Origin of the sequence: Tatumella sp. UBA2305 (assembly GCF_002345795.1) — a bacterium.
Taxonomy (GTDB): Bacteria; Pseudomonadota; Gammaproteobacteria; order Enterobacterales; family Enterobacteriaceae; genus Tatumella; species Tatumella morbirosei.
The window spans coordinates 171628-286970 of record NZ_DDVT01000015.1; the positions used below are offsets into that span (position 1 = coordinate 171628).

Consider the following 115343-nt stretch of genomic DNA (forward strand, 5'->3'; position numbering starts at 1 on the left):
ATTGCTCTGACGGCATCCAGTCGCCTATTTGAGCTAGGTGGGACTCGTACAGCTCTGTCGGAGAAAGGATTTGACCGTTTCTGGCGTGATGCGAGGACTCATACGCTTCATGATCCGATAAGGTGGAAACGCCATATTATTGGAAACAAAACTGTCACTGGGAAAACGCCTTCATTACATGTCTGGATATAAGTAGTTAGTGACGACCAATTCTGTTTGCGAGACCGTCCTACACCGAAGTGTGTAAATCAATGGCTGAATATTACAGTTGGGGATTTCAACATCCGGACTGGTTCGAAATCCATGGCCAAATGAAATGTTAAATTTTCGTTATTGTTGCTGTCGAAACGATTAATTAATGATGTGGTATGAAATACCGCCCGAATGGGCGGTATTCTGTCAGAGAATAGGTAATGTAGTGGAATGGTTTACTTCGCAGCAGCCTGCTTAGCCGCATTGATCCAGCCATCAAACTCTGCCTGATGTGCTTTAATCCAGCCATCCACCTGTGCCGAAACATCGGCAGCAGTGTTTTCGCCGTTATGCATACTCAGATTCTGACGGCTGATATCCTGAAGCGGAATTTTCATCAGTGTAAAGAGTTTACGTGCCGCAGGATTTTTTTCTGCCCAGGCTTTGTTAGCAATAATATTTTCGGTATTTACGCTGAAACCATAATTTTTACCGTTAGGTAACCGGGTATCTTCCTTAGGCTGACCGGCGGGGGATGCCGAAAAAGGAACTGTCAGCCAGACGACATCTTTGCCAGGTTTTAATACAAAACTGACCCAGTAAGGTGTCCAGGTATAATACAATACCGGTTTGCCGGCTTTATATCGTGAAATGACATCCGCGATCATTGCTGAATAACTTCCCTGGTTTTGCTCGACAGTATTTGTCAGACCGTAAGCTTTTAGTTGGGCGTCTATCACTTTACCGCAGGCCCAGCCAGGTTCACATCCGGTGAGTCCGGCCTTACCATCACCGGTATTATCAAACAGTTTGGCGATTTTGGGATCTTTCAGTTGTGATATATCGGTAATATGATATTTGTCTGCCGTTTTCTTATCAATTAAATACCCCTGAGCTGCACCGGTAATATAAGGTCCGGCACGGAAGAAACTTTTCTCCCCCCCGGCAGACTGATACATTGCGGATTGCAACGGTTCCCAGTCTACAGCCGAGAAGGTCGCATCACCCCTGGCAATCGACGCGTAGGCGACACTGTAATCCACTTCCTGAGTGGGTTTTACATCGTATCCCAGTTTTTCCAGTGCACGGTTCACTAATTCGGTCTGGAAAGATTCCTCAGCCAGCGGACTTTTCACTGCCTGAACAGAAATTCCTTTGCCAGGCAGTTCCTGTGCAGCAACACTACCGCAAAATGAAATTAGCAATGCAGGGAGAATTATTTTTTTATTCACATGTGGCTCCTGTTATTCAGTTATTTTTAAAACTAACAACTGCTGGATCAGAAATCAAATTTAATTCCCCGTGACGAATAAACAGAATAATATTCTGAATTTATTCGCAGAGTCATGATGTGTTGAGTCTGAAATTTTCAGGTGATAGCAGGCTGCCAGTAGAGTAATATTTATCGAAAAAAAACCGTATCAGACAGAGGATATTTCTGCCTGTTGTCATCATAATTAATTTCACATGACAGACCGGTTTTATCTGATTTATAGTGCCGGATAGTCAGTCAGTAACCGGTAGCGGAAATTCTGTGTAACCCAGGGTAGGTCTACCTCTTCGCTTACCCTCAGGATGTGATTCTCGACATGCCGTACCAGGGATAAAATAATCGCTCCGGTAGCCTCGTTTATGAATACGATTCATAGCGCTAATGATTTTTAAGTGCATTATTTTTGCAGCAGTTTCAGATTATGATTATCTCTTCCTGTCGCTGATATTTCAGGTCGAATAATGTACCGGTCAGGAAGAATCCACCGGTACAAAATTCGGCATGACAATCTCTTCATAATAATCACATCTGCTGATGAGGAAACTATGGACAGAAAACACCAACTGATTCTGACATTAACTTACTGGATCGATGACAACATCCATCTGCCACTCAAAATCGAACACGTCGCCGAGCGTTCAGGCTATTCCCGATGGCATCTTCAGCGAATGTTCTATCAGGTAATGAAACAAAGTCTTGGCAAATATATCCGTGAAAAGAAACTGATGAGGGCGGCCGAGGATTTGCTAAACAGTAATGAAAGCGTTATGGAAATTTCTCTGAGATATGGCTTTGAATCTCAACAATCGTTTACGCGTTCGTTTACAGGAAAATATCATATACCACCGGCAACTTTCAGACGGGGCATTTCCGGTGAGTCAAAAACCGTCTGCCGGGGTTACAGTAATCAATCTGCAGCAGGCTAACCCCAGATCATTGCTGCCCAGCGTAGCAGTAACAGGCCCAGACAGATAAGGACCAAAACAAGGATCATCTTTCCGTATTTTCTACCAATAACCTTAGCCATTTAGCTTTTCCTGGATTGTCATGCCCCGCCTAAAGCCACATTATCAGACCTGCTAATAACTGGCAATCTGCCGCCGGTTGCGGTCTGTGTGGCGTACGGGGCATGAAGCCTGTTGGTTCAGAGTTCGTTTTTAATGCAAAATTCTTCCCATGTCATACCGAGTGCGGCCGCATGGGATTTCAGATAATTTTCAATCGCGACTGCGGCCACCTGCTTATCGGATTCTGCCAACTGAATAGAGAAAATTATACCATCCAGTTTTTTCTGCCGCAGAAATGCGGCATAGATCCGTTCAGCCTGCATTTCTCTGCATTGTTGCAATGTCATCCCAGCCTGCCTGGCGTCAGTTTCACTGATTTCGTCCAGTGCACTGCTAAAAGAGGGATGAGCAGAAAAAAACATGTCACGGGCGATGGCATAATATTGTTCAGGAGTTTTCATCATGTTTCTGGTTTCAGTGAAATCATCGGTGGATTGTAACTTTTCTGCGGGCAGATGTCAGGAGTTAGCTGTCATTGTGGTCATTCACAGGTAAAAACCGCGCCTTTGAAGTGACAAGGGGGCTGCAATAGCTCCAGGACACGATATACTATGCCGCAAAATTACCGAATTCAGCCCCGGGCTTGTCGAGAAAATATATGAAGAAATGGATGTTGTTACCTATGCTGGCCCTGGCCGGTTGTGTGCAAATCACCAATTATCAGCAGGCAGTCAAGCTGCCTGCCCCTGCCGGAATCGCAGGTGTCTGGCAAACCGACGGCCCACAGAAGGGTTTGGTCAGCCCGCAGGCGATGGCTTCATTATTAATTACTCCACAGGGGGATACCCTCGATTGTCGCCAGTGGCAACGGGTGATTGCCAAACCGGGTAAACTGGCCCGCGTGGATGACAAAGTGTTCAATATCAACCGGCAGTTACGGGCAATGCATCTGAAACTGGTGGGTGATACCCTGCATTACGACGGGCTGACATTGAAAAAAGTCAGCCAGCCGTCCGTGGAATGCCAGAAGGCGTTGGCAGAGTCCGAAAGCCACCCGGAACAACCGGTTATCCAGGATATTCAGCCAACATTACTGCTCAACCACTTTGCCAACGGCGAAAATCACCCGACCAGTTAATCGTCCGGGGCTGCTTTCAGACTGAAAAATAGGCCTGCAACAGCTGTTGCTGCTGTCGGCCATGAGAAAGATTTTCTCCAGCCTGTTGCAGAGCATGATGAATCAGTAAGGTCAGACATTGGTGTGCGTCGAGTAGCCGTTGAAATCCGGACTGACAGTGTTGCCGTTCGTCGGCAGTGCAGTCAGGCGGGGTGGTAGCCAGATGCAGGTAATCTGTTACCGTTACCTCCAGTTGCTGCCACTCTTCCTGCTGCGCCAGGCTTTGTAGCTGTTGGTTCAGTGTGGTCAATTCTGCCAGCCAGTTCGAATAACTGTTCATGATTCATTCCCTCCGCTGACGATCCTCAGACTTTGTTTCCAGCCACTGGCGATCTCGCCCAGCAGAGTTTCAGCCTCGCTGATAGCGTCAATGTCCTGATGCAGGTTAGCCTGTAGCAATCGGAAAATAATATAGTCATAAAGTGCTGTAAGTTGCTGTGCCAGCGGGTCTTCCGGCCAGTCCAGTAACGGCCTTTTCAGACCGTTGTCGATGATATCCATGGCTTTTGACAGGTTGCGGCCACGCGCTGCAATATCGCCATTGCCGATACACAGGCTCGCGCAGGCGAGGGCGCTCAGCGCACCGTCAAACAACAAGGTGGTCAGTTGCGCCTGACCCGCGCTGAGAACGGCACTCTCAACGCTGACCCTGGCATAAGCGTTGGCCCCAGTCATTGTGTTCACCCGTTGACTCCCTATTTATCCGACGAGTTATCAAACTGCGATGCCAGATATTGTTTGGTCTGATCCATCTGCGACATCAGTTTATTCAACTGCGTAAACTGCGTTTTATAGCGGGCCATCGTACTGTCTATAGCCGACTGCATATTGTCGTAACGTTTGCTGAGATCGTCGTAGTTGTTGTTCAGTGAATCAATAGCATTTGCCAGCATCCCTTTATTTCCGACGCTGTCACTTAACATATCATTCAGGGTATTGTTCATGCCGGTGGCAAAGCCGCTGGTTTTACCATCACCGGTGAAGAAACCGGTCACTGCCTGTGGATTACTTTTCAGGGCGTCGTTCAACTTATTTTCATCTATCGTCAAAATACCGGTGGAACCATCGGCCTGCACGCCCGGGTCCATACTGATCCCCAGTTGTGCCAGAATGGAATAGGCCCCTTGCTGAGGTTGAGTCAACATCGATTGTAACCGGACCTGGATATTACGCACGGTACCATCGCCGATTAACGGGCCGTTTGAGGTAGTGTCGGTAACCGCCGTAGCCGTTCCTGAGAAACTGGTCAGGCTGGCGATAGTGGATTGCAGTTTATTATAGGCAGTGACCCAGTCTTTAACCGCTTTCACGGTATCATCTGTGTTGTTACCAATCTCCAGAGTCTCTTCGCTTTGCGAAACCGATTTCAGATTAAGGGTGACTCCGGAAGGTGCATTGGTGACGGTATTACTTTTACTGTCGATAGCAATTCCATTTACCGTCAGTCTGGCATTCTGACCGGCGATGGTCTGATGCATGGCTGAACTGCTGTCAGTGGATGAGTATCCTATGACGCTCTGTAACTGGTCATCCCCACTGACGGACACTGAGATATTATTCCCTTCGCCGGTATCTTTGGCGGTCAGGCTAAGATAGTACTCACCGTCAGCTGCGCGGATACTGGTGGCGTTAATTCCTGCGCCACTCTGGTTAATGGCATCCACGATGCTATCCAGTGACGTTTGTTTATCTGTCAGAGTGAGGGTCACCGGGGTGCCCCGGCCCGTCTGCAGGGTCAGTGTCCGGCTGCCACTGTCTGAACTTCCCAGAGCGGTGTCACTGCTACTGATTTTTCCGGACAGTAATGACTGTGCAGTGGCCAGTTGTGTCACTTTCACCTGATACTGGCCGGGAATTGCACTGCTGTCGGTGGATGCAGAAAATGACAGATTGTTACTGGTCACTGCCGTGGCATTAAAGGTGGTGGATTTCGTCAGCGCATCAATCGCGGACTGCAGATTTTGCAGGCTGCTCTTCAGTTGCCCGAATGCAGAGATTTTGTTTTTACAGGCAGTCGCTTCGTTGGTAATAGGGGTCAGTTTAGCCTGCTCTGCTGCCTGTAAATTATTGTACAAATCAGTCAGATTAAGATTACTGCTGATATCCAGATTACTGATGGCGGTCATCATAATATCCTGTTGTTACTGAGAGTGTATTGGCAATATCGGCCCAAAAACATAAAGGTTTAAGCCGTAAACATCGCACAGGGTTGTTATCAGCCTGCAGACAAAATCCGCATTATTGGTTTTTTTCCGGTCACTGGCTAAAGTTAACCTGCTGCTCACCGATATCAGTCATGAACGCAAAGGGAATGCCTTTTTGCTTATTCAATGAACATTCATTTATTGAAGGATAAAAACCATGGCTGTTATCAATACCAACATCATGTCATTAACCACTCAGACTAACCTGAACAAAGCACAGTCTTCTCTGGGTACCGCAATCGAGCGTCTGTCTTCGGGTCTGCGTATTAACAGTGCAAAAGATGATGCAGCTGGTGAAGCTATTGCTAACCGTATGTCATCTAATATCCGTGGTCTGACTCAGGCCTCGCGTAATGCGAATGACGGTATATCACTGTCACAAACCGCGGAAGGTGCGCTGAATGAAATGAACACTAACTTACAGCGAATCCGTGAACTGACAGTGCAGGCGAAAAACGGGACTAACAGCGCTGCCGATATCGACTCTATTCAGGCTGAGGTCGATGCACGTCTGGCTGAAATTAAACGTATCGGGAGTGCAACAACGTTTAATAACATTCAGTTGTTTGACAGCACCAGTACCAGTATCAATATCCAGGTAGGTTCTAACGATAGTGCTGATGCGAACGTTATCTCTATCTCTTTGTCAGATAACGGCTTTAAATCTCAGACCCTGGGCAGTGATTACAGTGTGACCGGTGAGACTGCTCTGGCCGATATCGATGCCCGTATCTCTGATGTAGATACAGCCCGTAGCGGACTGGGTGCGATTCAGAACCGTTTTGAATCAACCATCAACAACCTGAATGCTACTGTGAATAACCTGTCTGCTTCTCAGTCTCGTATCCAGGATGCGGACTATGCGACTGAAGTATCCAGCATGTCACGTGCGCAAATTCTGCAACAAGCGGGTACCTCAGTATTGTCGAAAGCTAACCAGGTTCCACAGACCGTCCTGTCATTGCTGCAAGGCTAATCAGAAACGTTGGTTAAAACCTAACCCCGCTCTGCGGGGTTTTGTTGTGTTGCGCGGACAGGGGATAGGAATGAAGAGAATACTTTTTTCGCTGGATAGCCTTAGGCAGTTCACGGCGGCGGAGTCTTTACTGCTACGTCTGGCCAGATGGTTTCTTCATCAGGGTTGGTCGGTTGATATTACCGCTCGACTGACAGACGGGGAATACCGACAGCAACTGACGCAATTGTCGCTGACAGGGCCACTACGTCTGTTTATCGATAATGACCCACCTTCACCCGGGCAGTCCTCCGACGACCTGTACCACCACTATCAACTCATCTGGGTGTGTAATGGTTACCTTTCAGCCAGGCTGATTGAACTTATGCATCGGGGTGAGTTGCATGGATGCTGCCTGTTTCAGCATTTCTCATCCTCTGTGCCGGGTATAGGTGAAGAGATTAGTGCTCTGGAAAACCGACTCGCCTGGCGCATTATAACGGACTCGCCGCGCAGCTATGCTGCACAGCGCTTACGTGGTGCATCGGGGCCAGCCATGCGACTGCTTCCCCTCGCGTTTGACGATGACCACAGTGACCCCGGCAATCCGGAGGGCGCGGCGTTGAAACATATCCTGTGGGTGACTCAGAGCCTGAGTCCGGCTCTCAGTGAGCTGACATCGATGTGCCGTTTACGGGGAATTCGTCTGGATGTCATGCTGATAGCGCAACAAACCTCAGCACTGACCAATCAACAGCTCAGTCAGTATCAACTGGTGGTGGGAGAACATCAGTGGGTGGCGCGGGCACTTTGTCTGGGCATTCCTGTGTGTATAGCCGGGCAGGGCGGCTGGCACGGTTATCTGACAGAGCAGTCACTGACGATGGACAGCGATAATTTTTTTATTGCCACGGGGGGGAGCCAGCCTGATATTCAGCAATATTGTGATGCATTAATCAACGGGTTCGCAAAGGCACTGCAATGGGCAACCGGCTTTAAATCCAGTGCGTTGCAGAACTGGTCTTTGTCTGCGCTGTTACCACCACTGCTTGATTCTCTTCCGGCGGCCGGCAGACTGATGTTGAGTGATGCAGATGCGAAAGAATGGATGATGGTAAGGAATATTCTTGCGCAGCAGGCCGATGACAGTCAGCCATTACTGCAATGGCTGAAACAGAGGGAGATCAGTGAGACACGGCGGGCTGTGCTTTCTGCCATTATTGCAGGGCAGGGAGAGGTTTCCAGAATCGGAGTGATCATTCTCGACCGCAGGAATGACCGGACGCAGTGTGAAAACAGCCTGATGTCAGTTCGCCAGCAATCACTGGCGGCGGAACACTGCATACTGATTAGTACCATGCATTACCCGTCATTGCTGCAGGAAAATGAGAAGCAACTTTCTCTGCCGGTTGACGGACAGGCACTGTTTCAGACCACTATCCGCTTTACAGCGACCAGCTGGCTGGTGATTGAAGCCGGCACCTGTTGTCTGAATGACAGCCTGTTATTGTTTGCGGAACATCAGTTACAGCAGCCGGGTATTGAGGTCTGTTACAGCGATATTTTACAGGGAGACAGGCTCGAAGATGCGCAGTTACTCCTGAAACCAGACTGCAATATCGACCTGCTACGCAGCCAGCATTATCCGGGAGAGGAGTTGCTGGTCACCGCTACATGTATCAAACAGTATCTGGTGGAGGACGCCTACAGTAATGAACTCATATTCAGTGAGCTTATCTGGCGGGTGATTGAACACACAGGTCCGGGCGCAGTCGGACATCTGCCGGAAGCCGTGTTGCTTATCCCTGAACGCCAGGTGATGGAATCAGTCACGGCACAACGCCGGGAAATTACTCTACAGCATCTGCAACGTTGTGGCAGTGAGGGTTGGATAGAACCAGGTACAGCAGGGTACCCCGACCAGTTGCGTTACCCTTTGCCACTCACAGCCCGTGTTTCTATTGTGATTGTTACCCGTGATAACCAGCCATTGCTACGTCGTTGTCTTGACAGCTTAACCGAACACACACGCTGGCCGGATTATGAACTGCTGATTGTCGATAACGGTTCCTGTCAGGCAGACGCCTGTGATTATCTGAATCAGTTACAGGCGCTGAAACTAAGGAATCTGAAAATACTGCACTGGACGGATGGCTTCAATTTTGCGGCTATCAATAATTTTGCTGCTGCCAGGGCGACAGGTGATTATCTGTTATTTCTCAATAATGACTGCAGCTTCAGTGATTCTGGCTGGTTAAATAATCTGCTGGAAATCGCTCATCGCCCGGAAGTCGCGGTGACCGGTGCAAGGCAGCTTTTCGCTGATCAACGTATCCAGCATGCGGGATTTATCACCGGATTTGGCAGCGGAGTCGCTGAAGCCTTCCGTGATTCACCGTCCACTGCGAGCGGATATTCTCATTACCTGCAGACAGCCCAGCAGGTCACGGCGCTGAGCGCATCCTGCCTGTTGGTCCGGCGCAATGTGTTTGACACTGTCGGCGGTTTCGATGCACAGCATTTCGCCGGGGGGGCCGCCGATATCGATTTTTGTCTCAGGGTCCGACAACAGGGTTATCTGGTCGTCTGGACACCACAAGCGACACTGCAACATATGGGCGGTGCCACAAGACTTTCTGCCGCCTGTTATCCGGCCGAAGCTGTGGCAGAGCAGCAGGGCAATGATGCATTGCGTGAACGCTGGCAGGGAGCCTTATGTCAGGATATTCGTTACCACCGTCACTTTACCCGCACGGGTCAGCCTTTCAGGCTGTCACACCGGACAGCCAGAGTGCAGTACCCGTTACCAGGCAGGCCGTTGCCGGTCATAATGGCAGGTCATGTTAATTTTACCGGTTGTGGTCATTACCGTGTGATACAACCCTACCAGCTGATGGAACAACAACTGCAACTCGAAGGCGGATTGATCCATGGTTTGCCTGCGGCTATGGAAGTCGCGGCAATTCAGCCGGATCTTTTGTTATTACAGATGCCGTTTGATCCGCAGATTGAAGAAACCCTCCGTCAATACCGGCAGTTATCCGGTACCAAAATTATTATGGAATATGACGATTACTTCCTCCGTCTGCCGCGACACAATCAAAACCGCCATAAATTACCGAAAGATATTGCCGGCCAACTGAGGCGGACCATGGAGAGTGCCGATCATCTGGTGGTATCCACAGCTGCGCTGGCCTCGGCCTATTCCGGTTTGCACAGTGATATCAGGGTCGCACAAAACCGGCTTAATCCGTTGCAATGGGGCGCATTAACCAGTGCCCGGAACCAGGGAAGGAAGCCGAGGCTGGGTTGGGCTGGAGGGAACAGTCATACCGGCGATCTGGCTATTCTCCGGCCACTGATTGAGGCATTAGCGGATGAGGTAGAGTGGGTATTTATGGGCATGAAACCGGCTCAGTTCAGTGGTGAGTTTCATAGTGGTGTGCCGTTTGACTGGTATCCGCAGAAACTGGCGAGCCTGAGTCTGGATCTGGCTCTGGTGCCGCTGGAAATAAATCTGTTCAATGAATGCAAAAGCAACCTGCGCCTGCTGGAACTGGGAGCCTGTGGTATTCCGGTGATCTGTAGTGATATTGAACCTTACCGCGGCTCACTGCCGGTGACCCGGGTCAAAAATCACTTCAGGCACTGGATGAAGGCCATCCGGGAACACCTGAACTCACCGCAGGCACTGGCCACCAGAGGAGAGACATTACAACAGACAGTACGCCGTGACTGGCTGCTGACACCTCAATCACTGGCAGAATGGCAGCAAGCCTGGCTTGGATAAACCAGCCTCTGCAAAGTTACAGGAGTAAGTCATGAACAGACAATCCGGACGCATCGGAGTCGGTATTGTAACCTTTAACCGCAAGCCTGGGTTCCTCCGACTCTGGAATTCTTTACCCAAAGACCAGATTTATGCGTTGATTATTGTAAATGACGGTCGGCCGGACGCTGAATATCGCTCGTTACAGGCGATGCTGGTGGAAAACCCGCAGAATCAGGGCGTCGGATGCAGTAAAAATACCGCACTCAGATATTTGCTGGCACAGGATGTCGACCACATTTTCCTGATTGAAGATGATATTTATCTGAAAGATCCTCAGGTATTTGAACGCTATATTTCAGCCTCTGCAGAGACCGGAATACAGCATTTTAATTTCGCATTGCACGGGCCGTATAACGTTGATGAACAAGGGCAGCCACGGCCAAGGCTACAAGTAGATTATGCTTCATTCCGTCTGCCTCTTTATCCCAGTTGTGTTGGCGCGTTCTCCTACTACAGCCGGCACTGTCTGCAACAGGCCGGGCTGATGGATGAGATTTTCTATAATGCTCTGGAGCATGTGGAACATAGCTGGCGTATCATCCGGGCGGGAATGCACCCGCCGTTTTCCTATTTTGCCGATATCGAAAACTCCGGAGCTTATCTGGGGGACGAAGGCTGGAGCACACGCCAGTCCACTATCTGCAACCAGCTGACATTCCGGGCTATCTGCCTGACCGCCGCCATGCAATTTGAAGATAAGTATGGTTTTGCACTGTCGACATTGCCGGTGGCCGACCGTCAGGCGGCTATTCGTTCTCTGCGTAGTATCAGGGCGCACTTTTCTTCCCGTCAGTAGTTTCTGCGCTGGTCATCGCCTCTCCTGACCGGCGCATTTTTCAGCCGCATAACACATTTAATTTTAACTCTTTTTTCCTTCGATAGTTCTTCTCCCTGACGGTTGATAATTTCTCCACGGCCCTGGCAAATCAGGATGGAATTGTGGAGAGCTTATATACCGCCGAAGGTGTCACTGATAAACAGGATATCTGGCAGCAATATGTACAGCTGGTAAGGCATGAAGCCTTAAGGCTACAGGTGCGACTACCCGCCAGCGTTGACCTCGATGACCTGATTCAGGCCGGAGGAATTGGACTGTTGAATGCAATAGACCGTTACGATGCAACCCAGGGGACGGCATTTACGACCTACGCTGTACAAAGAATAAGGGGGGCGATGCTGGACGAATTACGCAGCCGTGACTGGGTTCCCCGGCGCGTCCGGCGCGAAGCCCGTGAAGTAGCTGCAGCGATAGCTCAACTGGAACAGACCGCGGGTAAGCCGGCAAGTGAGCAGGAGATCGCCTCCTTCCTGCGAATAAGTCTGGCGGAATACCGGCAGATTCTGATGGAAACCAATACCAGTCAGTTATTTTCGTTGGAGACGTTATGTGAAGACAACGGTGACGGTATGGAATTGATGATGGAACATCGTGAAGAAAGCAATCCATTACATCAGCTACTCGACCATAGTCTGCGAAATCAGGTGCTGGAGGCGATTGAGGGGCTGCCTGAACGCGAAAAACAAGTCCTCAGCTTTTACTATCAGGACGAACTCAATCTTAAAGAGATTGGGGCTGTCCTGAATGTCGGTGAATCAAGAGTCAGCCAGTTACACAGTCAGGCAATTAAGCGGCTGCGCGCTCGTCTGAAAGATAATTAACGGAAGAAAAACTCAGCGCCGGAGCGCGTAAAAAATCATGAAAACTCACTACCAGCGTTTAAGTCGCTATATTCGCGATTATAAGTATGCCCTGCATCACTGTAGTAGTTGCGGCAATCAACTCAGCCGCGTGCGTCTGTTACTGTCCGGCAAACTGATTACTCATAAAGATATTATGTATATGGATCGCCCGGTTACTGCACAGGAGTGGCAGATCTTTATGACCCGGCTGGAACCAGTGTGCCGGTTTTGTTCTACCGTCAGTAACGGTCGTCAACCGACATTGTTTGATATTCAGGCGTTTAAGCAGGCACTACTGGCTGATGGATGTCTGTGTCTGGCGACCATCAGGGAATATGTCATGCGCTTACGGCGGCTGGATCAGGCGTTAACGGATCAAGGATATACCCGGGAGAAATTGCCGGACTATCATTCTTTGGAATTATGGGATGAACTGTTACCGGAAAAAAGCCGGATAAATTACCGTATAGCACTGGCAAAATATGCCTGCTATTTCCCGGGAGACACTCCGGACGTATCAGTCACGGAGTACCGATAACTGTTCGCCAAACCGGGACATCAAAAGTTCGATAAAACGACGATGCCCTGGCAACGGCTGCCGGTCAGCAAAGCTAACCACCTGTACCGGCTTAGCGGGCGGAAGAAAATCATTCAGCAACGGAATCAGCCGTTGCTGCACAATGTCTTCTGCCAGCAAAATTTCAGGCTGCATAATAATTCCCAGTCCTTTAAGTGCAGCTGCACGCAATGCTTCACCATTATTTACCGACATACACAGACTGACAGGGATGCGCAAAGGATGACCTCCCGATTGCAAAGTCCAGTGCTTACTGGCCTGTGGATGTGCGAATCCCAGGCAGCGATGGTTACTCAAATCTTCCGGCCGCTGTGGCATCCCGTACCGGCTCAGATAATCTGTGGTCGCACAAATGACGGAACGGTAGGGTGCCAGTGAGCGAGCGACGAATGCGTTAATATTGTCTGTTTCACCGATGCGAATCGCGATATCTATGGCCTGTTCGGCCATATCGGGTATCACATCACTCAATACCAGCTCCAGATTAACCTGTGGGTAGAGGGTCAGAAATTCAGCGCATAACGGAGATAGGGCATGCACACCAAAAGTGACCGGCGACGCTACCCGCAGCCGCCCGCGGGGTGAAGATTGCAGTTCCCCGGCCAGTGACTCTGCTTCATCCACACGGGCCAGAATATCACAACAGCGCTGATAGTAACTAAGGCCAAATTCAGTCAGGCTTTGCCGTCGGGTTGTACGGTGCAGTAGCCTGACACCGAGCATTTTTTCCAGGGCTTTAATATGCAGGCCGACCATGGTGGCACTGATCCCCATTTCTTCAGCAACCGCGGCAAAACTGCCTTTTTCTGCAACCCGGGTAAAAATCGCCATACTTTCAAGTTTGTTCATGATTGCCAGGTAATACTTGTGAAAGATAAAAGTATATCGATGTTTATCAAGTGAGGTTAATCAATTTTAATAACGTTAACCCCACTATTAAGGAGTAAGAACATGCTAAGTCATCCCGAATTACGCCAGCGAGGTATGCAACTGTTTGAAAGTTTGTACGGTAACGGGGCCGGAGAAGCCCTGAAACAGGATATGGACGGCCTTTGTCCGGACTTTACCGATATCTCCATTGAATGGGCGATGGGCGGTATTTTGAGTCGTCCGGGATTAGATTCTAAAATTCGGGAACTGGTCGTGATTGCTTCGTGTGCAACCCTGGGTCATCCGGTACCACAGTTACGAGCACACACGCTGGCAGCATTGAATGCCGGTGCCAGCAGGGTAGAGATCATTGAGAGTATATTGCAATTGTTGTTTTACGCCGGAGGTGCGGCAGTGCGTAATGCCCTGGTGAATATTCGTGATATTCTGCCTCCTGAAGAGCCGACGACAGTAGCCAGTGAAACCGGAATGTAATCAGAGTGTTATCCCCTAAAAGGCACAATATTCTATTTTTGGTCAGCCATTCCGGTGACATATTTTCTCAAGAAAAATTCATGATTCATTAATGGTGTTTGGCCGGGAAATTTTGTAAGGTTGTTGCATAGTCTCATAGCCATCTGCTGGCAACTTCGAAAGTTATTATGACCCGGCCCTCATCATTATATACCCAGCATATCCTGGAAGCCTCGGTTATTGATCCGGAAAAGCGCTTTCATGATATTGAAGAAAATCTGAGCTGTTATGGTATTCGCGTAGTTAATAACCGACGACCAGAAGATATTATTGCTAAACACAAAACAATTTCCGCTATCGGTGGAGATTACTGCAGTGCCATGGGCTCTGACAATCAGACCATATTTGACCCACATGCCGTCGCCGAAACTTCGGTATTTATTTCCATGTTGATGGAAGGAGAGCAATTAGTCAGTGGTCGTGACCGTTCGGTATCGACACGAGTTCGCCCGGGAAGTTTATTTATTCATCAGCGCGCGGATTTTTATCACTATCATGCGAAAGGGGTAAAGCAGTTGTATGTTATTCCCTCGAATACGCTTAGCTCCCCATTATTCATTGGTAAAATTAATACCCCTGTGGTGGTGGTTGATAAACATCCACTGTCCGGGTTTATAAAATCCCATATGCAGTTACTGGACAGTAGTTCTCATTATCTGTCACAGCGGGAAACCGGAACCGTAGTTGACGGTTTAATGAATATGGGATTGCTGCTGTTATCTGATATCGCTCAGGAAAAAGGACTGCAGGCCACCGGGAAGCGTGCATGGTTATTTAACAGTGCCAGCTCATTGATTCAAAAGAACTATTTGTTACATGACCTCAATCCGGATTTACTATCGGTGATGATGAAATGCTCCAGAGCCAGCCTGGATCGGGCATTTCAGGAACAAAATACGTCGGTGATGGCAGTGATACGTGATTGCCGTTTAAATGCTGCCCGTGAATTACTTGAAACGCATCCGGAGATGCGTATCGAAATGATTTCCTGGAAATGTGGTTTTGTCAGTCATTCACGGTTTGGTAAATTATTCCGTGAAAGATACCAGACAACACCAAAATTATGGCGTGATTATCATTGCGCTCATTCTGGTATATCTTCGTTAAATGGTGATTGACTGTTTTTTATATCGGCAATCATTGTGCTGTCATTTATTTTACAAGTTTAAATTGCCAGTGTTAACGCCGAAGCGTTGGGAATTTTTTGTATCTCCTTTCTTTCAGATATGAATATAAATTGTAGATGGCGATCGCGACCAAAATAACAGCAATCAATAATAAAGCATCGGTAGTTGAGTTCATCAGTACTTTATCCTTGGCATTAAAGAACACAGAGAAAAGATTTGCACCGACGTAGTTTATATCCGGCTGAACAGAAGGAACTACGGACGGAGAAAGTGCTGACTACTATGATTTCAAATAATAACGCGGTAAACAGCGTTTAGCCTCAAGACTGGTCAACGGGCATCAGTTGGCAGAGAAAACAAGGGAATGAGGCTGGTGAGTGTGACCGGAGAAGGACCAAAAAGGAATGAAGCCAGGATGTCCCGTGGCGCAGGAAGCACCACGGGACAGAGCGGTTAGCCGATAGTCATCAGACTGGCATTACCCCCGGCAGCGGCAGTGTTGATACTGACCGCACGTTCAAGGAGTAACCTTTCGGTGAGGATAGCGGATTCTCCCCGGGAAAATCCCTGTACCGAGACAATCGGGCCATTGCGTCCGGCAACCTCCTTGCATAACAGAATTAACTGATCAGCATCGCCGTGGAAAATTACCGCGTCATAGGGCTGACTGGCTGGAGCATCACTCAAATCAATCTGCTGTCGAACCTCTGCAGGCAACTGTTCCAGCCAGCTGCGGGTCAGCTCATTATCATTCCATAATACGCGACAACCGGTGCAGGTAACGGCCGCAAGCTGGCAAAAGGCATCCTGCTGATTATCCGCTACGCACCATACCCGTTCCCGTGGCAGCAGTGTGTAACTGTTACGTTCACCGGTGGGGCCGTCAAGCAGTCGCAGGGTATGACTCTGATTATTTTCAGCAAACTGTCGGCATTGTGCCGTCAGCAACTGATTATCCTGTGCTGCCGCAAAGTCACTGAGGGCTGTAAACGGAGCAGAGATAACGTGGCTGTCCAGAGGTGAAGTCAGCCGTGATAATGTCTGTTTAGGTCCGTTATCCGGACGAGAGGAGAGTAACCGGTAAAGATAGAGGGGCCCCCCGGCTTTCGGTCCTGTTCCTGACAGTCCCTCACCACCGAAAGGTTGCACGCCGACCACAGCGCCGACCATATTCCGGTTTACATAGAGATTACCAGCGCAAATATCGCGCGTGACGTGATTGATGGTCTCATCAATACGGGTATGAACCCCGAAGGTCAGGCCATAGCCGGTGGCATTAATCTCATCGATCAGAGAAGAGAGCTGATTGCGGGAATAACGCACCACATGCAGCACCGGACCGAACACCTCACGCTGTAAATCTGTTGGACGATTTATCTCAATCAGTGCCGGGACGACAAAGCGTCCATTATTCAGCGCTGTCAGTTTACCGCTATCCGGATGAGTAATCCGGCTCACTTTAAAGCCTTGTTCTGCCATTGAGGCAATATGTTGTTCAATCATCTGTTGGGCTTCTTCATCAATGACCGGCCCAATATCGGTCGTCAGAAGTTCCGGGTTACCTGTACGATATTCGGCCATTGCTCCCCGCAACATATCCAGCGTATGGTCGGCAATATCTTCCTGCAGGCACAGTAACCGCAGGGCAGAACAACGCTGACCCGCACTGTCAAAAGCAGAAGCTATCACATCAGCCACGACCTGCTCAGTCAGTGCGGAGGAGTCGACTATCATGGCGTTAACTCCACCAGTCTCAGCAATTAGTGGCACAGGTTGTCCCCGGGGATCCAGCCGGCCCGATATGTTACGTTGTAACAAAGAAGCCACTGCCGTCGAGCCGGTGAAGATGACTCCGCGAATGGAAGGATCGGCCACCAGCTGCGCCCCCGTCGTTTCTCCCTTGCCTGGCAGTAACTGTAGTACGCCCTTCGGAACTCCGGCTTCATGCATGATTTGTACGGCCCGCATGGCAATCAGTGGTGTCTGTTCAGCTGGTTTGGCCAGTACGGCGTTACCGGCGGCCAACGCTGCAGCTATCTGACCCGTGAATATAGCCAGAGGGAAGTTCCAGGGACTGATACAGACCACCGGACCCAGCGGGCGGTGAGTCTCATTGTCAAAATCAGCGGAGACTGTAGCGGCATAATAACGTAGGAAATCTACGGCTTCCCGCACTTCTGCGATAGCGTTCTGAAACGTTTTTCCGGCTTCACGGACCAGGATACCAATCAGTGTCTGTATCTGATCTTCCATCATCATGGCCGCGTTTCCGAGGATAGTCGCCCGCTCCTTTGGAGGGGTAGCAAACCAGATAGTACAGGCGGCGTTGCTGGTTTTCAGGGCGGCAGTGACTTCCTGTTCGGTTGATTCCCTGACGTAACCCACAATGTCCCGGACTGCTGACGGATTGAATACCGGCAGTGCATCCGGTCGCTGCTGTTCCGCCAGTGGTTCAGCATCAATCAGTGGTTCTGCCAGCCAGGGACTGGTGGCACTGTTCAACAGGGCGCTGGACAGAGAGGCCAGCCGATGTTCATTGGCCAGATCAAGCCCGGAAGAGTTTTGGCGATCGCTGTGATACAACTCACGCGGCAACGGGATTTTCGGATGTGGCAAACCGGTGACCCCTTCCTCCCGGGCCAGTTGTTCAGTCGCCAGTACAGGGTCAGTAATCAGGTCATCAAGAGATAAGGTCTTATCGGCTATCCGGTTAACAAACGAGGTGTTTGCACCGTTTTCCAGCAGACGTCGGACCAGGTAAGCCAGCAGAGTTTCATGAGTTCCCACCGGCGCATAGATACGGCAGGGACGGTTAAGTTTTCCTTCAGACAGCGGCCCTACCACCTGTTCATACAACGGTTCCCCCATACCATGCAGACACTGAAATTCGTACTGGCCAGGATAGTAGTTGTTGCCAGCCAACTGATAAATCGCCGCCAGACTCTGTGCATTGTGGGTAGCAAACTGCGGATATATCAGGTTGGGGACTGACAGCAGTTTACGGGCACAGGCCAGATAAGAGACATCGGTATAAATTTTACGTGTATAAACCGGATAACCTTCCAGTCCCTCTGTCTGGGCGCGTTTGATTTCGCTGTCCCAGTACGCCCCTTTGACCAGACGAATCATCAGACGGCGGTGGCTACGTTGTGCCAGATCAATCAGAGAATCTATCACGAACGGACACCGTTTCTGGTAGGCCTGGATCACAAAGCCTATACCGTTCCAGCCTTCGAGTTCCGGTTCAAAACAGAGTTTTTCCAGCAGGTCGAGTGACAGTTCCAGCCTGTCAGCTTCCTCCGCATCTATATTGATACCGATATCATATTCACGGGCCAGCAAGGTCAGGGATTTCAGCACCGGATAAAGTTCTGCCATGACTCTGTCATACTGTGCCCGTTGATAGCGAGGGTGCAGAGCTGACAGTTTGATCGAAATGCCCGGTCCTTCATAAATGCCCCGGCCATTAGAGGCTTTACCGATGGCATGAATCGCCTGCTGGTACGAGAGCAGGTAAGCTGCGGCGTCTTTGTGCGTCAGGGCGGCTTCACCCAACATATCGTAGGAATAGCGGAATCCTTTATCTTCCAGTTTCCGTGCGTTTGCCAGGGCTTCAGCGATACTCTCGCCGGTGACAAACTGCTCACCCATCAGACGCATGGCCATATCTACCCCTTTACGCACCACCGGCTCACCGCTTTTACCGATAATTCGGTTGAGGGAACGCGACAGGTTCGCTTCATTATGGGTAGCGACCAGTTTGCCGGTCACCAGTAAACCCCAGGTGGCAGCGTTCACAAACAGAGAGGAGCTGCGGCCGAGGTGAGACTGCCAGTTACCGTGGCTGATCTTATCGCGGATTAATGCATCCCTGGTGGGTTTATCCGGAATACGCAACAGCGCTTCTGCCAGACACATCAGTGCTACACCTTCCTGTGATGACAAAGAAAACTCCTGTAACAGGCTTTGCACCATACCGGCACGACCACTGCTGACTTTCTGCTGACGCAATTTTTCGGCCAGTTGCAGAGCCAACTGATGAGTCTTCTCTGACATTGCCGGGGTCAGGCGTGCCTGCTCAAGGATCATCGGAACGGCATCGGTTTCCGGACGACGCCATGCCGCGGTAATGGCCGAACGGATAACCGACTGTGGCAGAACCTGCTCAGCAAAATCCAGGAAGGGTTGTACGGTTTCTTCTTTTACGGGTAAAGCGTCGGGTTCATGGCCGCCGGCAAGCTGCTCAGAAGCCCAGGGGCTGTTACCAGATTCAATCGCCTCCAGCAAATTAAACACTGCCTGGCGAATCAGCCAGTGAGGTGTTCGATCAATCTTTTGTGCGGCGAGTTTCAGCCGCTCCCTGGTTTCTTCGTCCAGCTTTACACCCATTGTGGTGGTGGTTGCCATGTCTGTCTCCGTTTGCTGTATGTTCTTATAGGTTGCACCTCAATATCGCTGAAGTTGCAACCTGTTGCAACTATGAAAAACTTATGAATTAAACGGGTAATACTTAGTCTGAAAAGTTAAGAGTTTTACCGTCAGTCGTTATTTTTCGCCAGTACAAGATAAGAGGTTATTTATGCCGTTAAACCAGGGTTGCATAAAGTTGCAATGTTGAAAAGTTTGATCCGACTCTGGTTGTGAATAAAAAATAAGTGCTTTCCATGTAACAACATGTTACTTCATTGTTGCAACTGGCAGGGGGGTGGAAACTACACGATATGCGTATTATCTGTGCGTAAAGCACGGGGGATAGTGATTTTTTCGTGCTATTTGCTCAGACTGTGCCTGATAATAAGCAAAAAATGGAGACAAACATGACAGCCAGTATCCCGTTACTTGTAACATTTATTATTTATATCTTCGGTATGTTGCTTATTGGCTTTGTTGCCTGGCGATCGACCAAAAACTTCGATGATTACATCCTGGGTGGCCGTAAACTCGGCAGTCTGGTCACGGCACTTTCTGCCGGTGCCTCAGACATGAGTGGCTGGCTCCTGATGGGATTACCGGGCGCTATTTTTCTGTCGGGGATTTCTGAAAGCTGGATAGCGATTGGTTTAGTCATCGGTGCCTGGCTGAACTGGAAGATTGTGGCCGGGCGGTTACGGGTTCAGACTGAGCATCATAATAATGCCCTCACTTTACCGGACTATTTTTCCAGTCGCTTTGAAGACCGGAGTAAAATATTACGGGTGATTTCGGCACTGATTATTCTGGTCTTTTTTACTATCTACTGCGCCTCCGGGATTGTGGCGGGTGCCAGGCTATTTGAAAGCACCTTCGGTATGAGTTATGAAACGGCTCTTTGGGCGGGGGCGGCAGCGACGATTGTTTATACTTTCCTGGGCGGCTTTCTGGCAGTCAGCTGGACCGATACGGTTCAGGCCAGCCTGATGATTTTTGCTCTGATCCTCACTCCGGTGATTGTTATTTTTGCGGTGGGTGGCATCCCTGATGCTATGAAGGTTATCGAAGCCCATGGTTCGGGATTTACCGATATATTCAACCGTACCAGTTTTATCGGGATTATTTCTCTGCTGGGGTGGGGACTGGGGTATTTTGGACAGCCGCATATTCTGGCACGTTTTATGGCTGCAGATTCACATCGTTCCATGCGCGCTGCGAGACGGATTGGTATGAGCTGGATGATTCTGTGTCTGCTGGGGGCTGTGGGTGTTGGATTCTTCGGAATAGCGTATTTTGATACCCATCCGGCGATGGCAGGAGCCGTTAATCAGAATGCCGAACGGGTATTTATCGAACTGGCAAAGATTCTGTTTAACCCGTGGATAGCCGGAATTCTTCTGTCAGCTATCCTGGCGGCGGTGATGTCCACTCTGAGCTGCCAGTTACTGGTCTGTTCCAGTGCTCTTACTGAAGATTTTTATAAGGCTTTTCTGCGCAAAAATGCAGGCCAGCGTGAACGTGTCTGGGTAGGGCGGTTGATGGTATTGCTGGTGGCACTGGTGGCTATTCTTCTGGCCCGTAACCCGGAAAACAAGGTCCTGGGCCTGGTGAGTTACGCGTGGGCAGGGTTCGGAGCTGCTTTTGGCCCGGTGGTACTGCTGAGTGTTTGCTGGAAGAATATGACCCGTAACGGTGCACTGGCGGGGATGATAGCGGGTGCGGTCACTGTGGTGATCTGGAAGCAATTTGCGCTGTTTGGTTTGTATGAAATCATCCCGGGGTTTATTGTCGGGTTGCTGGCGATTGTGATTTTCAGTAAGACTGGCTCCCGTCCTTCTCAGGAAGCTTTGCAACGTTTTGAAACTGCTCGTCAGGAATTTCAGAACGATTAAATCAGTATACAACAGACGATAATGTCTGGTTAAAAACCCGTGATATTACTCTGTCACGGGTTTTTTTGGAGTACGCATCAGGACTGAGTCAGGATGTTTGCCGGGGAAATTCTGTTATTCTGTCTGAAAACGGTAAAACAAAATGAAAGTATTCACCGTTTCGCTGATGAAAGAATATATTTCAGGGAGTGGTTATTTCTCAGGAACTGCCACTCATTCAGAGTCTGAGGGGCTATTTTTTGTTCAAAAAATAATCTGTTCCCGGTCGGCAGAATAAATTGACTGCATCGCATGACGGAGCCAGTCGGAAAAACGGGGCTGGCGAGCACTATTTATTGTTAACGCCAGTGTTGACGGAAATATAGTAACATTATGTTTTAAAAGGTTTATCTGATTTTATGTTCTAAGCTGCTTACTATTTTTTCGCGGAAGAGTAAAAATATTGTTGCATTTTACTGCCTGTCAGGTGCAAGTTATTCAGTGAGAGTATCAGTTCTACCCAGTACTTCGGAGAGTGTGCATGAATTGTGGCTGTATGCATCACATCAGATACATTTCGCTTATGTCGCCAGGCATAGGTACAGGCTACACTCTAAAATCATCGTCTTTTTATCACTTATATTCATTACTGCATGTCTCTTTAACCGGTACACGTTTATCAGAACGATGTACTGCTCTCTACGGCTGTTCATGGCTTAAAAGGAAGCCGGTAAACCTCTAAAGCGTTCACGTATACGTGCCTGATATTCAGGCCCGGAAAATGAAACCAACTGTAAGGTGCCAACATGGGAAGACAGAAAGCAGTGATTAAAGCGCGTCGTGAAGCGCGCCGGGTAATCCGTAATGATTCGCGCAGTCATCGTCAGCGTGAGGAAGAATCGGTCACTTCGCTGGTGCAGATGGGGGGAATGGACTCTATCGGCATGGCCCGCGACACCCGGGATCGTTCTGTAATTGCTGCCCGAAATGAGGCTCAGGCCCGTTATCTGGCCGCCATCGAAACCAAACAACTCATATTCGCCACCGGGGAAGCCGGATGTGGTAAAACCTGGATTAGTGCTGCGAAAGCAGCGGAAGCGCTGTCTAACAAAGACGTCGAACGTATTATTGTGACACGTCCGGTATTGCAGGCTGACGAAGATCTTGGTTTTCTGCCTGGTGATATTTCTGAGAAATTCGCCCCTTATTTTCGTCCGGTGTATGACGTTCTTGTAAAACGTCTCGGTGCTTCTTTTATGCAATATTGCCTGCGTCCTGAAATCGGTAAGGTTGAGATTGCTCCGTTTGCCTATATGCGCGGCCGGACTTTCGAGAATGCTTTCGTGATTCTGGATGAAGCGCAAAACGTGACTGCAGCACAAATGAAAATGTTCCTGACGCGCTTAGGGGAAAATGTGACGGTTATCGTTAACGGAGATATTACTCAGTGTGATTTGCCGGCAGGCGTGACTTCAGGACTGGGGGATGCATTAGCACGTTTTGCAGATGATGATCTGGTGGGTCTGGTTCGTTTTGATAAAGAGGACTGTGTCCGTTCCGAATTGTGCCAACGGACGTTACTGGCTTACGGTTAATTTACCATCCGGGCCTATAGCTGGCGGCAAATTACCGGTTGATAGGGGGAAATGTTAGCCTCAGGCCGCAACCGACAGGTTGTGGCCTGTTTATTGGATGCCTGACACCCATGTCTGTTGGCAAAAAAGGAGAGGTATTACGGGCTGATCACCCGTCGGGTGAGATCACTAAGCAAGGCAACACAATGAGCAACAGGTTCACCGCGTTGGGCGGTGACTATTGCCCCGTCAACTGCCATGGCTATCATGGCAGCCTGTGTTTTCCCCCCGGAATTTGCGCTTAGTAAACCGGCAAGAGTCACTGTCATATCCCGTTTATGTTTACGTACCCGCTCCAGTGCCTCGGGTAGCGTGTCACCTAATTCTGCTGCTGTATTGGTAAAGGCACAGCCCCGGAAATCATCGCTGTTAAACCATTGAGCCATCGTTTGGCCAATAGCCTGATCTAACGGTATTCCTTCTGCATTAAGAGCCAGTAATGAGTCTCTGAACCATCGCATCCAGTGCTGATGGCGGTAATCGAGAAACTCAAGAATCAGTTGGTTTTTTGACGGGAAATGGCGGTAAAAGGTCACTTTGGTAACGGCAGCTTCCCGAATAATCAGGTCAACGCCGGTGGCCCGGATACCGGCGCGGTAAAACAGTTGATGGGCGGTTTCAAGTATACGCTCACGGGCAGCAGAGGGTTTGGTCATCAGAAGTCTCCTGTAAAAATCTATCATAACCAATGTAGACAGACTTGTCTGCATTAGTTAGTCTGTATGTAGACAATTCTGTCTACATGACGTTAAATCAGGAGTCACCATGGAAATCAGACAGCCCGTACCTCCATTTACTGCCGAAACTGCGGCCGAAAAAGTCAGACTGGCAGAAGATGCCTGGAACAGTCAGGATCCACAACGCGTGAGCCTGGTCTATAGCCCGGATACCTTCTGGCGCAACCGTAATGAAGAAGTGAGAGGCAGGGAGCAGGTAGTTCAGTTTCTGCAACGTAAGTGGAGCAGAGAATTTGATTACCGACTGATTAAGCAGCTATGGGCGTTTGACGGGAACAGGATTGCAGTGAGGTTCGCTTATGAATGGCACGACGATGCCGGACAATGGTATCGCAGTTATGGCAACGAAAACTGGGAATTCAATGCCGAGGGGCTGATGATGAATCGATATGCCTGTATTAATGATAAACCGATTACTGAGGAGCAACGTCGCTTCTTCTGGGAAGGAACAGCCCGCCCTGACGATTATCCTGAACTCAACAGTTTTGGCTTTTGATGAGCAAGGCTTTGACTATGTCCCGGCACAATAATGGTCGGGATATATTGCCTCTTTTGTCACGGGAATATAATGTGCAGGCGAATCTGCGAGGATACTTTATGAATATTGAACAGTTTTATGTTGCCGGATAAAATCACCGGGGCGGTCAGTAAAAAACCGCCCCGGTGATTTCTCCCCAACAGGTAATGTTCAGGACCAGGTTAACGGCGTTTATTTCTTCCTGAAATAGTATGTTTTCTTTTATCCTTCAGATAGGAAACTAACGAAAATCCGGCAATGATTAACAAAATTATAGCAATAGCCAGCAACAGGTAATTCATCATACTGATTAACCCTTAATAAAAGTAAAAAACAGGATCTCAGCTTGTTAAATCAAAGACCTGGAGTAAGATAGCCTTGTCTAAATTAACGCGTTTTGCCCGTATTTGTATCCGGGTTATATTCTTAAATTAACCAGTTCCGTCATTTTCAGGACAATATATCCGGTTGGTTAACTTATTGTTTAATCACCGACAACATTTTATCACCCCGTACATAGAACAGCAGACATACACAGCTATCAGACTGGACTGACTCCATAAAGTAGGACAGTTCATGTTAAGCGGCCTTTTAGTTTCTGATTTATCCCGATGATTTTGTACCGGATGAAACATCAGGTGATAATTTTTTCATAATATCTGCGCATTGTTATGCTGTGATGAATGCATGACTTATTTGCAGGGGCCACTATGGATCGTCGTCAATTTATAGGAACTCTGGGCGCAGGTATGCTGATTAGCGGGTGTGTTAACAGCTTTGCGGCTCTGAACAATGTAAGTTCCGGAACTCCACAGACATTTCCACTTTGGCCTGCTCAGCCACCGGGCGGGGGCGGTCCCTCCGGGCCGGTTCACTGGACAGCCAAGGGAGCTCAACGCAATATTTCCCAGCCATCGCTGACGCTGTACATGCCGGTCAAAACCAACGGTTATGCGGTTATAATCGCTGCAGGAGGCGGATATAAACGTATCGAAATGGCCAGTGAAGCAATGCCAGCTGCACACTGGCTGACTCAACGAGGTTATACTGCCTACGTGCTCAGCTATCGGTTACCGGGGGAAGGCTGGAAAGACGGTAACCTGGTTGCCTTACAGGATGCGCAGCGGGCCATAAGACTTATCAGGCAGCGGGAAAAGAATATCGGACTACTTGGTTTTTCCGCCGGAGGTCATTTGCTGGGTATGGCAGCGACCCGACCTGATTTTACCAGCTATCCGGCGATTGACAGCCTCGACAGTAAGCCGGCAGCGGCCGACAGAGCTGCATTAATTTACCCGATAATTACGCTGGAATCGCCCTATACTCATACCTCGACACATAAAATTTTGGTGGGAAATCATGCCACGGCGCAGCAGGATGAAGCATGGTCAGTACAGAATTTTGTGAAGCCAGATTCCCCTCCTTTTTTTCTTGTCCAGGCAAAGGATGATCCGATCTCAAACCCGGAAAATACACTCATCATGAAAGCTGCCTGTGAGAGATCCCATGTGCCGGTAGAGTTGTATCGCTACGCAACCGGTGGTCATGGTTTCGGTATGGGGATACCGGGCACGCCCACGATGGAATGGCCGTCTCATTATCAGTACTGGCTGCACAACTGGCAGACCACCTGATACTGTTAACGTTCAAAAGTCAGGGCCGGGCTGGCTCTTGTAATATGACTCACAAAAGCAGAGCTGCTTTCGTCGCTGATAGACGGGAATTGCAGATTCCATTTTTTTACCCGTGATTTTCGCACACTTTCCATACTGCTCCTGCCAGGTTCTCTGCCACCCCGGTGGCAGACAGGCTTAATGATGCAGGAGGTGATTATGCGTGCTGACCAAAGTTCAGTAGTTGACCCGGAACTCTAATGGTCCCTGTTTACGTAACCGGAAATGAAAACTGTCTGGTCAGACAGCCATCTTATTGACTGCTGGCTGACATTCGAAACGGCTCTGGCAGCGGTGCAGGACATGCTGCTGGCGAATTACCTGTTGTTCTGAAGAATCATCGTTTCCCGTGCAAGGTCAATGCAATATTTTGCTGTAAAATCCGGATGTTTGTTCAGGTTTTTTTATTGAAATCCGTACGTCAAAAACCAGCAGTTTACTATGCCAGTCAGCTATCCTGGTATTGACGATATCAACGATATGTATTTCTGAGAGCTCGTCAGAACCGTGTCATGTTTCGCTGTGGCAACTAAAGGTCAGGAACAAAGATGATAAACCCATGTGATTACTAGGGTTTTAAAATAACGCTGATTTAATATTTAATGCGCTTAGCCCTGCCTGAACATCTCAAATGCCGTAAAACTTGATCTGAATCATCTTAATCTGCACACAGAGGATTACCTTAGAGGCATAACAAATTTTTCATCCTTTGGTAATAAATCTTAGCGATATACAAGATAACTTTATGTAATTTCAGAAGGAAATAATCATGAGTTCAGAGAAAAAAGTGGCAGTTGTCACAGGTGCAGGTCAGGGTATTGGCAGATCTGTCGCGTTACGACTGGCTAAAGATGGTTTCAGAATCGGTAGCCTGGATTTTAACGCCGATTCAGCTCAGGAGACCGTTAATCTGATCGCTAAAGCAGGTGGTGAAGCCGTTGCAGTCGTTGTCGATGTCGCTAGCCGGGACCAGGTATTTGCGGCCGTAGACAAAGTGGTTGAGAAATTTGGTCGGCTGGATGTCATCGTCAATAATGCCGGTCTGGGCCCGACGACGCCTATCGAAGATATTACTCCGGAAATCTACCATAAAGTGTTCGATGTTAACGTGGGTGGCGTTTACTGGGGAACTCAGGCTGCGCTTAAACACTTTAAGAAAAGAACTCCGGGTAAAACCGGCGATGTCATTGGTAAAATCATCAATGCTTCATCACAGGCGGGTCAGGTGGGGAATCCGGATCTGGCGGTATACGGCGCCACTAAATTTGCGGTACGTGGTATTACTCAGACGGCGGCTAAAGATCTGGCAAAATTTGGCGTGACGGTGAATGCTTACTGCCCGGGGATTGTGCGTACTCCAATGATGGAAGGTATCGCGCAGAAAGTTGCGGATGAAAATGGTCAGTCACTGGAGTGGGGCCTGCAGCAATGGGCGAAAAATGTGACCCTCGGCCGTATCTCTGAACCGGAGGATGTTGCGGCATGTGTTTCTTATCTTGCCGGCAGCGATTCAGATTATATGACCGGTCAGGCATTAATTATCGATGGTGGTATGACGTTCAACTAAGTCAGCACGATTTCTGAACTATTCCGGTAACGGCCCCTGAGGGGCCGTTGCTGTTTATCTGGCAGTTCTGCAGCGATATTTCACTGTGATTCACTTTTTTCAGGCTTGCTGCGGGCAAACCATTCAACGCCTTTTAACATGCCACGCCAGTAGAAAAAAGGGAGAAAGCGGGCAGTCAGGTACCAGGCTAAACGGCTGGCACGCGCGGGTTCACCAGGAAAAGTCGGCAGTAGCTTGTTTTGATAACCATATTCGGCCAGTACCACATGGCCTCTGGCGACAGTTAAAGGACATGAACCGTATCCGTCGTAATGGGTGAGTGGAGTGCTTCCCTGAATGATGTTACTTAAATTTTCAGCTACTACCACTATCTGTTTTCGGGCCGCGGCAGCCGTTTTAGAGGCCGGGGCCGAGCAACAGTCGCCCAGCGCAAAGATTTCCGGATATTTAGTGTGTTGTAGTGTTTTCTGGTCCACATCACACCAGCCATCAGGATTAGCGAGGCCACTATCGGCAATAAACGTCGGTGCTGTCTGCGGTGGGACGGCATGTAGCATATCGAACGGGTAAGTTTCTTCCCTGTCTGCCTGACCTTCTTCACTGATACGGAAGGTAGCCAGTTGATTGTTGCCGTCAACTTTAATCAGTTCGGACGAATAACTGACACTGGCGGTGTAGCGTTCCAGGTAGGATTTAAGAATCGGAATAAAATAAGGAACGCTGAAAATAGCCTTGCCTGCCACGTTAAATCGGACATTGATATTGCTGAGTACCCCTTTTTTCTGCCAGTGTTCGCAGGAAAGATACAGGGCTTTCTGCGGCGCACCGGCACATTTAAACGGGGTCATTGGCTGACAAAAGATGGCGTTGCCACGGGAAAGGGTGCTTGCAAGTTGCCAGGTGTAGGGCGCCAGTCCCGGACGGTAATTTGAAGTGACACCATTGCGTCCCAGAGTTTCTTCCAGCCCCTCGATTTTATCCCAGCATAAGACAACCCCACAGGCGATCACCAGAAAGTCATAACTTAACTGTTTACCCGACTTGGTAGTGACATGTTGGCTAAGGGGATCAACAGCGGAGACATTTTCCTGAATCCAGGTGACTCCCTCAGGCAAAACTTCGCGCATGGGTCTGATGGTTTTCTGATTAGCATAAAGTCCACCCCCGACCAGAGTCCAGCCAGGCTGATAATAGTGGTTTTCAGAAGGATCAATGACGGTAATCTGCAGATTTCTGATACGTTTTTTCAGACTCGCTATTACACCAATTCCGGCCGTTCCCCCGCCAATCACCAGCAGACGAGGTACCGGATAGGATGTCTGGAGTGCCATTAACTTGCTCCCTTCGCTGTTTTTAACTAAAAAATGAGAGTGTTACTGTATGGAGTATTACTGTTTTTTGCTGTTGAGTACCAAGTATCAGGAACTGACGTCTCCCGGCGACACCATGATATAGCTTAAAGGCGTGAGTTATCAATTCTTGTGGCAGAGGCACGGCCAGGCAGCGAGCGAATTGCTGGCAACCCTGTTCCTGTTCAACAAAATTATGCCGTCGGCGAGTTTTGGCCATAGTATTCTGTTACAGAGGGCGATGACTATTGCCAGAAAAGTCCCGGAAAGATGTTACTGCGTTTTAATTGAATCCGGTGAAAGATGGATAACAGGGGGCAGATTTTCTCCGGTAAAATCGCAGGCTGAAAAAGGGCCAGCCCCCCGGCAATATCATGCCATCTTAGTTTACTGATACTAATGTTTTAGCACTGCTCATGGCGTTTCTTGCGGCAGCTTCTCATGGGTTGACAGAGACCGGGTGTTATCCTGCATAGGGATGCGTGTCAGCACCAAGGCGCCCAGAACCAGCATTCCGGCAACAAACCACAGCCCGGTTCTGAAACTTCCGGTGATATCATACAAAATGCCAATCATTAACGGGCTGACGGCGGACCCCACGTTACCTATTGCGTTGATTGCTGCCAGAACCATAGCCCGTGCAGAGACACTGATCACCTGGTCAGGGGTCGTCCAGAAAATCGCCATAGCAGTAAAGGCTGCGGAAGATGCAATCACAATACCGGTCAGTTGCAATAAAGGATGATTACTAACAGAAGTCAGTAGCCAACCCGAGGCAGCCATCAGAAAGGGATAGATAGTATGACGTTTGCGCTCTTTCCTCCGGTCAGAACGGCGGCTCCACCAAATCATCGCGATTATGGTGCAAAACTGTGGAATGGCGGTCAGTAATCCGATGACAATATTGCTACTGCCCCCATTAAAACTTTTTACTATCAGTGGCGTCCAGATATTAATCGCACTCAGAGTATTGGTAAGGCAGAAGTAGGAGAGGGTGTAAAGCAGTATCACCGGGGTAAATATTTCGCGCCATAACGGCCTGCCGGGGGTGGTGCCGGATGTTGGAATAGCACGCTCACGCTCCAGCATAGTTATCAGTGCTTTTTTTTCCTCATTATTCAGCCAGCGGGCATGCGACGGATGATCATCGAGGAAAAACCAGGTGACTCCCCCCAACAGAACCGACGGTAATCCCTCCAGTAAAAATAGCCATTGCCAGCCTTTAAGTTGCCATACTCCGTCCAGAGCCAAAATATAGCCGGAGACCAAGGAACCGAACATCATCGTTACCGGCATTGCTATCATAAACAGTGCGTTAGCCCGGGCGCGATAATAGGCAGGAAACCACCATGTGAGATAGACAAGAATACCCGGCAGAAATCCAGCTTCAGCAATTCCTACCAGCATACGCAGCATATAGAGAGAATATGCGTCCTGTGAAAACATCGTGCAAGTGGTAGCAATACCCCACAGCACCATGATACTGGCAATCCAGCGTCGTGCGCCGATAATTCCCAGCATAATATTGCCAGGTATACCGCACAGCACATAAGTTACGTAAAATAATGTAGCAGCGAGACCAAACATAGTGGAGGTCAGGCCAAGGTCTTTACCCATGGTCAGACCGGCGAAACCTATATTAATACGGTCAAGAAAAGAGAAGACAAACAGCACGAACAAAAACAGAACCAACCGCTTAAAGAGCTTCTTCATCACATGTTGTTCGGTTGCTGACAAATATTCCGGATTTGGCTGTTGCGCTAATGTCGTCATGGGGTGCTCCTGGCAGCTTAACAGACAGACTGTTTGCCGCTGGTGGTATTTAGCAGGGAAGTGAAACGGTTCGCCAATGCCTCGGCGCTTCGTGCCAGCAATGTTGTATCAACGCCCACGGCGACAAATAGCGCCCCCTGTTCAAGATAACGATGTGCTATCCCTTCATTTGCCATCAGGATGCCGGGGGCTTTGTTAGCCTCAAGGATTTGAACGATACAATCCTCGATGGTACTTTGTACTTGCGGATGAGCCGGGTTGCCCATGTAGCCCATATCAGCACTGAGGTCGGCGGGGCCGATAAACACACCATCTACCCCCTCGACCGCCAGTATCTCCTGAAGATTTTCCACCCCGCAGCGTGTTTCAATCTGGACCAGAACACATATCTGTTCATCGGCTTTCTGCAGGTAATCAGGAATTCGGTTCCAGCGTGATGCACGGGCCAAAGCACTTCCCACTCCACGTATACCCTGTGGTGGATAACGGCAGGCCTTAACTGCATCGCGTGCATCTTCAGCTGTTTGTACCATTGGAATTAGCAATGTCTGGGCTCCGGTGTCCAACAGTTGTTTGATAATCACGGGGTCGTTCCATGGCGGACGTACCACCGGATGGCTGCTGTAAGGTGCAATGGCCTGCAACTGTCCGAGTACTGAGCGTATATCATTGGGAGCATGCTCACCGTCGATAAGTAACCAGTGAAAACCAGCGCCTGCGACGACTTCAGCGCTGTAATTGTTTGCCAGCCCAAGCCACAGACCAATTTGCGGTTGTTTGGCGGCGAGTGACTGCTTAAAAGAATTAATCACCATGCTATATCCTTAGACAAAACGACAACTGATGGCACCCATCAGACCGTAATCAACGTGGAAGGTATCCCCCCTGTTGGCTGCGACCGGGCGTGTGAAAGAACCGCTCAAAATAATCTGCCCTGACTCCAGTTGCACATCGTGGGAGGCTAATTTATTAGCAAGCCAGGCGACACCATTGGCAGGGTGATTAAGAACTGCAGCAGCGACGCCGGATTCTTCAATTCTCCCATTTCGGTACATGAGTGCAGAGATCCAACGTAGATCGAGATCGTTGGGTTTGACAGGGCGTCCGCCCATCACTACACCTGCGTTGGCCGCATTATCTGAGATGGTGTCAAATACCTTACGCGGACGTTGTGTATCAGGATCGATACTGTGGCAACGAGCATCAATTATCTCCAGTGCCGGAATGATGTAATCTGTGGCGTTATAAACGTCGAACAGGGTGCAGTTCGGCCCGCGGAGCGGTTTTGCCAGCACAAATGCCAGTTCCACTTCCACGCGCGGCACGATAAAGCGATCCCGGGGAATATCGCTGCCATCATCAAAAAACATGTCGTCGAGCAATGCACCATAATCTGGTTCGCTGATTTGTGAGGTGGCCTGCATAGCTTTCGATGTCAGGCCAATTTTATGGCCTCTCAGTAATCGGCCCTGGGAAATCTTTTCCGATACCCATTCGCGCTGTACCGCGTAGGCATCTTCAATCGTCATATTATGACGCAGGGAAAGCTGACGGGTTTGCTCGCGATTAATCTCTGCCTGATGCAGTTCGCTTGCCAGATTTTTAATGGTTTGTTGATCTAACATCGTCAGACTCCTGTCTGGTTTATTCCGCTGAAGCAGTTGAATTTCAATTTCAAACAGTCCCGAATCCTGTAACGACAACTGACGTGGCCAGTTGGAGGTACCCGATGATATGTAGTCACCCGGGAATTGACTTTACCGACCCCGGATACACTCGTTATTCATTTGCACCTGAATCTGACCTGCCAGAGGCAGGCACCACCTCATACTGAGTGGGGCGGGGCTGATCTCCGGGCGGATCAGCCCTTTTTCATTGGCATCAGGCTGTCTGGAACCTGTGGTTCAGCGTTTGTTCCATGACACTCTAACGATAGAGTGCATGTGCATTGTTCTGTTTAAAGTTAAGTACCCTGTGAAGTTCTTCGACTGCCAGTGACAGAGCCAAAAATCGTGTGGTACTGAGTTCCTCAAAATGGCTGGTTATTATCCCGAACAAGGCAGTCATAACGGGCTGTAACTCTTCGACAGAACGTCCATGGCCAATCTTCAGCGTCATATGCACAAACGCGAAATCGTGTTTACCGTCGGCCATTTGCCAGGTGTCTATCCAGTGCGCCCGGCTACGGATACCGCCGGTGGGGAAAATACCTGTATTGGCGAGAAACGTATTCACCTTGGAAAACAGGCCCGGCAGATCGGCCGGCAGGCGAATGTTTTCGGTGCATTCAGCAATAAAATGAGGCATAGGAACTCCGTGAATAATGCTAGCTGTCGTCAAAACTGCAGCCCAATGATTACAGTATGTTACCTAACTTGTAGCCATTCGCTTTATCGCCTTTCCGGGTGTAGGAGAACCCGTCAGCGCCGATGGTTACCGCCATCTCGCTATTATGCTCTCGCTCATACACAGGTTGTGGTTGACCATCTAAACCGAGTACCAGTGAACCGTCGGTATACCAACTGGGCACAACCGGTGTTCCCCACCAGTCGCGACGCTGATTATCATGCACGTCCCAGGTCACCACCGGGTTATCAGGGTCGCCGGTGTAATAGTCCTGAGTATAAATTTCGACGCGATGTCCATCCGGATCACGGATGTAAAGATAGAAGGCGTTTGAAACACCGTGACGTCCCGGTCCACGCTCAATCAGATCAGATTTACGCAATGCGCCGAGCTTGTCACAGATTGCTAAAATGTTGTGTTTTTCATGGGTAGCGAAAGCAATATGATGCATTCTGGGGCCGGCACCACCTGTCATTGCTGTATCATGCACGGTAGATTTACGGCGCATCCAGGCGGCATATACTGTGCCGTTATCATCGCGAATATCTTCAGTGATGCGAAAGCCCAGGCCTTCAATATACTCCACTGCACGGGGGACATTCGGTGTTATCTGATTGAAGTGATCAAGCCGTACAAGCGCTCCGGGTGAGTAGAGCTCATATCGCCAGGATAAACGTTCCACGTGCTGTACGTCATAGAAGAATTCGTACGGAAAACCCAAAGGGTCTTCTACCCGCACAGCGTCCCCAATGCCTGCTACAAAACCGTTTAGGCGACGTTCTGTCTTACAACCGAGTGATTGGTAGTAGGCTTCAGCACGGTTAACATCCTCAGGGGAACGGACCCTGAACGCGAAGGCAGCCACGGCAGCCACCGGGCCTTCCCGCAACACGATATTATGATGGATAAACTCTTCCAACGTACGTAGATAGAGGGTTTGGTTATCTTCGGCGGTAACGTGCAAACCAAGGATGTCAACATAAAATTCGCGAGAGGCTTTTAGGTCAGTCACCTGGATTTCCATATAAGCACAGCGCAATACATCCGGCGCAGGAAGTTCAGAGGTTAATTTAGTCATTGTTTCTTCCCATCATTGTGAAAATTATCCCGCTGCTGGCGCAGAGGAACAGAGGCGTGGTGTGGTTTACACTCCCCATTTTGGTATAGGGTGGTCGCCGTAGGAGATGCAGACGTTTTTCATCTCAGCAAACACTTCAAAACTGTATTCGCCACCTTCGCGCCCGGTGCCAGAGGCTTTCACGCCACCAAAAGGCTGACGCAGATCGCGAACATTCTGGGTATTCACAAACACCATGCCAGCTTCGATGCTGCGTGACAGACGGAGGATCTTGCTGACATCCCGGGTCCAGATATAGGAGGCGAGACCGTATTCGGTATCATTTGCCATCTCCAGGCCATCGGCTTCGTCTTTGAATGGCAGCAGACAAGCCACCGGACCAAAAATCTCTTCTGTGGCGATACGCATATGGTTATCCACATCGGCAAATACAGTAGGGCGCAGGAAATTGCCATGGCTAAGTCCCTCCGGTTTGTCCGGGCCACCGGTTAGCAGGCTCGCACCTTCTTCAATACCGAGACGGATATAGCCAGAGACTTTCTCCCAGTGTTGAGGGCTGATCAGCGCACCTACCCGTGTCTCCGGATGAGTTGGGTCGCCAACCGTAAGACGACTTGCACGTTCGGCAAAACGTTTCACAAATTCCGGGTAGATACTTTGTTGGATAAAAATGCGTGAACCGGCAGTGCAGCGTTCGCCATTCAGCGAAAAAATGGTGAATAATGCAGCATCCAAAGCGCGTTCGATATCGGCATCCTCGAAAATCAGAACCGGTGATTTTCCTCCCAGTTCCATTGAGTATTTTTTTAGCCCGGCATTCTGCATAATTTTCCTGCCGGTGGTGGTTCCACCGGTAAAAGAGATGGCCCGCACATCGTTGTGCCGTACCAGAGAATCGCCAGCCGTGTTGCCATAGCCCTGTACCACATTGAGCACTCCGGGGGGGATCCCTGCTTCCAGAGCTAGTTCTCCGAGGCGATCAGCGGTTAGTGGTGACAATTCAGACATTTTAAGTACCGCAGTATTCCCCAAAGCCAGGCAAGGGGCGGTTTTCCAGGTGGCGGTCATAAACGGGACATTCCAAGGTGAAACAAGAGCACACACACCGACGGGTTGAACCAGCGTATAGTTCATCATCTTGTCGTCAACCGGATAAGTGCGACCGTTCATCTGCTGGCAGATTTCAGCAAAAAACTCAAAGTTGTGTGATGCGCGTGGAATCAGTACATTTTTTGTCTGCTGGATTGGCAGCCCTGTATCTGCGGTTTCCATTGCAGCTATTTCTGCCACATTTTGATCGATCAACTCACCGAGGCGGTTCATTAAACGCGCGCGTTGGTGCATGGGCGTATTAGCCCATTTTGGGAAAGCATTTTTGGCGGCTTCAACGGCCTGATGAATTTCTTTTTCTCCCCCGGAGGCGACTTCAGCAAGCACTTCACCGTTAGCAGGATTCAGAGTGGTAAAGTAGTCTCTGCTGGCGACGTTTTTGCCATTTATCCAGTGATTAATCTTTTTCATTTCTGTCTCTCCTCAAACTGTTGCTCACTGATAATATGGTTGGTTAAACGCCCCACACCTTCTATTTCCACCACGACCTCATCCCCGGGTTTAACATCAGCCAGGCCTTTGGGTGTCCCCGTGGCTATCATGTCTCCGGGCTGTAATGTCATGAATTCGCTTAAATATTCGATTAAGAAACAAACATCAAACACCATGTCTTTGGTATTTCCGGACTGGGTGAGCAGACCGTTAACCAGGGTTTTCACTTGCAGGTTCTGGACGTCCGGGACTGCCTCACGCGGCGTGATGCTTTCGCGCAACGGTGTCAGGGTGTCGCGGCTTTTAACCCGTAGGTTAGGGCGGTAGTAATTTTCGAGATAATCCCTGATCGCATAGTCATTACACAGGGTGTAGCCTGCGATGTAATCAAGGGCATCTTTGCGGGCAACGTTACGTGCTGTTTTACCAATTACCACGACCAGTTCTGCTTCGTAATGCATATATTCAATATGATCGGGACGAACTGAGACAGCGTTGTCGCCGGTAATGGTATTGGGGGCTTTAATAAAAATAAGCGGGTCTTCCGGAGCTTTAAATTCCAGTTCAGCGGCATGATCAGCATAATTTAGTCCGAGTGCAAAGAAGGTCGGATAGTTATCTGGTTGCGTTTGTACCAACGGGTTCAGGTCAAACTGATTGGTTAATGCAGGGAGACCCTGCGCTCTGATTGTGACCTGATCTCCTGCATTCACCGGGATACGCTCCTGCGGGGTGCCGATCAGAATCACATCACCGGGTAGCAGGGTGGTAAAATCACTCAGTGCAGCAATTAATTCTGTCGGACTGCGCAGTAGTTCTTTGGTTGACCAACATTGTTTCAGCTCACCATTCACCTCGGTACAAATATCCAGTGCATCGATGTTATCCAATGTTGCAATCGTACCTATCGGGCAGAAGCCATCTCTGCATTTCGCCTTGATTGCCGGGCGGTAAAAGCTCTCTTCCGCGAGACTCAACTCGTTAGCAAGTGCATAACCGGCAATATATTTTCCAGCCCTGGCAACCGGTACTTTACGTGCTTCCCGGCCTATCACTACTGCCAAAGTACCACCACTAAAGGTTTGTTGCCGGGCTGGTAAGGAAATTACGTCTCCAGACTTGCGTTGTGTATTGCGCGGCTTGATGAACCATACCGGCGTTGCTGGTGGTTTTTGGTAAGGCGCTTCATGGAAACGGGCATCCCAGGCTTTTGCCTGAGAATCCAGATTAAGCGCAACAGCAAAGACAGACCTTTTCATTGCGATTCCTTGTAGCCATTATGGTGCGTTATTTGTGATTGTTAACATATTAATGAAATATTATTAGATCGATGTCTTCTGGCAGGTCAATATAATTGTCATGACATTTTTAGGGGAGTTTATGAGGGGTTTTTTAAGTAATTAATTGTTATTTATGGAGTTAATAAGGTGCCTTTGTTTTTGGCGTTGTTTTTAAATGTTCTGTTTGTGAGGGGGATCACTTTGTTAATTAGTTAATGATTACCTTATTTAAAAGGTAATCATTAATTCTTTGTAGGAATCACGCCCTGGGGTAAATATACTGGATGTATTTAACAGTTAATTAAACTCAAGCGGTAACCAAATGTATGACTCCCTAACCATTGCGTTGTTACAGGCACGTGAGACGGCCATGGGCCATTTTCGACCGATACTTAATCAACACAATCTTACTGAACAGCAGTGGCGCATCATTCGTATTCTTGCACAACACCGGTCACTGGATTTTCACGAGCTGTCGCAACAAGCCTGCATTTTACGTCCCAGTCTGAGTGGTATCCTGACTCGCCTGGAGCGCGATGGCCTGATTTTTCGGTTAAAGCCATTAAATGATCAACGAAAGTTATTTGCTTCTCTGACCCCGTCGGGAGTCGCGCTATATAAGGAAGCCTGCACAAAGATAGAAAAGGGATATCAACAGATTGAGCAGCAATTTGGCCCGGAGAAGATGAAACAGTTAAATCAATTACTTCATGAGTTCAACAGGCTGGGTTCTGTCGATGCTGCAACTGTTTTCTCCACTGAAATTGCTGAATAACAACACTTATCACCTGAATTTTTATCGGACCGGCACCGTTATTACAGATAATGAAAAAGTATCTGAAATTTTATTAGTTAATTGAATTTAACGTGTTTGCTGCACGCCCTGCGGGTGGGCTGCGGCCATCCAAAACGTTGTTTTGTCGAACCCTGCGAGGGTTCTCACCCTCCCGGGGCGTCATGGCTTCAGGTAATAAAAAAGCCTGAACTTTCGTTCAGGCTCTCTTAATAAATAATGGCGGTGAGGGAGGGATTGACGTGCAGCGTTGCTGCACGCCCTGCGGGTGGCCTGCGGCCCTCCAAAACGTTGTTTTGTCGAACCCTGCGAGGGTTCTCACCCTCCCGGGGGTGTCATGGCTGCAGGTAATAAAAAAGCCTGAACTTGCGTTCAGGCTCTCTTAATAAATAATGGCGGTGAGGGAGGGATTGACGTGCAGCGTTGCTGCACGTCCTGCGGGTGGCCTGCGGTCCTCCAAAACGTTGTTTTGTCGAACCCTGCGAGGGTTCTCACCCTCCCGGGGGTGTCATGGCTTCAGGTAATAAAAAAGCCTGAACTTGCGTTCAGGCTCTCTTAATAAATAATGGCGGTGAGGGAGGGATTCGAACCCTCGATACGTTGCCGTATACACACTTTCCAGGCGTGCTCCTTCAGCCACTCGGACACCTCACCACATTTTTCCTGCCAGCGGCCGTAGCGGCTAACGGGGCGGTACTATAGGGAGTCAGCTGCTAACGGTCAAGAATTATTTTCTTCTTTTGTTTCGCCCGCTTAACTCATGAGCTAATTGGTTTATTTGACCGCAAGCTGCTGACATTTTGGCCGGTGTGCGGTCTGTCAGATTACTCTTTTACCTGAGTAGCAAAACGCTTACGTAACTTTTGTAACTTTGGAGGTATCACCGCCAGACAGTATCCGTTACGCTGACCTTCACCATCCCAGTAGTTCTGGTGGTAATTTTCTGCCGGATACCAGGTTTTCAGAGGCTCGATCGTTGTCACAATCGGTGCCGTATGGTCTTCTGCTGCACGCTGGATAGCTGCTTTTGCTTCCTGCTCCTGTTCAGCGGTCGCCGGGAAAATGGCAGAGCGGTACTGTGTACCAATATCGTTACCCTGCCGGTTAAGCTGGGTTGGATCATGAGTCGCGAAACTGATGTCCAGTAGATCACCATAACCTACCACAGCAGGATCAAAACCAATGCGGATTGCTTCGGCATGTCCGGTAGTTCCTTCACAAACTTGTGGGTAGGTCGGATTTTCGACACTTCCTCCGGTATAGCCACTCTCGACCGATTCAACGCCGTTGATGCTTTTAAACACTGCCTCAGTACACCAGAAACAGCCGCCGGCAATCACTGCATACTCAATCGTCATACTCAATTCCTCTGATTAGCGCTGAACAATAACATTCAGTATATCAGATGTGTGCAATAAGCCATTTTTCAAGAGGTTTATTATGAGGCTTATTTACACTCGATCTGTCGGTTCCCCGTCATAACATTATGGAGAATACGGACAGGGCGGGGGGGATAGTTTTTTAATAATGCTATAAAGCGCCGCGAAGCTCATTATTCGTTTGACTGACTCTGGTGATACTGGCACAGGAAAGGCATTAGCTTTTTTAGGACAAGGTTTAAGACGGTGTGTCTGAAAAAACAGCTATACTTAAATCTGTTTTGATAATTACTTAGCGAATAATTGTGATTCTGTATCATCAGAGAACCCGAAGGGTACAGCAAGTAAAACATAACTGATACTCACTGGTATTATCACAAGGCCTGCCTGATACCTGATTAAACCTTAATACAGGTATCTCCCGGCACGACGAATAGTTTTACTTTGTTGTTACAAAGTAACTAATCGCTGTTCGTCTCCGGTTAGCAAAACAGACAGGAGTTAAATGTGCTACAACACCAACAATCAATTCCGGCCACCCCTCCCGGAAAACACGCCTTCTTCTTTGATGTCGATGGCACTCTGGCACCGTTACAGCCTACACCTGAGTTAGTCACCGTATCCGCTGAAGTCTGTAATAACTTACAAATACTGTTTCAGAAGTCGGGAGGGGCGGTTGCTGTCATCTCAGGGCGGCCGTTAATCCAGATAGACCAGTTGCTTTCCCCGATATTACTACCTGCCGCAGGCGTTCATGGTGCTGAGCGCAGAGATAATAATGGCATGATTGACCGGATGATGCCCGGAGCTGGGTTACTGTCAGAAGCTGAACAGCAGTTGAAACAAGGCATCTCAGGTTTGCCTGGAGTCAGGCTGGAAAAAAAAGGCATAGCATTTGCTCTGCATTATCGTCAGGCAAAACAATTTGCAGCGCAAACTGAAGCGCTGGCCAGGACTGTGGTCAGCCAGATACCTGAGCTGACATTGGTCTCAGGGAAGTGTGTGGTTGAACTCAAGCCTTCCAATATCGATAAAGGAAAAGCGATTGCTCAATTTATGCGGTCTCCACCATATTATGGGCGGCTACCCGTATTTCTGGGGGATGATCTGACCGATGAGCGTGGTTTCAGTATCATTAACAGCATGGGGGGGATCTCCGTCAAAATTGGAAAAGGTAAATCACAGGCAAAATACCGGCTGGAGAATACTGCTGAGGTTCATCAATGGATCGCCAGCATACTGAATACAGAATCTCACCAGGTACGACCTACAGAACCAGATAAGGAGTGACCCGGATGGACAGATTAGTTGTAGTATCAAACCGAATTGTATTGCCTGCGGGGGGAAAAGCCAGTGCCGGTGGGCTGGCGGTAGGAATTCTGGATGCTCTTAAGCACAGTGGTGGTTTGTGGTTTGGGTGGAACGGAGATATTGCAGAGATATCCGGTGAGGAGGAACCGGTAGAGTTGATAGTCAATGACGGGATTACTTACGCGTCCTTTAGTCTGGACCAAAATGACTATGACCTCTACTATAACCAGTATTCCAACACCGTTATCTGGCCAGCTTTCCACTACCGCCTTGATCTGGTTGACTATCAGCGTAGTGCCTGGGAAGGATATTGCCGTGTTAACAAAATGCTGGTGCAGCGATTACAGCCCCTTCTTCAGCCACAGGATATTCTCTGGGTACACGATTACCACCTGATGCCTCTGGCCGCCGGGTTACGACAGCAGGGAAACCAGCAACCTGCCGGATTCTTTTTACATATCCCGTTCCCTGCACCTGAGGTTTTCACCGCTCTGCCTGATCATCAGGAAATTATGCAGATGTTGTGCGCCTATGATCTGCTGGGATTCCAGACGGAAAATGATAAGCAGGCTTTCTTAAGTACTTTGGCTCAGCTGACCCCATTAACTCCGATTCCTGACGGAAGGTGGCAGGCTTATGGTAAGACATTCAGTATTGGTCATTATCCTATTGGTATTGACCCCGGGACTATCCGCCAGCTGGCCAGCGGACCCCTGCCTCCTAAAATAGCTGCGATTCGTGATTCTCTGGGGGAGGCTAAAAATATAATTGCCTGTGAACGCCTGGATTATTCGAAAGGATTGCCAGAGCGTTTTCAGGCCTATGAAGAGTTTTTGGAAAATTATCCGCAACATCGCGGCAGGATTCGCTTTACTCAGATAGCGCCTACCTCACGCGGAGAAGTCCAGGCATACCAAAAAATTCGTCAGCAGCTGGAAGCTGAAACTGGGCGGATCAATGGTAAATATGGCACCTTAAGCTGGACGCCCCTTTACTATTTAAATCAGCATTTTGACCGAAGGTTACTGATGAAAATTTTCCGTCTGACGGATATCGCTCTGGTGACACCGTTACGTGACGGGATGAATCTGGTGGCTAAGGAATATGTTGCGGCACAGGATGCTGATGACCCGGGAGTATTAATCTTGTCTCGTTTCGCCGGGGCTGCCGATGAACTCAGCGGTGCATTGATTATAAATCCCTATGATCGTGGAGAAGTCGCTGCAGCGATAGACAGGGCAACTACAATGCCGTTAGATGAGCGCATAAAACGTTATCAACAGATGATGTCAGTATTATCAATACAAACAATAGATCGCTGGCGCGATAGTTTTCTGCATGATCTGAAACAAATAGCGGGTATCCATAGCTAAGAGACCTGTCATGTTCCCCCTTATAATCCAGCAGATTCCACTAATACCGCTGACAGAAGGCTTGTTGTCGGTGGTCTGCGCTCTCCCTCTTACTCCAGCTATATCGACATTATTGTCTGAATATTTATAGTAGTGATTATTTCTACCCCCGGGGGGGGGTAAAGCACATCAATTTATCGATTTCATTTAATAAAAAATAGAATGTTAAAGTGTTATTTGTTTTGGTTGTTGTTGATTTTAAATAGTCATGCAATATCCAATGAGGTATTTGTTATAAGTTGCTTTGTTTAATTCCGGGTGGCGCAACGCTATTATGATTAATGGAAATCAAATCATTGAATACTTATGCAATAAAATAAAATACTCAGCCCTGTTGATTTTTCATGCAAAACAGTAATTAATTTAACTGATTTAGTGTAAACCATGAGATCGGCTGATTTATTATCAGGTCTGTTTTGTGATTGACAGCAGTTTTTGATAAAAAATTAAAGGTGGTTATATTACCCTTTGAAACCTGTGGTAATTTTTGTAAAATGATCTATGTCAAATTTTTTACTAAATAAATAGAAAAAACCATTGTGTGCATGACAGCGAACAGTTAAATTCAAATAAGATAAATCCCATAAAACAGAAAAAAATGAAGTTGTGTGTTTTTATCCCGATGCCATTTTTTTCTGTTAATTACTGTTTTCGGTTTTGTCTTATTATTAAATCTTTTGTATCTCTTTTGAAGAGATAAATTTTATGGAAGGGTGTTGCCGATAAATTGCGCAATGTGGCAATTCTGTGCGTGTTAGTTCGTCATTTAATCAAAAGGAAACTAAAATGAATTCAGTTAACCTGTTGAAACATATTTACGATATTAATCTTTCATATTTACTTCTGGCGCAGCAGCTAATTAGCCAGGATAAATCTTCAGCTATGTTTCGCCTTGGAATAGATGAGCCCATGGCGAATAAACTGGCGGAGCTGACTCTGCCAGGCCTGGTGAAACTGGCTGAAACTAACCAGTTAATATGCAAGCTGCGGTTTATGGATTACACCATTATACAGCGTCTGACCCGCGAATCCCGGGTAGATGATATGCAGCAAATTCATACCGGAATTATTTTAGCGAGTGAGCTTTTACAGTCAGTTTCTTAGAAAACCTGCCGGTAAACTTCAGGAGAAAGAGATGAAAGCACACAGTGTTATACAGGAAGGGCATGACATTCAACTGGCCACTGAACTTATCAGGCTTGGTGCACGGCTACAATTACTGGAAAGCGAAACTGTCCTGAGTCGTGGGCGTCTAATCAGGCTCTACAAAGAAATTAAAGGATGTCCGCCACCGAAAGGTATGTTGCCATTTTCCACCGACTGGTTTATGACCTGGGAGCATAATATCCATGCCACGGTGTTTTATCACGCCTGGTTATTTATGCAAAAAACCCAATTAACAGAGGGCGTAGGCGCTCTGATCGCTGCATACCGGTTGTATCTGGAACAATGCCCGCCGGCTGATGAAGGGCCATTACTGGCACTGACCCGCGCCTGGACATTAATACGCTTTGTGGAAAGTGGAATGTTGGAACTTTCCTCCTGCCGATGCTGTCATGGACAGTTTGTTAATCATGCCCATCAGCCCAGAGGCAGTTTTATCTGTAGTTTATGTCAGCCTCCTTCCCGGGCTGTTAAAAAGCGTAAACTTCCTCAAACAGATGCCGATAACAGTTTATATATGCTGGATGAGAAAATTAAAAGCTAACTAGTATTAATTTCATCCAATGTCCGGCGGTGTATTTCTTTGCTTTATCATTGACTTTTAATAATTTCAGAGAAAATAAATTTGTCAGGTATCGGCGACGTAAGGGGCTCTCCGTGTTAATTATTCTGGGATATATTGTAGTTATCGGTTCAGTGCTGGGGGGATATGCACTAGTCGGCGGGGAAATGGGCGCGCTGTATCAACCGACAGAATTATTGATCATTGGTGGTGCCGGGATTGGATCTTTTTTTGTCGGGAATAGCAGTAAGTCGCTAAAAAAAACACTCAAAGCGCTGCCGTTATTATTCAGAGGGTCAAAATATACTAAAACACATTACCTTGACCTGATGACCTTATTATTTCAGTTAATGTCAAAAGCCCGTCAGCAGGGTATGCTGGCCCTGGAGAAAGATATTGAGGAGCCTGACAGTAGCGATTTATTTACTCTTTATCCCAAACTACTGGCTGATAAAATGATAATCGATTTCATGACTGATTATTTGCGGCTTATTGTTAGTGGAAATATGAGTGCATTTGAAATCGAATCATTGATGGATGAAGAAATAGAGACTTACGAGCATGAAAGTGACGTGCCAGCACAGAGTATTGCTGCGGCTGGTGACGGGTTACCAGCGTTTGGGATTGTAGCGGCGGTGATGGGGGTTGTGCATGCATTGGCTTCTGCGGACCGCCCGGCAGCGGAACTGGGCGCGTTAATAGCCCATGCAATGGTCGGGACTTTCCTGGGTATTCTGTTGTCATACGGCTTTATTTCGCCTCTGGCCTCTGTGATCCGACAGAAATATGCCGAAAATACCAAAATGATGCAGTGCATAAAAATAACGCTGTTGTCGAATATGCATGGCTATCCACCACAGATTGCAGTCGAGTTTGGCCGTAAGGTTCTGTATTCGAGTGAACGCCCGTCATTTACTGAACTGGAAGATCATGTTCGTGAGAATAAAACTGTCAATAAATCCACAGTGGAAGCCGACGTATGAAACCGGTTGAACGTCAGAGAGTGGTGGTGGTAAAAAAAAGAAAATCGTCCAAACACCATGATAGTCACGGTTCCTGGAAAATAGCCTATGCCGATTTTATGACTGCCATGATGGCATTCTTTATGGTGATGTGGCTGGTGTCGGTCTCCACTCCGAAAGAACTTCAACAGATAGCCGAGTATTTTAAGATGCCGTTGAAGGTTGCATTATCCGGCGGTAATCGCAGTAGTGACAGTGTCAGTGTGGTACCTGGTGGCGGGGAAGATGTGACCCGCCAACAAGGAGAAGTCAAACGTGTGCTCCCTAAAGCAGATAGCAAAAATCAACAGGACAGCCGGCGACTCAAACAGTTGCAAAAGAAGCTCGAAAACCTGCTACTGAATGACCCACGGCTGAAAGCACTTCGCCCCCATCTGTTAGTCACAATGGTTAGCAATGGATTACGGATTCAGATCATCGACAGTAAACAAAGGCCGATGTTTCTTCGTGGCAGCTCAGAAGTGGAACCTTATATGCGCACCATCCTGCGGGCGATAGCGCCAATTCTTAATGATGTACCCAATGCCATCAGTATTGCCGGACATACTGACGACTATCCCTACGAGGACGGCGAAAAAAGTTTCAGTAACTGGGAGCTTTCAGCGAACCGGGCCAATGCCTCCCGCCGGGAACTGGTCGCGGGTGGTCTGAATCAGGGGAAAGTCCTGCGGGTACTCGGTATGGCCGATACGATGAAGCTGAAAAATCTTCAGGGTGATGATGCCGAAAACCGGAGGATCAGTTTGCTGGTTCTGACCGAAGATGCACAGCAGGCTATCGAAAAAGAAAACAGTGAAGCACAGGCAATCACAATTTCTGAACCGGGTCAGCTGAAATTCCCGTCTCCGGTGACCTCCGCAGTACCTTCTTCGTCAGCAGCATCTGTTGAAAGTGGTTCATATACCATTCCTGATAAGCAGGAAAATCAGAATCTTAATTAAAAAATTGGGAGTTATTCTCTGCCGGCTGTGTCCGGGGAGACACCTTAGCAACTACTGACAGTACCGCCGGGCGCTGTGTCCTTATTCGCGGCAGGAACGCCCTCTACAGACCAATAAAGGCAGCTTACGTGACAATGGATATCAGTGAATTTTATCAGACCTTTTTTGATGAAGCCGACGAGTTACTGGCCGATATGGAACAGCATCTGCTGGCTCTGGACCCTGATACACCTGATCCGGAACAGTTGAATGCCATTTTCAGGGCAGCCCATTCTATTAAGGGGGGAGCGGCGACATTCGGTTTCACGGTATTACAGGAAACGACACATATCCTGGAGAACATACTTGACAGTGCAAGACGCGACGAGCTGTCACTGAACAGCGCTATTATTAATATTTTTCTGGAAACCAAAGATATTATGCAAGAGCAGCTGAATGCCTATAAGTTGTCGCAACAACCGGACGAAGAAAGCTTTCGCTATATCTGCGAAATGCTACGCCAGATTGCCCTCGAAAAGGATTCCGGAGCTGATGGCGCAGACATCACGACCGGAGAAACCAGGTCGCAGCATCCTGTTGAGCCACCTGTCACTGAGATCAAAGACAGCTCTGGAAAAACAGTCCGGTTGCGGCTTGAGTCACTGAAAAATAATGAAGTCGAACTCCTGCTTACGGAGTTAGAAAATATCGGTCAGGTCTCCGGGGTCGTTAAGCATTCTGACAGCCTGGAGGCTAATGTCGCTGGGGTGAGTGAGGATGATCTGCTTGCCGTACTCTGTTTCGTGGTGAATGAACAGCAAGTGCATTTCATTCAGCCGGAATCAGACGCCGGGTTAACGAAGGAAAGTCCCGATGAACCCGTGGATGATTCGCTGGTAAAATCCGCCAGGCAGCCCCCCCCCGGTGATGAAAGCCAGTGAGTCCGGCAGTATCCGCGTAGCGGTCGAAAAGGTTGACCAGTTGATTAACCTGGTGGGTGAACTGGTGATTACGCAATCAATGTTACAACAACATGCGAATACCCTGGAACCCGGAATTCATGGTGATTTACTGAACAGCATGAGTCAGTTAGAACGAAATGCACGCGATCTTCAGGAATCGGTGATGTCTATCAGGATGATGCCGATGGAATATGTATTCAGCCGCTTTCCTCGCCTGGTCAGAGATCTGGCGGCGAAGCTCGGTAAGAAAGTCGAGCTGACGTTGCAGGGTAGCTCTACTGAGCTGGATAAAAGCCTGATAGAGCGCATTATTGACCCCCTGACTCATCTGGTGCGTAACAGTCTGGATCATGGTGTAGAGCCTACAAAGCAGCGTCTTGAAGCTGGTAAATCAGAGACCGGTCATCTAATACTGGCGGCAGAGCATCGGGGAGGCAATATTTGTATTGAGGTCTCTGATGATGGTGCCGGCCTCAACCACGAAAAAATACTGGCAAAAGCACGCTCCTCCGGTATCCCGCTGCATGAAAATATGAGTGATGACGATATCGGTCTGCTGATTTTTGCGCCGGGTTTCTCGACTGCAGAACAGGTCACGGATGTCTCAGGGCGTGGTGTTGGTATGGACGTAGTCAAACGGAATATCCAGCAAATGGGCGGTCATGTGGAAATCAGCTCAAAACAGGGACAGGGGACAACTATTCGTATACTGTTACCTCTGACGCTGGCAATCCTTGATGGTATGTCGGTTCGTGTGGGTAATGAAGTCTTTATCCTGCCACTCAACGCGGTAATGGAATCACTACAGCCTGAGCGTAAAGATCTGAAAGCGTTGGCCGGGGGGGAGCGGGTGTTGGAAGTTCGCGGTGAATACCTGCCACTGGTGCCATTGTCAGCGGTCTTTGAGGTTGAAAATGCTCATCAGGACCCGACCCGTGGTATTGCGATAATTTTACAAACTGCCGGTAAGCGATATGCATTGCTGGTTGATCAACTTATTGGTCAGCATCAGGTGGTGGTAAAAAATCTTGAAAGTAATTACCGGAAAGTTGAAGGCATTTCTGCAGCAACCATTATGGGAGACGGCAGCGTCGCATTTATCGTCGATATTGGGGTATTGCAGTCATTTCACCGTGATAAATGTTTATCCGCCAAGCCAGGTAATGTCTACGAATAAATGAATATGCGGGGTTTATGTGGAAAAGATAGCTGAAGAAATAGCCTCCCAGGAATTCCTGGTTTTTACTCTTGGTGATGAAGAATATGGAATCGATATATTGAAAGTCCAGGAGATTCGAGGCTATGATCATGTCACCAGAATTGCAAATACACCTTCTTTTATTAAAGGGGTAACCAATCTTCGAGGTGTTATTGTCCCTATCCTGGATATGCGGATTAAATTTTTGCAAAATGATGTTGCTTATAATGAAAACACTGTGGTTATCGTGCTCAATCTAAAAAACAGGGTGGTGGGCATTGTGGTCGACGGAGTATCTGATGTACTGGCGCTCAGTAAGGATGATATCCGTACTGCCCCTGAGTTTACGGTGACTCTGGCCACTGAATATCTGACAGGACTGGGCGCCCGGGGCGACAGAATGCTGATTCTGGTTGATATAGAGAAATTACTCAGTAGTGATGAAATGGCGCTGGTAGATACGCTCAGATAAATATGAGGGCAGAATGCTAAAAAGGCGACATGAGTCGTCTTTTTTATTTTTGTAAATAATAGTCGTCAGTAAATAAAGATTTATTTTTGTTGGCCGATATAAGCAGAGTCATGCTTATCACAGAGGTCATTATGTTCAGTCGAATGAAAATCGTCACCAGTCTGTTATTTGTGCTTTGCCTGATGGCGATATTACAGATGTTGAGTGGGGGTATCTTTTTTCAGATGCTCAAGCACAGCAAAGATAATTTCTCGTTTAGTCAGGTGCTGCGAGATCAACAGCAATATATGACCGGAATGAGTAACGCCTTACTGGAAGCCAGAAATAATATTAGCCTGGCGGCTATTACTGCACAGCAAGTTGATGATCAACAGAAACGCAGCAAGCTGGTCACAGGCTTGCTAAAGAATGCCAGTGATCAGATAAAACTGGCTGATGAAGAGTATCAGAATTATACCGGTGCTCTGACGGATAGTGGGTTGAAGGATCCCCGGCAGCAGGAGCTGCAGAAAAGTTATAAGAATTATCGTGAAGGATTATTCAGTTTACTGGCGGTGGTGGATGAAGGAAGAATTGGTGATTTCGTGAATATGCCGGTGCTGGATAAGCAAAAACTTTTTGAATACAACTACACCGTTTGGATCAAACGTAATGATGAGCTGACTGACAAGGGAATTGACCAAAGCAACAATGACTTTCAGCAAGCAGAATGGATGCTGGTTGCCGTTCTGATTGTCACGATACTGGTCGTCGGTCTGGTATGGATGGGGATGCACCGTATTTTGTTAAAACCGTTACGTCAGGGTATCGAGCATATCCGTCATGTGGCTAACGGCGATCTTACCCATGCAATAGAAGTGAAAAGTAGTAATGAAATGGGTGAACTGCTTAACACAGTCCGTTTTATGCAGCAGGAACTGAGAAATACCGTAGGTATGGTCCGCGATAGTTCAGAGTCAATTTATTCCGGAGCCAGTGAGATCGCTAACGGCAGTACCGATCTCTCAGCCCGCACCGAACAACAGGCCGCCTCTCTGGAAGAAACGGCTTCCAGCATGGAGCAGTTGACGGCGACGGTAAAACAAAATGCCGAAAATGCACGTCAGGCTTCGCAACTGGCACTGAATGCCTCTGATACGGCACGACATGGCGGATCGGTAGTCGAGAACGTTGTCACCACAATGAAAGACATTGCCGGCAGTTCGAAAAAGATTGCCGATATTACCAGCGTGATTGATGGTATCGCCTTCCAGACCAATATCCTGGCGCTGAATGCTGCCGTGGAGGCAGCTCGTGCCGGAGAGCAGGGGCGGGGTTTTGCTGTCGTCGCCGGAGAGGTCCGTAATCTGGCTCAGCGCAGTGCTCAGGCGGCCAAAGAAATTAAAATTCTGATTGAAGACTCGGTTAACCGCATCGACTCCGGTTCACAGTTGGTGGAGAACGCAGGCACGACTATGGGCGAAATCGTCAATGCAGTCACCCGGGTCACCGATATCATGGGGGAAATTGCTTCGGCTTCAGAAGAACAGAGTCGGGGTATTGACCTGGTAAGCACTGCGGTGACTGAAATGGATCAGGTCACACAGCAAAACGCCACTCTGGTCGAAGAGTCAGCGACTGCTGCTGCCACTCTGGAAGAACAGGCTGGTTTACTAAAACAGGCGGTAGCTGTTTTCCATATCGGACAGGTGTTGCCGGAAAATGAAGTCAAACTGCTTCCGGGAAACAGTGGCCTTAGGGCGCCGGTAATACGAGGTCAGGATTCCGGAAACGCGGCTGATAACTGGGAAACTTTTTAAAAGCACAGGGGAATGCCGGGCAGCGCCCGGCATCCGTCACGGACGGCTTCTGGCTCGTGTCAAAGTCATCATAAAAGGGGGCTTAAATCCCGTTGTATGACGTAAAGGATGGTGTCAGTAACTCATGGAAAAACCAGCGAACAGTACAGTACAGCAGACCAAATCTGTTACCGGTCAGTCACAAAAATTACTGTTGTCTGAAGCCAATTTCCAGCGGCTTCGCCAGCTTATCTATCAACGGGCGGGAATAGTGCTGGCCTCACATAAACGGGAAATGGTCTACAACCGGTTAATGCGGCGGTTACGGTTGTTGCAGATGAAAGATTTTGGCCAGTACCTGGCTCTGCTTGAAAGTCAGCCGAAGAGCAGTGAATGGCAGGAATTTATCAATGCGCTCACCACTAACCTGACGTCTTTCTTTCGTGAGGCTCACCATTTTCCTTTGCTGGCGGAACATGCCCGTGAGCGGCAGGGGTGCTATCAGGTATGGAGCTGTGCGGCTTCCACCGGTGAGGAGCCTTATTCCATCGCCATAACCCTGGCTGAAACTCTTGGGATAGCGCCCGGGAAATTTCAGGTCTATGCCAGTGATATTGACACCCGGGTGCTGGAGAAAGCACAGCATGGGATTTACAGCAAAGAATCTCTTGATGTGTTATCGCCGGAGCAATTACAACGATTTTTCCTTAAGGGAAAAGGGACACAACAAGGACAGGTCCGGGTCCGGCCCGAACTGGGTAATATGCTGCATTTTTTCCAGCTAAATCTGCTTAGCCCGGACTGGAAACTTCCGGAGAAGTTTGATGCGATATTTTGTCGTAATATAATGATTTATTTCGATAAAGCGACGCAGGAAATCATTCTCCGTCATATGGTCCGTTACCTGAAACCGGGCGGCCTGCTGTTTGCCGGCCATTCTGAAAACTTTAGTCAGATCAGCAAAGATTTTTGGTTACGAGGTAAGACGGTTTACAGTCTTGCTAAGGAAAGGCAATGAGTAAAATTACTGTGCTAAGTGTCGATGATTCGGCATTAATGCGCCAGCTGATGACCGAAATTGTCAACAGCCAGCCTGATATGGAAATGGTTGCCACAGCACCAGATCCGTTGGTCGCTCGTGAGCTGATTAAACAGTTTAACCCTGCCGTGCTTACACTGGATGTTGAAATGCCCCGTATGGACGGGCTGGAATTTCTGGAAAAACTGATGCGCTTGCGTCCAATGCCAGTGATCATGGTTTCTTCCCTGACGGGGAAAGGATCGGAGGTGACTCTGCGCGCCCTGGAATTGGGTGCGGTGGATTTTGTGACCAAACCTCAGTTGGGATTACGGGATGGCATGCTGGCTTACTGTCAGGTGATTGCCGAAAAAATCCGTGTTGCTGCCCGTGCACTGCTGTATCGTCCGTTGGCCGGCGCCGGTCCAAAGGTCCTGAACACGCCCCCTATCCTGAGCAGTGAAAAACTTATCGCCATCGGTTCGTCGACCGGTGGCACAGAAGCGCTACGGGTAGTCCTTGAGACTTTACCGGCAGCCTCTCCGGCTGTGCTGATTACCCAACATATGCCCCCGGGTTTTACTCATTCATTTGCTGAACGTCTGAACCGTATCTGCCAGATCACGGTGAAAGAAGCCGAAGAGGGTGAGAGGGTCTTGCCCGGCTACGCCTACATTGCCCCGGGATCGATGCATATGCAGCTCGGACGCAGTGGGGCAAATTATCAGATAAGGCTAAATGAAGGGGAACCGGTTAATCGCCATCGACCTTCGGTCGATGTGCTTTTTGACTCGGTGGCACGCCATGCAGGACGTAATGCCGTTGGAGTGATCCTGACAGGAATGGGCAACGATGGTGCTGCCGGGTTGCTGAAGATGCGCCAGGCGGATGCCTGGACTATCGCCCAGAGTGAGTCCACCTGCGTCGTTTTTGGCATGCCCCGGGAAGCAATATTACTGGAAGCCGCCTGTGAAGTGGTCGATCTCGAAAAAATTAGCCAGCAGATGCTGCTGCACATCAGTCACGGACAATCGCTCCGTATTTAGTTAACTGGAAAAACTCAAAGGAAAGTGCCATGGCGGACAGTAATTTACATTTTCTGGTGGTTGATGATTTTAATACGATGCGACGCATCGTGCGTAATTTATTAAAAGAGCTTGGATACACCAACGTTGAAGAAGCAGAAGACGGCGCAGATGCTCTGCATAAACTGCAGGCAGGTGCATTTGATTTTGTCATCACCGACTGGAATATGCCCAATATGGACGGTCTTGAATTGCTACACAGCATTCGTGCCGACGAAAAATTGTCTGACATGCCGGTACTAATGGTGACTGCCGAGGCCAAGAAAGAGAATATTATCGCCGCTGCACAGGCGGGTGCCAGCGGCTACGTGGTTAAGCCATTTACGGCCGCCATTCTGGAAGAGAAGCTAAATAAAATTTTCGAAAAACTGGGTATTTAGGGGGCACTCATGAGCCATATTCCACTGCCAGATAATGACAAATCGGTGCGTGACATTGTCACTAAAGTGGGGGCGCTGACACGGATGTTACGTGATAATCTGCGCGAGATGGGCCTGGAACAGGCTATCGCTGATGCTGCGGAAGCCATTCCGGATGCCAGGGACAGGCTCGATTATGTGGTACAGATGACAGCCCAGGCCGCCGATCGGGCATTAAGCTGTGTGGAAGCGGCACAACCCCATCAGGAACAGTTACAGCAGCAGGCGACGGCATTATCGGGTCGGTGGGATCAATGGTTTGCTGATCCGATTGAGCTCACCGAAGCCCGACAACTGGTGACTGAAACCCGTGAGTTCCTGGAGGAGGTTCCATACCACACTGCATTCACTAATCAACAATTACTGTCAATTATGATGGCCCAGGATTTTCAGGATCTTACCGGTCAGGTAATAAAACGCATGATGGAAGTCATTCAGGAAATCGAACGCCAGTTATTGATGGTGTTGTTGGAGAACATTCCCGATTCAGTCATTCCATCAGCCACCGGTAAAGACAGCTTACTTAATGGTCCACAGATTGACAGTAATGCCAGCGGGGTTATCGCCAATCAGGACCAGGTGGATGACCTGCTGGACAGTCTGGGATTCTGAATTTTGGCGCTAAGAGCGAGCTGCATTGCCTGGTCCGCTGATCCGCAGAATAGCCAGAAATTTCGCAGGATATCCACACAATAGTTATTCCTGAACTCTGTCATGCTCTGATTTTTGACATTCAAGAGTACCATCAGTGACAGACCAGGATAAGGACGATAAAACAGAAGCCCCCAGTGCACGGCGAATAGAAAAAGCCCGTGAAGAGGGGGATATTCCCCGTTCACGCGAACTGACCTCATTGCTGATATTACTGGCAGGTTTACTGCTGTTATGTTTCAGTGCCGAACCAGTGGCCAGAGCGATGATAACCATAATGCGTAGTGGGTTGTATTTTGGCCAGCCTGTGGTCCGTGATGGCGATTGGTTGCTGATAAGCAGGGGGTTGTTATGGCAGAGTTGCCTGACAATACTGCCGGTGCTGTGCGGCATCATGCTGGTCGCTGTTTCCGCACCGATGCTGTTAGGCGGCATCACCCTCAGCAGTAAATCCCTGAAATTTAATCCGGGCAGGATGAATCCGCTAAGCGGTTTCGGGCGCTTATTCAGCGGGCAGATGGTGGCAGAACTCACCAAGGCATTACTTAAAGTCGTCATCAGTGGCTTTGTGGTCGGTAGTTATTTGTACCACCACTGGGATGAGTTCATGGGATTGTTGGCATTGCCGGTCACTGAAGCCATTCCGCGGGGACTGGTGTTGGTGCTGCTCTGTGGCATAGGAGTGGTGCTCAGTATGATTCCAATGGTCGGGTTTGATGTGTTCTGGCAGTTATACAGCTATCACAAAAAATTACGGATGTCGCGCCAGGACCTGCGGGATGAATATAAACAGCAGGAGGGTGACCCGCACGTGAAAAGCCGTATTCGTCAGCAAATGCACGCGGTTGCCAGACGCAGGATGATGGCTGCAGTCCCGACAGCGGATGTGATTGTCACTAACCCGACCCACTTTGCTGTGGCTCTGCAATATCAGGAAGGGAAGATGCATGCACCCAGAGTGGTTGCGAAAGGGCGCGACAAACTGGCCACCCGGATCCGAGAACTGGCCGGACAGCATCATATTCCACTGCTTGAAGCACCGACACTGGCACGGGCGTTATATCGCCATACTGAGCCCGGTGATTATATACCCGGAGCATTGTATGGCGCGGTCGCGGAAGTGCTGGCCTGGGTCTGGCAAATCCGTCGCTGGAGAAACGTTGGCGGAACCCGTCCGGCTGCCCCCCGAAATTTACAGGTACCACAACAAATGGATATGACAGGAGAGTTTTCACGGCATGGATAATCTGGCAAAGAAACTACGGCTGCCTGCACGCTGGAGTGAAGTAGAGTGGCAGGTCCTGGCAGGACCCGTGCTGATTCTGATGATCCTGGCAATGATGGTTCTGCCGTTACCTCCATTTGTGCTCGACCTGTTGTTCACATTTAATATCGCCCTGTCAGTAATGGTGTTGCTGGTGGCGATGTTTACCCGAAAAACCCTGGAATTTGCCGCGTTTCCTACTGTCTTATTGTTCGCCACCTTACTTCGACTGGCCCTGAATATAGCTTCTACACGAATCATTTTATTACAGGGACATACCGGTGTGGCGGCGGCCGGTAAAGTTGTGGAAGCCTTTGGTCATTTCCTGGTCGGTGGTAATTTTGCTATCGGAATCGTGGTGTTTGTCATACTGGTAGTGATCAATTTTATGGTGATTACCAAAGGTGCAGGACGCATTGCCGAGGTCGGAGCGCGTTTTGTACTGGACGGTATGCCAGGCAAACAAATGGCCATCGACGCCGATTTAAATGCCGGTCTGATTGGAGAAGATGAAGCCAAGGCCCGGCGCAATGAGGTGACCCAGGAAGCCGATTTTTACGGGTCGATGGACGGTGCCAGTAAATTTGTTCGTGGTGATGCGATTGCCGGGATTTTGATTATGGTGATAAACATCATCGGCGGATTATTAGTAGGCGTAGTGCAGCATGGTCTGGATGTGGGGCAGGCGGCGACCAGCTACACCCTGTTGACCATCGGTGATGGTCTGGTTGCACAGATTCCGGCTTTGGTTATTTCTACAGCCGCCGGAGTGATTGTCACCCGGGTGAGTACCGACAGTAATGTCGGGGAACAGATGGTGAGTCAGTTATTCAGCCATCCCCGGGTGATGTTGTTAAGTGCGGCCGTACTTGGGCTATTAGGTATTGTTCCCGGAATGCCAAACCTGGTTTTTTTACTGTTTACCGCCGGATTACTGTTGCTTGCCTGGTGGCTGAAAGGGCGGGAAGAACTACAAACCGTCAGTCATCAGCAGCAACGCACTCAACCCCGGGATCTGCCGGTGACTGATGTCAGTTGGGACGATGTGGCACTGGAAGATCCGCTGGCGATGGAAGTGGGTTACCGGCTGATTCCACTGGTTGATGAACTGCAACATGGCGACTTACCTGGCCGGATTCGGGGAATTCGCAAAAAGTTTGCCCGGGAAATGGGCTTTTTACCCCCTGCGGTGCATATCAGTGACAATCTGAGTCTGACGGCTTCCGGTTATCGTATCATTATGAAAGGGGTAGAAATTGGTCGCGGGGATGTCTGGCCGGGCCGCTGGCTGGCGATTAATCCCGGCGGGGCCAGTGGCGAACTTCCGGGTGAGTTGACTCATGACCCGGCGTTTGGACTACAGGCTAAATGGATTGATGGTGCACTGCGTGACCAGGCTCAGACCCTCGGATATACCGTGGTAGAGGCCAGTACCGTGGTGGCTACCCATCTTAATCATCTGATCAGTCAGTACGCCAGTGAACTGTTTGGCCGGGAAGAGGCCCGGCTTCTGCTTGAGCGGGTTGGCCGTGAAATGCCTAAACTGACCGAAGGGCTAATTCCGGATTTAATTACCCTGACCACACTGCATAAAGTGCTGCAAAATCTGCTCAGTGAACAGGTTTCTGTACGGGATATGCGTACCATCGTTGAAACACTGGCAGAACACTGTCCGGTAACGACCGACAGTGATCAGCTCACCAGCGCGGTAAGGATCAGTCTTGGCAGGGCTATCACCCAACAGTGGTTCCCGGGCACTGACGAAATGTTGGTGATAGGCTTGCAGCCAGCTACCGAAACCCTGCTGCTACAGGTGATTCAGAGTGGCAGTGGTCTGGAACCAGGGTTAGCTGAACAACTGACGACACAAACGACAGCTGCTATTGCCAGTCAGGAAGCCCAGGGCGTCACTCCGGTACTGGTGGTTCAGTCTGGCTTACGTCAGTTGCTTTCCCGCTATTTACGCCGGAGTTTTCCGCAACTGGTGGTGATGTCGGCGGCCGAAGTCAATGCACATCGCCAAATCCGCCAGACTGCGACTATTGGCAATACGCTGTGAATACGTTACGGGTGATGGTACTGCTGACAGCTCTGCTACCCGGGGTGACGTTGGCTGCCGATATCAGCGTGGGTGATCGTCTGGCGGGGCCGGCCGTGACCGCCAGGGGGCGTTGGGTGGCTACCTTACCGTTCAGAATCAACCTGCCGTCAGATATCCGCATTATCAGTATCCGTTGGCGTTATCAGTTAACGGCGGCTGCACCGGCAGGTTTTCAGGCGCAGTTATGCCGTGGCAGGGAGTGTATGCTGACCGATGCGGCACGGGGAATCAGTCGCGGGTTCAACGGCAGCCATTCCAGCGGGGCGTTTTACTTTCGGTTTCGTCACGAAGGGAGGGCGGTAATCCCGGCGGCGATGCGGGTCAGTTGTGCGGAGATTCAGGTGACTTACCGGCAATCCCGTGACGGGACTGCCGGGCAATCCGGGACCCTGCACAACAGCACAGGGCCCGCAGTTACATCCGTTCGACGGTATTAATACCCAAAGTATCCAGGCCGGTTTTCAGCGTTCTGGCCGTCAGGCTGGCCAGTTTCAGGCGGCTCTGGCGGGTCGCTTCATCTTCTGCGGCAAGAATCGGACAGTGTTCATAGAAGCCTGAGAACAATACTGCCAGTTCATAAAGGTAAGAACACATCACATGCGGAGTACCTTCACGGGCGACCTGCAATACAGTTTCTTCAAACTGCAACAGTCGGGTAGCCAACGCAGCTTCACGGGGTTCACCGAGGATAATCTTACCTTCGGTCGCCAGTGCACTGATGCCCGCTTTACGGAAAACTGACAGCACACGGGTATAAGCATACAGCAGGTAAGGGGCAGTGTTACCCTCAAATGCCAGCATATTGTCCCAGTCGAACACATAGTCAGTGGTACGGCTTTTCGACAGATCGGCATATTTCACCGCACCAATCCCTATCACTTCCGCCAGCTGTTGCAATTCAGCTGGTGACATTTCCGGATTTTTATCACTGACCAGTTTCAGGGCGCGTTCATGTGCTTCATCCAGCAGATCGGCCAGTTTGATGGTACCCCCCGCACGGGTTTTGAACGGACGACCATCTTTGCCCAACATCATGCCGAACATATGGTGTTCAAGTGGTACACTTTCAGGCACATAACCTGCCTTGCGGACAATGGTCCAGGCCTGCATCAGATGTTGATGCTGACGAGAGTCAATGTAATAGAGTACACGGTCTGCTTTCAGGGTTTCATAACGGTATTTGGCGCAGGCAATGTCTGTGGTGGTATACAGGTAGCCGCCATCCTTTTTACGGATGATAACCCCCATAGGTTCACCTTCTTTGGTTTTATATTCTTCCAGATAAACCACGACGGCACCTTCACTTTCAACCGCCAGACCTTTCTGCTCAAGATCAGTGACAATCCCTGGTAGCATCGGGTTATACAGGCTTTCGCCCATCACATCGTCGCGGGTCAGACTGACATTCAGACGGTCATAATTGTGCTGATTTTGCGCCATGGTGATATCCACCAGTTTTTTCCACATCTGCGCACAATATTCATCCCCACCCTGCAGTTTCACTACATATCCCCGGGCACGCTCTGCAAAAGCTTCATCCTGATCATACAGTTGTTTCGCTTCGCGATAAAAAGCCTCAAGGTCAGACAGGGCAATCTCTGTCTGCTGTTCCTGCTGTTTCTTTTCCAGGAAAGCAATCAGCATACCGAACTGGGTTCCCCAGTCACCGATATGGTTAGCGCGGATGACATTGTGCCCAAGAAATTCCAGGGTACGGACCGAAGCATCACCAATAATCGTTGAGCGTAAGTGGCCAACGTGCATCTCTTTCGCCACGTTAGGTGCAGAATAGTCAATCACGATGGTCTGTGGTTTGACCGGGGCGACATTCAGATTATCAGAAGCCAGCGCCTGCTCTGCCTGAGCGGCCAGCCACTGCGGATCCAGGAAAATATTAATAAATCCCGGGCCGGCGATTTCGGTTTTCGCGGCAATTCCATTCAAATCAAGCTGACTCAGCACCTGTTCTGCCAGTTGTCGCGGAGCCTGACCCAGTTTCTTGGCGACAGCCATAATACCATTGGCCTGATAGTCACCAAACTGTGCTTTTGCAGACTGACGAACCTGTGCTTCACAGTCGGCAGGTGCGCCGGCTGCAATCATTGCCTGACTGATTTTTTCTGAGAGAATAGCCTGAATATTCACCGAATTACCTTCATAAGCTGTGATCACCTCTTAGCGGATCAGCAACAGGCTGTTGCAGATAACCTAAGAGGCAGTCATCGAAATTGAGTCGGGCAGTATACGTGAAAGCCCGGCAGACGTCAGCAGTCTGTTAGAATCCACGGACAGAAGCTGTCTCGGGGGGTTCCCAGCCAGGCTTTACATATGACGGGGGAGCCGTAAAAATAGCGGCGCGGTTTTTTATTATTGATGGAATATTATGAGCGATATAGCTTCTTTTGCCCGGTTGCTGCCGGACCTTGCGGATGATTTGCAACGTTTTGCCGGTGACCTCAGTCATCTTGCCCATCGTCTGGGTCTGTCGCTGGCGAGCTTACAGCCTGATCATATCTCGGTGCGTTGTCACCAGATAGCCACGGCTGAACGCTGGGCAGCCGGTTTTTCGCAACTGGGTGAAATGTTTTCCCGCGCTGAAATCAATCAGCGCCCGGTTTGCCTGTTCAGGTTGCATCAACCATTGCGTTTACTAAGCTGGCAAATTCATATTATTGAGCTGCCCTGGCCCGGTAATAAACACTATCCACACGAAGGCTGGGAACATATTGAAGTGGTGCTGGCCGGAGAACCAGAGTCTCTTGGCCAACGGGCAATGGAGTTGATTGCTGATCAGGGGCTGACTCACCCCGGAATATCATTTAAAACCAGTAGTCCCGAGGCAAGTCACGATTGTTTGCCGAATCCAACTCTGGCGGTCACAGATGGTAAGACCACCATTAAGTTTCATCCCTACAGCCTGGAACAGATTGTCGCCAGCGAACAGCCGCACTGAGTCATTGTGTCCGGAACAGGGAAGGAATCCTGTCTCCGGTGGTATTTTGTCAGCGTCGGGTCGTGAAACGTCCCGCGTAATATGACGACGATCCACTCGGAATTTTACAGCAGTTCTCTATTTTTTCTATGAATTTTCAACTCTTATCGCTATCACTGTGATACTGGTCGACCCTTTCTTTGTGATCCGATGTCATTATTAGCCGTCATGTTAAACGGTCAGCTTACAGGTGAGTGGGCTCCGTTACTTATAATGCTACAGACGCAACGACATTTGATAAGGAGAGAGTCATGGCTACGTTGGAAATCTGTTGTTACGGTCCGGATTGTGCAATACAGGCCGCTGAGGCCGGAGCAGACCGTATCGAGCTTTGCGCTGCGCCTCATGAAGGAGGGCTGACCCCGTCACTGGGCGTGCTACAGGAAGTGATAACACAGGTTTCAATACCGGTACATCCGATTATCCGTCCCCGTGGCGGTGACTTTTGTTACAGTGAGTCTGAATTTCGTGCCATAAAATCCGATATCGCCAGGGTTAAAGAACTCGGCTTTGCCGGGCTGGTCGTTGGTATTCTCGACCAGCACGCCCACATTGACATACCGCGGATGCAGCAGATCATGGCGTTGTGTGGCGGCATCCCGGTGACTTTTCATCGCGCATTTGACCTATGCCAGAATCCCTACCGGGCTTTGGAAGAACTGACCGATCTTGGGGTAGCACGGATACTGACATCCGGCCAACAGGAGCGCGCAGAAAATGGCCTGGCTTTGCTGGCTGAGCTTAACACCCGCAGCCGGGGGCCGGCGATCATGGCGGGCTCAGGCGTCAGACTGAGTAATCTGCATCGCTTTACCGGTGCGGGTCTGACCGAGATTCACAGTTCAGCCAGCAAACCGGTCAGCTCGCCAATGCATTATCGTAAAGCCGGAGTCAGCATGAGTTCTGTTTCAGCGGAAGATGAGTTTACCCGCTATGTGGTGGATGGTGAAATGGTCGCCGCAATGAAGAGTATGATGCAGTAACCGGCACTCGCCGGTTACCTTTATTCAGGGCTTACTGGCGATCAGCACAGCACGCAACGGAGCGGGGTAGCCTTCTGCGGTCAGTTGCTGATCGTCGGGGTCGAGGAATTCCGCCAACGACTCACTGGTCATCCATTCGGTGCGACGCTGTTCTTCGGTCGAAGTCACCGCATGATCAACGATGCGTACATTGATAAAACCACATTTCTGAAGCCAGTTCTTCAGTGCTGCAGCAGAAGGCAGGAAATAGACATTTCGCATCTGAGCATAGCGTTCGCCAGGCACCAGGACGGTATGTTCATCGCCTTCGACAACCAGGGTTTCCAGAACCAGTTCACCGCCGCTGACCAGTTGATTTTTTAACTGCATCAGATGATCGAGCGGCGAACGGCGATGATACAGCACACCCATTGAAAATACGGTGTCAAAGGCATTCAGTTCCGGCAGTTGTTCAATTCCTACAGGTAACAGATGTGCCCGGTTATCATCACCGAGCAACTTGCGTACCGCTTCGAACTGGCACAAAAACAGCTGCATAGGGTCAATACCCACCACCTGCGCTGCACCTTCCCCCAGCATTCGCCACATGTGATAACCACTGCCGCAACCCACATCAAGGACTGTGCGGCCGGCAAGCGGGGAGATATGGGGTAACACACGTTGCCACTTCCAGTCTGAGCGCCATTCGGTATCGATATGGGTGCCATACAACGAATAGGGGCCCTTCCGCCAGGGCATTAACTGGCGCAGCAGAGTTTCGATACCCTGGCGCTGGCGGGGGGTCAGATTGTCGCTGTCGGCCGTGACGCCGTTTTGCAGATCACAGCAATCAGGTGTCAACTGAGGCAGATGATCGATGGCCTTTTTCCACTGGCGAAAGTGCCCGTGAAGATTCTCACGCTGCCACTGGCTCAGCTGAGCCGGTAATACTTCGAGCCACGGAGCTAACGGGCCGGTGGCGATTTGCTGATAAAAACGTCCAAAATCAATCATTTTATTGCCACAAGAGAGCCAAAATTAAAACACTGAAACCATTGTTCTGCATGCCCGAATCCGGCCTCTGCCAGTCGTGACTTATGGGTTGCGACACTGTCTGTCAACATCACGTTTTCCAGCATGCTGCGTTTCTGGCTGATTTCCAGCTCACTGTAACCGTTAGCGCGTTTGAAATCGTGATGCATATTGAACAACAATTCACCCATTGCCTGGTCGTCGAAACTGAATTTTTCAGACAAAACCAGTGCTCCCCCCGGCAGCAGTCCCTGATAAATTTTATTCAGTAACAGCTGGCGTTCAGCGGGGTCGAGAAACTGCAGGGTGAAATTCAGGACGACCAGCGAAGCATTGCGGATTTCCACCTGACGAATATCGGCTTCGATGACCTGAACCGGGGTTTGTGCCCGGAAGGCATCAATATGCCGTCGACAACGCTCCACCATGGCCGGGGAGTTATCGACAGCAATAATTTCACAGCCGGAATGATGAATATTACGCCGTACCGACAATGTGGCTGCGCCTAAAGAGCAGCCCAGGTCATAGACACGGGTATCAGGCCGGACAAAACGTTCTGCCAGCATACCTATCATTGAAATGATATTAGAGTATCCGGGCACTGAACGCTGAATCATATCAGGGAAAACTTCAGCCACCCGTTCATCGAAAGTCCAGTCGCCTAATTTATCAATTGGCGCTGAAAAGAGTGTATCACGGTCAGACATCACACTATCCGCAAGGTCCTAAAAGCGGCTATTGTCGCAGAAACTAGCGCGGGCTGCATCCGTCGGAGTTATTTTTAGCATCCATCACGACAAATTCACCGGTAACCGGGAAAATCACTGCCTGCCAGATCAGAACAGTGCCGGCTGTTCCGGCCATGCTGGCAACGGCGGCAGACCTGCCGTCAGCGGCTGTAATTCAGGCCATAGCAGGTGGAGCAACGGGAAGACTTCCCCCATTTCCGGGGTGTGAATAAACAGCAGCGGAGAGGATACTGACTGCCATTCTCTGATGCGCGTCGACCAGTCATGAAACAGCTTCACCGTGGCTTCAGTTTCGTCACTGCCGATAAAACGAATCATCGGTTGTTGGGCAGTGCATACCGCATGGACCGGCACTTTAGGTTTTTTTGCTTTGGCGTCGAGAGCTGCTGCACTGCGCGAAGGTGATGCATGTACAGCCCGGCTATCGAGAATGACTCGATTTACACCGCGATCAGCCAGCCCACGGTTTAACGCCCGCTCTGCTTCGCCACGGGCAAAGAACTCCGGATGTCGGACTTCCACGCCATAACTGAATGCGGCCGGCAGTTGCTTCAGAAAGGACCACAACTGTGGTAACTGAAGAGGGGAAAACCGTGACGGTAACTGCAACCAGTATTGTCCGATCCGGTCAGATAACGGATCCATCCGGCGGAAGAATTCGTTCAGCAACTCTGCGCTGTCACGCAGCTCCGTGCCGTGGCTGATCGTCGCCGGAAATTTAAAGCAAAAACGAAACCGGTCACTGGTCATGGCTCGCCAGCGCAGCACAGTGTCTGCATCCGGCAGTGCGTAGAGCGTGGTATTGCCTTCTACACAATCAAAGTGCCGGGCGTAATCTTCCAGAGTATACAGCCCGGCACGTTTCCACCAGGGGTGTTGCCACTGAGGCAGGCCAATTCGCAGAGTCACCGGTTCTCCTTGTCAGACAGCATTTTATCGTAAACGGTGAGGCAGAGTAGCCTGAAACTCAGGTAAAACGAAAACTTTAGCCTCCTGACTGTTGAGTAATCAACCGCTTTCATGCTGGCATACTTATCCTGTGGCAGTTTTTCCAGTATAATACGCCCCATTTTGCAGCCGGTGATTTTCGGTAAAAATTCCCGACACAGTTCAGGCCGCTGCGGCAAGGTCAAAAAAGGATAGCGTTATGCGTACAGAATATTGCGGAAAGCTCAACCTGTCCCACGTGGGTCAGAAGGTCACTCTTTCAGGATGGGTTAACCGCCGCCGTGATCTCGGCAGCCTGGTGTTTATTGATATGCGTGATCGTGAAGGCATTGTTCAGGTGTTCTTCGACCCGGATTACCAGCAGGCTTTTACGCTGGCGTCTGAATTACGCAATGAATTTTGTATTACTATCGAGGGTACAGTACGGGCCCGCGACGAGCGTAACAGAAATAAAGATATGGCCACCGGTGATGTCGAAGTGCTGGCGACCAGCCTGACCATCATTAATCGTTCTGAACCACTGCCACTGGATTCAAACCACGTGAATACAGAGGAAGCGCGTCTGAAATACCGTTATCTGGATTTACGTCGTCCGGAAATGGCTCAGCGCTTCAAAACCCGTGCCCGAATCAGCAGCTTTGTGCGCCGCTTTATGGATGCCAATGAGTTTCTGGATATTGAAACTCCGATGCTGACTAAAGCGACTCCGGAAGGGGCCCGTGATTATCTGGTGCCAAGCCGTGTTCACAAAGGGGAGTTTTACGCTCTGCCGCAGTCACCTCAGCTGTTTAAACAGTTGCTGATGATTTCGGGGTTTGATCGTTATTACCAGATAGTGAAATGTTTCCGTGATGAAGATTTGCGGGCTGATCGTCAGCCGGAATTCACTCAGATTGACGTAGAAACATCGTTCATGACCGCGCCACAGGTGCGTGAAATCATGGAGCGAATGATCCGTGAATTATGGCAGGAAATCCGTCAGGTCGATCTGGGGGAGTTCCCGCAGATGACCTTTGCCGAAGCGATGCGCCGTTTTGGATCGGATAAACCGGATTTGCGTAACCCGATGGAGCTGGTGGATGTTGCTGATCTGCTGAAAGAAGTGGAATTTGCTGTTTTCTCCGGACCGGCAAATGATCCTAAAGGACGGGTTGCCGCACTGCGGGTACCTGGCGGGGCACAGTTGACCCGTAAACAGATTGATGAGTACACCAAATTCGTCGGTAATTACGGTGCCAAAGGCCTGGCCTGGATGAAGGTGAATCAGCGTAATTCGGTTCCTGAAGGTATTCAGAGTCCGGTCGCGAAGTTTCTGAGTAATGAAATTATTGAGGGAATTTTGCATCGTACTGCGGCAGTGGATGGCGATCTGATTTTCTTCGGAGCAGATAAAGCCAGTGTGGTAGCCGATGCTATCGGTGCGCTGCGGCTGAAAACCGGGCGTGATCTGCAACTGACAGACGAAAACCGTTGGGCTCCACTGTGGGTGGTTGATTTTCCGATGTTTGAAGAAGATGCAGAGGGACGCATGTCAGCCATGCACCATCCGTTCACTGCGCCGCGGGATATGACGCCTGAGGAACTGACTGCTTCTCCGACCGATGCCATTGCCAATGCCTACGATATGGTGATCAATGGTTATGAAGTGGGCGGTGGATCTGTGCGTATCCATAACGGTAAGATGCAGCAGGCGGTGTTTGCCCTGTTGGGTATCGATGAACAACAACAACAGGAAAAATTTGGCTTCCTGCTGGATGCACTGAAATATGGTGCGCCACCACATGCCGGCCTGGCCTTCGGTCTGGACCGTCTGACCATGTTGCTGACCGGTACCGATAATATTCGTGATGTGATTGCGTTCCCGAAAACTACCGCGGCCGCTTGTCTGCTGACCGATGCACCAGGCCCGGCGAATCCGGATGCCCTAGAGGAGCTGGCTCTGCAGGTGGTGAAAAAAGAAAAGCCATCTTCTGAGAACGCATAATGAAATATAAGCATCCGGTGTCGGTACTGGTCGTAATTTACGCCCGGGATACCGGCAGGGTGTTGATGTTACAGCGCCGGGATGATCCCGGGTTCTGGCAGTCGGTGACTGGTAGCCTGGAATCGGGTGAACAGCCCGGCGAGGCCGCGATACGGGAAGTAAAGGAAGAACTGGGGATTGATATCCCGGCACAGGGGCTTGAGCTGACTGACTGCAGGCAGCAGATAAGCTTTGAAATCTTCCCGCATTACCGGCATCGCTATGCTCCGGGAGTGACACATAATCAGGAGCACTGGTTTTTGCTGCCACTTCCGGAAGAACAGACGGTAATACTGACCGAACATTTAGCCAGCCAGTGGTTGTCTGCAAATGAGGCTGCTGTGCTGACTAAGTCGTGGAGTAACCGCGAAGCAATTGAAAAATTTATCGCCCGCTGATGCGTCAGGGCGATGTCATTGGATGAAAAGCGTAATGATTTCACGCGCTTTGTCCCCGATTATCTGATAACGAGATAGTGAGAGACCAAAAATATGGCCGGACACAGTAAATGGGCTAATACCAAACACCGTAAAGCGGCACAGGATGCTAAACGCGGGAAAATTTTCACCAAGATTATCCGTGAGTTGGTGACTGCCGCCAAACTGGGTGGTGGCGATGCTGGTTCCAACCCGCGTCTGCGTGCTGCGATGGATAAAGCGCTGTCTAATAACATGACCCGTGACACCATGAACCGTGCCATTGCACGCGGGGTAGGCGGTGAAGATGACAGCAACATGGAAACCATCATTTATGAAGGCTATGGCCCGGGTGGCAGTGCCGTGATGGTAGAATGCCTGAGTGATAACCGTAACCGTACCGTTTCAGAAGTGCGCCATGCCTTCACCAAAACCGGGGGTAACCTGGGGACCGATGGTTCAGTCGCCTACCTGTTTAGCCGCAAAGGTGTAATTTCCTTCGCTCCGGGCCAGGACGAGGATACCATCATGGAAGCTGCGCTTGAAGCCGGTGCAGAAGATGTCATGAGCTATGATGACGGTGCTATCGATGTGTTCACTGCCTGGGAAGATCTGGGTAAAGTGCGTGATGCTCTGGAAGCTGGTGGACTGAAAGCAGATAACGCCGAAGTGACTATGATTCCGTCGACCAAAGCAGAAATGGATGCGGATACTGCACCAAAACTGTTACGTCTGATAGACATGCTGGAAGACTGTGACGATGTGCAGGAAGTTTACCACAATGGTGAAATTTCTGATGAGATTGCAGAAACCCTGTAATCTGTCATGCACGATAACCGCGACACAGGGCTTTTGCTATGGCGATCATTCTGGGGATAGACCCTGGGTCACGTATTACCGGATATGGTGTTATCCGCCAGGTGGGCAGGCAACTGACCTATCTGGGAAGTGGTTGTATTCGTACTAATACTCCGGCGTTACCCGAACGCCTGCGGCTAATTTATGCCGGTGTCAGTGAAATTATTACTCAGTTTTCGCCGGACTATTTCGCTGTTGAACAGGTGTTTATGGCGAAGAACGCGGATTCAGCGTTGAAACTGGGTCAGGCCAGGGGAGCGGCGATTGTCGCTGCGGTGAATCATGAAGTACCGGTGTTCGAATATGCTGCACGTCAGGTCAAGCAGACGGTGACCGGTACCGGGGCCGCCGAAAAAGCGCAGGTTCAGCATATGGTACGTAATTTGCTGAAGCTCCCCGCCAACCCTCAGGCCGATGCGGCTGATGCGTTGGCGATTGCCATCACCCATTGTCATATTAGCCAGAACGCACTTCGGGTTAGTGATAATGCGTTATTACTGGCACGCGGCAGATTGCGCTGAAAAAACAGATGACATCACCAGGGCTGGATATTCATCCAGCCTTTTTTATGCTATAACCCACTGCAGTGCTTAAAACATAAGGATACGCAGAGTGATTGGTCGGCTTCGGGGTCTTATACTGGAAAAACAACCGCCGCTGGTATTAATTGAAGCGAACGGGGTAGGTTATGAAGTTCATATGCCAATGACCTGCTTTTATGAATTACCGGAACTGCAACAGGAAGCGTCGGTATTCACCCATTTTGTGGTCAGGGAAGACGCTCAGTTGCTGTTTGGTTTTAACAACCGGCAGGAAAGAACCCTGTTCCGTGAGCTGATTAAGGTTAACGGCGTGGGACCAAAACTGGCGCTGGCTATTCTGTCCGGTATGTCGGCACAGCAGTTTGTTCATGCTGTTGAACAACAGGAAATTGGTGCGTTAATTAAGCTGCCGGGGGTAGGTAAAAAAACGGCTGAGCGACTGGTCGTGGAAATGAAAGACCGCTTTAAAGGGATGCATGGAGATTTGTTTTCCGGTGATACTCCGTTTGAGTTGTCCGCCCCGTCATCAGCACCGGCTGAAGCGAATGATGCCGAGGCCGAAGCTGTGTCTGCACTGGTGGCACTGGGCTACAAGCCTCAGGAAGCCAGCCGTATGGTCAGTAAGGTGGGGCAGCCCGGGGCTGATTGTGAAACATTAATCCGTGAAGCATTACGTGCTGCGATATAAGGACCGTTATGATAGAAGCTGACCGTCTGATCTCCGCTGTGCCGCAAAGCGAAGAAGAAAGTCTGGACCGTGCTATCCGCCCGAAGTTGCTTGATGAATATGTCGGGCAACCCCGGGTGCGGGAGCAGATGGAAATCTTTATCAAAGCCGCCAAAATGCGCAATGATGCTCTGGACCATTTATTGATTTTTGGTCCTCCGGGTCTGGGTAAGACCACGTTGGCCAATATTGTCGCTAACGAAATGGGAGTGAACCTGCGTACGACTTCCGGTCCGGTACTGGAGAAAGCAGGGGATCTGGCCGCCATGCTGACTAATCTGGAACCTCATGATGTGCTGTTTATCGATGAAATCCACCGCTTATCCCCCGTCGTCGAAGAGGTACTCTATCCGGCGATGGAAGACTATCAGCTGGATATTATGATCGGTGAAGGGCCTGCGGCCAGGTCAATTAAAATTGATTTACCCCCGTTTACCCTGATTGGCGCCACCACCCGCGCCGGATCACTCACTTCGCCACTGCGTGATCGTTTTGGCATTGTGCAGCGGCTGGAGTTTTATCAGGTCGCTGATTTACAACAAATTGTAGCGCGGAGTGCTGCCTGCCTCGGGTTGCCTCTGTCGCCGGAAGGTGCGTTGGAGATTGCGCGCCGTGCACGTGGTACGCCACGTATTGCTAACCGGTTATTACGCCGTGCCCGCGATTATGCCGAAGTCCGGGCCGACGGGGAAATGAACGGGAGTATTACCGCCAGCGCACTGGACATGCTGAATGTTGATAGTGAAGGTTTCGATTATATGGACCGTAAATTGCTGCTGGCGATTATCGACAAATTCACCGGCGGGCCGGTAGGGTTGGATAACCTGGCTGCGGCGATTGGCGAAGAGCGGGAAACGATTGAAGATGTCATCGAGCCTTATCTCATCCAGCAGGGGTTTATTCAGCGAACACCCAGGGGTCGGATGGCCACCGGGCATGCCTACCGGCACTTTAATATCGTTCGGGACGAATAACGGCGATAAATTCAGAAGGTGCAACAGCACCTTCTGAAGAAAGCTTCAGACTGCACTTTTTTTCAGCAGGCTGAGAACAAACAATAACGTTGCACTCAGTACCACTGAAGGTCCGGCTGGGGTATCGTAAACGGCCGAAAATGCCATACCGCCGGTGACCGCCAGCATTCCACAGATGACCGCTAAACCCGCCATTTGCTCAGGGGAGCGAGAGAAACGTCGTGCAGTGGCAGCCGGAATAATCAGCAGGGAAGTGATAATGAGTGCTCCGACAAATTTCATGGCGACCCCTATCGTCAGAGCGGTGGTAAGCATCAGCAATATCCGGCAACGTTGCAGATTAACACCTTCAATCTGTGCAAGTTCAGGACTAATGGTCATCGACAGTAGTGAACGCCACTGCCAGAGCAGCAACAGAACTACTGCCAGTACTCCGCCCCCGATAATCCACAGGTCACCGGGAGCCACTGAGAGTAAGTCCCCGAACAGATAGGCCATCAGGTCGACTCTGATGTTCGACATCAGACTGACCACCACCAGGCCGAGTGATAATGCACTGTGGGCCATGATGCCTAGTAAGGTATCGATAGCCAGTTGCTGACGATGTTCCAGCAACACCAGCAACAACGCCAGTAACAGTGTTATGGTAATCACGGCATAATAGGGGTTAATGTTCAGTAATAAACCGAACGCCACCCCGAGTAACGAAGCATGTGCCAGTGTATCGCCAAAGTATGACATGCGCCGCCAGACCACAAATGAACCCAGGGGACCTGCGGCCAGCGTCAGTAGCATTCCACCCAGCCAGCCGGGCAACAGTAACTCAATCATCGGTGGTCATTCCCCTTACGCAACACGATCCGGCCTTGCAGGTCATGGCGATGATTATGGTGGTGACGATAGATCGCCAGTTCTTCTGCACCACGCGGTCCAAACAAGGCAATAAATTCCGGATGCTGTGTAACAATTTCCGGGGTGCCTGAACAACAAATGTGATGATTCAGGCACAACACCTCATCGGTCCTGGCCATGACCAGATGCAGGTCATGTGAGACCATCAGCACTCCACAGTTCAACTCAAGACGCAACTGATTAATCAGATCGTAAAGAGCAACCTGACCGTTGACATCGACCCCCTGGGTCGGTTCATCCAGTACCAGCAGCTGCGGACGACCGGGTAGTGCGCGAGCCAGCAGTACCCGTTGTAGTTCTCCACCAGAAAGCGTTTGCAAAGCTGAGTGTTGCAGGTGTGCTGACTGTACCCGGCTCAGTGCCGGTAATACATCGGCTGCTTTGACGCGCGGAGAAAGGCGCATAAACCGGTCCACGGTGAGAGGAAGAGTGGGGTCAATATGCAATTTTTGCGGTACGTACCCGGTCGTCAGTCCATGAATACGGCGGACAGTGCCCTGCTGAGGTTTAAGTAAACCCAGAATCAGGCGGACTAACGTCGATTTACCCGCGCCATTGGGCCCCATCAGTGTCAGAATTCTTCCGGCCTTAAGTGACAGAGTAATATTGCTTAAAACATTGCGTTGACCAAAGTCTACCGAGATGTTGTCTAGCGCGACCAGTTCAGTCATGATTTTTACAGTTTGCAACAAAAATATAATGTTATAATATCACAATTATTGACGATATTATTAAGGTTTGAATTAAAATGTTACATTTTAAATCGTATTATTTCCCACTGTTTTCTGCGCTCTCTGTTTGCAGTTTATTTCCGGTCACTGCACACAGTGAAGTGGTCACTTCGATCAAACCCCTGGCCTTTATTGCGGCAGCCATCGCAGACGGTGTGACCCCGGTGAGTGTGGTACTGCCTGACGGTGCCTCAGAGCATGACTATGCGCTGCGTCCTTCTGATATAAAACGTATAAAAAACGCAGAGTTAGTTATCCGGGTTGGGCCGGAGATGGAGGCCTATATGAGCAGTGCGATGGCGGCTTTACCGGCAGATAAAACATTACAACTTGCGGTTCTGCCTACGGTGACACCGTTATTACTCAAGGGAGATGATGATCATGATCACGAACATCCTCACGATGATCACGTATCCTCAGCTACGGAGAACTCCGATGTTCATCATTCCCATGGTGAATATAATATGCATATCTGGATGTCGCCAAAGATAGCCGAAGCATCGGCAATTGCAATTCATGATAAATTGTTGGAACTTATACCAAATCGTAAAGACCAACTGGATGCTAACCTGGAATTTTTTAAAGCCGGGCTGGCTGAGACCGATAAACAAATACGTACCCGGCTGGCACCGGTAAGTCAGGAAGGCTATTTCGTTTTTCATGATGCCTACGGCTATTTTGAGAACTATTTTGGTCTGTCGCCGCTGGGGCATTTTACTGTGAATCCTGAAATCCAACCCGGAGCTCAGAGATTACACCAAATAAGAACACAGTTGGTTGAGCAGAAGGCCGTATGCGTCTTTGCTGAGCCACAATTCAGGCCAGCCGTCATCGATGCGGTTGCCCGTGGTACGTCGGTGCGTAAAGGTACTCTTGACCCATTGGGGATGAATATCGGAGTCACCCGTGAGAGTTATGTGCAATTTTTGTCACAACTGTCTGTTCAGTACACGAGCTGCCTGAAAGGAGCATAAAAGGAAAATAAATTAGTGCAACAGATTGCCCGTTCTGTCGCCCTGGCATTTAACAACCTGCCGCGACCTCATCGTATTATTCTGGGGTCGCTGAGCGTAATTACGCTGGCTGTCGCAGTATGGCAGCCTCCGTTTTACCCGCATGGCGATATATCAGAATCGATAGTCAGAAATATTGAAACAGACAGCCAGCAACTGAGTCAGATCCTGCCTGAAGCCAGTGAGCCGCTGGATCAGGATAATTCAACTGCAGATGAAGAAGAGGTTCCGCCAGAGGGGGCGGGAGACAGCGATACACCGACTGGCCGTGATTACACGGTATCTGCGGGTGATACGCTGAGCAGTATCCTTAATCAGTATGGTATTGATCTTTCGGATATCAATTCGCTGGTCAACAGTGATAAAGCACTGCGTAATCTTAATGTAGGGCAGAGTCTGAGCTGGACACTTAATGCAGATGGCCAGTTACAGTCGCTGAGTTGGGAAATTTCACGTCGCGAAACCCGTGATTATCAGCGTACTGCTCAGGACAGCTTTACCATGACGCCGACTATCCAGAAAGGTATCTGGAAAGATTCCGTATTACGTGGAGCGGTGCAGGGGAGTTTCTCCCAGAGCGCCCAGCGTGCCGGGTTATCGGCGGCAGAAGCCAGTGCGGTGATTAAGGCGCTGCAATGGCAAATGGATTTTCGTAAATTACGGGCAGGAGATAAATTTAGTGTCCTGATGTCGCGAGAAAATCTCGATGGTAAAACCATGCAGAGCCAGTTACTCGGCGTGCGGTTACGATCCTCCGGTAAAGATTATTACGCTTTTCGGGCTGATGACGGAAAATTTTATGACCGCAATGGTTCAGGATTGTCACGAGGGTTCCTGCGTTTCCCGACAGTGAAACAGTTCCGTGTTTCCTCTAATTTCAACCCGCGTCGCCTTAACCCTGTCACTGGCCGGATAGCACCTCACCGCGGTGTGGATTTTGCCCTGCCGATTGGTACGCCGGTACTGGCTGTAGGAGATGGTGAAGTCATCACCGCTAAAAATGGCGGAGCCAGTGGAATTTATGTTGCTTTGCGTCATGGCCGTCAGTATATGACCCGCTATATGCACCTGAGCCGTTTACTGGTTAAACCCGGGCAGAAAGTAAAACGTGGTGATCGTATCGCATTATCCGGTAATACCGGTCGTTCAACCGGACCGCACCTGCATTACGAAATCTGGATTAATAACCAGGCAGTGAATCCACTCACCGCGCAGATGCCAAGAATGGAAGGTTTGAATGGCAGTGCCCGCAAACAGTACCTGGCCGATGTAAAAGGCTGGCAAAAGCAACTAACGTTTTAAACCTAAGGAAGAAACTCAGTCAGAAAGCCGGGGGATTGTTACCCGGCTTTTTTCATTTATGCAGATGATTATTGCAAAATATCCCTTCAGCACTATCATAATCCCGGTATATACAGAGGCCAGTGCATGAAGAATGAAAAAAAGAACAATGTTGAATTTATTCCGCAGTTTAAGACGGAATTTCTTAAGCCTCGCTACTGGGGCAACTGGGTAGCCATTGCTGCTCTGGGGGGAATGGCTTTGTTGCCGGTCTCTGTCCGTGATCCGGTGCTGGGAACACTGGGCAAGTGGGTGGGCCGGTGGGCCAAAAGTGCCCGCAGACGCGCCCGAATTAATCTGTTGTATTGCCTGCCGGAGTTACCGGAACAACAGCGTGAACAGATCATCGATAAAATGTTTGCTACCGCACCTCAGGCTATGGTGATGATGGCTGAACTGGCGTTAAAAAAACCGCAGTCAGTTCGTAAAAGGGTGGTCTGGCATGGTCGCGAGATCATCAGTCAGTTACAGGAACAGCAACAGAACGTTATCTTTCTGGTGCCTCATGGCTGGGGAGTAGATATTCCTGCGATGCTGCTCGCTTCTGAAGGCCAGAAGATGGCCGCGATGTTTCATAATCAGAAAAATCAACTGATGGATTACCTCTGGAATCGCTTACGCCGCCGGTATGGTGGCCGTATGCATGCGCGCAATGACGGGATAAAACCCTTTATTAGTTCGGTACGGCAGGGGTTCTGGGGGTACTATCTCCCTGATCAGGATCACGGCGCGGAACATAGTGAATTTGTTGATTTTTTTTCGACCTATAAAGCGACACTGCCGGCCATCGGGAGGCTGATGAAGGTCTGTCGCGCACAGGTTGTGCCGTTATTTCCGGTATACAACGGGAAAACGCATCAGCTGGATATTTTTATCCGTCCGCCAATGGAGGGTCTGGAGCAAGCCGATGATCGAACGTTAGCGTGGCGTATGAATCAGGAAGTCGAAGTATTCGTCCGACCGAATCCGGAACAGTACACATGGATTCTTAAGTTGCTGAAAACCCGTAGGGAAGGGGATATTGAACCCTACAGACGCAAAGACCTGTAATCACTGAACACTTACACTGCGGGCAATTAGTCTGCCCGCAGTAGGGTGAGAATTACTCTACTCTGAGCACACGGCTGGTATTGGTCGTTCCGCTGGCACCCATCACATCCCCCTGGGTTACAATCACCAGATCACCGGTCATCAGATAACCTTTATCACGTAACAGGGTGACAGCATCGTAAGCTGCGGCCACGCCATCTGTATAACTTTTAAATGCAACCGGAGTGACACCGCGATACAAAGCGGCCAGGCTGAGCGTTTTTGGATGGCGGGACATCGCAAAAATCGGTAATCCCGAGGTGATGCGTGAAGTCATCAGTGCTGTTCTGCCTGACTCAGTCATAGTAATAATGGCACTCACCCCCCGCAGATGATTCGCGGCATACATGGCAGACATGGCTATCGCTTCTTCGATATTATCAAACTGCACATCGAGACGATGTTTTGAGACGTTCACACTGGGGATCTTTTCCGCACCAAGACAAACTTTAGCCATGGCACTCACCGTTTCTGCAGGATACTGACCCGCGGCAGTTTCCGCTGACAGCATGACAGCATCTGTCCCATCCAGTACGGCGTTCGCCACATCCATAACTTCCGCACGGGTAGGCATTGGGTTAGTAATCATCGATTCCATCATCTGTGTTGCGGTAATCACGGTACGGTTGAGCTGTCGGGCACGACGGATCAGGGTCTTCTGAATCCCTACCAGTTCAGGATCGCCGATTTCTACACCGAGATCGCCACGGGCGACCATGACAACATCACAGGCGAGGATAATATCATCCATGGCAGCCTGGGTTGCCACGGCTTCTGCACGTTCCACCTTAGCGACAATCTGAGCATGACAACCCGCTTCCTGAGCCAGTTTGCGGGCATACTGCAGATCGGCGCCGGAACGTGGGAAAGAGACGGCCAGATAATCGACACCAATTTTGGCTGCGGTATGGATGTCCGCCTTGTCTTTTTCGGTGAGCGCTGCGGCAGATAAACCGCCGCCCAGCTTATTAATCCCTTTATTATTTGACAGTGGACCACCGACAGTGACTTCGGTAAATACCTGAGTGTCATTGACCTGTAATACTTTTAACTGAACCCGGCCGTCGTCCAGTAATAAAATATCACCGGGTACAACATCCTGAGGTAAGCCTTTGTAATCAATGCCGACTTTATCTTTATCACCTTCGCCTTTACCCAGGCCGGCATCGAGTAAGAAGGCATCGCCGACATTCAGAAATACTTTTCCGTCTTTGAAAGTGGATACACGGATTTTTGGACCCTGCAGATCTCCGAGAATAGCGACATGGCGTCCCAGTTTTGCTGCAATTTCACGTGTTTTATCTGCCCGGGCCTGGTGATCTTCAGGACTACCATGCGAAAAGTTGAGACGAACTACGTTAGCCCCTGCTGCGATGATCTTTTCAAGGTTATTATCGCGATCAGTAGCGGGGCCAAGGGTAGTAACGATTTTGGTTCTTCTGAGACGTCGTGACATTGAAGGACTCCATTGACAAAAAAATGCGGGTGGCTGCCGCATCAGAATTTATGCCGGTATTCTAGCTGAAAGGTGTTACCCATTTCGAGCTAAAATGTTGTCATAATGTTAAGTGTGTCGGTGCCTGTACTATTATTATCTCAGCGCTATTTGAGCGGCAGATCTTTGATACGGTGCAACTAAAAATGAAATAATTTTTTCTGCCTGAGACCGGGTAAAAATAAGGACGCTAACACCCTAAACTGTGACAGAAAAAAAGTCACCGGCTATTATTGTCGGAGGTAATTTCAATCTTAGCCACACAGTAAAAATGGCGCAGAAATGATAAAATGGCCTAAGGGATAAGTTATCACTCATAGTTTCACGTAGATATGAAGACTGTGATTCTGTGTACCGGGAGTACTTTGCAGGCGCATCTACAAAACCCATTGAAACATCAGGGGATTAACCTTGTATTTACCTGGTGTTATGAAAGCAGTACAGTGTAACGCAATTGAATAATGAAAGAGTCCGACAATGTCAGCAGACAGTGACGGTAATTCTGCAACGAGGAGAATAGAATGTCGGTAACCCATCAGGCCCAGGCATGTGATCTGGTCATTTTCGGTGCCAAAGGCGATCTCGCACGCCGCAAGCTGTTGCCATCCCTGTATCAGCTGGAAAAAGCCGGACAGATCCATGAAGATTCACGCATCATTGGTGTAGGCAGGGCAGAATGGGATAAAGCTGCCTACATTAAAGTGGTTCGTGAAGCACTGGAAACCTTTATGAAGGAAAAGATCGATGAAGCGCTGTGGGATAAACTCAGCAATCGTCTCGATTTTTGTAACCTGGATGTCAACGACAGCGCCCATTTTGCTCGTTTAGGCAAGATGCTGGACCAGAAAAAACGTACCACCATCAACTACTTTGCGATGCCACCCAATACGTTTGGGGCTATTTGTAAAGGTCTGGGCCAGGCGAAACTGAATGCCAAACCTGCACGTGTGGTGATGGAAAAACCTCTGGGTACCTCTCTGGAAACTTCCCGTGAAATCAACGACAGTGTCGGGGAGTATTTTGAAGAAAGTCAGGTATTCCGTATCGACCATTACCTGGGTAAAGAAACTGTACTGAATCTTCTGGCACTGCGTTTTGCTAACTCTATCTTCGTGAATAACTGGGATAACCGCACTATCGATAGTGTGCAAATCACTGTTGCTGAAGAGGTGGGTATTGAAGGTCGTTGGGGTTATTTTGATAAAGCCGGCCAGATGCGGGATATGATTCAGAACCACCTGTTGCAGATTCTGACTATGATTGCGATGTCTCCTCCTTCAGATCTGGGTGCTGACAGTATCCGTGATGAGAAAGTGAAAGTGCTGCGTTCGCTGCGTCGAATTGATCAGTCTAACGTCCGTGATAAGACGGTGCGTGGCCAGTACACTGCCGGTTTTGTACAGGGTAAAAAAGTGCCAGGTTATCTGGAAGAAGAGGGTGCTAACAAAACCAGTACCACCGAAACTTTTGTCTCTATCCGGGTAGATATTGATAACTGGCGCTGGGCCGGCGTACCCTTCTATCTGAGAACCGGTAAACGTCTGCCATCCAAATGTTCAGAGGTGGTCGTTTACTTCAAAAATCCGGAACTGAATCTGTTCAAAGATTCTTACACCGAGTTACCACAGAATAAACTGACCATTCGACTGCAGCCGGATGAAGGCGTTGCAATCGAAATTCTGAATAAAGTGCCTGGCCTGGATCACAAGCACAAACTTCAGACGACTAAGCTGGATCTGAGTTTTTCAGAGACCTTCAATCAGTCACACCTTGCGGATGCTTATGAGCGCCTGCTGTTGGAAACCATGCGCGGTATTCAGGCGTTGTTTGTACGTCGTGATGAAGTTGAAGCCGCCTGGACATGGGTTGACTCTATCATTGAAGCATGGGCAGTCGATGGTGAAGGTGCTAAACCTTATCAGGCAGGTACCTGGGGGCCGGTCGCTTCTGTCGCGATGATCACCCGTGACGGGCGTTCGTGGAATGAATTTGAATAATTCATCCTGCTAAATATTCTTAAGGCCTGCAACGCAGGCCTTTTTTTGACACAAACCAGTCTGTAAACTGCCACAGCTTTCTCTGCTATTTTGTCTGAATTGCTCTTATCCCGGTCGGGACTCCGTACAGTGACCATTCTAATGCGTTGTCTTTAAATAAAAAAAATATTATGCAATGAGGTATTCGTCTTTCTAATAAGACCACATCCCTCTGCGGCTCACAGAATTATTCCTGTGTCAGCGACAAAAAATTCTGATTCGCTACACTATAACATCCTGCGCAGTACCGGCACGGTTAGCACTCTCATGGAAAATTATGTTAAGGATGATTCGGGATGAAACATGCGGTTTCTCTGGCAGCACTGATAGCTGCACTTCTGTCGGTCAATACTAAGGTAAATGCGGCTGAACACAGCCTGAGTCTGGGGTATACCCGGGCAAAGCTGGGTTCAGTTAGATTACATGGGGCAGATATTAAGTATCGCTTTGAATGGGGATCACCATGGAGTGTGATTGGCTCTTTCAGCTTCCAGACCAAAAATACCGGGCTTATCAGCGACAATTCGCAAGGGATAAAAAGTGGGGAAAACAAGATCAAAATAGGATCTCTGATGGCGGGACCCGCCTGGCGATTCAATGAATTTTTCAGTTTGTATGGCATGGCCGGCTTGAATAAGCTGAAGCTGCATCAGCAATGGAAAATGAATCAGGCAAACAGTAATGGTACTCAGTCATCAGAACAGTTTTCCGATTCATTTCATCATTTATCTCCGGTAATTAGCATAGGTACCCAGATTAATCCGCTTAATTCAGTCGTGCTTGATTTGTCCTACTCTGTTTCGAGACAAAAAACCGGTTATGCACGCTATAACTTCAATGTACTCGGTCTGGGTGTCGGAGTTAAATTCTGATGTCCGGTAGTGACGTGATTACCATTAGTGTGGACAGTGATCCTTGCCGTTATTAATGGTTCCAGGCCTCACTATTACCCTCTGACCCTCAGCAAATTACAGATACAAAACCGGCACTCTGTTCAGGGGGGCCGGTTTGTATTTATCACAGTTTGTTCGGAGGAGCCAGGCAGAGTGGGCAAGATATCTGAATCACTCACTGGCGTTTGTGATCAAGTCAACAGTGGCGGAAGTCTTACCAACTACCGACAAAATATTCTTGCCAACGAAAGTTCCTGCATGATCAGGTTGTTTATTGAACATTGGTTGCCTGTGTAATAGGCGATAAACAAACAGTCACTCACTAATTTACTCCATATTTTATCAAATTGAAAAGAAATGTAAAACTGGCCTTACATAAAAGTGAAATATAAATAAGAATGATTATCACAATCATTACATTGGGTGAGTAGTTCCTTGAAAAAGAAAAATAATGTGGCACCTGCTTTTAAAACGATGAGTACATTAGGCGTGTTCGCTGGAATGTGTGTACTTCCAGTGGCGGTTCAGGCTCAGACTACACAGAAATCAACAAATAGCGACAATTCAACAGTCAGTAAAACGACTATCCGGCAGGCGAATAAAAATATCGCGATAACCGATGCCGGAAACACCATGGTAGTGACCGGGGAGAGCTTACCGTCGTTATATCTTCCACAGAGACTCACTGACCCGAAATTTACCGCGCCGCTGGCAGACACAACCCGTACTGTGACGGTCATTCCGCATAAAGTTATTCAGGAACAGCAGGCGACAACGTTGACTGATGCTTTGAAAAACTCTCCCGGGGTAGGGGCCTTTTTCTCGGGAGAGAACGGCACCACCAACATGGGGGATGCTATCATGATGCGGGGGATTGATACCTCAAATAGCATCTATATCGACGGCATACGTGATATTGAAAGTGTCACCCGCGATACCTTTAATACCCAAAGTATCGAAGTGATTAAAGGTCCGTCAGGATCTGACTACGGGCGAACAGCTCCCTCAGGTTCCATTAATATGGTGAGCAAGCAGCCTGAGTTGTATACCGGAGTTGACGGATCTGTGGGATATGGAAGTGCCTCCGAACGCCGTGCAACCCTCGACTATAACCAGATGCTTAGTGATACCTCTGCTTTCCGGGTCAATGTAATGGGGGACAAAGGGAATACTAAAGGTCGAAATGACGTTAATCATGAAAAATATGGTATTGCACCTTCACTGGCCTTTGGTCTGGGCACATCCACCCGTTGGTACCTGGATTACTTTCATGAGCAACAGGATAATACCCCGGATGGCGGAGTTTATACCGTCGGATTGCCGGAATATACCAACGCAAACAGTGTGTTAAACAATGCCAGTGCTGTGTCGTCTAAAACATTTTACGGCACTGATTCAGATTATGAACACGACATGATCGATACTTTCACTTCACGGGTGGAACACGACTTTAACGATCAAACGACATTGCGTAATACCACGCGTTGGTCTGAGACGCGCCAGCGCTACCTCCTTTCTGCAGTTACGGCGGGGACGGTCACCGAAGATGCCGACGGCTCAGTCTGGGGGATCAGAAAAATGAACTCCAGCGATACTGTCGACAAAATCCTGACTAACCAGACTAACCTGTCCACCAAATTCGATACCTATGGTATTCACCATAATGTCAGTACCGGACTTGAGCTTACTCAGGAAAATTATGTTTCTTATCCTTACGCTTTTAGTAGTAATGCCGTAAACCTGCTGGATCCGGACTCTGATACTTCAGTGACCCGAACTGCCGGTTATGGATCGAAAGCGCGTACTAATACGCTCGGTGTATATGCGTTTGATACGGTTAAGTTGCCATATCGCTTTGAGCTCAACGGCGGATTAAGGCTGGATAGTTATAAAACGCATTACACGGCAGGGAGTGCTACAGGTACCAGTGACCTTAGCCACTCCGGAAATCTGGTTAACTGGAAGGCTGGTGTGCTTTATCACCTGACCAGTGAAGGTAATCTCTATCTTAACTACGGCGTTTCCCAGCAACCACCAGGTGGAACCGACTTCAAACTGACCGATAATTCTACCGACCGTGTATCACGTGGCGGTGAAAACATTGATTTTAAACCTGAGCGGGCCGAAACCTCAGAACTCGGGACCAAATGGTCATTACTGAACAAAAAGCTGTTGCTCAGCGCAGCACTGTTCAGAACCAATATTAAGAATGATGCCGAACTGGATGCAACGACTAATGAGTATGTGCAGACAGGATCAAAACGGGTAGAGGGATATGAGTTGACCGCTCAGGGAGACATTACCGATACAGTACATCTGATGGCGGGTTATACATTACAAAATACCCGTACTGATCAGACCTCGGCTACCAGTGACGGGTCCGACTACATACCGTTTACACCAAGGCATGCATTCACCTCATGGGCAACCTGGGATGTTACTGATGCGGTTACTATCGGGCTTGGGGCACGTTATACCGGCAGTATGCATAAGATTAAAGACAGTGCTTCGGGAACCCCAGCCAGTGTCGATCATTACTGGGTCGCAGACTCAATGGCTACGTGGCGGGTGAATTCCACTCTGGATCTGCAATTTAACCTGTATAACATGTTCAATAAGAAATACATTGCTGCACTGAATCGCAGTGGTTATCGCTACACACCAGGCACACCCCGGACCTGGATGCTGACGGCCAACGTTCATTTCTGACAGCGAAAACCGTTTCCCGTGGTGTGTGCCACGGGAAACGGTGAGCGCTTTTGCGGAACAGGATAATATATACAGTTCCGTTACAGAGTTATCCTGTTGCCCGCAATTTGTGGAACAGGCAGTTATTTATCTGTGACGCTTACTGAGCTGGCCGCTGAGATAGCGCGGCTGACAGCTTCGTCGATAGTTTCACCGGTGGCTAAGGCGACACCGAGTCGGCGGCGACCTTCAATTTCCGGTTTACCAAACAGACGTAACTGCAACCCGGCACCAACGGCCTGTTCTACGGCCGAAAAACGTACATCCTGACTGGTTAACTCTGGCAGGATCACCGCAGATGCGGATGGACCATACTGGCGTACCCCTCCAACCGGTAAACCAAGGAAAGCTCGAACATGCAGGGCAAATTCTGACAGATCCTGAGAAATCAGGGTCACCATTCCTGTATCATGCGGGCGAGGCGAAACTTCGCTGAAGATAACGTCATCACCACAGACAAACAGTTCAACACCAAACAGACCATAACCACCCAGCGCCTTAACCACCGACTCTGCAATCTGTTGAGCCCGTTGCAATGCTAAATCACTCATGGCTTGTGGCTGCCATGATTCGCGGTAATCCCCGTCCTCCTGACGATGTCCGATGGGCGCACAGAAGTGAATTCCGTCGGCAGCATGGACGGTGAGTAGTGTAATTTCAAAATCAAACTTCACCACTGCCTCGACGATAACCCGTCCCGCACCGGCACGACCACCTTGCTGGGCATACTGCCAGGCTTTTTCCAGCCCTGATTCATCACGAATAAAACTCTGACCTTTACCCGAAGAACTCATGACGGGTTTGACGATACAAGGAAAACCGATTTCGTGAGCGGCAGCCACAAACGCCTGCTGGCTGTCAGCGAACCGATAGTCGGAGGTGGGAAGTGCCAGTTCTTCGGCCGCCAGGCGGCGGATGCCTTCGCGGTTCATGGTCAGTTTTGCAGCACGAGCCGTTGGAACAACATGTACACCTTGTTGTTCAAGTTCCAGTAACTTATCTGTCGCAATGGCTTCAATTTCCGGAACCACATAATCAGGTTTTTCTTTGGCAATAATCGCCGCCAGCGCTTCGCCATCCAGCATATTGATGACATAGCTACGATGTGCCACATGCATTGCCGGTGCGTCAGCATAGCGGTCAACCGCGATGACTTCGACACCCAGCCGCTGACACTCCAGGGCGACTTCTTTCCCCAGTTCACCAGAGCCTAATAACATGACACGTGTTGCTGACGGACGCAGTGCAGTTCCGAGAGTTACCATTATTTCCACCCGTTAATTCTGTTCAAAAACTGCCGCACAGTATAAAGGAAAACGATTGCGCAGGCATTAGCAGGCGATTTCTTTTTTATAATGGTAAAGTCTTGCTATGAGACGGACAGCTACCGTCGTGACACTGTCACCTTTAATCACTGTAGTCGATGTTTTTTCGGCGGAATACGACCCAATTTTTCAGGACAGATACGATGAAAATTCCTAATGCGGCAAGACATCCTCATACAATGGTGATGCACGGTGATACCAGAATTGATGACTATTACTGGCTTCGGGATGATGCAAGGTCCAGCCCGGAAGTGTTGGATTATCTGCGACAGGAAAATAATTATTGTCAGCAACAACTGGCCCCGTTAAAAGCACTGGAAGAGACACTCTACCAGGAGATGGTAGCGCGTATTCCACCAAAAGATCACTCCGTTCCTTATCTTAAAAATGGTTTTTTGTATCAGCAACGTTTTGAAGCAGGGGGCGAATATCCGTTATGGTATCGGGCCCCGGAAACGACGCAGGGAGAACCCCTTTGGCAGTGTCTGATTGACTGTAATAAAAGGGCAGAAACTCATCCGTTCTACAGTCTCGGCGCCCTGGACATTACCACGGACAATACTCTGATGGCGGTTGCAGAGGATTTCCTCTCCCGGCGTCAATATGAAATCCGGTTGTATGATTTACATGAATACCGCTGGTTTCCGGAAGTGCTGACGGGTGTTTCTCCCTCACTGATGTGGGCCAATGATGGTCGCACGTTATTCTATGTGCGTCAGGATCCCGAAACATTATTACCCTGGCAGGTGTGGTGCCATGAAGCGGGTACGCCGGTCAGCCAGGATCAACTGGTCTATCAGGAGGATGATGACAGTTTTTATGTCAGCCTCGGGAAAACGACTTCTGAAGATTACATCGAAATTATTATCGACAGTACGACAACCAGCGAAATTTGGCTGGTAGATGCCAGTCAACCTCGTTCCGAACCTGAGTGCTTTTTACCCCGCCGGGAAGGGCATGAGTATGGGCTCGATCATTATCAGCAGCAGTTTTATATCCGCTCAAACACCGCCGGTATTAACTTTGCCCTGTACAGTGCCGACGAGTGCCAACGGGATGAAATGCACTGGAAAACGCTGATACCGGTCAGGGAACACCGGGTTCTGGAAGATTTTCAGGTGTTCCGCGACTGGCTGGTGACAGAAGAGCGGGAAAACGGGTTAAGTTGCCTGTCACAATATCATCGTTTCCGTGATGAACAGCGGTTGATCAGCTTCGATGACCCGACTTATGTGACCTGGCTGGGTTACAACCCGTCGCCGGAAACTTCGCAACTACGCTACGGTTACTCTTCAATGACAACTCCGGCCACTACCTACCAGCTCGATCTTGACAGTGGTGAACGCAAAACCCTGAAACAGAGCGCGGTGAAAGGGTTTTCGGCCGTTAAGTATCACAGCGAATATCTCTGGCTGACAATGGATGATGACTGTCAGGTTCCGGTATCGCTGGTTTACCGGAAAGACCTGTTCAGGCGTGGGGAAAACCCCTTGCTGGTATACGGGTATGGTGCCTACGGCAGCAGCATGGACGCAGATTTTAGCAGTAGCCGACTCAGCCTGCTCGATCGGGGATTTGTGTATGCCTTAATTCATATTCGTGGTGGTGGCGAGCTGGGCCAGGCCTGGTATGATGCCGGCCGGCTCAAAAATAAGCAGCATAGTTTTAGTGATTTTATCCAGTCGACCCGGCAACTTCTTGAGCGGGGTTATGGCCACCCACAGCGATGCTATGCCATGGGCGGAAGTGCTGGCGGCTTGCTGATGGGGGCGGTGGTGAACCAGGCCCCTGAGCTGTATCACGGGGTGGTGGCTCAGGTGCCATTCGTGGATGTGGTTACCACCATGCTGGATGAAAGCATACCGCTGACCACCGGTGAATATGATGAATGGGGAAATCCGCAACAGGCTGACAGCTATGCTATTATCCGTGCTTACAGCCCTTATGATAACGTGGCTTCTCAGGACTATCCGCATATGCTGGTGACAACAGGACTACACGATTCTCAGGTGCAATACTGGGAACCTGCAAAATGGGTGGCAAAGTTACGCGATAAAAAAACCGACAATAATCTGCTGTTACTCTGGACGGATTTGGATGCCGGGCACGGGGGGAAATCAGGGCGTTTCAAGGCTTATGAAGACACTGCGATGGAAAGCGCATTTCTGATTGCACTGGCGGAAGGCAAGCTGCCGCCGGCCGAACCTCAGGGCTGATCTCTCAGATAACGCTGTAATGTCTGACGGAAAGCAGGGCGTAAGTCCGTCAGGTTGTCCAGCATCCAGCGCAGGTAGCCCGGGTTTTTACGGGCTACCAGTGCGACAGGTTGACCACGGTATTTACCGAACGGAAACACATCATCACCATCAGCGGCGGCGGCAGGCTGACAAATTTCCCGCATTTGCGACGCGTCCCAGCCGGACTCGTCAATAATTCTTAGCAATAACGCCGCAGTGATGTAACAGTCATACAAGGCGCGGTGAGCATGCAAATCGGGCGGCGGATTGACTTCGAGTTTCAGGCTGTGGCGTAAAGCCTGGTTACCGTACTTTATCCCCGGCCACAATTTGCGAGCCATTTTTAGGGTGCACAACCATTGCCCTCCCATTTCAGGCAATACCCGCCGGTCAAAACTGGCATTATGCGCAACATAGCAATCACTGCCCTGATAGCGGGTAATGATCTGCTCCAGCGGGGGCTTATCTGCCACCATCTGTGGGGTAATCCGGTGAATTGCCATCGCCTGATGGCTGATTGGCCGGTCGGGGCAGACCAAATCACTCATTGGGTTGACAATCTGACCGTTGATTACATCTACGGAGGCAATCTCGACAATCCCGCCCTGCAGATCACAGGTTTCCGTATCAATTACCCGTAACATCAGTTTTTCTGTTTCGGTTCATAAGGTAAACGTGACAGGGTGAGAGAGGTTTGCCGGAATACACCGAGTCGCTGACGAAACCACTCCTGCATCTCAGCAGGCTGCTCTTTTTCGACAATTTCGGCCACTACCGGCATATTATACCGCTCTTTAAAGGCTACGCCGGACGCAGCCAGATCGGTATTGATTCGGTCTTTTTCTTCTGCACTAAGCAGTGCTAAATTAAAACTCATCGGCGACTCCTGATTATTTAGTCACAAAGTAAAACTTTATCCGTCTGCAATCAACCCTTGGGCATAACGACCGGACTCGACAGCAGCATATTAGCGGCGTATCCTTGGCTGCATTGTGCGTCAGCTTACCAATAGTTTCAGGAGATCAGCGTGTTGCATATCGACATGCCGGGCAGAGCGACTGTATTTTCCCTTCCTGAGATATTCCTGTTTTTCTCCATGCGGAGTCACACGTGATTGCTGCCAGCTATATTCTGCTGAGATTTGTCCATTTTACCAGTCTGATATTGCTGACGGGCTGTGCCAGTTACCGGGCCATCCTTGCTCCGAAAGAATATGCGGGACTTCTCTGGTCACACTTAAAAATCGGTGCAGTATGCGCTGCCGTTATTGCATTTGTGTCAGCTGTAGCAATGTTTGCAGTACAGACGATACTTATGAGTGGTGCGACTGACGGCATCTGGCAGGCTTCAGTGTGGAACGCTGTGTCCGGCACCCGATTCGGTCAGGCGTGGTTGCCGGAAATGTTGCTAGCGCTGCTGTGCGTACTGTTGCTCATTTTCAACAGTCGGCGGGCCGGATTTCTGTTGTTGGCGGGGTGTGTTGTCGGGCTGATGCTAATGGCGATGACAGGTCACGCTGCGATGCATGACGGAGTTCGGGGGCTGGCAGGTCAGGTCAGCCAGGCGGTCCATCTGACTGCGGCGACCTTCTGGTGCGGGGGGCTGTTTCCATTGTTATGGCTGATGAAACAGGCCAGCAACCGTCCTGATGATAATAACGCTATCCGGACGATGATGAAGTTTTCCCGCTATGGCCACTGGGCAGTGGCCCTGACGATTATCAGCGGTGTGTTAAATACTGTGCTGATTGCCGGTTTCCCGCTGCACTTTTCTGCCTGGCTACTTTGGCTGTTGTTCAAGGTCAGCCTGGTGTTACTGATGGTAGCTATTGCACTGTATAACCGGTACTGGCTGGTTCCACGTTTTTCCCGTGCTCCGGAGCGGAGCCGTCGCTGGTTTATCCGTCTGACTCAACTTGAATTATTCGTTTCACTGGTGGTGATTGCGGTGGTGAGTTTGTTTGCCACACTATCACCGGTGTAAAGTCATTCCGTTATCACTGTGTATTGAAGGTTTATATTAAATGAAAAAACTACTTCCCTCGCTGTTACTGCTACTGGTCAGCGGCCAGGCATTTGCGACTCAGGTCATCACTGTCAACCGTCTGGAAACTGGCAAAGACATCTGGCCGTTTCGTGACCGCGATGAGATTATGCTGACCTGTGAACAGGATGGTTCATTATTTGCAATTAATCCCTCAACACTGATGAACTATCCTCTGAATGAAAAAGCACAGAACCGGGTGAAGCAGGGGCTGTCTCAGGGAGGGGATATTACTCCGCTGCTTTCTGATGACAAAGATCATCCCGGGCAGAAAATGAGCCTTCAGCCATTGATTAATAAAGCACAATCTTTGTGCGGAAAATAATTCTAAGTGAGGGAAAAACGCGGTGGAATGACTGCGCTGGAAATAAGGCAAAACTCAACTATGATTACTTTGTGAGGCCAACTACCTCGTGATGCCAATTTTTAGCGCACGGCTCTCTGAGCCATTTCCCTGGACCGGTCACAGGATTTGTGCCCGGTCTTTTTTTGCCCCGGTCTAACGAAACAGCCGACCATCTCTGACAAGTTCGCGTGGATAACTGTTTTTAATCCGGTTGCTGACCTTTTTCGCCAGCCCCAGTGGTTGTCCACGATGTAGCACCAGCATTTCCTCTGCCGGCAGTGGCTGCTGAGGATAAATGTCTCTGCCACGAAACCACTCTTCGGCCTCGTCATCCGTCAGTTCAATTGCGGAAGTATGGGCTGAATCGGCTAGTCCAATGACCGCTTCGTTTTGCCAGCGGTAACCTTTAGCAAAGGTTTCAGCCAGCTTTAAGCCAATTCGTGAAAAACGGATACGGCCGAAAAGGGGGACAGCGGCCCGTGGGAATAACCAGATTTCCTTCTCCCTGGACCAGAGTTCAAGGCTGTCATCCCAGCGTAACCCGGAAGCTGCCGCATTCCTGCGGACTTCTGCTGCCTGTTTTAAGGTAAGCGGGCTGAAGGGAAACTTACCCACTTTGTAGGTCGGGGCCGGAAGCGGGGCAACGCTGGCAGTTTTCCGTAAACAGGCGACAAAGAAACCTTCACTATCAAAACAGTGGGGAAAAACGTGGAGATAACCTTCCGGCGTGGCGACGCGTTCTGCACCGCTGAACAATTCAGTCAGGGCAACCACTTCGACAGCGTCCGCGAATTGTGTCAGCAGGGTGTTAACCACCTGCTGATTCTCCAGGGTATTTAATGTACAGGTAGAGTATACCAGGGTTCCGCCGGGTTTCAGGGCATGAAAGGCACTCTGTAGCAGTTGTTGCTGCGTCGCCGCTATCTGTTTGCAGCTATCCATACTCCAGTTTTTGAGTGCCTGGGGATCTTTCCGAATCACTCCTTCGCCGGAGCAGGGAGCATCCAGCAGAATGGCATCGAACTGCTCCGGCAATGCCGGACCGAAGACTGCGGCATCGAAGTGGGTCAGCGCGCTATGGGTCACGCCACAACGGCTGATATTTGCATGCAGTACTTTCACCCGGCTGGCAGAGTATTCATTAGCGAGGATCATACCCTGATTATTCATTCTGGCAGCGATTTGTGTGGTCTTTGAACCCGGGGCGGCGGCCATATCCATCACATACACCGGCGATTCACTGTGGGCAAACAGGGCGGTCACTGGCAGCATAGAACTGGCTTCCTGGATATAAAATAATCCGCTTAAATGTTCGGCTACGCTACCCAGAGGCAGTGATTCATCGGCCCTGCTGACCCAAAACCCTTCTTTGCACCAGGGGACCGGCGTGAGTTGCCAGTCATAGACGGAGACTTGTTCCAGAAAATCATCCACAGATATTTTCAGCGTATTTACGCGGATACTGCGACGTAATGGCTGATGACAGAGGGCTTTAAACCGGGAAAACTGCTGATCATCGGCCAGCAGTTGTTGCATCTGTAACAAAAAGTCTTCGGGGAAAAACAGGGAGTCGGACACAGCAGGCTACCGTCAGAAAATAATCCGTTATTGTAACATGATAACGGACAGCTTGGCTGCCCGTTATCCGTTTACATCAGTTAGTGTGAAATTGCGGTGCCCCATTGCTGCCAGTTTTTAGGGGCTTCATTAAGCAGCAGGAAATGTTTCTCTGCGGTGGCTTCCGGAGCTAATGGAACAGTCGGCGGGGTAGCAAACTGAATCCCGCCACGAATAAACTGCTGGAAGGTTCCTGTTTTGACTACGCCGCCGACCAGGCCAAAGTTCAGACTGTATCCGGAGGCCAGCCAGAAGACCGAGTTGTTCCTGACCAGATACTGATAACGCTGGCTGATACGTATTGCTACCTGTACCCGATCCGCAAGAGTGCCCAAGGATGTTCCGGTGACGGTACCGACTTCAACGCCACGGAATAATACCGGAGTGCCAATGGTCAGAGACCCGGCCTCAGGTGCATCTACATAGAATGTTCTGCCGTTCAGATACCGGGAATCGGTAATGGTCGCCTGTTGCAGCTCAAAACTGCGGGTCACGGCACCTTTGCCCGGGTCAACATTCACATAAGGCTGTAAGAGAGATTCGAGGTGATTCACCCCGGTCGGAGATATTTCAGGTGAAATCACCGAGAAACGACTCCCGGAGCGGGCAAAGTCATTCACATATTCCGGGTAAAGGACCGCTTTAGCCAGAACCTGATTGTTGGCCGCATTTAGTGATAACGACTCGATCTGACCGATGGTGATCCCCAGATAACGGATAGGCATACCGGTGGAGAGTTTGCTACCGTCATAAGTGCGTAATGTAATCTGGCTGCCAATGGCCCTGGCGGCAGTCTCGGTCGGATAAAGTATCCGGGTTTGTCCTGACTGATGATTAGCGCCGTCAAGATTATCAAAACTGATCGCTCCTTTCAGGGCCCGGTTAAGTGGGGTTGCCTGAACAGTAATGCCACTGGTGTTTAACTGTACCCGTGCACCACCTTCAGCCCAAAATACCGTATCTTTAGTGATCAGATTTCTGTACGCAGAGTTAATATGTACCGCCACCAGAAATTTATCTCTGAGAGGAGTTACCGCCACAATTTCACCGACCTGGAAACGACGATACAGCACTACCGACCCTGCCTGAATATCCGGCAGACTGGCGGCGGTCAGTGTCAGCGTGGTAGAAGGTTTGTCACCAGTAACACCTTCTGCTGCTTTACCTGCATCGGCATATAAAGGATAACTACTGACGGGCTGTCCTTTATCGCCTGGCAACAGTCGTATACCGCCCTGTAACCATTCTCCGGGGCTGGCACCTACCATCTGAACACCGTCCAGGCTGACATTGACCCGAAGCTGGCTGTCGGCAACAAATTTACTGTTGGCGTGAACAAATTGCCGGTAAGCCCCGGAAACCGAGACGACAAAACGGACTCCGTTATCGGTCAGTTGACGTTCTGAAACTGTACCAATCGGCACGCCATTAAGGATCAGCGGCTGACCCGGAGAAATGCCGTAGCTGTCATCGGCTGTCAGCTGTACATTGAGTGTTCCCGGGGTCCGCATCAGAGTTTGTGTCGACGGGTATACCGTGAAATGTGATTGTAGGTCGCCAGCCCCCGGTACCAGTACTAATGAATCCCCGGTCAACAGGCTGCTTACAGACGTGTCAGCCAGGCTGAGTTTCGGAGAGTGTAATTCAATCCTGGTCTGACTGCGCATCAGATCAGTCACTGACGGGTCGATGGTCAGTTCACCACTGACATGCTGCGGGTCGGCCAGGTTCAGTTTAGTCAGGGTTCCGACCTGCAGTCCCTGATACATCAGCGGGGTAGATCCTGCAGTCAGGTTGTTACCATCAGGCAGATCGAGGGATATTTTTACGCCGCGGTGGCTTTCTGCCAGGTTAGGATACAGGGTATAGGTTTCATCCGCGGTGGCTGCCGGGCTGGTCGTCGGCGAATCGAATGCAATGGCACCGTTGATCAGCGCCGGCAGGCTATCCATCCGGACATTGACACCATTTAACCCAATACTGGCATCTACTCCTGAAACGTTCCAGAAACGACTGTCTTTTTTCACCAGATTACCATAACGGCGTTCAATCAGGACATCAATGACTACCCCCTGGTTGTCACCATTAACACTGTAGTTATACACCTTACCTACAGGGATTTTTCGGTAGTAGACCAATGACCCGGTAGACAGAGAACCTAAGTCTGTGGCGTTAAGATGTAACATCAACCCGGAGATATTGGTGTTAAACTTCGGTTGCGAATCAAGCGCTGTAAAATTTTCCTGAGGTTTACCTGAACCTGGCATCATTGAGATGTAGTTACCCCCTACCAGCGCATCGAGTCCGGAGACCCCGGCCAGTGATGCCTGTGGTGTGACCAGCCAGAACTGAGTTTTCTCGCGCAGCGCATCTTTCATATCACTTTTAATACTGGCTTTAATGCGGATAGTCCGGTAATCGTCGCTGAGTACAATGCCTTCAACGGTCCCTACCTGTACGCCCTGGTAACGAATAGGTGTACGTCCAGGGACAATACCATCGGCAGTCTGAAAATTGATGGTAATAGAGGTTCCACGCTCCTGATAGTTCTGCCACAGTAGCCAACCGGTGATCAGTAAAGCCACCAATGGCAACAGCCAGAACGGGGAAATTTTGCGCTTTTTGGTTACCGCAGAACTAATCGGCATATTCGGCGTTTCCTGTTGTATATGCATCCCAGATTAAACGACTGTCCAGCCATTCGGCGGCAAGTATCGTCAGGACTACGGCAGAACCGAAGTAAAAAGCAGCCGGTCCCATAGTGAAAGCTAACAACTGATCACGGTTTACCAGTGACATTGTCAGCGAAATGACAAATAAATCGAGCATTGACCAGCGGCCAATCCACTTGATGGCACGCAACAGACGGATTCTGGTTTTCAGGCCCTGAACACAGCGAAAATGGATACTCAGTAGTAACGACAGCATGATGAGAACTTTACTGAAAGGTACCAGAATACTGGCGATAAATACTACCATCGCGACGGGAATATTACCGGAACCCAGGGATAAAATACCTGAAAAAATAGTGTCCTGTTGACGGGCACCATTCAGATAAATCACCGAGATAGGCAACATATTTGCCGGGAACAGGAAAACGATGGAAGAGATGAGTGCCGCCCAGGTCTTTTGCAGGCTATAAGGCATCCGCCGGGATAACCGGGTATGGCAGCGTGGGCAGCGTCCTTTGCTGTCAGCACCGCCACTGAAATGGCAGTTCAGGCAGACGATTATCTTATCTTTCGCCAGCGCTCCCGGAGGCTGAGGGTAATAATGTTGCCATAAAGATTCAGTGTTCATGTTTATCAGAATAAGCAGGCTCAGTAGTGTCAGTGAGATAAATGCAACCAGCCCGTAGCCCGCTTCTAATGAGGCATAATCCTGAACTTTGATGGCGGCGACAGCAATACCCACCAGGTAGATGTCCAGCATGACCCATTCTTTGAGTTTTTCCAGCATCAGCAAAACGGGTCTCAGATTCATTCCCAGGGCGTGTCCAACGACCAGATAAATCATCGACAGTGCCAAAGTGAGCGGAGCACCTATTGCACCGAACATCACCATGGCTGCTGTCAGAACATCGCCCTGAGCCATAATCTGGTAAACGCCCTCCGTGAGGCTGGCATTGATAGCCATCCCCAGCAGAGAAATCCTGAGTAATGGCAGGCTGTAAGCCATAGGCATCAGACACAACATTATTATGGATATCACCACCAGTCGCAGGACCGACCATTCCCGGCCACTGCGGATTTTTGCCATACAACGAGGGCAATACGCTGTTTCGTGCAGGTTCACTTCTGACAGACGAAAAATGATATCGCATTGAGGACATCGGTGAGTGTCACTGTGTAATAATGGATGACTGATTTTGAGTATTTTCATAAATGAATTTGATGGTTACCCGGTGTGGCAGCATAAAATCCTGAATTATCTCAGCGCATGTCTGCTATATTTCTGCCGACGATAATGAAGAGATTTCCCGGACAACAGATTGCTAAGAGTATAGTAACTCTGTTATTGATTCATTATGTCTGTGTATGTTTTCGTGCTATCGGGTGGCACAGAGGTCGATAATATTTTGTTAATGTATATGGTTGGTGTATGAGCAAACAAGCATTTTATGATGAGCTTAACCGTGATTTCGGCGCGTTGATTTCTGGCGAAACCTCATTTCTTGCAGTGTTGGGCAATTGTAGTGCGTTATTGTTCGAACGGTTATCAGAAGTGAACTGGGCGGGGTTTTATTTGCTGAGTGAGCCTGAAACACTGGTACTGGCACAGTTTCAGGGAAAAATTGCCTGCGTGCGTATTCCTGTCGGACGAGGTGTTTGCGGGACCGCCGTTGCAGAAAATACCGTACAACGGGTTGCCGATGTCCATGCTTTTGCCGGACACATTGCCTGTGATGCCGCAAGTAATTCTGAAATTGTGTTACCTGTAGCAGTAAACGGAAAGATCATTGGGGTGCTGGATATTGACAGTACTGCCTATGGACGTTTTGATGCTGAAGATGAAAAAGGCTTGCGTACCCTGACGGAAACGCTCTCTGCCGTACTGTCTGCCACAGAAATTGAAAGATTTTTGCAACAGAACGGCAGCTAATTGACAGGATGCATAGCATTTAGCAACGTTGTCATTATAATGGCGCCTGTTCATGCCTTCTTTGGTCGGCAAAACCGTTGTAATCAGGAAATTTCATGGAAAATCAACCTAAGTTGAATAGCAGTAAAGAAGTTATCGCCTTTCTGGCACAGCAGTTCCCGCAATGTTTTTGCATTGAAGGTGAAGCTAAGCCACTGAAAATTGGTATTTTTCAGGATATCGTTGAGCGTGTTCCGGGGGATTCTGCTATCAGCAAAACCCAGTTACGTTCCGCCTTACGTCTCTACACCTCCAGCTGGCGTTATCTGCACGGGATTAAAGCCGGTGCTGCCCGGGTCGATCTTGATGGTAATGCCTGTGGGGAACTGGATGAGCAGCATGTGGAACATGCCCGTAAGCAACTTGAAGAAGCCAAAGCCAGAGTGCAAGCCCACAGAGCACAGCAGCGTGCCCGTAAGGCGGAAACCGGCGAAGAGCCTGCCGAAGCACGCAAGCCGCGTAAACCCGCGCCGCGTAAAGCCGCTTCAAATGAAGCTCCACGCAAACCCCGTGAAAATGCCAAAAACACTGCAACTCCACGGGCACCCCGGGCCGTCGAATCCCGTAAACCAGTGACTGATACTTCCGTACTCCAGGCAGGCCAGGCGATTAAGGTTAAAGCCGGGCAAAATGCAATGGATGCAACGGTACTGGAAGTATCGAAAGAAGGTGTGCGGGTTCAGCTTTCATCCGGCATGGCTATGATTGTACGCGCAGAACACTTGCAGTTCTGAAACGGAGAGTGACCAGGGCATGAACACCTTTTTTAAGTTGAATATTATCGCTGGCCTGCTGATGGCAGGTCAGGCTTTTGCGGCGGATACTATTACCCGTGAAGATCAGATTCCTGTTTTGCATGAAGAACCGCAACATGTGACAGTGAGTGAGCGGGTGACCACCCGTTTTACTCAATCACATTACCGGCAGATTGATCTGAACAGTGATTTTTCGAAGAAGATTTTTGATCGCTACCTGAATATGCTGGATTACAACCATAATGTATTACTGGCATCTGATATCTCTAAGTATTCAGGGCAGGCCGCGACGGTTGGCGACGAGCTAAAAACCGGCAAACTCGATATTTTTTATGACCTGTTCAATCTCTCCCAACGACGTCGCTTCGAACGCTACCAGTATGCGCTGGAAGTTCTGAAACGTCCGATGGATTTTTCAACTAACGAAACCATTAACCTGGACCGTTCAAAAGCGCCATGGCCGACGACGACAGATGAACTAAACAGCCTGTGGGATGCTAAGGTTAAATATGACGAGCTCAGTCTGAAACTGGCCGGCAAGACCGATGCTGAAATCAGAGATACACTGACCAAGCGCTATAACTTTGCCATCCGCCGTTTGGCTCAGACCAACAGCGAAGATGTGTTCCAACTGGCAATGAACTCTTTTGCGCACCAGATAGATCCCCACACGAACTATCTGTCGCCTCGTAATACGGAACAATTTAACACCGAAATGAGCCTCTCTCTGGAAGGCATTGGGGCCGTATTACAGTCAGACGATGATTATGTTGTGATCAATTCTATGGTCGCCGGTGGCCCGGCAGCACGCAGTAAACTGCTGTCGGTAGGAGACAGAATCGTCGGCGTCGGACAGCCAGGTAAACCTATTGAAGATATCATCGGGTGGCGGCTGGATGATGTGGTCGAGAAAATCAAAGGACCGAAAGGTAGCCGTGTTCGACTGGAAATATTGCCGGCAGGTAAGGGCAGTAAAACCCGCATTATTACTCTGACACGTGAGAAAATCCGCCTGGAAGATCGGGCAGTACAGATGTCCGTGCATAAAGTCGGCAACGAAAAAGTGGGCGTACTGGATATTCCCGGCTTCTACGTGGGGCTGACTGATGATGTTAAAGTCCAGCTTCAGAAACTGGAAAAACAGCACGTTGACAGTATTGTGATTGATTTAAGAACCAATGGCGGTGGTGCTCTCACTGAAGCCGTGTCACTCTCCGGACTGTTCATTCCTTCCGGCCCAGTGGTCCAGGTGCGTGATAATACCGGTAAAATCCGTCAGGACAGCGATAATGATGGCATTGTCTATTACAAGGGACCACTGGTGGTTCTTGTCGATCGTTTCAGTGCTTCTGCCTCTGAAATTTTTGCGGCAGCGATGCAGGATTATGGCCGTGCTCTGATTGTGGGTGAACCGACCTTTGGTAAAGGAACCGTCCAGCAGTACCGTTCACTTAACCGGATTTATGACCAGATGTTGCGTCCGGAATGGCCTGCATTAGGTTCTGTTCAGTACACCATTCAGAAGTTTTATCGTATCAATGGTGGCAGTACTCAGCTAAAGGGAGTAACCCCTGATCTGCTTATGCCTACCGGAGTGGAAGCGGTTAAAACCGGTGAGAAATTTGAAGATAATGCACTGCCGTGGGACAGCATCCCTGCAGCGACTTATCAGAAAACGGGTGATCTCAAGCCTTATCTTCCGGAACTACTGGCTGAACATAATGCCAGGATCGCCAAAGATCGTGAGTTCCAGTATATCCTTAAGGACATCAAACGGTTTGATGCGATGAAAGATAAGATTGATATTGTTTCCCTGAATTACGCCGAGCGTGAAAAAGAGAACAAAGAAGACGATACTGAGCGCCTTGACCGGATTAACGCACGTTACCAGGCCGAAGGTAAAAAGCCGTTAACTAATCTCGATCAGTTGCCGAAGGATTATAAAGAGCCTGATCCGTATCTGGATGAGACGGTTGACATTGCTAATGATCTGGCTCAGCTTGAAGCGGCGACGCCGGCAAAATCAGCCAGTAAATAAGCTGTTGCCCGACAAAAAAAACACCGGATGTCCGGTGTTTTTTTTGTCCGTTGCGAGCTTAAGGAAAATAGTTACCCGGTTATGTCAGGAACTGCCAGAGGAGTGCGGCAAACTGTCTTTAATAGTGTAAAGTTATGTCTTTTCAGGTATCTGGAACGATTACTCTCTTGAAAACCGGTGTAATGCACATAGGATAGGTGACAGAAAACCTGCGTTAATAATGAGGATAACAAACGTCTATGATGCGTATAGCTCTTTTCTTGCTGACTAACCTTGCAGTGATGCTGGTGTTTGGTCTGATCCTGAGTCTGACCGGCATTCGATCGGGGAGTGTCCAGGGACTGATGGTGATGGCCGGGCTGTTTGGTTTCGGTGGCGCATTTGTCTCGTTACTGATGTCGAAATGGATGGCATTGCGTTCCGTTGGCGGAGAAGTGATTGAACAGCCACGTAACGAAACTGAAAACTGGTTGATGTCTACGGTCGCGCAACAGGCACGTCAGGCAGGTATCGCCATGCCGCAAGTCGCTATTTACCATGCACCAGATATCAACGCTTTTGCTACCGGGGCACGTCGTGATGCTTCGCTGGTCGCTGTTTCGACCGGGTTATTGCAAAATATGAATCGTGATGAGGCTGAAGCCGTTCTCGCCCATGAAATAAGTCACATTGCCAATGGTGATATGGTGACCATGACGCTAATTCAGGGGATAGTGAATACTTTTGTCATCTTTATTTCACGGATTATTGCCCAGATAGCCGCCGGGTTCCTCTCCTCGGATCGTGACGGAGAAGAGAATAGCAACGGTAATCCGCTGGTCTATTTTGCGGTAGCGACAGTTCTGGAACTGGTGTTTGGTATTCTGGCCAGCATTATTACAATGTGGTTTTCTCGTCACCGTGAATTCCATGCCGATGCTGGCTCGGCGAAGCTGGTCGGACGCGAAAAGATGATTGCCGCTCTGCAGCGTCTCAAAACCAGCTATGAGCCGCAGGAGCCAGGGAATATGATGGCGTTTTGCATTAATGGTAAAGGGAAGTCTTTAAGCGAGCTTTTTATGTCTCACCCGCCCTTAGATAAACGTATTGATGCGTTACGCCGTGGTGATTACCTGAAATAATATTGCCCTGTCCCGCCAGCTTTTCAACTGGCGGATTATCTGAAGGCCAATGGATTGGCCTGGATATCATTCCTCTCATCAGTTTTATTTAGCCACGGGCAGCTGGATTTACCTATCACACCATTATCAGTTCTGAGGAAGTGTGAAACTGTCAACCCTTTTGCAGTAAGGTACTGGCAACTTAATCCCAGTCCGGCCGCAATTTTATGACTTCCGGTCAGCACACCATAGCCAGTCAGCAGCATCGCCAGCCATAAGATTGCTAACACTATGACAACCCGTACTATCATCTCTTTTTGCTCCTGAAATTCAGATAATCAACGTTTTGTATGTTTTACGAAGGATGCGATAAATCATCACAGAAGAGGATCAGAGATAACTGAATTATTTTTGCCAAATTGTTTCCGCTAAACTGACAGCAGATGATCATTTTTGTTTCCCGGAGTAGAATCTTACTTTAGAGCTTATTTCAGTGATTCAGGGTGTTGAGGCAAGTGTATGAATGATATTTCATTAGGAATGGGGCCGTTCGTGCTACCTGCATTAATTGCAGTGGCGGTGATATTTGCCCTGATCATTTGGTTTTATATTAACCGGGCTAGTGTTCGTGCAAACGACCGTGTGCATCTGCTGGAGGCGTTATTGCGTGAACAGAAAAAACAGAATGTATTGCTGAAACGCCTGCTGGAACTGAATCTTCCACCGGAACCGACGGAAGAGGAAGTCCCGGAACCGGTGGTGGCTGAGTCAGAAGACAATGGCTACCTTAAATTTGTCCCGGAACGATAAGCAGTCACGAGGTACATGACTGATGGCATGGCGTAACCCTTGGTATGACCCCGCAAAATCTCATCATACTCTGCAGGGATTCCGGAATACGGAACCTGACTGCCGGGCACAGGGTGACCTGAAAAAATGGAGAAAGATGCGAAAACAGCAGGGGGTTCCGCACCCTCCGGCCGGGGGCTATATCGCCTTCAACCAGCGATGGATGGCACCGTTGTCACTGGATGGGAACGATGACCGTCTGTGGTGGCTGGGCCATGCATCTCTTATGTTGAGGGTTGATCGACGCTACCTGTTGATCGATCCGGTTTTGTCACGTCGGGCGTCACCCTTAGCTTTTATCGGCCCGCAAAGGAAGACCCCGGCACCCTTAAAAGTCGGGGACTTGCCTCATCTGGACGCAGTATTCATCTCCCATAATCATTATGATCACCTGGACAAACCGACAATTCGCCAGATTATCGCCGCTTTTCCGGCGGTAACGTTTTTTGTACCTGCAGGACTGGATCGCTGGTTCTTTCGCCTTGGAGCACGCAACGTTGTGAGTCTGGACTGGTGGGAACAATGCAGGTTTGCCGGAGTAGAAATTCATGCGGTGCCCGCCCGTCACTGGAGCCGGCGTAGTCTGTTCGATAAGAATCGGTCTCTGTGGTGCGGTTGGGTTATTAGTCACTCCGGATTTAGTTTCTGGTTCTCCGGGGACAGTGGCTTTACACGCAGTCTGCTGGAAATTCCACAGCGTCTGGGACCATTTACTCATGCGGCGTTACCGGTAGGTGCCTTTGCCCCGGAATGGTTTATGAAAAATCACCATATGTCTCCTGCTGATGCGGTGGTGTTGTTTGAAGCGGCGGGACAGCCTCTGACAGTACCTATTCACTGGGGCGTTTTTGAACTGGGTGATGAAGGGCTCGATATTCCGCCGCAGGCACTGTCAGAAGCCATGAACCATCACCCGCAGTCAATTGCAGACAGATTTTCTGCATGGAAAATAGGAGAGAGCCGACCACTAGCCTGAGGGCTGTTCTGCCTGAACCTGAGGATGTGTTAGTTGTCGGATGACTGTCCCGTCATAATAAAAAAATATAACCAGATTGACAGTTTTGTGACGGTATTATTTCTGTCAGCAATAACGAGAATAACCACAGTCACTTTATTTGCCATTATGCAAAACCTGGTTTATGTTTATTTATCTTACTGTTTGATTTCGGGTAATGAATTTAAAATACTGTACAATATTTGGCAGGGGGTGATAGCACATTTTGGTATTTTCTTAGCAGAAATGACCATATGCATATCGCTATGTTGTTGTTAAAAACCCAGCCTGCAGGGCTTGCGCGATGTTTAAACTGTGTTTTACGTCAATAAATATGCGTTAAGTCTCACGGGGACATTAAAAATGGCTTGCCATTAATTAAGGGATATGTAATAACAATTCATAGATTAATCGAGGTGCGATTCTGTTTATGTATGGCATTTTCAGTAAAGAAGATATGAGTAAAGACGTTATCGTTAGAACTGCTTCCTTTGCCGAACCAAATATTAGTGCCTCATTCAGTAATGTCCCACGTTTTTCTGTAACACTGCCTTCGGGCAAAATAAACATTTAAAGGAATTTGCAAAATGGCAAAGATTAAAGGTCAGGTTAAGTGGTTCAACGAGTCTAAAGGTTTTGGTTTCATTACTCCTGCTGACGGTAGCAAAGATGTATTCGTACATTTCTCTGCAATCCAGGGTAATGGCTTCAAAACTCTGGCTGAAGGCCAGAACGTAGAGTTCGAAATTCAGGACGGTCAGAAAGGACCAGCAGCGGTTAACGTTACTGCTATCTGATTAAACGAATCTCTTTCCGGAATCACTTCCTGAAATGATGAATTGTGAAACCCCGCTCAGTGAGCGGGGTTTTTTGCTTTTTCCTCCGGCGACGAACAGGTACACTTGCGGCTGTTTCTATCAGTGGGGTACCAGCAGTGTATATATGTCCGTTATGTCATCAGCCATTGTTACAGCAACAGGGCGGGTGGCGGTGTACTGGCAATCACCATTTTGATCGGGCCAGAGAAGGTTACGTTAACCTTATGCCGGTGCAGCACAAAGGGTCGAAAATTCCGGGAGACAGTCCGGAGATGATGCAGGCCAGGCGACGCTTCCTGGATCAAGGTTATTATCAGCCTATGCGAAGTGCCGTCACTGAAATGCTGGCAGAACATCTTCCCCAGACTGACGTACAGATTCTGGATATCGGATGTGGTGAAGGGTATTACACCGCAGAGATTGCCCGTTGTTTTGCAGAACGGCAGGGGGCCGCTGTCTATGGTCTGGATATCGCCAAAGTGGCTGTCAAAAATGCGGCCAAACGCTATAAAGCGATACGTTTCTGTGTGGCCTCAAGTTACCGTCTGCCATTTGCTGATCAAAGCCTGAATGCTGTTTTGAGAATCTACGCCCCCTGCAAAGATGAGGAGCTGGCGAGAACACTGAAACCGGACGGCTATTTACTCACCGTCACGCCGGGACCAGATCATTTGCGTCAGTTAAAAGCTCTTATCTATTCTGAAGTTCAGCAGCATGAAGACAATGAACATCCGTTGTCAGATTTTGTTCAGGTACAAGAGAACCGGCTTACTTATTCCATGGACTTAACCCCGGAAGCTGCAATAGCCTTGTTACAGATGACCCCCTTTGCCTGGAAGGCATCAGCGCAAGTCTGGCAACAGCTGGCATCTGTTGGTCGTTTCAATTGTGACGCTGATTTCAGGCTTTGTCTGTGGCAGCGAAAACCACTCAAAACGTAATGTAATGTCATTTAGTGTGTAACTGTAAAAATTTTTTTGACGGCGTGACAGATGCTGATACAGTAATTCTCTGTTTATTATTCAGGAGTATCGGGCTTAGCCCTGTTTATGGACCCTCACCGACGCCGTTCTGTCTTCCCGCAGCTGCATTGTAGTGCCTGCAAATTTTCGATCGACCATTCCCGCATTTATCCGCAACCGGTTACCGGCACGACCTTTGGCCGGACATGGGTTGCTACGCTATTTTTGTCCTCAAGGAGCCATTAATGGAAATATTTCTGGACCCCTCCATCTGGGCAGGGTTGTTGACACTGATTGTTCTTGAGATTGTTCTCGGTATTGATAACCTGGTGTTCATTGCGATTATCGCGGATAAATTGCCTCCGCGGCAGCGGGATAAAGCGAGGGTTATTGGGCTGAGTCTTGCCCTGGTGATGCGCCTGGGACTACTGTCACTGATTTCATGGATGGTGACTCTCACCCGGCCATTATTTCACATTGGAGATTTCGGTTTTGCCGGACGTGATTTGATCATGCTGGCGGGGGGGATCTTTCTGCTATTCAAGGCGACGACCGAACTGCATGAGCGACTGGAAAACCAGCCGGAATCTCATCAGACCAATAAAAGTTATGCCAGTTTCTGGTCCGTCGTTGCGCAGATTGTTGTGCTCGATGCCGTATTCTCACTCGACGCGGTAGTCACAGCCGTGGGGATGGTTAGTCATTTATGGGTCATGATGACGGCAGTAGTCATTGCCATGGGAATTATGTTGTTAGCATCAAAGCCGTTGACACGCTTTGTTAATGCCCATCCGACCGTAGTGGTATTGTGTCTCAGCTTCCTGTTAATGATTGGTCTGAGCCTGGTGGCTGAAGGATTCGGTTTTCATATCCCGAAAGGTTATCTGTACGCCGCGATTGGCTTCTCGATAGTGATTGAGATGTTTAACCAGATAGCCAGACGAAATTTTCTGCGTCACCAATCCCGCAGACCACTACGTGAACGGACCGCTGAGGTCATTGTGCGACTGATGGGTGGCAAACAATCGCAATCGTCAGGTGACAGCTCTCTTCCTGAGAGTCAGGTGCCGGCGACCGAAAGTTTTAAGGATGAAGAACGCTATATGATTACCGGAGTATTGACCCTGGCGTCACGTTCGGTGCGTAGTCTGATGACGCCAAGAGGCGATATTTCCTGGGTAAATGCAGAAAGTTCGTCTGAAGAGATCCGCCGGCAGTTGCTGGATACTCCTCACAGTCTTTTCCCTGTATGTCGTGGAGAGCTGGATGAGATTATCGGGGTTGTCAGAGCCAAGGAGTTGCTGGTGGCTCTTGATCAACAGGTGGATATCAGCCTGTTTGCGTCGGAAAACCCGGCAATTATTGTCCCTGAAACGTTAGATCCGATCAATCTGCTGGGTGTTTTGCGCAGGGCTAAAGGTAGTATCGTGATTGTGAGTAATGAGTTTGGCGTCGTTCAGGGATTAGTGACACCACTGGATGTGCTGGAAGCCATTGCCGGAGAATTCCCTGATGAAGACGAAACACCGGATATTGTCCCTGATGGAGAAGGCTGGCTGGTGAAAGGGGGAACAGACCTGCATTCCCTCGAACAGTTGCTGGATGTGCATTGTCTGGTCGACCCTGCCGAAGATTATGCCTCAATCGCCGGGCGGTTAATCAGTCACAGGGACCAGATTCCACGGGCAGGTGAAGTGATCGATATTGAAAACCTTCACTTCACCGTTCTGGAGGCTACAGATTATCGCATTGACCTGGTTCGGGTTACCCGTGACCCTTCAGATACGGATGAGGACGAGCAGGAATAAGTATCAGGCCCTGTGGTTAACTTCACGGGGCCTGTTTACTACCGCGGGATTGAGTCACACCGTACTTTAATAGTCAGCCCAATCCGGGATGTTTCGCGTTATTTTGCATCATAGCTTTCACTGTAGCGATTGTATTTCTCTCAATGCAGGTAGCCTTTACCTGGCTTGCTACAGTGCACTGTGCTCCACGCCCATTATCGGCTGAGGGAGTGATTAGATGCCGAGTAATTGTTTGCCAAGGTCGCGGAGGATACCCGCAGTCATCCCCCAGATAAACTGGTGTGGGTAGTCTGATATCCAGACATAGCGAGACTGACCGTTGCGGGTCACTCTCAGTGATGAAAAATGCTCACTCTCTAGCAGAGGTAATAACGGGACTTCGAAGGCCATAGCCACTTCGGCGGCTTCAATCCTGACAGGTAAACCAGCGGGAAGTATCGCGACAAAGGGGGTGACCCTGAAGCCGGTCTGGCTACTAACCGTGGGCAATTGACCAATGACTTCTATCTTATCTGGCGTCAGTCCCAGTTCTTCTTGTGTTTCCCTCAACGCCGTCTCTTTAAGTGAACGATCGCTGAGATCCTGTTTTCCACCAGGAAATGACACCTGTCCGGGGTGATTGCGGAGATGAGCAGAGCGAAGGGTGAGCAACAGTGTAGGTTCAGGGTGGGCGATCACTGGCAGCAGCACCGCTGCCTGACGATCGCTCTTTTTCCCCTGCGCTTGAGCCTGTGGAAGTTGCAACAGGAAACGTTGCCGGAATTGCTCAATTTTCATCAGAGTTTATCGAGGATAAGTGAATCAATGCCGGCAGTATACGTTGCAGCTTGTGAAACGTTTCCTGATATTCGTCCTCCGCTATACTGTCGGCCACAATTCCACCACCGGCAGTACAATAAAGTTTTTGCTGCTCCGCAATCAGGGTGCGGATAGTAATATTAGTATCCATATTCCCGCAACGGCTCAGGTAACCGATGCTGCCACACCAGGCATTGCGTCGATGTGGCTCCAGTTCATCAATAATTTCCATAGCGCGAATTTTGGGTGCTCCGGTAATCGATCCGCCCGGGAAACAGGCGCGTAACAGGTCACTATTTTCGGTGCCGGTGGGAAGTCTGCCACGTACAGTACTGACCAGATGGTGCACTGCAGGGAAGGGTTCAACCACAAACAATTCCGGAACAGTGACGCTGCCGGGTTCAGCTACCCGGCCGATATCATTACGTAATAAATCTACAATCATCAGATTTTCTGCCCGATCTTTTTCGGCGGATGCAAGCTGACGGGCCTGGTGTGCGTCAGCCTGTGGATCATCAAGACGGGGACGTGTCCCTTTAATGGGCCGGGTCTCTACCTGGCGGTCCTTCACCTGCAGAAAACGCTCAGGAGAAAGGCTCAGCAGGCAGCTCTCTGGCAGACGCATAAACGCACTGAACGGTGCACGGTTCTGCCGGCTTAAATACTGAAAAGCCTGCCATTCGCTGCCCTGGTAATCCGCACTAAACCGCTGAGCCAGATTTATCTGATAACAATCTCCGGCATCAATGTAATTTTTTACGTGGTTAAAGCACTGTTGATACTGTTCACGTGAAAGATTACTTTGCCATTCTGAAATGAGTCGGAAAGCAGGAAGTTGCTGAGTCTGCTGCGAATTCAGCCATTCTAACCGTTGACTGCTGTCACTGAGGCTTACCAGAGTAAGGCGTTGTTTATGATGATCTGCTATCATAGCCCAATCGTAGATCCCCACTGCCATATCCGCAGTGTGTAATTCACTGATTGCTGTCTCCGGAAGCTGTTCGAATCGCCGCCCTAAATCATAACCAAACAGGCCCAGAGCACCGCCGATAAACGGCAGGTCCGAAAGTGACGAGGTCACTTCCGGCAGGGTCTGTAGGGCTTCCTGCAACAAAGTCAGCGGGTCTCGGTGGGAATGGCGGAGCTTATCTCCTTCGCTTATCCGGGTTGTCTTGCCGGTAGTGGACAGGGTCATCACTGGGTCAGCACTGAAAATATCGAAGCGGTTATCATGATGTTCGGCCGCTGATGAGCTGAGTAATATGGCCCAGGGTTGCTGTTCCACATGGGAAAACCAGTGGTTAAGTGCATCCGGTGAGTATTCAAGAGAAACGGTATTCAGAGTCATAAACGTCGGGCTTTAGCAATAAACTGGTCATAAGCCTGACATATTTTTTAATTACTGACATCAGTTATCTCGTCAGCAGTGACGGGAAACTGACTATGTGGCAGAGGTTTGTATGTTTAATGGATTACCGGCACTTTCTCATCAACAGCAGCAACAGGCCGTTGAACGCATTCACCAGCTTATTGCGGAAGGTATGTCCAGTGGTGAAGCTATTGCCCTGGTGGCAGCAGAAATACGCGAAACGCACCAGGGAGGACAAAGTCTGGCACGTTTCGAAGATGATGAAAACGCTGACGAGGATGCTTAACAGCGTACCGAATTTTAGCGGGCTGCGATGATTTTGATTTCTACTTTGTACTTAGGATGCATCAGCCCTGCCCGGACAGTACAGCGTACAGGTGCGTTATCAGGGGAAACCCACGCATCCCAGGCCTTATTCATGGCGGCAAAATCGTCTGTATCGGTGAGAAAAATGGTCGCATCAAGTATTTTGCTTTTATCAGATCCAACACGAGCCAGTAACCGGTCAATCACCGCCAGGGCGTCGGCCGTCTGGGCGAAGGCATCGCCTTCAAGGTCTTCAGGTACACTGGTGTAGTAGACGGTTTCGTTGTGAATAACGGCTTCAGACATCCGGTGTTCCGGGTCAATCCGGGTAATAGTCATTGTAGGCTCCTTTAGTTTCCGGCAGTCAGCCTGCCATATCGCAATGAATATGTCATCCCTGGTAGTCCGTATCATTGAAAACTGACATAATTGCGCGGTTTTAAGCTGCATCGGGAGGCGATGTGACAGATGATTTCTCCCCTGAAGGGGCGCTGACAGCCGCAATCCCGGGGTTCCGTCCACGTGAAGCCCAGCGGCAGATGGCCGGGGCTGTGGCCGAGGCGATTAATAACGGAAGTGAGCTGGTCGTAGAGGCGGGGACTGGTACCGGGAAAACCTATGCTTATCTGGTACCGGCCCTTCGCTCAGGTAAAAAAGTGATCGTGTCGACCGGTTCGCGGGCATTGCAGGATCAACTCTATAGTCGGGATTTACCTACTATTGTCAGGGCTCTGGAATTCAAAGGTAAAACAGCGATCCTTAAGGGGCGTTCAAATTATCTTTGTCTGGAGCGGATGGACCAGCAGAATCTGACCGGGGGAGACCTGCCGGTACAATCGCTCACCGATCTGGTCAGTGTCCGTGGTTGGTCTTCGGTAACAGTTGATGGTGATATCAGCCAGTGTGCCAGCGTGGCTGAAGACAGCGGGCTTTGGCCACTGGTGACCAGCACAAATGACAACTGTCTTGGGAATGATTGTCCGCGTTACAACGATTGTTTTGTCGTTAAAGCCCGAAAAAGAGCGATGGATTCGGATGTCGTCGTCGTCAATCATCACTTGTTTCTGGCGGATCTGGTGGTTAAAGAGAGTGGATTTGCTGAATTAATTCCTGATGCTCAGGTGATGATATTTGACGAAGCTCATCAGCTTCCGGATATTGCCAGCCAGTATTTTGGACAACAGATCTCCGGCCGACAGTTACAGGATTTAGCCAAAGACATCATTATTGCTTATCGTACTGAAGTGCGGGACATGCAGCAGTTGCAAAAAGCGGCAGACCGGTTATCCCAGGCAAGTCAGGATTTCAGGATGATTCTTGGCGACCCCGGATTCCGGGGGAATCTGCGCGAATTACTACAGCAAGCCAATGTATCGCGAATGTTGGTACTGCTCGATGATGCGCTGGAACTTTGTTACGACGTGATAAAACTGTCTCTCGGGCGTTCTGCGCTGCTGGATGCGGCATTTGAAAGGGCTGCACAATATCGCACGCGGCTGAAGCGAATCAGTCACACCGAACAGCCGGGCTTCAGTTACTGGTATGAATGTACGTCACGACATTTTACACTGGCACTGACCCCGTTATCTGTGGCTGAACGCTTTCGTGAAGTTGTCGATGCGCGTGATGCAGCCTGGGTGTTTACCTCAGCAACGTTGTCAGTCAATGGCCAGATGCAACATTTCGCGGGACGTTTGGGAGTCACAACCGCCAGCCAGATGATCCTCAATAGTCCGTTTGATTATGCGCGTCAGGCGTTACTGTGTGTTCCCAGAAACTTGCCGGAAACACACAGGCCCGGCGCGGCGAAGCAGCTGGTTAAAACACTGACACCCTTAATTGAAGCTAACCGCGGCAGATGTTTCTTTTTATGTACCTCTTATCAAATGATGAGGGAACTTGCCGCAGAGTTCAGGGCGGTATTGAGTCTGCCGGTACTGCTGCAGGGTGAAACCAGTAAGGGGCAAATACTGCAGCAGTTTATTGAGGCAGGAAATGCATTGCTGGTGGCGACCAGTAGCTTCTGGGAAGGGGTGGATGTCCGTGGAGACGCTTTATCATTAGTGATTATTGATAAACTCCCTTTTACGTCGCCGGAAGACCCGTTACTCAAAGCAAGAATGGAAGATGCCAGACACCGTGGGCTGGATCCGTTTGATGAAGTGCAGCTTCCTGATGCAGTGATCACCCTGAAGCAGGGGGCGGGTCGGCTGATACGTGACGAAACAGATCGTGGCGTGCTGGTGATTTGTGATTCACGTTTAGTTTCCAGACCCTATGGTGCATTGTTCGTCAACAGTCTGCCGGATTGTCCACGCACGCGTGATTTAGCCAGGGCTGAACAGTTTATTACTGAGGGGCGGCCTGCGGGTAGCCTCATTCAGGAGGACTAATGATTGTAGTATTTTGTTGCGAATGAGTTTCATTTAATCCATATGTGACAAGCTATACTATCCGCTGTGAGTGTTGTGTCGCTGACAGCCGATGACTGATTCACGGGTTGTGGGAAGCTCTTTCTCCGGTAGCCTGAATGTTAACTTTTATCAATCACAAAAAACTATGCAAGACATCTCAGCTTTAAAACTATTGGCTCTCGATACGGCAACGGAAGCCTGTTCGGCCGCAATTCTTAACCACCAACAACTGGATACACGGTTTGAGGTTGCTCCGCGCGATCATACCCGCAAAATATTACCGCTGGTGGCAGAATTACTTGAGGGTCAGCAATTGGCACTGACTGATCTGGATGCACTCGTTTTTTGCCGTGGACCTGGTAGTTTTACCGGCGTCAGAATTGGCATAGGTATCGCTCAGGGGCTGGCCCTGGGGGCAGAATTGCCAATGATTGGTGTCTCTACCCTGGCGGCTCTGGCCGAAGGTGCCTGGCGGTTAAAGCAGGCAGACAGAGTGCTTACTGCCATAGATGCCCGGATGGGTGAGGTTTATTGGGCAGAATATCAGCGCACGGCCGAAGGAGAGTGGCAGGGTGTCGACACTGAGCAGGTCATGAATCCGGCTCAGGCTGTTGAACGGATGCAGCAACTCTCCGGGCGCTGGGCTATAGCGGGTACTGGCTGGCAGGCTTATCCTGAAATGGAGCAAGGCCATACGCTGGAGCTGGAGCTGAGCGGATCTGAGCTACCGACGGCACAGGACATGTTACCGCTGGCGGTCAGCCAGTGGCAGCGCGGGGAGATGTCCGCCGTGGCGGAAATTGAACCCGTTTATTTGCGTAATGAAGTTACATGGAAAAAATTACCCGGCAGATGATGCTTTGCTGCAACCCGCGGTGATTTAAGCGGTCTAAGTGGATAATACTCAGGAGATTATTATGCTCAGTTTAAGAAAGGGTTGTTCTGCATTGATGCTGGCATCCGTGTTATTACTTGCCGGATGTGCAACTGTACCTCAAAGTATTCGCGGAATTTCTCCGGAGCCGCAACAGGACCTGGTCCGGGTGATGAATGCCCCACAGCTTTACGTAGGACAGGAATCCCGGTTTGGCGGTCAGGTGGTGAAAGTTACCAACAGTAATGGTATGACCCGCATTGAACTGGCGGTTCAACCGCTGGATGACAGTGCCCGGCCAATACTGGGTTCGGCATCGACCGGACGGATTTATGCTGACGTGCATGGATTTGTGGACCCGGTCAATCTGAATAATCAGTACCTGACAGTATTAGGTAATATCCGCGGTACAGAGAAAGGTCAGATTGGTCAGGCAACCTATGACTTTTTGGTTATCGATGTGACAGGCTATCAGCGTTGGCATCTGGCTAGTCAGGTAGTGAGCCCGCCAATGCCAATGGATCCGTGGATTTGGTATGGCCCTGGTCCCGGCCGATACCGCCATGGCTACTGGGGGAATCCCTGGTGGGGTTTTTATAGCCCCGGTCCCGCCACGGTTGAGACATACCTTACCGAATAAACCCCCGGGCATGCCAGTGAGAAGGCCTCCCCCGTCCCGGGATAAAGGCAAGTGAGATATCCGGCCCGGAGCCAGTATGGCTCCGGGTTTTTTATGTGCAGGGCCGTTAATATATGCAGTAATTAGTGACAGATATCGCAACACGGAGATCGTGTTATTAGCATACTGGTACAATGAGTTAAAATAATGTTAAACGGGCAGGAGGGATTTAACATGGTGTTACAATATGATTTTTCAACGCCAGCAAGGACGAAGGCCTGGTTAGCACATTATCCTGACGGGGTACCGCCGGAGATCGATGCCGATCACTATAACTCACTGATTGATCTTTTCGAACATGCAGTACTACGCTATAACGATAAACCCGCCTATATCAGTATGGGAGAAGAGCTGACGTTCCGCCAGTTGGAAGAGCAGAGCTGTGCCTTCGCGGCTTATCTACAGCAGGAACTCAAGTTGGAAAAAGGCGCCAGGGTTGCGCTGATGATGCCCAACACTTTGCAGTTTCCAATAGCTCTGTTCGGCATTCTGCGGGCGGGTATGGTGGTTGTAAATGTTAATCCGTTATATAAGCCCAGAGAGTTACGCCATCAATTGTCTGACAGTGGCGCGGAAGCGATCGTTATAGTCAGTAATTTTGTTCATACTCTCCAACAGGTGATTGGTGACACCCGGGTAAAACACGTGATTGTTTCTCAGCTAGGTGACGGCCTGCGTTGGCCTAAACGTACCCTGGTGAATCTGGCGGTGAAGTATGTTAAACGGCTGGTACCGGCCTGGTCTCTGGCAGGCGTACACTCCTATCGCGAATGCCTCAGACGAGGGCGCCAACTGACTTACGTTCGGCCAGAACTCAATAACAGTGATCTGGCGTTTTTGCAATATACCGGAGGTACAACCGGACTGGCAAAAGGGGCGATGCTGACTCACCGGAACCTGCAGGCTAACCTCGAGCAGTGTAAAGCGATGTATGGCGGATTGCTGACTCCTGGCGAAGAGATGGTGGTGACGGCATTGCCTTTGTATCACATCTTCGCCCTGACCGTGAATTGTCTGCTTTTTCTGGAGGTAGGTGGGAGTAATCTACTGATTACTAATCCTTTTGATACTAAATCCATGATTAAAACACTCGGACGTTACCGGTTTACGACGCTGAGCGGGGTAAATACTTTATTTAATAGTTTGCTGAGTAACCCTGAGTTCAGAAAACTGGATTTTACAGCGCTCAAACTCACTGTCGGTGGGGGAATGGCCGTCAATAAAATCGTCGCTGAACGGTGGGAGGCATTGACGGGTAATTATCTTCTGGAGGGATATGGCCTGACGGAGTGTTCTCCACTGGTTTCCGTCAATCCCTGTAATATTACCAGTTATACTGGCAGTATCGGAGTACCGGTACCTTCTACAGAAATAAAAGTGGTGGATGATAACGGTCAGGAATTGTTGGACGGCGAGCAGGGAGAATTACTGATTCGTGGGCCACAGGTGATGGCAGGTTACTGGCAACAACCTGAAGCGACACGTGAGGTAATGACAGATGGCTGGCTGCACAGTGGGGATATTGTTACAGTAGACAGTGAAGGTTTTATCCGGATTGTTGATCGTAAAAAAGATATGATTCTGGTATCGGGTTTTAATGTTTATCCCAGTGAAATCGAAGAAGTAATCATGTCTCATGCCAAGGTTTCTGAAGTGGCCGCGGTGAGTGTACCGAGCGATGCGACGGGAGAGGCAATCAAAGTGTATGTGGTCGTCAGAGATAAGTCGCTGACCCGGGAAGAGTTACTTGACCATTGTCGTCAAAATCTGACAGGCTATAAAATTCCTAAATATATTGAATTTCGTGATGCTTTACCGAAAAGTAATGTTGGAAAAATTTTGCGCCGTGAGTTGCGCGCAGAAGCGGTGGCAAAAGGCCAGGGCTGACAGGGTGAAGCATTTTTATGTCAACGCCGGCTAAACCGGCGTTTTGTTTTTATGTCATCGCTGCGGAGAATTTTCGCAGTAAGAGAGAATTTTGCTTTGAATTATCAAATTATCGACACTGATCAACAACTGGCTGAAGTCTGCCAGTCCGCCCTGAAACACTCAGCCGTTGCTCTGGATACCGAATTTGTACGTACCCGCACCTACTATCCACAATTAGGGTTAATTCAGTTATTTGACAGTGAGGCGGTGACCCTGATTGATCCTCTCACTATTACTGACTGGTCGCCGTTTATTACATTGTTAAGTGATCAGCGGGTGATTAAATATCTTCATGCCGGTGGAGAGGATCTTGAGGTCTTTCTGCACCGTTTTTCAGTGTTGCCGTCACCGATGGTGGATACACAAATTCTGGCGGCATTTCTCGGTTACCCTATGTCACTGGGATTTGCTGCGATGGTGGCAGAGTTTACCGGGGTTGAGCTGGATAAGAGCGAATCCAGAACTGACTGGCTCGCCCGGCCGTTAACCGAACGTCAGTGCCTTTATGCTGCGGCTGATGTGGAATATTTGCTGCCGATTGCCCGGAAATTGCATCAGCAAGCCACTGAGCGACAGGTACTGGATAAAGCATTGAGTGAATGTGAGATGTTATGTGAACGGCGTCAGGATATTCTGCCAGCAGAACATGCGTGGGCAGAAATAGGTCAGGCCTGGCAACTACGTCCGCGTCAGCTGGCGGCCCTACAAAAACTGGCGGCCTGGCGACTGAGCTATGCACGACGTAAAGATATGGCCGTCAATTTTGTGGTGAAAGAAGAGAATCTGTGGAAAGTCGCTCGTTACCTGCCAGGATCGTCAGGGGAGTTACAGCAACTGGGGTTGACCGGGCCCGAGATTCGGTTTCATGGTCAGACGATGCTACAGTTGGTGGCAGAAGCTCAGGCCGAACCTGAACAACAACTACCGGCGGCGATAAAAAATCTTATTGACTGTCCAGGTTACAAGACACTGTTTAAGGATTTAAAAGCCTTTATTAAGCAGACAAGTGAACAAACGGGTTTCAGTCAGGAACTTCTGGCCTCACGCAGGCAAATAAATCAGGTACTGTCAGCGCACTGGCAGATAAAGCCCCGGGAAAATACACCAGAATTATTAAAAGGATGGCGGGGAGAGTTAATGGCAGAAAAAATCACCGCCATTATTGCCGCTAAATAATTCAGAGAGATGCCGCGGTTTAACGCGGCATCTGTTATCTGTCCCACGAAATCATTTCGGTGCTTCTTCCGTTTCCGGCAAGGTCACGTTGAGTTCAAGAATCGAAATGTCTTCGCCTTTTTGATCCAACTGGACAGTCACCATATCCGGATCAATCTTCACATATTTACAAATCACTTCCAAAATATCGCGCTTTAACTGCGGCAGGTAGTGGGGCTCGCTGTCCCCACGACGACGTTCCGCAACAATAATCTGCAATCTTTCTTTGGCGATATTAGCAGTATTTTTTTTACGGGATAAAAAGAAATCAAGTAATGCCATGGCTTATCCCCCGAACAGGCGTTTTAGGAAACCCTTCTTCTCTTCTTCAATAAAGCGGAAGGGACGTTCTTCGCCGAGTAAGCGATCGACGGTATCAGCATAGGCTTTACCTGCATCTGAAACGGTATCCAGGATAACAGGCTCCCCCTGGTTAGAGGCGCGCAACACCGACTGGTCTTCAGGAATCACACCTACCAGAGGAATGCGCAGAATTTCCAGCACATCTTCCATGCTTAGCATATCACCGCGGCTGACACGACCCGGGTTATAACGGGTCAATAGCAGGTGTTCTTTCACCGGATCCTGCCCTTTTTCGGCACGACGTGATTTGGAGGCAATAATGCCGAGAATACGGTCTGAGTCACGGACCGAAGAAACTTCAGGGTTGGTGGTGATAACCGCTTCATCAGCGAAGTAGAGTGCCATCAACGCACCGGTTTCAATACCGGCCGGTGAGTCACAGACAATAAAATCGAAGTCCATGGTTGCCAGTTCATCCAGTACTTTACCGACACCTTCATAATTCAGGGCATCTTTATCACGGGTTTGTGATGCAGGAAGAATGAACAGGTTTTCGGTACGCTTATCTTTAATCAGAGCCTGATTCAGTGTGGCATCACCCTGGATCACGTTAACGAAGTCATAAACGACGCGTCGTTCACAGCCCATGATTAAATCCAGGTTACGCAAACCGATATCGAAATCGATAACGACGGTTTTTTTTCCCTTTTGCGCTAAACCGGTTGCGATGGCCGCGCTTGACGTTGTCTTGCCAACGCCCCCTTTACCAGATGTAACTACAATAATGCGTGCCATATATAATGATTTCCTTAACAATAGAAAAGGGGTCTAATTTAGTGTCTTTATCGACAATACACCGTCGGTTAATGTTAGTCGTGCGGCCTTGCCAAAAAACTCCGCAGGAATTTGATCCATAATCCAGTATTCTCCGGCAATGGATACCAACTCGGCCGCTAAATTTGTGCAAAATATTCCGGCATTTTGGTCCCCACCTGCTCCGGCGAGAGCCCGGCCACGCATCATTCCGTAAATATGAATATTACCATCAGCAACAAGTTCTGCGCCTGCGCTGACACTACTGGTGACGATTAAGTCAGCATTTTTAGCATAAATCTGTTGCCCGGACCGCACCGGGGTATTGATTATGCGGGTTCTGGCAAATTTTTCACTGTCGACAACCGGAGCCTGAGTGACAGATTCTGCAGCGACGGGAGTAGTTTCACCTTTCGCTGGCTTACGGGTTTCTTTACCTTCAGTTAATACAGGTAAACCCGCCGCCTGAATCAGTGACTTCAGTTGCTCGTCTTTACAGCCACTTACCCCCATAATCCGCAAACCGGTTGAGGTAACGGCCTGTTGCATTTGTGTCCAGTTAACCGCTGATGATAGCGATGAAATATTCAGGACTACCGGGGCATTTTTGAGAAACGCCGGGGCCTGATCAATTTTTTCCTGAAGCGCCTGACGAATCACCTCGGGTTGTGAATGGTGAAGATGGACAACAGATAAAGTAAAACTGCTGCCTTTTAGTTCGATTGGCGTTTGCGACATCTGTCCCGACTCAGTCCTGTTTGACAGTTTCATTTCTGAACAAGCGATAAAATATCTACACCTGGCCCAGAAGGTTCAATATTCGAATGACACCTGTCATGTTATAGTTACACTATTATAGAGGCAAGTCACCATACAGATTAATTCGGAGAAAAATATGTTTTGCGCCATTTACAGAAGTTCGCTACGTGATCAGACTTATCTGTATATCGAAAAAAAAGATGACTTTTCCCGTGTGCCCGCTGAACTACTCAAGGGATTTGGCAAACCAGTGCTGGCTATGGTGATTTCACTCTCTGGCCGCGAGAAACTGGGTAGTGCGGACATTGTGAAAGTCAGACAGGAATTACAGGATAAAGGTTATTATTTACAGGTACCTCCTCCGGTAGAAAACTTACTTAAAATGCACCTGTCTGCTAACGAAAATTAATTATTAGGATTCCTCTGTAAATATAACCAGTGTTATTTGCAGAGCATTATTTCTGTTTTGTTCCACTTTTCCCGGATGTCTCTGCGCTAAACAGTTAACCCACATTTTATTTGTCAGGGATTCCACCGCCACAGACGGATGGACTACAGGTAAGACTTTGTTACTTATTGTCTGTAGCTGTGGTTAACAAGTACGCAGTTACGCTATTTTCTTTTACTGGTTTTCTTGCTAAGTATAACGGAGGTTAATGCTTTCTTATACCAAACAAAGGGGACATCATGTATCAGCATCGTAACTGGCAGGGTGAGTTACTCAATTTACCCGCAGGGAAAGTAGTCTGTGTAGGAAGCAACTACGCTAAACATATCAGTGAAATGGGGAGTATCACTCCGGAAGAACCGGTGGTATTCATTAAGCCGGAGACGGCGCTCTGTGATCTTCGTCAGCCGCTCTCTCTGCTGTCGGGCTTGGGTGAGATTCATCATGAAGTGGAACTGGCCGTGTTGATTGGCAGCACCTTACAGCAAGCCAGTGAAGAACAGGTTTTGCCGGCGATTGCGGGTTACGGTGTCGCACTGGATTTGACTCTGCGTACTGTTCAGGCAGGTCTGAAGAAGAAAGGGCAGCCGTGGGAAAAATCGAAAGGCTTTGATAATTCTTGTCCGGTTTCCGGATTTATTCCGGCGTCCGAATTTAGCGGTGATCCTCAAAACACGCCACTGAAACTGGAAATCAACGGGGAAGT

107 protein-coding genes, 1 tRNA gene and 1 pseudogene (2 of these 109 only partly in view) are annotated in these 115343 nt (G+C 49.4%); 67 read left to right on the forward strand and 42 right to left on the reverse strand.

Annotated features, from left to right (window positions below; translation table 11 throughout):
- A protein-coding gene (locus B3Z23_RS07180) for an SfnB family sulfur acquisition oxidoreductase (protein ID WP_294904835.1) crosses the window boundary here: on the forward strand, nt 1-192 show its 3' portion. It extends 990 nt beyond the left edge of the window; the window shows 192 of its 1182 coding nt (coding positions 991-1182); its start codon lies off the left edge, out of view; it ends in the stop codon at nt 190-192.
- 236 nt (nt 193-428) lie between these two features.
- Here the strand turns inward: B3Z23_RS07180 and proX are convergent, their stop codons facing one another.
- Nucleotides 429-1424 (reverse strand): glycine betaine/L-proline ABC transporter substrate-binding protein ProX, encoded by a 996-nt coding sequence (proX, locus tag B3Z23_RS07185; protein WP_414716468.1) that lies wholly within the window; start codon nt 1422-1424, stop codon nt 429-431.
- A 586-nt stretch (nt 1425-2010) separates the two neighbouring features.
- On the opposite strand from proX, the gene B3Z23_RS07190 reads away from it, so the two are divergent.
- On the forward strand, nt 2011-2391 hold the full coding sequence (locus tag B3Z23_RS07190) for a helix-turn-helix domain-containing protein (protein ID WP_294904838.1): 381 nt from the start codon (nt 2011-2013) through the stop codon (nt 2389-2391).
- Here B3Z23_RS07190 and yniD read toward each other — a convergent pair.
- Together yniD and B3Z23_RS07200 are read right to left on the reverse strand one after the other, a co-directional pair.
- Nucleotides 2388-2492: a small membrane protein YniD gene (gene yniD, locus B3Z23_RS07195; RefSeq protein WP_294904840.1), complete on the reverse strand. Its 105-nt coding sequence runs from the start codon at nt 2490-2492 to the stop codon at nt 2388-2390. The two genes, B3Z23_RS07190 and yniD, sit on opposite strands and share 4 nt — an antisense overlap.
- 117 nt (nt 2493-2609) lie before the next feature.
- The gene (locus tag B3Z23_RS07200) at nt 2610-2933 is read right to left on the reverse strand and encodes a DUF6388 family protein (RefSeq protein ID WP_294907643.1); all 324 of its coding nucleotides are present in this window, start codon (nt 2931-2933) and stop codon (nt 2610-2612) included.
- A gap of 197 nt (nt 2934-3130) precedes the next feature.
- Between B3Z23_RS07200 and yedD the strand changes: the two genes are divergently transcribed.
- Nucleotides 3131-3610 carry a lipoprotein YedD gene (gene yedD / locus B3Z23_RS07205; RefSeq protein ID WP_294904843.1) on the forward strand — a complete coding sequence of 160 codons (480 nt, stop codon included), beginning with the start codon at nt 3131-3133 and terminating at the stop codon, nt 3608-3610.
- 16 nt (nt 3611-3626) lie between these two features.
- Here yedD and B3Z23_RS07210 read toward each other — a convergent pair whose 3' ends face one another.
- The 3 genes from B3Z23_RS07210 to fliD are packed head-to-tail and all read right to left on the reverse strand — an operon-like array spanning nt 3627 to nt 5778.
- Nucleotides 3627-3929 (reverse strand): hypothetical protein, encoded by a 303-nt coding sequence (locus tag B3Z23_RS07210; RefSeq protein WP_294904845.1) that lies wholly within the window; start codon nt 3927-3929, stop codon nt 3627-3629.
- Complete coding sequence (gene fliS, locus B3Z23_RS07215; RefSeq protein WP_294907646.1) at nt 3926-4324, reverse strand: flagellar export chaperone FliS; 399 nt, start codon at nt 4322-4324, stop codon at nt 3926-3928. The genes B3Z23_RS07210 and fliS overlap by 4 nt, the downstream gene beginning before the upstream one ends.
- Before the next feature lie 20 nt (nt 4325-4344).
- Complete coding sequence (fliD, locus tag B3Z23_RS07220) at nt 4345-5778, reverse strand: flagellar filament capping protein FliD (RefSeq protein WP_294904848.1); 1434 nt, start codon at nt 5776-5778, stop codon at nt 4345-4347.
- A gap of 232 nt (nt 5779-6010) precedes the next feature.
- On the opposite strand from fliD, the gene B3Z23_RS07225 reads away from it, so the two are divergent.
- The 5 genes from B3Z23_RS07225 to B3Z23_RS07245 all read left to right on the forward strand — a co-directional run bounded on the left by B3Z23_RS07225 (nt 6011) and on the right by B3Z23_RS07245 (nt 12858).
- Nucleotides 6011-6829 (forward strand): flagellin, encoded by an 819-nt coding sequence (locus B3Z23_RS07225; protein WP_038021024.1) that lies wholly within the window; start codon nt 6011-6013, stop codon nt 6827-6829.
- A 70-nt stretch (nt 6830-6899) separates the two neighbouring features.
- On the forward strand, nt 6900-10598 hold the full coding sequence (locus B3Z23_RS07230) for a glycosyltransferase family 2 protein (protein WP_294904853.1): 3699 nt from the start codon (nt 6900-6902) through the stop codon (nt 10596-10598).
- A gap of 31 nt (nt 10599-10629) precedes the next feature.
- Nucleotides 10630-11436, forward strand: a complete 807-nt coding sequence (locus tag B3Z23_RS07235) for a glycosyltransferase family 2 protein (protein WP_294904856.1) — start codon at nt 10630-10632, stop codon at nt 11434-11436.
- Nucleotides 11437-11579: 143 nt separating this feature from the next.
- Nucleotides 11580-12299, forward strand: a complete 720-nt coding sequence (locus B3Z23_RS07240) for an RNA polymerase sigma factor FliA (protein ID WP_294904859.1) — start codon at nt 11580-11582, stop codon at nt 12297-12299.
- Between the two features lie 37 nt (nt 12300-12336).
- Complete coding sequence (locus B3Z23_RS07245) at nt 12337-12858, forward strand: flagellar regulatory protein FliZ (protein WP_294904862.1); 522 nt, start codon at nt 12337-12339, stop codon at nt 12856-12858.
- On the opposite strand, the gene B3Z23_RS07250 is transcribed toward B3Z23_RS07245, so the two are convergent.
- Nucleotides 12838-13746 carry a LysR family transcriptional regulator gene (locus B3Z23_RS07250; protein ID WP_294904864.1) on the reverse strand — a complete coding sequence of 303 codons (909 nt, stop codon included), beginning with the start codon at nt 13744-13746 and terminating at the stop codon, nt 12838-12840. The two genes, B3Z23_RS07245 and B3Z23_RS07250, sit on opposite strands and share 21 nt — an antisense overlap.
- 102 nt (nt 13747-13848) lie before the next feature.
- On the opposite strand from B3Z23_RS07250, the gene B3Z23_RS07255 reads away from it, so the two are divergent.
- Both B3Z23_RS07255 and B3Z23_RS07260 read left to right on the forward strand, forming a co-directional pair.
- Nucleotides 13849-14262 carry a carboxymuconolactone decarboxylase family protein gene (locus tag B3Z23_RS07255; protein ID WP_294904867.1) on the forward strand — a complete coding sequence of 138 codons (414 nt, stop codon included), beginning with the start codon at nt 13849-13851 and terminating at the stop codon, nt 14260-14262.
- Between the two features lie 167 nt (nt 14263-14429).
- Nucleotides 14430-15419, forward strand: a complete 990-nt coding sequence (locus B3Z23_RS07260; RefSeq protein WP_294904870.1) for a helix-turn-helix transcriptional regulator — start codon at nt 14430-14432, stop codon at nt 15417-15419.
- A gap of 61 nt (nt 15420-15480) precedes the next feature.
- Here the strand turns inward: B3Z23_RS07260 and B3Z23_RS07265 are convergent, their stop codons facing one another.
- Nucleotides 15481-15603, reverse strand: a complete 123-nt coding sequence (locus B3Z23_RS07265; protein ID WP_294904873.1) for a small membrane protein — start codon at nt 15601-15603, stop codon at nt 15481-15483.
- A 278-nt stretch (nt 15604-15881) separates the two neighbouring features.
- The gene (gene putA, locus B3Z23_RS07270; RefSeq protein WP_294904876.1) at nt 15882-19835 is read right to left on the reverse strand and encodes a trifunctional transcriptional regulator/proline dehydrogenase/L-glutamate gamma-semialdehyde dehydrogenase; all 3954 of its coding nucleotides are present in this window, start codon (nt 19833-19835) and stop codon (nt 15882-15884) included.
- 410 nt (nt 19836-20245) lie between these two features.
- Between putA and putP the strand changes: the two genes are divergently transcribed.
- A complete protein-coding gene (gene putP, locus B3Z23_RS07275; protein WP_294904879.1) occupies nt 20246-21730 on the forward strand; it encodes a sodium/proline symporter PutP in 1485 nt (494 codons plus the stop codon).
- Between the two features lie 785 nt (nt 21731-22515).
- Complete coding sequence (phoH, locus tag B3Z23_RS07280; protein ID WP_294904882.1) at nt 22516-23304, forward strand: phosphate starvation-inducible protein PhoH; 789 nt, start codon at nt 22516-22518, stop codon at nt 23302-23304.
- A 137-nt stretch (nt 23305-23441) separates the two neighbouring features.
- Here phoH and B3Z23_RS07285 read toward each other — a convergent pair whose 3' ends face one another.
- Nucleotides 23442-23999 carry a TetR/AcrR family transcriptional regulator gene (locus B3Z23_RS07285; protein WP_294904885.1) on the reverse strand — a complete coding sequence of 186 codons (558 nt, stop codon included), beginning with the start codon at nt 23997-23999 and terminating at the stop codon, nt 23442-23444.
- 109 nt (nt 24000-24108) lie between these two features.
- Here B3Z23_RS07285 and B3Z23_RS07290 point away from each other — a divergent pair, with 109 nt between their 5' ends.
- The gene (locus B3Z23_RS07290; protein ID WP_294904888.1) at nt 24109-24576 is read left to right on the forward strand and encodes a nuclear transport factor 2 family protein; all 468 of its coding nucleotides are present in this window, start codon (nt 24109-24111) and stop codon (nt 24574-24576) included.
- 203 nt (nt 24577-24779) lie between these two features.
- Here B3Z23_RS07290 and B3Z23_RS07295 read toward each other — a convergent pair whose 3' ends face one another.
- Nucleotides 24780-24902 carry a small membrane protein gene (locus B3Z23_RS07295; RefSeq protein WP_349677213.1) on the reverse strand — a complete coding sequence of 41 codons (123 nt, stop codon included), beginning with the start codon at nt 24900-24902 and terminating at the stop codon, nt 24780-24782.
- Between the two features lie 405 nt (nt 24903-25307).
- Between B3Z23_RS07295 and B3Z23_RS07300 the strand changes: the two genes are divergently transcribed.
- Nucleotides 25308-26231, forward strand: a complete 924-nt coding sequence (locus B3Z23_RS07300) for an alpha/beta hydrolase (protein WP_294904890.1) — start codon at nt 25308-25310, stop codon at nt 26229-26231.
- A gap of 5 nt (nt 26232-26236) precedes the next feature.
- Here B3Z23_RS07300 and B3Z23_RS07305 read toward each other — a convergent pair whose 3' ends face one another.
- Complete coding sequence (locus B3Z23_RS07305) at nt 26237-26365, reverse strand: hypothetical protein (protein ID WP_294904893.1); 129 nt, start codon at nt 26363-26365, stop codon at nt 26237-26239.
- Between the two features lie 674 nt (nt 26366-27039).
- Between B3Z23_RS07305 and B3Z23_RS07310 the strand changes: the two genes are divergently transcribed.
- Entirely contained in the window at nt 27040-27837 is a 798-nt protein-coding gene (locus B3Z23_RS07310; protein WP_294904895.1) for a (S)-acetoin forming diacetyl reductase, read from the forward strand.
- 80 nt (nt 27838-27917) lie between these two features.
- On the opposite strand, the gene B3Z23_RS07315 is transcribed toward B3Z23_RS07310, so the two are convergent.
- The 8 genes from B3Z23_RS07315 to B3Z23_RS07350 form a co-directional block, all read right to left on the reverse strand.
- On the reverse strand, nt 27918-29168 hold the full coding sequence (locus B3Z23_RS07315) for an NAD(P)/FAD-dependent oxidoreductase (protein ID WP_294904898.1): 1251 nt from the start codon (nt 29166-29168) through the stop codon (nt 27918-27920).
- 432 nt (nt 29169-29600) lie between these two features.
- Nucleotides 29601-30959 (reverse strand): 4-hydroxyphenylacetate permease, encoded by a 1359-nt coding sequence (hpaX, locus tag B3Z23_RS07320; protein WP_294904901.1) that lies wholly within the window; start codon nt 30957-30959, stop codon nt 29601-29603.
- A gap of 17 nt (nt 30960-30976) precedes the next feature.
- Nucleotides 30977-31771: a 4-hydroxy-2-oxoheptanedioate aldolase gene (hpaI, locus tag B3Z23_RS07325; RefSeq protein WP_294907652.1), complete on the reverse strand. Its 795-nt coding sequence runs from the start codon at nt 31769-31771 to the stop codon at nt 30977-30979.
- 12 nt (nt 31772-31783) lie between these two features.
- Nucleotides 31784-32584, reverse strand: a complete 801-nt coding sequence (hpaH, locus tag B3Z23_RS07330; protein WP_294904904.1) for a 2-oxo-hept-4-ene-1,7-dioate hydratase — start codon at nt 32582-32584, stop codon at nt 31784-31786.
- A gap of 301 nt (nt 32585-32885) precedes the next feature.
- The gene (locus B3Z23_RS07335; protein ID WP_294904907.1) at nt 32886-33266 is read right to left on the reverse strand and encodes a 5-carboxymethyl-2-hydroxymuconate delta-isomerase; all 381 of its coding nucleotides are present in this window, start codon (nt 33264-33266) and stop codon (nt 32886-32888) included.
- Between the two features lie 49 nt (nt 33267-33315).
- A complete protein-coding gene (gene hpaD, locus B3Z23_RS07340; protein WP_294904910.1) occupies nt 33316-34383 on the reverse strand; it encodes a 3,4-dihydroxyphenylacetate 2,3-dioxygenase in 1068 nt (355 codons plus the stop codon).
- Nucleotides 34384-34449: 66 nt separating this feature from the next.
- Nucleotides 34450-35904: a 5-carboxymethyl-2-hydroxymuconate semialdehyde dehydrogenase gene (gene hpaE, locus B3Z23_RS07345; protein WP_294904913.1), complete on the reverse strand. Its 1455-nt coding sequence runs from the start codon at nt 35902-35904 to the stop codon at nt 34450-34452.
- Complete coding sequence (locus B3Z23_RS07350) at nt 35901-37184, reverse strand: fumarylacetoacetate hydrolase family protein (RefSeq protein WP_294904916.1); 1284 nt, start codon at nt 37182-37184, stop codon at nt 35901-35903. Before B3Z23_RS07350 ends, hpaE begins: the two co-directional genes overlap by 4 nt.
- 343 nt (nt 37185-37527) lie before the next feature.
- On the opposite strand from B3Z23_RS07350, the gene hpaR reads away from it, so the two are divergent.
- Nucleotides 37528-37980, forward strand: coding sequence for a homoprotocatechuate degradation operon regulator HpaR (hpaR, locus tag B3Z23_RS07355; RefSeq protein ID WP_294904919.1), 453 nt, complete (start codon nt 37528-37530; stop codon nt 37978-37980).
- 584 nt (nt 37981-38564) lie between these two features.
- On the opposite strand, the gene B3Z23_RS07360 is transcribed toward hpaR, so the two are convergent.
- Nucleotides 38565-38652: transfer RNA gene (locus tag B3Z23_RS07360), tRNA-Ser, on the reverse strand.
- 170 nt (nt 38653-38822) lie between these two features.
- Nucleotides 38823-39356: a peptide-methionine (S)-S-oxide reductase MsrA gene (msrA, locus tag B3Z23_RS07365; RefSeq protein ID WP_294904922.1), complete on the reverse strand. Its 534-nt coding sequence runs from the start codon at nt 39354-39356 to the stop codon at nt 38823-38825.
- Between the two features lie 528 nt (nt 39357-39884).
- On the opposite strand from msrA, the gene otsB reads away from it, so the two are divergent.
- The 16 genes and pseudogenes from otsB to B3Z23_RS07445 all read left to right on the forward strand — a co-directional run bounded on the left by otsB (nt 39885) and on the right by B3Z23_RS07445 (nt 57153).
- A complete protein-coding gene (otsB, locus tag B3Z23_RS07370; RefSeq protein WP_294904925.1) occupies nt 39885-40667 on the forward strand; it encodes a trehalose-phosphatase in 783 nt (260 codons plus the stop codon).
- A gap of 5 nt (nt 40668-40672) precedes the next feature.
- Nucleotides 40673-42061, forward strand: a complete 1389-nt coding sequence (gene otsA, locus B3Z23_RS07375) for an alpha,alpha-trehalose-phosphate synthase (protein WP_294904928.1) — start codon at nt 40673-40675, stop codon at nt 42059-42061.
- Nucleotides 42062-42886: 825 nt separating this feature from the next.
- The gene (gene flhD / locus B3Z23_RS07380; protein ID WP_294904930.1) at nt 42887-43204 is read left to right on the forward strand and encodes a flagellar transcriptional regulator FlhD; all 318 of its coding nucleotides are present in this window, start codon (nt 42887-42889) and stop codon (nt 43202-43204) included.
- A 31-nt stretch (nt 43205-43235) separates the two neighbouring features.
- Entirely contained in the window at nt 43236-43808 is a 573-nt protein-coding gene (flhC, locus tag B3Z23_RS07385) for a flagellar transcriptional regulator FlhC (protein WP_294904933.1), read from the forward strand.
- 113 nt (nt 43809-43921) lie between these two features.
- Complete coding sequence (gene motA, locus B3Z23_RS07390; RefSeq protein ID WP_294904936.1) at nt 43922-44809, forward strand: flagellar motor stator protein MotA; 888 nt, start codon at nt 43922-43924, stop codon at nt 44807-44809.
- Complete coding sequence (gene motB, locus B3Z23_RS07395) at nt 44806-45789, forward strand: flagellar motor protein MotB (RefSeq protein WP_294904938.1); 984 nt, start codon at nt 44806-44808, stop codon at nt 45787-45789. Before motA ends, motB begins: the two co-directional genes overlap by 4 nt.
- Before the next feature lie 134 nt (nt 45790-45923).
- A pseudogene (gene cheA, locus B3Z23_RS07400) lies at nt 45924-47907 on the forward strand (chemotaxis protein CheA).
- Between the two features lie 19 nt (nt 47908-47926).
- On the forward strand, nt 47927-48400 hold the full coding sequence (cheW, locus tag B3Z23_RS07405; RefSeq protein ID WP_294904941.1) for a chemotaxis protein CheW: 474 nt from the start codon (nt 47927-47929) through the stop codon (nt 48398-48400).
- A 131-nt stretch (nt 48401-48531) separates the two neighbouring features.
- Nucleotides 48532-50199, forward strand: coding sequence for a methyl-accepting chemotaxis protein (locus B3Z23_RS07410; protein ID WP_294904944.1), 1668 nt, complete (start codon nt 48532-48534; stop codon nt 50197-50199).
- A gap of 124 nt (nt 50200-50323) precedes the next feature.
- Nucleotides 50324-51196, forward strand: coding sequence for a protein-glutamate O-methyltransferase CheR (gene cheR, locus B3Z23_RS07415; RefSeq protein WP_294904947.1), 873 nt, complete (start codon nt 50324-50326; stop codon nt 51194-51196).
- Complete coding sequence (locus B3Z23_RS07420; RefSeq protein ID WP_294904950.1) at nt 51193-52242, forward strand: protein-glutamate methylesterase/protein-glutamine glutaminase; 1050 nt, start codon at nt 51193-51195, stop codon at nt 52240-52242. The genes cheR and B3Z23_RS07420 overlap by 4 nt, the downstream gene beginning before the upstream one ends.
- Before the next feature lie 29 nt (nt 52243-52271).
- Complete coding sequence (gene cheY, locus B3Z23_RS07425) at nt 52272-52661, forward strand: chemotaxis response regulator CheY (protein WP_294904952.1); 390 nt, start codon at nt 52272-52274, stop codon at nt 52659-52661.
- 9 nt (nt 52662-52670) lie between these two features.
- Nucleotides 52671-53312 (forward strand): protein phosphatase CheZ, encoded by a 642-nt coding sequence (gene cheZ, locus B3Z23_RS07430; protein WP_294904955.1) that lies wholly within the window; start codon nt 52671-52673, stop codon nt 53310-53312.
- 136 nt (nt 53313-53448) lie between these two features.
- On the forward strand, nt 53449-54597 hold the full coding sequence (gene flhB, locus B3Z23_RS07435; protein WP_294904958.1) for a flagellar biosynthesis protein FlhB: 1149 nt from the start codon (nt 53449-53451) through the stop codon (nt 54595-54597).
- The gene (gene flhA / locus B3Z23_RS07440) at nt 54590-56674 is read left to right on the forward strand and encodes a flagellar biosynthesis protein FlhA (protein WP_294904961.1); all 2085 of its coding nucleotides are present in this window, start codon (nt 54590-54592) and stop codon (nt 56672-56674) included. The genes flhB and flhA overlap by 8 nt, the downstream gene beginning before the upstream one ends.
- The gene (locus tag B3Z23_RS07445; RefSeq protein WP_294904963.1) at nt 56671-57153 is read left to right on the forward strand and encodes a flagellar protein FlhE; all 483 of its coding nucleotides are present in this window, start codon (nt 56671-56673) and stop codon (nt 57151-57153) included. The genes flhA and B3Z23_RS07445 overlap by 4 nt, the downstream gene beginning before the upstream one ends.
- On the opposite strand, the gene argS is transcribed toward B3Z23_RS07445, so the two are convergent.
- Nucleotides 57131-58861 (reverse strand): arginine--tRNA ligase, encoded by a 1731-nt coding sequence (gene argS, locus B3Z23_RS07450; RefSeq protein ID WP_294907655.1) that lies wholly within the window; start codon nt 58859-58861, stop codon nt 57131-57133. The genes B3Z23_RS07445 and argS overlap by 23 nt on opposite strands.
- 238 nt (nt 58862-59099) lie before the next feature.
- Here argS and B3Z23_RS07455 point away from each other — a divergent pair, with 238 nt between their 5' ends.
- A complete protein-coding gene (locus tag B3Z23_RS07455) occupies nt 59100-59669 on the forward strand; it encodes a VOC family protein (protein ID WP_414716469.1) in 570 nt (189 codons plus the stop codon).
- 290 nt (nt 59670-59959) lie between these two features.
- Nucleotides 59960-60691: a copper homeostasis protein CutC gene (cutC, locus tag B3Z23_RS07460; RefSeq protein ID WP_294904967.1), complete on the forward strand. Its 732-nt coding sequence runs from the start codon at nt 59960-59962 to the stop codon at nt 60689-60691.
- Between the two features lie 24 nt (nt 60692-60715).
- Here cutC and cmoB read toward each other — a convergent pair whose 3' ends face one another.
- The 3 genes from cmoB to B3Z23_RS07475 all read right to left on the reverse strand — a co-directional run bounded on the left by cmoB (nt 60716) and on the right by B3Z23_RS07475 (nt 63360).
- Nucleotides 60716-61684: a tRNA 5-methoxyuridine(34)/uridine 5-oxyacetic acid(34) synthase CmoB gene (gene cmoB / locus B3Z23_RS07465; protein WP_294904969.1), complete on the reverse strand. Its 969-nt coding sequence runs from the start codon at nt 61682-61684 to the stop codon at nt 60716-60718.
- Nucleotides 61681-62409: a carboxy-S-adenosyl-L-methionine synthase CmoA gene (gene cmoA / locus B3Z23_RS07470; RefSeq protein ID WP_294904971.1), complete on the reverse strand. Its 729-nt coding sequence runs from the start codon at nt 62407-62409 to the stop codon at nt 61681-61683. Before cmoA ends, cmoB begins: the two co-directional genes overlap by 4 nt.
- A 129-nt stretch (nt 62410-62538) precedes the next feature.
- Complete coding sequence (locus B3Z23_RS07475) at nt 62539-63360, reverse strand: DUF72 domain-containing protein (protein WP_294904973.1); 822 nt, start codon at nt 63358-63360, stop codon at nt 62539-62541.
- A 238-nt stretch (nt 63361-63598) separates the two neighbouring features.
- Here B3Z23_RS07475 and aspS point away from each other — a divergent pair, with 238 nt between their 5' ends.
- From aspS to ruvB, 6 genes are all read left to right on the forward strand, one after another.
- A complete protein-coding gene (aspS, locus tag B3Z23_RS07480; protein WP_294904976.1) occupies nt 63599-65383 on the forward strand; it encodes an aspartate--tRNA ligase in 1785 nt (594 codons plus the stop codon).
- Entirely contained in the window at nt 65383-65820 is a 438-nt protein-coding gene (nudB, locus tag B3Z23_RS07485) for a dihydroneopterin triphosphate diphosphatase (protein ID WP_294904978.1), read from the forward strand. The genes aspS and nudB overlap by 1 nt, the downstream gene beginning before the upstream one ends.
- A gap of 93 nt (nt 65821-65913) precedes the next feature.
- A complete protein-coding gene (locus tag B3Z23_RS07490) occupies nt 65914-66657 on the forward strand; it encodes a YebC/PmpR family DNA-binding transcriptional regulator (RefSeq protein WP_038020980.1) in 744 nt (247 codons plus the stop codon).
- A gap of 38 nt (nt 66658-66695) precedes the next feature.
- Nucleotides 66696-67217, forward strand: coding sequence for a crossover junction endodeoxyribonuclease RuvC (gene ruvC, locus B3Z23_RS07495; protein ID WP_294904980.1), 522 nt, complete (start codon nt 66696-66698; stop codon nt 67215-67217).
- A 91-nt stretch (nt 67218-67308) separates the two neighbouring features.
- Nucleotides 67309-67926 (forward strand): Holliday junction branch migration protein RuvA, encoded by a 618-nt coding sequence (gene ruvA, locus B3Z23_RS07500; RefSeq protein WP_294904982.1) that lies wholly within the window; start codon nt 67309-67311, stop codon nt 67924-67926.
- A gap of 8 nt (nt 67927-67934) precedes the next feature.
- Nucleotides 67935-68939, forward strand: coding sequence for a Holliday junction branch migration DNA helicase RuvB (gene ruvB / locus B3Z23_RS07505; RefSeq protein WP_294904985.1), 1005 nt, complete (start codon nt 67935-67937; stop codon nt 68937-68939).
- A gap of 45 nt (nt 68940-68984) precedes the next feature.
- On the opposite strand, the gene znuB is transcribed toward ruvB, so the two are convergent.
- Both znuB and znuC read right to left on the reverse strand, forming a co-directional pair.
- Nucleotides 68985-69770, reverse strand: coding sequence for a zinc ABC transporter permease subunit ZnuB (gene znuB, locus B3Z23_RS07510; protein ID WP_294904988.1), 786 nt, complete (start codon nt 69768-69770; stop codon nt 68985-68987).
- Nucleotides 69767-70522 carry a zinc ABC transporter ATP-binding protein ZnuC gene (znuC, locus tag B3Z23_RS07515; RefSeq protein ID WP_294904990.1) on the reverse strand — a complete coding sequence of 252 codons (756 nt, stop codon included), beginning with the start codon at nt 70520-70522 and terminating at the stop codon, nt 69767-69769. Before znuC ends, znuB begins: the two co-directional genes overlap by 4 nt.
- A 77-nt stretch (nt 70523-70599) precedes the next feature.
- Here znuC and znuA point away from each other — a divergent pair, with 77 nt between their 5' ends.
- The 3 genes from znuA to lpxM all read left to right on the forward strand — a co-directional run bounded on the left by znuA (nt 70600) and on the right by lpxM (nt 73986).
- Nucleotides 70600-71556 carry a zinc ABC transporter substrate-binding protein ZnuA gene (znuA, locus tag B3Z23_RS07520; protein WP_294904992.1) on the forward strand — a complete coding sequence of 319 codons (957 nt, stop codon included), beginning with the start codon at nt 70600-70602 and terminating at the stop codon, nt 71554-71556.
- A 15-nt stretch (nt 71557-71571) separates the two neighbouring features.
- Nucleotides 71572-72897 (forward strand): murein DD-endopeptidase MepM, encoded by a 1326-nt coding sequence (gene mepM, locus B3Z23_RS07525; RefSeq protein ID WP_294904994.1) that lies wholly within the window; start codon nt 71572-71574, stop codon nt 72895-72897.
- A 126-nt stretch (nt 72898-73023) separates the two neighbouring features.
- A complete protein-coding gene (gene lpxM, locus B3Z23_RS07530) occupies nt 73024-73986 on the forward strand; it encodes a lauroyl-Kdo(2)-lipid IV(A) myristoyltransferase (protein ID WP_294904997.1) in 963 nt (320 codons plus the stop codon).
- 52 nt (nt 73987-74038) lie between these two features.
- Here lpxM and pyk read toward each other — a convergent pair whose 3' ends face one another.
- Complete coding sequence (gene pyk / locus B3Z23_RS07535; RefSeq protein ID WP_294904999.1) at nt 74039-75481, reverse strand: pyruvate kinase; 1443 nt, start codon at nt 75479-75481, stop codon at nt 74039-74041.
- Between the two features lie 560 nt (nt 75482-76041).
- Between pyk and zwf the strand changes: the two genes are divergently transcribed.
- The 3 genes from zwf to B3Z23_RS07550 all read left to right on the forward strand — a co-directional run bounded on the left by zwf (nt 76042) and on the right by B3Z23_RS07550 (nt 81158).
- Nucleotides 76042-77517, forward strand: a complete 1476-nt coding sequence (gene zwf, locus B3Z23_RS07540) for a glucose-6-phosphate dehydrogenase (protein WP_294905002.1) — start codon at nt 76042-76044, stop codon at nt 77515-77517.
- A gap of 335 nt (nt 77518-77852) precedes the next feature.
- The gene (locus tag B3Z23_RS07545; RefSeq protein ID WP_294905005.1) at nt 77853-78428 is read left to right on the forward strand and encodes an Ail/Lom family outer membrane beta-barrel protein; all 576 of its coding nucleotides are present in this window, start codon (nt 77853-77855) and stop codon (nt 78426-78428) included.
- Between the two features lie 495 nt (nt 78429-78923).
- Nucleotides 78924-81158, forward strand: coding sequence for a catecholate siderophore receptor Fiu (locus B3Z23_RS07550; RefSeq protein ID WP_294907661.1), 2235 nt, complete (start codon nt 78924-78926; stop codon nt 81156-81158).
- Nucleotides 81159-81280: 122 nt separating this feature from the next.
- Here B3Z23_RS07550 and purT read toward each other — a convergent pair whose 3' ends face one another.
- Nucleotides 81281-82462, reverse strand: a complete 1182-nt coding sequence (gene purT / locus B3Z23_RS07555; protein WP_294905007.1) for a formate-dependent phosphoribosylglycinamide formyltransferase — start codon at nt 82460-82462, stop codon at nt 81281-81283.
- A 203-nt stretch (nt 82463-82665) separates the two neighbouring features.
- On the opposite strand from purT, the gene B3Z23_RS07560 reads away from it, so the two are divergent.
- Nucleotides 82666-84738 carry a S9 family peptidase gene (locus tag B3Z23_RS07560; protein WP_294905010.1) on the forward strand — a complete coding sequence of 691 codons (2073 nt, stop codon included), beginning with the start codon at nt 82666-82668 and terminating at the stop codon, nt 84736-84738.
- On the opposite strand, the gene exoX is transcribed toward B3Z23_RS07560, so the two are convergent.
- Together exoX and B3Z23_RS07570 are read right to left on the reverse strand one after the other, a co-directional pair.
- Nucleotides 84729-85403, reverse strand: coding sequence for an exodeoxyribonuclease X (gene exoX, locus B3Z23_RS07565; protein WP_294905012.1), 675 nt, complete (start codon nt 85401-85403; stop codon nt 84729-84731). The genes B3Z23_RS07560 and exoX overlap by 10 nt on opposite strands.
- A complete protein-coding gene (locus tag B3Z23_RS07570; RefSeq protein WP_294905015.1) occupies nt 85403-85636 on the reverse strand; it encodes a DNA polymerase III subunit theta in 234 nt (77 codons plus the stop codon). The genes exoX and B3Z23_RS07570 overlap by 1 nt, the downstream gene beginning before the upstream one ends.
- A 233-nt stretch (nt 85637-85869) precedes the next feature.
- Here B3Z23_RS07570 and copD point away from each other — a divergent pair, with 233 nt between their 5' ends.
- A complete protein-coding gene (copD, locus tag B3Z23_RS07575) occupies nt 85870-86742 on the forward strand; it encodes a copper homeostasis membrane protein CopD (RefSeq protein WP_294905018.1) in 873 nt (290 codons plus the stop codon).
- Nucleotides 86743-86782: 40 nt separating this feature from the next.
- Nucleotides 86783-87127: a DUF2511 domain-containing protein gene (locus B3Z23_RS07580; protein ID WP_294905020.1), complete on the forward strand. Its 345-nt coding sequence runs from the start codon at nt 86783-86785 to the stop codon at nt 87125-87127.
- Between the two features lie 174 nt (nt 87128-87301).
- On the opposite strand, the gene rsmF is transcribed toward B3Z23_RS07580, so the two are convergent.
- The 3 genes from rsmF to yebS form a co-directional block, all read right to left on the reverse strand.
- Nucleotides 87302-88726, reverse strand: coding sequence for a 16S rRNA (cytosine(1407)-C(5))-methyltransferase RsmF (gene rsmF / locus B3Z23_RS07585; RefSeq protein ID WP_294905022.1), 1425 nt, complete (start codon nt 88724-88726; stop codon nt 87302-87304).
- Between the two features lie 80 nt (nt 88727-88806).
- The gene (locus tag B3Z23_RS07590; RefSeq protein WP_294907664.1) at nt 88807-91434 is read right to left on the reverse strand and encodes a PqiB family protein; all 2628 of its coding nucleotides are present in this window, start codon (nt 91432-91434) and stop codon (nt 88807-88809) included.
- Nucleotides 91403-92647 carry a membrane integrity lipid transport subunit YebS gene (yebS, locus tag B3Z23_RS07595; RefSeq protein ID WP_294905024.1) on the reverse strand — a complete coding sequence of 415 codons (1245 nt, stop codon included), beginning with the start codon at nt 92645-92647 and terminating at the stop codon, nt 91403-91405. Before yebS ends, B3Z23_RS07590 begins: the two co-directional genes overlap by 32 nt.
- A gap of 219 nt (nt 92648-92866) precedes the next feature.
- Between yebS and B3Z23_RS07600 the strand changes: the two genes are divergently transcribed.
- From B3Z23_RS07600 to htpX, 4 genes are all read left to right on the forward strand, one after another.
- Complete coding sequence (locus B3Z23_RS07600; protein WP_294905026.1) at nt 92867-93367, forward strand: GAF domain-containing protein; 501 nt, start codon at nt 92867-92869, stop codon at nt 93365-93367.
- A 95-nt stretch (nt 93368-93462) separates the two neighbouring features.
- The gene (proQ, locus tag B3Z23_RS07605; RefSeq protein ID WP_294905028.1) at nt 93463-94140 is read left to right on the forward strand and encodes an RNA chaperone ProQ; all 678 of its coding nucleotides are present in this window, start codon (nt 93463-93465) and stop codon (nt 94138-94140) included.
- Nucleotides 94141-94159: 19 nt separating this feature from the next.
- Nucleotides 94160-96199 (forward strand): carboxy terminal-processing peptidase, encoded by a 2040-nt coding sequence (gene prc / locus B3Z23_RS07610; protein WP_294905031.1) that lies wholly within the window; start codon nt 94160-94162, stop codon nt 96197-96199.
- 239 nt (nt 96200-96438) lie between these two features.
- A complete protein-coding gene (htpX, locus tag B3Z23_RS07615) occupies nt 96439-97320 on the forward strand; it encodes a protease HtpX (protein ID WP_294905033.1) in 882 nt (293 codons plus the stop codon).
- A 35-nt stretch (nt 97321-97355) separates the two neighbouring features.
- Here the strand turns inward: htpX and B3Z23_RS07620 are convergent, their stop codons facing one another.
- A complete protein-coding gene (locus tag B3Z23_RS07620) occupies nt 97356-97610 on the reverse strand; it encodes a YobH family protein (protein ID WP_294905036.1) in 255 nt (84 codons plus the stop codon).
- 208 nt (nt 97611-97818) lie between these two features.
- Between B3Z23_RS07620 and B3Z23_RS07625 the strand changes: the two genes are divergently transcribed.
- The 6 genes from B3Z23_RS07625 (at nt 97819) to B3Z23_RS07650 (ending at nt 102730) form a co-directional block, all read left to right on the forward strand.
- Nucleotides 97819-98109, forward strand: coding sequence for a YebO family protein (locus B3Z23_RS07625; protein ID WP_294905039.1), 291 nt, complete (start codon nt 97819-97821; stop codon nt 98107-98109).
- A 22-nt stretch (nt 98110-98131) separates the two neighbouring features.
- Entirely contained in the window at nt 98132-99124 is a 993-nt protein-coding gene (locus B3Z23_RS07630) for an MBL fold metallo-hydrolase (protein ID WP_294905041.1), read from the forward strand.
- A 475-nt stretch (nt 99125-99599) separates the two neighbouring features.
- Nucleotides 99600-99716 carry a hypothetical protein gene (locus B3Z23_RS07635; protein WP_414716470.1) on the forward strand — a complete coding sequence of 39 codons (117 nt, stop codon included), beginning with the start codon at nt 99600-99602 and terminating at the stop codon, nt 99714-99716.
- 13 nt (nt 99717-99729) lie between these two features.
- Entirely contained in the window at nt 99730-99939 is a 210-nt protein-coding gene (gene cspE, locus B3Z23_RS07640; RefSeq protein WP_001062678.1) for a transcription antiterminator/RNA stability regulator CspE, read from the forward strand.
- 137 nt (nt 99940-100076) lie between these two features.
- Complete coding sequence (gene rlmA, locus B3Z23_RS07645; RefSeq protein WP_294906352.1) at nt 100077-100901, forward strand: 23S rRNA (guanine(745)-N(1))-methyltransferase; 825 nt, start codon at nt 100077-100079, stop codon at nt 100899-100901.
- A 266-nt stretch (nt 100902-101167) separates the two neighbouring features.
- Nucleotides 101168-102730: a TerC family protein gene (locus B3Z23_RS07650; protein WP_294906355.1), complete on the forward strand. Its 1563-nt coding sequence runs from the start codon at nt 101168-101170 to the stop codon at nt 102728-102730.
- Nucleotides 102731-102943: 213 nt separating this feature from the next.
- Here the strand turns inward: B3Z23_RS07650 and B3Z23_RS07655 are convergent, their stop codons facing one another.
- Together B3Z23_RS07655 and pabB are read right to left on the reverse strand one after the other, a co-directional pair.
- Nucleotides 102944-103507, reverse strand: a complete 564-nt coding sequence (locus tag B3Z23_RS07655; protein ID WP_294906359.1) for a CoA pyrophosphatase — start codon at nt 103505-103507, stop codon at nt 102944-102946.
- The gene (pabB, locus tag B3Z23_RS07660) at nt 103497-104876 is read right to left on the reverse strand and encodes an aminodeoxychorismate synthase component 1 (RefSeq protein WP_294906362.1); all 1380 of its coding nucleotides are present in this window, start codon (nt 104874-104876) and stop codon (nt 103497-103499) included. The genes B3Z23_RS07655 and pabB overlap by 11 nt, the downstream gene beginning before the upstream one ends.
- A 112-nt stretch (nt 104877-104988) precedes the next feature.
- On the opposite strand from pabB, the gene B3Z23_RS07665 reads away from it, so the two are divergent.
- Complete coding sequence (locus B3Z23_RS07665; RefSeq protein WP_294906364.1) at nt 104989-105183, forward strand: YoaH family protein; 195 nt, start codon at nt 104989-104991, stop codon at nt 105181-105183.
- 14 nt (nt 105184-105197) lie between these two features.
- On the opposite strand, the gene B3Z23_RS07670 is transcribed toward B3Z23_RS07665, so the two are convergent.
- The gene (locus B3Z23_RS07670) at nt 105198-105542 is read right to left on the reverse strand and encodes a RidA family protein (RefSeq protein WP_294906366.1); all 345 of its coding nucleotides are present in this window, start codon (nt 105540-105542) and stop codon (nt 105198-105200) included.
- A gap of 122 nt (nt 105543-105664) precedes the next feature.
- Between B3Z23_RS07670 and B3Z23_RS07675 the strand changes: the two genes are divergently transcribed.
- The 5 genes from B3Z23_RS07675 to rnd all read left to right on the forward strand — a co-directional run bounded on the left by B3Z23_RS07675 (nt 105665) and on the right by rnd (nt 112275).
- On the forward strand, nt 105665-107596 hold the full coding sequence (locus B3Z23_RS07675; RefSeq protein WP_294906368.1) for an ATP-dependent DNA helicase: 1932 nt from the start codon (nt 105665-105667) through the stop codon (nt 107594-107596).
- A gap of 166 nt (nt 107597-107762) precedes the next feature.
- Entirely contained in the window at nt 107763-108473 is a 711-nt protein-coding gene (tsaB, locus tag B3Z23_RS07680) for a tRNA (adenosine(37)-N6)-threonylcarbamoyltransferase complex dimerization subunit type 1 TsaB (protein WP_294906371.1), read from the forward strand.
- A 61-nt stretch (nt 108474-108534) separates the two neighbouring features.
- Nucleotides 108535-109131, forward strand: a complete 597-nt coding sequence (locus tag B3Z23_RS07685; protein ID WP_294906374.1) for a Slp family lipoprotein — start codon at nt 108535-108537, stop codon at nt 109129-109131.
- A gap of 213 nt (nt 109132-109344) precedes the next feature.
- A complete protein-coding gene (gene fadD, locus B3Z23_RS07690; RefSeq protein ID WP_294906376.1) occupies nt 109345-111057 on the forward strand; it encodes a long-chain-fatty-acid--CoA ligase FadD in 1713 nt (570 codons plus the stop codon).
- A 96-nt stretch (nt 111058-111153) separates the two neighbouring features.
- The gene (gene rnd / locus B3Z23_RS07695) at nt 111154-112275 is read left to right on the forward strand and encodes a ribonuclease D (protein WP_294906378.1); all 1122 of its coding nucleotides are present in this window, start codon (nt 111154-111156) and stop codon (nt 112273-112275) included.
- Between the two features lie 51 nt (nt 112276-112326).
- Here the strand turns inward: rnd and minE are convergent, their stop codons facing one another.
- Genes minE through minC form a run of 3 tightly spaced genes read right to left on the reverse strand, consistent with a single transcriptional unit; the run spans nt 112327 to nt 114168 of the window.
- The gene (gene minE, locus B3Z23_RS07700) at nt 112327-112596 is read right to left on the reverse strand and encodes a cell division topological specificity factor MinE (protein ID WP_038020843.1); all 270 of its coding nucleotides are present in this window, start codon (nt 112594-112596) and stop codon (nt 112327-112329) included.
- Nucleotides 112597-112599: 3 nt separating this feature from the next.
- A complete protein-coding gene (minD, locus tag B3Z23_RS07705; RefSeq protein ID WP_087488532.1) occupies nt 112600-113412 on the reverse strand; it encodes a septum site-determining protein MinD in 813 nt (270 codons plus the stop codon).
- A 33-nt stretch (nt 113413-113445) separates the two neighbouring features.
- On the reverse strand, nt 113446-114168 hold the full coding sequence (gene minC, locus B3Z23_RS07710; RefSeq protein WP_294906384.1) for a septum site-determining protein MinC: 723 nt from the start codon (nt 114166-114168) through the stop codon (nt 113446-113448).
- Between the two features lie 157 nt (nt 114169-114325).
- Here minC and B3Z23_RS07715 point away from each other — a divergent pair, with 157 nt between their 5' ends.
- Complete coding sequence (locus B3Z23_RS07715) at nt 114326-114598, forward strand: YcgL domain-containing protein (RefSeq protein WP_294906387.1); 273 nt, start codon at nt 114326-114328, stop codon at nt 114596-114598.
- 278 nt (nt 114599-114876) lie between these two features.
- Nucleotides 114877-115343, forward strand: the 5' portion of a protein-coding gene (locus tag B3Z23_RS07720) for a fumarylacetoacetate hydrolase family protein (RefSeq protein ID WP_294906390.1). Its footprint extends 193 nt past the window's final position; the window shows 467 of its 660 coding nt (coding positions 1-467); it begins with the start codon at nt 114877-114879; the stop codon falls past the right edge of the window.

Excerpts from the sequence above, each read along its gene's own strand:
- B3Z23_RS07190 (WP_294904838.1), top strand. The coding sequence starts at position 2,011 with ATGGACAGAAAACACCAACTGATTCTGACATTAACTTACTGGATCGAT.
- yniD (WP_294904840.1), bottom strand. The coding sequence starts at position 2,492 with ATGGCTAAGGTTATTGGTAGAAAATACGGAAAGATGATCCTTGTTTTG.
- B3Z23_RS07200 (WP_294907643.1), bottom strand. The coding sequence starts at position 2,933 with ATGAAAACTCCTGAACAATATTATGCCATCGCCCGTGACATGTTTTTT.
- yedD (WP_294904843.1), top strand. The coding sequence starts at position 3,131 with ATGAAGAAATGGATGTTGTTACCTATGCTGGCCCTGGCCGGTTGTGTG.
- B3Z23_RS07210 (WP_294904845.1), bottom strand. The coding sequence starts at position 3,929 with ATGAACAGTTATTCGAACTGGCTGGCAGAATTGACCACACTGAACCAA.
- fliS (WP_294907646.1), bottom strand. The coding sequence starts at position 4,324 with ATGACTGGGGCCAACGCTTATGCCAGGGTCAGCGTTGAGAGTGCCGTT.
- fliD (WP_294904848.1), bottom strand. The coding sequence starts at position 5,778 with ATGATGACCGCCATCAGTAATCTGGATATCAGCAGTAATCTTAATCTG.
- B3Z23_RS07225 (WP_038021024.1), top strand. The coding sequence starts at position 6,011 with ATGGCTGTTATCAATACCAACATCATGTCATTAACCACTCAGACTAAC.
- B3Z23_RS07230 (WP_294904853.1), top strand. The coding sequence starts at position 6,900 with ATGAAGAGAATACTTTTTTCGCTGGATAGCCTTAGGCAGTTCACGGCG.
- B3Z23_RS07235 (WP_294904856.1), top strand. The coding sequence starts at position 10,630 with ATGAACAGACAATCCGGACGCATCGGAGTCGGTATTGTAACCTTTAAC.
- B3Z23_RS07245 (WP_294904862.1), top strand. The coding sequence starts at position 12,337 with ATGAAAACTCACTACCAGCGTTTAAGTCGCTATATTCGCGATTATAAG.
- B3Z23_RS07250 (WP_294904864.1), bottom strand. The coding sequence starts at position 13,746 with ATGAACAAACTTGAAAGTATGGCGATTTTTACCCGGGTTGCAGAAAAA.
- B3Z23_RS07255 (WP_294904867.1), top strand. The coding sequence starts at position 13,849 with ATGCTAAGTCATCCCGAATTACGCCAGCGAGGTATGCAACTGTTTGAA.
- B3Z23_RS07260 (WP_294904870.1), top strand. The coding sequence starts at position 14,430 with ATGACCCGGCCCTCATCATTATATACCCAGCATATCCTGGAAGCCTCG.
- B3Z23_RS07265 (WP_294904873.1), bottom strand. The coding sequence starts at position 15,603 with ATGAACTCAACTACCGATGCTTTATTATTGATTGCTGTTATTTTGGTC.
- putA (WP_294904876.1), bottom strand. The coding sequence starts at position 19,835 with ATGGCAACCACCACCACAATGGGTGTAAAGCTGGACGAAGAAACCAGG.
- putP (WP_294904879.1), top strand. The coding sequence starts at position 20,246 with ATGACAGCCAGTATCCCGTTACTTGTAACATTTATTATTTATATCTTC.
- phoH (WP_294904882.1), top strand. The coding sequence starts at position 22,516 with ATGGGAAGACAGAAAGCAGTGATTAAAGCGCGTCGTGAAGCGCGCCGG.
- B3Z23_RS07285 (WP_294904885.1), bottom strand. The coding sequence starts at position 23,999 with ATGACCAAACCCTCTGCTGCCCGTGAGCGTATACTTGAAACCGCCCAT.
- B3Z23_RS07290 (WP_294904888.1), top strand. The coding sequence starts at position 24,109 with ATGGAAATCAGACAGCCCGTACCTCCATTTACTGCCGAAACTGCGGCC.
- B3Z23_RS07295 (WP_349677213.1), bottom strand. The coding sequence starts at position 24,902 with ATGATGAATTACCTGTTGCTGGCTATTGCTATAATTTTGTTAATCATT.
- B3Z23_RS07300 (WP_294904890.1), top strand. The coding sequence starts at position 25,308 with ATGGATCGTCGTCAATTTATAGGAACTCTGGGCGCAGGTATGCTGATT.
- B3Z23_RS07305 (WP_294904893.1), bottom strand. The coding sequence starts at position 26,365 with ATGGAAAGTGTGCGAAAATCACGGGTAAAAAAATGGAATCTGCAATTC.
- B3Z23_RS07310 (WP_294904895.1), top strand. The coding sequence starts at position 27,040 with ATGAGTTCAGAGAAAAAAGTGGCAGTTGTCACAGGTGCAGGTCAGGGT.
- B3Z23_RS07315 (WP_294904898.1), bottom strand. The coding sequence starts at position 29,168 with ATGGCACTCCAGACATCCTATCCGGTACCTCGTCTGCTGGTGATTGGC.
- hpaX (WP_294904901.1), bottom strand. The coding sequence starts at position 30,959 with ATGACGACATTAGCGCAACAGCCAAATCCGGAATATTTGTCAGCAACC.
- hpaH (WP_294904904.1), bottom strand. The coding sequence starts at position 32,584 with ATGTTAGATCAACAAACCATTAAAAATCTGGCAAGCGAACTGCATCAG.
- B3Z23_RS07335 (WP_294904907.1), bottom strand. The coding sequence starts at position 33,266 with ATGCCTCATTTTATTGCTGAATGCACCGAAAACATTCGCCTGCCGGCC.
- hpaD (WP_294904910.1), bottom strand. The coding sequence starts at position 34,383 with ATGACTAAATTAACCTCTGAACTTCCTGCGCCGGATGTATTGCGCTGT.
- hpaE (WP_294904913.1), bottom strand. The coding sequence starts at position 35,904 with ATGAAAAAGATTAATCACTGGATAAATGGCAAAAACGTCGCCAGCAGA.
- B3Z23_RS07350 (WP_294904916.1), bottom strand. The coding sequence starts at position 37,184 with ATGAAAAGGTCTGTCTTTGCTGTTGCGCTTAATCTGGATTCTCAGGCA.
- hpaR (WP_294904919.1), top strand. The coding sequence starts at position 37,528 with ATGTATGACTCCCTAACCATTGCGTTGTTACAGGCACGTGAGACGGCC.
- msrA (WP_294904922.1), bottom strand. The coding sequence starts at position 39,356 with ATGACGATTGAGTATGCAGTGATTGCCGGCGGCTGTTTCTGGTGTACT.
- otsA (WP_294904928.1), top strand. The coding sequence starts at position 40,673 with ATGGACAGATTAGTTGTAGTATCAAACCGAATTGTATTGCCTGCGGGG.
- flhD (WP_294904930.1), top strand. The coding sequence starts at position 42,887 with ATGAATTCAGTTAACCTGTTGAAACATATTTACGATATTAATCTTTCA.
- flhC (WP_294904933.1), top strand. The coding sequence starts at position 43,236 with ATGAAAGCACACAGTGTTATACAGGAAGGGCATGACATTCAACTGGCC.
- motB (WP_294904938.1), top strand. The coding sequence starts at position 44,806 with ATGAAACCGGTTGAACGTCAGAGAGTGGTGGTGGTAAAAAAAAGAAAA.
- B3Z23_RS07410 (WP_294904944.1), top strand. The coding sequence starts at position 48,532 with ATGTTCAGTCGAATGAAAATCGTCACCAGTCTGTTATTTGTGCTTTGC.
- cheR (WP_294904947.1), top strand. The coding sequence starts at position 50,324 with ATGGAAAAACCAGCGAACAGTACAGTACAGCAGACCAAATCTGTTACC.
- B3Z23_RS07420 (WP_294904950.1), top strand. The coding sequence starts at position 51,193 with ATGAGTAAAATTACTGTGCTAAGTGTCGATGATTCGGCATTAATGCGC.
- cheY (WP_294904952.1), top strand. The coding sequence starts at position 52,272 with ATGGCGGACAGTAATTTACATTTTCTGGTGGTTGATGATTTTAATACG.
- cheZ (WP_294904955.1), top strand. The coding sequence starts at position 52,671 with ATGAGCCATATTCCACTGCCAGATAATGACAAATCGGTGCGTGACATT.
- flhA (WP_294904961.1), top strand. The coding sequence starts at position 54,590 with ATGGATAATCTGGCAAAGAAACTACGGCTGCCTGCACGCTGGAGTGAA.
- B3Z23_RS07455 (WP_414716469.1), top strand. The coding sequence starts at position 59,100 with ATGAGCGATATAGCTTCTTTTGCCCGGTTGCTGCCGGACCTTGCGGAT.
- cutC (WP_294904967.1), top strand. The coding sequence starts at position 59,960 with ATGGCTACGTTGGAAATCTGTTGTTACGGTCCGGATTGTGCAATACAG.
- cmoB (WP_294904969.1), bottom strand. The coding sequence starts at position 61,684 with ATGATTGATTTTGGACGTTTTTATCAGCAAATCGCCACCGGCCCGTTA.
- cmoA (WP_294904971.1), bottom strand. The coding sequence starts at position 62,409 with ATGTCTGACCGTGATACACTCTTTTCAGCGCCAATTGATAAATTAGGC.
- aspS (WP_294904976.1), top strand. The coding sequence starts at position 63,599 with ATGCGTACAGAATATTGCGGAAAGCTCAACCTGTCCCACGTGGGTCAG.
- nudB (WP_294904978.1), top strand. The coding sequence starts at position 65,383 with ATGAAATATAAGCATCCGGTGTCGGTACTGGTCGTAATTTACGCCCGG.
- B3Z23_RS07490 (WP_038020980.1), top strand. The coding sequence starts at position 65,914 with ATGGCCGGACACAGTAAATGGGCTAATACCAAACACCGTAAAGCGGCA.
- ruvC (WP_294904980.1), top strand. The coding sequence starts at position 66,696 with ATGGCGATCATTCTGGGGATAGACCCTGGGTCACGTATTACCGGATAT.
- ruvB (WP_294904985.1), top strand. The coding sequence starts at position 67,935 with ATGATAGAAGCTGACCGTCTGATCTCCGCTGTGCCGCAAAGCGAAGAA.
- znuB (WP_294904988.1), bottom strand. The coding sequence starts at position 69,770 with ATGATTGAGTTACTGTTGCCCGGCTGGCTGGGTGGAATGCTACTGACG.
- znuC (WP_294904990.1), bottom strand. The coding sequence starts at position 70,522 with ATGACTGAACTGGTCGCGCTAGACAACATCTCGGTAGACTTTGGTCAA.
- znuA (WP_294904992.1), top strand. The coding sequence starts at position 70,600 with ATGTTACATTTTAAATCGTATTATTTCCCACTGTTTTCTGCGCTCTCT.
- lpxM (WP_294904997.1), top strand. The coding sequence starts at position 73,024 with ATGAAGAATGAAAAAAAGAACAATGTTGAATTTATTCCGCAGTTTAAG.
- pyk (WP_294904999.1), bottom strand. The coding sequence starts at position 75,481 with ATGTCACGACGTCTCAGAAGAACCAAAATCGTTACTACCCTTGGCCCC.
- zwf (WP_294905002.1), top strand. The coding sequence starts at position 76,042 with ATGTCGGTAACCCATCAGGCCCAGGCATGTGATCTGGTCATTTTCGGT.
- B3Z23_RS07545 (WP_294905005.1), top strand. The coding sequence starts at position 77,853 with ATGAAACATGCGGTTTCTCTGGCAGCACTGATAGCTGCACTTCTGTCG.
- B3Z23_RS07550 (WP_294907661.1), top strand. The coding sequence starts at position 78,924 with ATGAGTACATTAGGCGTGTTCGCTGGAATGTGTGTACTTCCAGTGGCG.
- purT (WP_294905007.1), bottom strand. The coding sequence starts at position 82,462 with ATGGTAACTCTCGGAACTGCACTGCGTCCGTCAGCAACACGTGTCATG.
- B3Z23_RS07560 (WP_294905010.1), top strand. The coding sequence starts at position 82,666 with ATGAAAATTCCTAATGCGGCAAGACATCCTCATACAATGGTGATGCAC.
- exoX (WP_294905012.1), bottom strand. The coding sequence starts at position 85,403 with ATGTTACGGGTAATTGATACGGAAACCTGTGATCTGCAGGGCGGGATT.
- B3Z23_RS07570 (WP_294905015.1), bottom strand. The coding sequence starts at position 85,636 with ATGAGTTTTAATTTAGCACTGCTTAGTGCAGAAGAAAAAGACCGAATC.
- B3Z23_RS07580 (WP_294905020.1), top strand. The coding sequence starts at position 86,783 with ATGAAAAAACTACTTCCCTCGCTGTTACTGCTACTGGTCAGCGGCCAG.
- yebS (WP_294905024.1), bottom strand. The coding sequence starts at position 92,647 with ATGAAAATACTCAAAATCAGTCATCCATTATTACACAGTGACACTCAC.
- B3Z23_RS07600 (WP_294905026.1), top strand. The coding sequence starts at position 92,867 with ATGAGCAAACAAGCATTTTATGATGAGCTTAACCGTGATTTCGGCGCG.
- proQ (WP_294905028.1), top strand. The coding sequence starts at position 93,463 with ATGGAAAATCAACCTAAGTTGAATAGCAGTAAAGAAGTTATCGCCTTT.
- prc (WP_294905031.1), top strand. The coding sequence starts at position 94,160 with ATGAACACCTTTTTTAAGTTGAATATTATCGCTGGCCTGCTGATGGCA.
- htpX (WP_294905033.1), top strand. The coding sequence starts at position 96,439 with ATGATGCGTATAGCTCTTTTCTTGCTGACTAACCTTGCAGTGATGCTG.
- B3Z23_RS07620 (WP_294905036.1), bottom strand. The coding sequence starts at position 97,610 with ATGATAGTACGGGTTGTCATAGTGTTAGCAATCTTATGGCTGGCGATG.
- B3Z23_RS07625 (WP_294905039.1), top strand. The coding sequence starts at position 97,819 with ATGAATGATATTTCATTAGGAATGGGGCCGTTCGTGCTACCTGCATTA.
- B3Z23_RS07630 (WP_294905041.1), top strand. The coding sequence starts at position 98,132 with ATGGCATGGCGTAACCCTTGGTATGACCCCGCAAAATCTCATCATACT.
- B3Z23_RS07635 (WP_414716470.1), top strand. The coding sequence starts at position 99,600 with ATGAGTAAAGACGTTATCGTTAGAACTGCTTCCTTTGCCGAACCAAAT.
- cspE (WP_001062678.1), top strand. The coding sequence starts at position 99,730 with ATGGCAAAGATTAAAGGTCAGGTTAAGTGGTTCAACGAGTCTAAAGGT.
- B3Z23_RS07650 (WP_294906355.1), top strand. The coding sequence starts at position 101,168 with ATGGAAATATTTCTGGACCCCTCCATCTGGGCAGGGTTGTTGACACTG.
- B3Z23_RS07655 (WP_294906359.1), bottom strand. The coding sequence starts at position 103,507 with ATGAAAATTGAGCAATTCCGGCAACGTTTCCTGTTGCAACTTCCACAG.
- pabB (WP_294906362.1), bottom strand. The coding sequence starts at position 104,876 with ATGACTCTGAATACCGTTTCTCTTGAATACTCACCGGATGCACTTAAC.
- B3Z23_RS07665 (WP_294906364.1), top strand. The coding sequence starts at position 104,989 with ATGTTTAATGGATTACCGGCACTTTCTCATCAACAGCAGCAACAGGCC.
- B3Z23_RS07670 (WP_294906366.1), bottom strand. The coding sequence starts at position 105,542 with ATGACTATTACCCGGATTGACCCGGAACACCGGATGTCTGAAGCCGTT.
- tsaB (WP_294906371.1), top strand. The coding sequence starts at position 107,763 with ATGCAAGACATCTCAGCTTTAAAACTATTGGCTCTCGATACGGCAACG.
- B3Z23_RS07685 (WP_294906374.1), top strand. The coding sequence starts at position 108,535 with ATGCTCAGTTTAAGAAAGGGTTGTTCTGCATTGATGCTGGCATCCGTG.
- fadD (WP_294906376.1), top strand. The coding sequence starts at position 109,345 with ATGGTGTTACAATATGATTTTTCAACGCCAGCAAGGACGAAGGCCTGG.
- minE (WP_038020843.1), bottom strand. The coding sequence starts at position 112,596 with ATGGCATTACTTGATTTCTTTTTATCCCGTAAAAAAAATACTGCTAAT.
- minD (WP_087488532.1), bottom strand. The coding sequence starts at position 113,412 with ATGGCACGCATTATTGTAGTTACATCTGGTAAAGGGGGCGTTGGCAAG.
- minC (WP_294906384.1), bottom strand. The coding sequence starts at position 114,168 with ATGTCGCAAACGCCAATCGAACTAAAAGGCAGCAGTTTTACTTTATCT.
- B3Z23_RS07715 (WP_294906387.1), top strand. The coding sequence starts at position 114,326 with ATGTTTTGCGCCATTTACAGAAGTTCGCTACGTGATCAGACTTATCTG.